This is a genomic window from Pseudomonas sp. RW409, assembly GCF_003184125.1.
Lineage (GTDB): Bacteria > Pseudomonadota > Gammaproteobacteria > Pseudomonadales > Pseudomonadaceae > Aquipseudomonas > Aquipseudomonas chlororaphis_I.
Genome location: NZ_QHHP01000007.1, coordinates 157,880 through 244,356 on the forward strand (window position 1 = coordinate 157,880; position 86,477 = coordinate 244,356).

Below are 86,477 nucleotides of genomic sequence, written 5' to 3' on the forward strand. Positions count from 1 at the left end.
TGCCAGCTACAACATCCGCAAGGACGATGACTTCACCCAGCAAGGCATCAACGTCGGGGTCAGTCTCGACTTCTAAACTGCAGGCCATAAAAAACGCTGCCCCCGTGAGGAGGCAGCGTTTTTTATCGCCCGATATCCAGCTCAGCTGTCAGGCGTTTGCTCGGCCAAGGCCACCGCGCGGAACATGGCGCGACGCTTGTTCAGGGTTTCTTCCCATTCCAGCGCCGGCACCGAGTCGGCGACTATGCCGCCACCGGCCTGCACATGCAGTTCGCCGTCCTTGATCACCGCCGTACGAATGGCGATGGCGGTGTCCATGTTGCCGTTCCAGGCGAAATAACCCACGGCCCCGCCATACACACCGCGCTTGACCGGCTCCAGCTCGTCGATGATTTCCATCGCGCGGATTTTCGGCGCGCCCGACAAGGTACCCGCCGGCAGAATCGCCCGCAGCGCATCCATCGCGGTCAGTCCGGCCTTCAACTGGCCCGTGACGTTGGAGACAATGTGCATCACGTTGGAATAACGCTCGATTACCATCTTCTCGGTGAGCTTCACCGAACCGATCTCGGAAACCCGCCCGGTGTCGTTGCGCCCCAGGTCGATCAGCATCAGGTGTTCGGCGATTTCCTTGTCGTCGGACAACAGGTCCATCTCCAGCGCCTGGTCCGCCTCTTCGTTGGCACCGCGTGGGCGAGTACCGGCGATCGGGCGAACGGTGATCAGGTTGTCTTCGACCCGCACCAGCACTTCCGGCGAACTGCCGACCACATGGAAGTCGCCGAAGTTGAAGAAATACATGTAAGGCGTCGGGTTGAAGCAACGCAATGCGCGATACAGGTCGATCGGCGCCGCCTTGAAGTCGATGGACATGCGCTGCGACGGCACCACCTGCATGCAGTCGCCCGCCAGGATGTACTCCTTGATGGTATCGACGGCACGCTCGTAGTCACCCTGGGTGAAACTGGAGCGGAACACCGGGTCGGACGCCTGCTGCTTGCTGAAATCCAGGCCAGGACGTGGGGTGGTGGGCTGGCGCAGCTTCTCCAGCAACGCCTGCAGGCGCGCCTGGCCTTGCTCGAAAGCATTGTCCTGGGACGGGTCGGCGAGGACGATGGCGTGCATCTTGCCGGCGAGGTTATCGAACACCACCACGGCGTCGGAGACCATCAGCAGAATGTCCGGTACGCCAATCGGATCCGGGTTCGGGCACTTGCCCAGACGCTTCTCCACATAACGCACACAGTCGTAGCCGAAATAGCCGACCAGGCCACCGTTGAAACGCGGCAGGCCCGCGATGGTCGGCACCTGGTAACGCGCCTTGAATTCTTCGACGAACGCCAGCGGATCGGCCACGTCATGACTTTCGGTCTCGACGCCATCGACGGTGATGCTGACATGGTGGTCATGCACCCGCAGCACGGTGCGGCAGGGCAAGCCGATGATCGAGTAACGGCCCCACTTCTCGCCGCCCTGCACCGACTCCAGGAGGTAGGAGTTGGGCTGGTCGGCCAGTTTCAGGTAGATCGACAGCGGCGTGTCGAAGTCGGCCAGGGTTTCGCGGGCAAGCGGGATGCGGTTGTAGCCGGCAGCGGCCAAACGCAGGAATTCTTCGCGGATCATGGGGTGCCTCGTGGCTTGAGGTTCTGACAGTCAGGTATGCAAACGCGCCGGAAGACCGGCCAGGAACAAGTCAGGCGCGCCAACGCCAGCGGGCCAGGGCCTTGATGACTTTCATCCAGAGTTTGCGAGTAACCACCACGATGGCGTTTCCAGGAGGGGATTGAACAGCGTCGGGCAACGTTATCTCAGCGGCCGGATCCAGGCAACCGGGAATTAGCTGGCGCAGATCGTCGATCACCAGGGCCGGCATTTCCTCGGCAATCGGCCGTCCGTGGTTGTAGCCATAGCTCAATGCCACGCATTTCACACCCGCAGCTTTCGCCGCCTGCACGTCGCTGCGCGAGTCACCGACGAACAGCGATTGCGAGGCCGGGATACTGGCCATTTTCATGACGAAAAACAGGGCGGCCGGGTCGGGTTTCTTCTGTGGCAGGGTATCGCCACCGATGATCCAGCGGAAATAACGGCCGATCTTCATCTGATCCAGCAGGGGCGCGACAAAACGCTCCGGCTTGTTGGTGATCAGCGCCATTTCGACGCCCTGCTTGTGCAGCCATTTGAGGGTGTCGCGCACGCCAGGATAGACCACGGTCAGTTCGTGGCCATCCTCATAGGCGCTGTTGAACAGCTCCAGCCCGCGCTCGGCCTCGACATCGTCGACACCCTGCGCCGCGATGTCGTTGGCCAGGGCCCGGCGCACCAGCATCTGCGCGCCATTGCCGACCCACTCACGCACCGATTCGATACCGGCGGGCGGACGCCCCAGTTTGAGCAGCATGTCGTCCACGGCCGCCGCGAGGTCGGGAACCGAATCGACCAGGGTGCCATCCAGGTCGAACATCACCAGTCGTGGCAGACGCCCCGGGAACAACTGCTCGAAACCGCTCATGGACGCGCCAGCGCCAGTTCGGCGCGCATCTTCTCGATCACATCCTGGTAGTTCGGCGCATTGAAGATCGCCGAGCCCGCCACGAAGGTATCGGCACCCGCGGCAGCGATTTCGCGGATGTTGTTCACATTCACCCCGCCGTCGATTTCCAGGCGGATATCGCGACCGGAAGCGTCGATCAGGGCACGGGCCTCACGCAGTTTGTCGAGGGTGCCCGGAATGAACTTCTGGCCGCCAAAACCCGGGTTGACGCTCATCAGCAGGACCATGTCGACCTTGTCCATGACGTACTTGAGCACGTCCAGCGGGGTGGCCGGGTTGAATACCAGGCCGGCCTTGCAGCCGCCTTCGCGGATCATCTGCAGGGAACGGTCGACGTGCAGCGTGGCTTCCGGGTGGAAGGTGATATAGGTCGCACCGGCCTCGATGAAGTCGCCGATGATCCGGTCCACCGGGCTCACCATCAGGTGGGCGTCGATCGGCGCGGTGATGCCGTACTTACGCAGGGCAGCGCAGACCATCGGGCCGATGGTCAGGTTGGGTACGTAATGGTTGTCCATGACATCGAAGTGCACGATATCGGCGCCAGCGGCGAGAACATTGTCCACTTCCTCGCCCAGGCGGGCGAAATCGGCGGAGAGGATCGACGGAGCAATTGCGAAGGGCTGCATGACGCACCTTTTTGAGCAGAATCACGGTGGCGCGCATTGTATACCTCATGCTTTGGCGCGCGCACCGTGACTGCGATGATCAGTAAGCCGCGCGATAGATCTTCTCTATGTCGCCCGGGCTCAGCTTGCGCGGGTTGTTGCGCATCAGGCGCTCGATCCCCGCGGCCTCTACCGCCATGGACGGAATGGCCTCCTCCGGCACCCCGAAGCTGCGCAGCCCCGCTGGAATCTCCACCGCGGCGCAAAGCTGGGTCATGGCCTCGACGGCCTTGTCGGCAGCCTGGGCTGCACTCAGATGAGCGGTCTTCACCCCCATGGCCTCGGCGATATCCTGCATGCGCTCGACACAGGCCATCTTGTTCCAGGTCATGACGTACGGCAGCAGCAAGGCATTGCTGACGCCATGGCCGATGTTGAAGCGCCCGCCCAGTGGATACGCCAACGCGTGCACCGCGCCGACCCCGGCGTTGCCGAAAGCCATACCGGCCATCAGGCTGGCGGTGGCCATATCTTCGCGGGCCTGGAGGTGGGCAGGATTGGCGTAGGCCTTGGGCAGCGCCTGGACGATCAGCCGGATGGCGCCAATGGCCAGGGAGTCGGTGATGGGCGAGGCGTTGAGCGACAGGTAGGACTCGATGGCGTGCACCAAGGCATCGACACCGCTGGCGGCGGTGACACTGCGCGGGCAAGTCAGGGTCATCTGCGGGCTGACCAGCGCCACATCCGGCAACAGATAGTCGCTGACAATGCCCTTTTTCAGCTGCGCGACCTTGTCCGAGAGAATCGCCACATTGGTGACTTCGGAGCCGGTGCCGGCCGTGGTGGGGATGGCGATCAGCGGCGGCCCCTTGCGCGGCACCTGGTCGATACCGAACAGGTCTTCCAGCGCCCCGTGATAACCGGCGTAGGCCGCGACACTTTTGGCGATATCGATGGCACTGCCGCCGCCCAGGCCGATCAGCCCGTCGTGCCCGCCTTCGCGGTAAACCTGCATGCAGTCTTCGACGATGGCGATTTCCGGGTCGGGCAGCACGCGGTCGAAAATCTCGTAGTCACGCCCGCCCAACTGCGCCAGCGCCAGCTCCACGGTGCCGGACTTGACCAGCGCGGCATCGGTGACGATCAGCGGGTTATCGACATCCAGGCGGCTCAGTTCGGTGGACAGTTGCTCGATGGCGGCAGAACCGGTGAGCAGTTTGTGGGCGATTTTGAAAGAGGAAAGACTCATGTGCGCGGCCTCTTATAAAGGGGGGAAGCTGGCACAAGAGTAGCTGGGGATTCGGGGTTGTCTGCCATTCAGCCAATGAATGGCGTAACAGATCGCTCCCACGGTCGGTGCGGGAGCGATCTGTCCGTGGCGATCAGACCGGTGCTGTACGCAGTTTTTCGCTGCGGCCACGCAGCCATTCCAGGGTCAGCAGCAGAATCACCGAGAAGGCGATCAGCAGCGTCGCCGCGGCAGCGATGGTCGGGCTGAGGTTTTCGCGGATGCCGCTGAACATCTGCCGGGGCAAGGTGGCTTGCTCGGGGCCGGCGAGGAACAGCGTGACCACCACTTCATCGAACGAGGTGGCAAAGGCGAACAACGCGCCGCTGATCACCCCCGGCGCAATCAACGGCAGGGTCACCCGGCGGAACGCCGTCAGCGGCGAAGCGCCGAGGCTGGCCGCGGCCCGTACCAGGTTCTGGTTGAAGCCCTGCAAAGTGGCCGAGACCGTGATGATCACGAAAGGCACACCCAGCACGGCGTGGACGATGATCAGCGAGAAGAAACTGTTACCCATGCCCAGGGGCGCGAAGAACAGGTAGCTGGCCACGCCGATGATCACCACCGGCACCACCATCGGCGAAATCACCAGCGCCATCACCAGTGCCTTGCCGGGGAAGTCGCCGCGGGTCAGGCCGATCGCCGCCAGCGTGCCGAAGACCATGGCCAGTACCGTGGCCGCCGGGGCGACGATGATGCTGTTCTTCAGGGCACGCATCCATTCCGCCGAGCCGAAGAAGTCGTGATACCACTGCAGCGAGAAGCCTTGCAGCGGGTACACCAGGAAGCTGCCCGAGTTGAACGACAGCGGAATGATCACCAGCACCGGCAGGATCAGGAACAACAGGATCAAGCCGCAGAGAATCCGCAAGCTGTAGAACCAGATCCGCTCGACGGGCGACATGTAAGGGCTCAGCATTTCGATTCTCTCCTTAGCTCAGGCGCAGGCGACTGGCGCCCACCAGCCAGCTGTAAATCAGATACAGCACGATGGTCGCCAACAGCAGCAGGCCGCCCAGCGCAGTGGCCATGCCCCAGTTGATGCTGGTGTTGGTGTAGAAGGCGACGAAGTAGCTGACCATCTGGTCGTTCGGGCTGCCCAGCAGCGCCGGGGTGATGTAGTAGCCGATGGCAAGGATGAACACCAGCAGGCAGCCGGCGCCGACGCCGGCATAGGTTTGTGGGAAATACACCCGCCAGAAACTGGCGAACGGATGGCAGCCAAGGGAAATCGCCGCGCGCATATAGGTCGGCGAGATGCCTTTCATCACGCTGTAGATCGGCAGGATCATGAACGGCAGCAGGATGTGCACCATGGAGATGTAGACCCCGGTGCGGTTGAACACCAGCTCCAGCGGCTTGTCGATCACCCCCATGGCCATCAGCGCACTGTTGATCAGGCCACCCGATTGCAGCAGCACAATCCACGCCGCCACACGCACCAGGATCGACGTCCAGAACGGCAGCAACACCAGAATCATCAGCAGGTTGCTCTGGCGCGCCGGCAGGTTGGCCAGCAGGTACGCCAGGGGGTAAGCCAGCACCAGGCAGATGCCGGTAATCACCAGGCCCATCCAGAAGGTCCGGGCGAAGATATCCAGGTAGATGGCCTGGTCAGGGGTCGCCGGGGCGATCTCCCCCAGGTCGTCGATCCGATGGTCGACGGCGGCCAGCAGGTAGAACGGGGTCAGGCTGCTGGTGTTGCGGCGTACCGCCTGCCAATAGGCCGGGTCGCCCCAGCGCTCGTCGATGGCTTCCAGCGCTTCCTTATAGGAAGCCGGCTCCTCCTTGAACGGCAAGGCACGTGCGGTTTTGGTCAGCAGGCTGCGATAGCCGGCCAACTCCATGTTCAGGCGCTTGGACAGGTCGCCCAGGGTTTGCTGCTTGCGCGCTTCGGCCAGGTCTTCGCTCAGTGCCTTGTACACCGGTTCGGCCGGCAGGCCGCGTCCGTCCCAACCGGCCACGGCGACCACGGTACGCGGCATGCCTTCGACCACTTCCGGGTTGCCGACGCTCTTGTACAGCAGCGCTGCGATAGGCACGAGAAACACCAGCAGCAGGAACAGCACCAGAGGCGCGATCAAGGCTTGTGCCTTCCAGCGGTTGACCCGCTCGGCACGCGCCAGGCGCTGCTTGAGGCTGGGGCTGGTGACCTCGTTCAGGGGAACGCTAATGGCCATGACGAACTCCGCAAATCTTTAAACGGTAACGGCGTCACCCACAGGTGACGCTGCCCATGCATGACGCCTTACTTGGCCGCCCACGAGTTGAAGCGCTGCTCCAGTTGCTCGCCGTTGTCAGCCCAGAAGCTGACGTCGATCTGCACCTGGTTGGCGATGTTTTCCGGGGTGGTCGGCATGTCTTTCAGGATGTCCTTGGCCAGCAGCGGGACTGCCTGGGTGTTGGCCGGACCGTAGGCGATGTTTTCCGAGTAGGTCTTCTGCTGCTGCGGCTGCACCGAGAAGGCGATGAATTTCTTCGCAGCTTCCGCGCGGGTCTTGTCCAGGCCCTTCGGAATGGCCCAGGCGTCGAAGTCGTAGATACCGCCGTTCCACACGACCTTCAGGTTGCTTTCCTTCTGTACCGCGGCGATCCGGCCGTTGTAGGCCGAGCTCATGACCACGTCACCGGAAGCCAGGTACTGCGGCGGCTGGGCGCCGGCTTCCCACCACTGAATGCTTGGCTTGAGCTCATCGAGTTTCTTGAAGGCGCGATCCTGACCGTCCTTGCCAGCCAGCACCTTGTACACATCCTTGGGCGCCACGCCGTCGGCCATCAGGGCGAATTCCAAGGTGTACTTGGCACCCTTGCGCAGGCCGCGCTTGCCCGGGAATTTCTTGGTGTCCCAGAAATCCGCCCAGCTGGTCGGCGCGGTCTTCAGCTTGTCGGCGTTATAGGCCAGGACGGTCGACCAGACGAAGAACCCCACGCCGCAAGGCTGGATCGCGCCCTTGACGTAATCTTCGGCCTTGCCGAACAGCTCGGGATCGAGCTGCTCGAACATGTCTTCGTCGCAACCGCGGGACAGCTCCGGCGACTCGACCTCCACCAGGTCCCAGGACACGCTCTTGGTGTCGACCATGGCTTTGACCTTGGCCATCTCACCGTTGTATTCGCCAGCGACGATCTTGCCGTTGCCTGCCGCCTCCCAGGGGGCGTAGAAGGCCTTGACCTGAGCCGCCTTGTTCGCCCCGCCAAAGGACACCACGGTCAGGTCCGGGCCCGCCGCCATCGCGTGCGCCGCGCCCATCAGGCCCAATGTCAAAGCGGTGAATTTCAGGGATCTCGACATTTATTGTTCTCTCCACGTGCAGGGTTGGTGAAGCAAGGGGGCGATCAATGCGCCTCTAGAAGTGGGTCGAGCGCGCGAACGTGCTCGACCTGCCAGCCAAGCGGAACCACATCGCCCACTGCCAGCGCAGGATCGAGCTCGGCAATCGGCTGTTTCACGAAGAAGTCGGTCTTGCCACAGACTTCCAGGCGAACCCGGACGTGGTCGCCCAGATAGATGAATTCCGCAACCCTCCCTGAGAAGCGGTTGACACAACTTTCACTGGAGCCGTTGAGGCTCACGCGCTCCGGACGAATCGACAGGGTCACCGGCTCGCCGGTCTTGCCGACGTTGACCGCCAGCGCCTCGACCTTCTCGCCACGCCCCAGCTCGACCACGCAGCGGTCGCCGCTGTGGCTGTGCAGGCGGCCGTTGAGCCGGTTGTTCTCGCCGATGAAGTTGGCGACGAAGGTGTTCTTCGGTTCTTCGTAAAGGGTGCGTGGCGGGGCGATCTGCTGGATTTCGCCCTGGTGGAACACCGCGACCCGATCGGACATGGTCAGGGCTTCGCCCTGGTCGTGGGTCACGTAGACCACGGTCACGCCGAGGCGTTGGTGCAGGTGCTTGATTTCCATCTGCATGTGTTCGCGCAGCTGTTTGTCCAGCGCGCCGAGGGGTTCGTCCATCAGCACCAGCTGTGGCTCGAACACCAGCGCCCGGGCCAGGGCCACCCGCTGCTGCTGGCCACCGGACAGTTGCGCCGGATAACGCTGGGCGAAGGATTCGAGCTGGACCATGCTCAGCACGCGTTTGACCCGCTCGCTGATGTCGGTCTTGCTCAGGCCACGTACCGACAGCGGGAACGCCAGGTTCTCGGCCACGGTCATGTGCGGGAACAGCGCATAGTTCTGGAACACCATGCCGATATCGCGCTTGTGCGGCGGCACGTTGTTGATCGCCCGCCCGGCCAGCTGGATTTCCCCGGCGGTCGGGGTCTCGAAGCCGGCCAGCATCATCAGGCTGGTGGTCTTGCCGGAGCCGGATGGCCCGAGCAGGGTAAGGAACTCGCCTTTGCGAATTTCCAGGTTGAGGTCTTTGACGATCAGGTTTTCGCCGTCGTAGCTCTTTTGCACACCACGGAAACTGACCAGTACATCACTCGCCCCAGCGCTTGAATCGACCTCGCTCATACCCACACCTTTTGTTTTTTGACGGCTGTGGACTAAGCCTAGTGGAGGCCACAAGCCGCGCAAATCGGGGGGTATGAGAGATTGGCCTCAGTCGGATGGAAGGTTCCTTGTAGGAATCCCCCTACAAGGATGGCGCGATTGGACAAGTCCCGGCACACGCCTGACGGCGATCATGGCCATAAGCCGGTTTTCGTGTCGCAAATGGGTACGTGTAGCCGCTGCCGCAGGCTGCGATCGAGGGCGAAGCACTCGTGATCCAGGCAGCGCGATTGAGCTGAAAATCCCCAGGGCCAGGTTTAGCGACAGCTGCGCTGTCGATCGCAGCCTGCGGCAGCGGCTACAGATCCATTCAAAGCAGCTTGTGCTCCATCGCATACTTCACCAGCTCGGCCAGGGAGGTGATGTTGAGTTTCTGCATCAGCCGCGCCTTGTGGGTGCTGATGGTCTTGCTGCTCAAGGCCAGCTGCTGGGCGATATCGTTGACGTTGGCACCCTGGGCCAGCCGTTCGAACACGGAGAACTCACGCTCCGACAGCAGGGAATGCAGGGGCCGGGTATCCGTCAGGCCGACTTCGAAAACCATCCGGTCGGCCAGTTCCGGGTCGATATAACGCCCGCCTGCCGCCACCTTGCGAATCGCCGTCAGCAGCAGCGCCGGGTCGCTGTCCTTGGTGGCATAACCGGCCGCTCCCACTTTCAGCGCCCGGGCCGCCATCTGTGCTTCGTCGTGCATCGACAGCACCAGGATCGCCGGTGGATTGTTCAGCGCGCGGATCCGCGGGATCGCCTCCAGGCCGTTGACGCCAGGCATGGAAATATCCAGCAGCACCACCTCGCAAGGCACGTGGCGCAGGGTTTCCAGCAACTGCTCGCCATTGCTCGCCTCCCCCACCACCGTCAGGTCCTTGGCCAGGCCGATCAACTGCTTGATGCCTTCGCGAACGATGGTGTGGTCTTCGGCTACCAGTACACGGATCACAGCTCGTACCTCTTCTTATTAGTGATGATCTCTGCAGCGGCGAGTCTGCTCGCGCCTACAGGTCCAGCGGCACAGTAACGCTCAGGGTGGTGCCCTCGCCCAGCTGACTGTCCAGGGTCAGGCTGCCGCCCATGATCAGCACCCGCTCGCGCATGCCCACCAGACCGAAGGACGTCGGCCGCCCGGCCTCGACTACGAAACCCTGGCCGTCGTCGCTGATGGTCATGCACAGCTGATTGTGCTCGAGGCTCAGGGTCAGTTCGACAGTATGCGCCTGTGCATGGCGCATCACGTTGGTCAGCGCCTCCTGAAGGATGCGGAACAGACCGATGGCCTTGGCGTCGCTGAGCACCGGCAGATTGTCGGGCACCTGCACCAGGCAAGGAATCTGCGTGCGCGCCTCGAAACGCCGCGCCTGCCACTCGATGGCCGACGCGATGCCGGCATCGAGAATCGGCGGGCGCAAGGCCGTGGCCACATCGCGCACCAGCTGGAACAGCTGGGCGATCAGGCGCTTCATGCTGTTCAGGCGTTCGTGCAGCCCCGGATCGAGTTGCGCGTAGGCCAGCTCGCACATCGAGGTCTCCAGCTTGAGCACCGTGAGCATCTGCCCCAACTCGTCGTGCACTTCCCGGGCGATACGAGCCTTTTCCTCTTCGCGCACGCTTTCCAGGTGCGCCGATAGCTCGCGCAGTTGCTCGCGCGAGCTGGCCAGTTCCAGTTCGATGCGCTTGCTTTCGCTGATGTCCCAGACGATACCGTCCCAGACATAGGCGCCGTCCTCGAGCTGGCGGGTGATGGCCTTGATTTCCGCCCAGCGCTGTTCGCCCTGGCGGGTCAGGATCCGCCCCTGCCAGGACCAGTCGCTGTCGGTGTCCAGGGCATGGTCCTGGGTCTGGTGGTAACTGGCCCGATCTTCCGGGTGCACCAGGCTGCGCAGCCCTATGTCGCGGTGGCTGAGGGTCGCTGGGGAGTAACCCACCAGGCTCTCGCTGCCTTCGCTGATGTAGGCGAAATCGATCTGCCCGGTCACCGGCGCCCGTTCCAGGCGGAACACTAGCCCCGGTACGTTGGCGGCGATCCCCTGCAACCGCGCTTCGCTTTCCTGCAGGGCGGCCAGGGCGCGACGACGCTCGGTGACGTCAGTGAGGTAAACCACCAGGTACTCGCCATCGCGAAAGCGCAGAAAGCTCAGCGACACATCGGCCGGCAGGATGCTGCCGTCGGCGCGGACACACTGGGTCTCGAAGCTGGGCGGCGCGTCCTCGCTGGCACGCGCGCGCTTCCACAGGCCAAGCCAGCGGTCCATGTGCAGGTTGGGTTCGAAGTCGCTCAACGGCCGGTCGACCACCGCCCCCGACGCATAACCCAGCATGCTTTCGGCCGCGCGGTTGGCGTAGCGTACATGGCTGTCCCAGTTGACCCAGAGAATGCCCACCGTGCTCTGGTCGATGGAAAACTGGGTCAGGCGCAAGGCTTCTTCACTGGCCTCGCGCCGGGCCAGGTCCTCGCGGGTGGTCAGCAACCGCTGCTCGAGCGCCTGTTGCTGGCGGCGCTGCCAGATCACGATGGCCATGCTCGCCAACAGCAGCACGGCCAGCAACAGACTGAGGTTCTGCCAGAAACCGCGGGACTCGCTCAGCCGCGGATACTTGGGCTGCAGCCAACGATTGTGCAACTGCTCCAGGTCCTTGGCGGCGATACCGTGCAAGGCGCGTTGCACGATATCCGCCAGCTCGGGCCAGTCGCGCCGGGTAGCCACCCGCAGCAGTTGCGGCAGGCCGATATCGCCCACCACCGCCAGGCCGGCGAATTCCGGTTCCGCCGACAAACGACTGAGCTGCGCCTCATCGATCACCGCATAACGCGCCTGCTGGCTAAGCAGCAATTGCAGGGCCTGGCGCTCCAGGGGCACGCCCTGCAGATTGAGATTGGAGTAAGTCGCACGCAGGTAGTCCGCCACCGCGCTGGGCATGCGCACCGCCACGCGAGTCTGGCTGTTAAGCTTTTCCAGCTCCACCGCGCCGGCGCCCTTCTGCTCGCCGACCACCAGTTGCGGGACACGCATGTAGGGATCGGAAAACTGCCAGAGCCGCAAGCCGGCCGGGGTCTGGCTCAAGCCCGGGGCCATATCGACTTCACCGGCGCGCACCGCCGCTTCCAGCTGCGCCTGATCGGCAAAGTTGCGCCAACTCAGCTCGACCTTCATCGCCTGGGCCAGCCACTGCATCAGTTCGATATTGGCGCCAGACAAGCGTTGCAGCCGACGGTCGTACTGGGCGTAGGGGGCCTGGAGCACCACGCCGACCCGCAGTTCCCGGTGCTGTTCCAGCCATTGCTGCTGCGCGGGGCTCCACTGCGCCTGGGCGATATGCGGCGCAGGCACCGCCCAGGCCATCAAGGGAAGGCAGATACAGCCGATAACCAGCAGGCAGCGAAAACGCATCATCTGAAGTCTCACACACTGACAAATACTGACCAACCCATTAGGCTGCCGGGATTACTTCTGGCCTGGAATAACCGATGCCCCTTGTCCACCGCACGGCACTGCCTGCATTGTGCCTGTCGCTGATCCTGCCTTGTGCCTTTTCGGTCAAGGCCGAGGATCCGCAACCCGCCCCGGCAGAACAGGCTGCCGTGGAAAAACCGGCCGAGCGCCAGCCGCTCCTTGAGCGTAGCCAGGAAGATGCCGCGGCCCTCGAACGCGTCATACCGCCCGGCGAACAACAGTCACTGCAAGCCGGCAGCGAGAGCTTTCTGGCCCTGTGGAAACCGGCCAACAGCAGCGACCCCAAGGGCGCGGTGATTATCATCCCCGGCGCAGGCGAAACCGCCGACTGGCCTCAAGCAATCGGCCCTTTGCGCAACAGATTGCCGGACGCCGACTGGAGCAGCCTGAGCCTGACCTTGCCCGACCTGCAGAGCGATGCGACGCAACCGCGCATCGTCGAGGCCGAACCTGCGCCCGCGACCGCCGACACTAGCAGCAAAGATGCCGCCACGGCAGCGCCCAAGCCGATCGAACAGGCCGCCGGTGGCGAAGCCGAGATTGCCGATCGCGCGGTGGTGGAGAGCAGCGAAGAACAGGCCAAGGCCGATGCCGAGCGAATCTTTGCCCGTATCGACGCGGCGGTGACCTACGCCCAGCAGCAGAATGCCCGCAGCATTGTGCTGCTGGGTCATGGCAGCGGCGCTTACTGGGCCACGCGCTACCTGAGCGAAAAACAGCCGCCGGAGATTCAGAAACTGGTACTGGTGGCTGCCCAGACTCCGTCCATCGGCAAGCCCGGACTGGCGGAACTGACCCCGACCCTGAAGCTGGCGACCGCCGACTTTTTCTACAAGGACAACGCGCAGGCTCGCAAGAGCGCCCTGGAACGTCTGCAAGCGAGCAAGCGCCTGAAGAACGCCAACTTCACCCAGGTCTCGCTCAACGCCCTGCCGGGCAACAGCACGGCTGAAAACGAACAGCTGTTCAGACGCGTACGCGGCTGGCTGAGTCCGCAACCCACACAAGACTGAACCCCGCCGCGCCCGGCCCCGCTTCTGTTTTGACAGGGGTGGAGCCGAACGCGAGGCATTTCCCTCTAACGAGTCTCTCTAACGAAAATCCCGACGCTCGCGGATCAACGCGTAAGCGCTGTGCAGCTCGCGGGTTTTCTCCGTGGCTTCCCGCACCTGCAACGGACTTGCACCGCTGCCGGCAATCTTGTCCGGGTGATGGCGGCTGAGCAGGCGCCGGTAGGCGCGCTTGATCTGCGAGGGTTCGCTGGTCGCCGAGACACCCAGCAGGCGCAATGCGTCCTGATAAGTGCCACTGCTGTTGGCCAACGGTTTTTTGCTCGGCTCATAGTCCGCCGCCAACGCCTGCACCTGCTGCACAGTCCAGCCCAGCCACTTGCCCCAGAGCTGGATCAGCTCACGCTCGGCGGGGCTGGCCCGGCCATCGGCCCAGACCATCCGCCAGCATGCGCGCAATACACCCTCGGCGGCATGAGGCTGCGCCGCCAGGCGTCGCAGGTAGCCCCGCAACCGATCGTTGCCCGACTTGCCCCGATTGAACGCGGCAATGGCGCGGCGCTGCGCGACTTCACTCATATCCAGCGAGCGCATTTCCAGACGCGCCTGCTGGATATGCCCATCGACCACCCGGCCATCACTTTTCGCCAACCGCCCCAAGAGTACGAACAGCAGTTCATCGTTGCGCAGCGCCGGTCGACCGCCCAGACGCTCACGCACCTGGGCCCAGCTATGCAGTTGCAGGCGCCGGTCCAGCGCCTGTCCCAGCAACGCTCCCAGTATGGCCCCCGGGATACTGGCAATGGCAAAGCCAGCCCCGGCTCCGATCAGAGTCCCTGGCCACAACATATCAGTGACTCGCTTCTAACAAGGTTTCGACTTCTGCCAGGCGCTCATGGGTACCGACATCGACCCAGTGACCCTGCAAACGCTCGCCGCTGACCTGTCCATCGGCCATGGCCTTGCGCAGCAGGGGTGCCAGTTTGAACGCGCCCGGTGTGCAGCCCTGGAACAGGTCCGGGTGCAACACCGCGATCCCGCTGTAGGTCAGGGTCTGCGCGCCCGGCTCGGCGTCCCGCACCCGGGCATCGCTGAGGACGAAATCCCCGGCGGTGTGGTGAGCCGGGTTATCCACCAGCACCAGGTGCGCCAGCGCGTCCAGCGGACGGTTCAACGAGCGGAAATCGTAATCGGTCCAGACATCGCCGTTGACCACCACAAAGGGCTCGTCGCCCAGCAACGGCAAGGCGCGGAAAATACCGCCGCCGGTTTCCAGTGGCTCGCCCTCCGGCGAATAGCGAATGCTCAAGCCGAAGCGCGAACCATCGCCCAGGTGATCCTCGATCTGCTGCCCCAGCCAGGCGTGGTTGATGACGATTTCGGTAAAGCCCGCCCGGGCCAGTGCTCGCAAGTGATACTCGATCAGCGGCACACCGGCGGCGCGGATCAACGGCTTGGGGGTGGTCAGGGTCAAGGGGCGCATCCGTTCGCCCTTGCCCGCGGCCAGAATCATTGCCTTCATACACAGGCTCCGACCGGTTGACGCAGGCTGGCCAACAGCTCACCCAACTCCGCCAGCTCCGGCCGACGAGCCACGACGGCTTCTATATAAGCGAAGAAACGCGGCACGTCGCCCAGGTAGCGGGGCTTGCCGTCGCGGTGGCAGATCCGCGCGAAGATCCCGATCACCTTGAGATGGCGCTGTACGCCCATCAGGTCGCTGGCGCGCAGGAAATCCTCGAAATCGGGCTGTACCGCGATCCCGAGCCGGGACGCTTGCTGCCAGTAGTCTTCCAGCCAGCCGCGCACCCGTGCTTCGGGCCAGCTGAGAAAGGCATCCTTGAACAGACAGGTGGCGTCATAGGTCACCGGGCCGTAGACCGCGTCCTGGAAATCCAGCACGCCCGGATTGGGCTCGCTGAGCATCAGGTTGCGCGGCATATAGTCACGATGCACCAGCACCTTGGGCTGGGTCAGGGCGCTTTCGATCAACAGCTCGCTGACCCGCTGCCATTGGCCGCGCTGGCGCTCACTCAGCTCGACGCCCAGCTCGCGTCCCACGTACCACTCGGGAAACAGCTCCAGTTCACGGCGCAGCAAAGCAACGTCATAACTGGGCAATGGCGCATCCATCGGCAACTGCTGGAAAGCCAGCAAGGTTTGCAGCGCATCCTTGAACAGGGCGTCGGCATTTTCGCCGTCGATCACGTCCAGATAGGTTTTGTTACCCAGGTCATTGAGCAAAAGAAAGCCGCGCGACAAATCTTCTGCATAAATTTTCGGCACATTGATTGCGGATTTTGCCAACAGATGGGCGATATCCACGAAGGGTTTGCAGTTTTCCTGGGGCGGTGGAGCATCCATCACCACAAAGCTGCGGCCTTCGCCTTCCCAGCGGAAATACCGCCGGAAACTCGCGTCGCTGCTGGCCGCGGTCAATGTGGCCGGGGGCACGGGGCCCCATCCGTTGGAGGCATAAACAATCGACAACTGCTCATCGAGCCAAACTTTCAGGTGTTGCAAGCGTACATCTTGGTCAGGCATTGCAAGGGTCTCCGACGGCGCTAGCCGTCAAGCGGGTCATGCTTTATTATCCAGCATCTTTTTCAGACCATCGAGAGGCGTGCGGCCCACACCGCGGGCAGATGGCACGCAGGAAGCCCGGACTAATAAGATGGCATTGAAATCCCCCGCGTTTCGTAAAAAATTTCCGTTGTTGGTTACTGGCAGTCTGCTGGCCCTGCAACCCCTAGCCACTTCGTTCGTGGTCGCCGCAGAACAGTATGACTGCTCAGTCTCTGCTTCGGGCGGCTGGGACTGCGCGCCGAAAACCAGCGCCGCTCAACTGCCTCCGCGCCCTGTGCATGACGCGAGTGCGGTCAGTTCGAGCACCGCTACATCGGCCGAAGGCGGCGAAACCAGCGAAGACACCGGCGCCAAGCCGATGCTGGTTACCGAATCCAAGGGCCGCGGCCTGAAGTCCCGCAGCGAAGACTACAGTCACCTCGACTGGGTTCCGCGCGAGAAGTTGACCGCCGCCCAGTTGGCCGAGACCGGCCCTTACTGCGCTGGTGCTTATATCGAACCGATTCGTCCTGGCATGAATGACAAGACGAATAAAAGTGACGCCCCGACCTTTATCGGCGCCAAGGCTTCGCGTTATCAGCAGGAGCAGCAGATCGCTACCCTGGCCGGTGACGTGGTCATGCGCCAGGGCAGCATGCAGGTCGAGGCCGACGAGGCCAACCTGTACCAGGCCGAGAATCGTGGCGAGCTGAACGGCAACGTCCGCCTGCGCGACAACGGCGCCCTGCTGGTCGGCGATCATGCCGATGTACAGCTGGACACCGGCGAGGCCAAGGTCGACAACGCCGAATACGTGATGCACAAATCGCGCATCCGCGGTAACGCGCTGTACGCCAAGCGTGCCGAGAACGCGATCATCCGTCTCAAGGATGGTACGTACACCACGTGCGAACCAAGCAGCAACGCCTGGCAGCTCAAGGGCAACAACATCACCCTGAACCCGGCGACTGGCTTTGGCACTGCGACCAACGTGACGTTACGCGTCAAGGACATTCCAGTCCTGTACACGCCGTACATCTATTTCCCGATCGACGACCGTCGCCAGTCCGGCTTCCTGCCGCCGACCATCGGTAGCGGCAGCGATACCGGCTTCATGCTGGTTACCCCGTACTACTTCAACCTGGCGCCGAACTACGACGCCACGTTGTACCCGCGCTACATGAGCAAGCGCGGCCTGTTGATGGAAGGCGAATTCCGCTACCTGACCAAGTCCAGCGAAGGTCAGTTCGGCGCGGCATACCTCAACGACGAAAACGACGACCGCAAGCTGCAGTCGGACTACGAAAAAACCCGCTACATGTACAACTGGCAGCACAAGGGCGGGCTCGATTCGCGTCTGATGACCGAGGTCGACTACACCAAGATCAGCGACCCGTACTACTTCCAGGATCTGCAAACCGACCAGATCGGTGTGGAAAGTCGTGATTACATCAACCAGCAGGGTGCAGTGACCTACCGCGGCGATACCTATACCGCGCGCCTCAATGCCCAGGCTTATGAACTGGCCACAGTTTCCAACATCACGCCTTACAACCGTCTGCCGCAAATCACCTTGAATGGTTTCTTGCCGCAGCATCCGGGTGGGCTGGACTTTAAATATGAAACCGAAATCGTTCGGTTTGATCGTGACCTGCAGAACGGCACGTTCTTTGATGAAAATGGTGTCGGCGCACCGAGACTCGACCGCAACGTTCAAGGTCTGGCACGTGCCAATGGCAACCGTCTGAATCTTGCACCGTCTGTAAGCCTCCCTCTTAACTGGACCTATGGCTTCCTGAAGCCGTCCCTCAAGTATCAGTACACCCAGTACGATCTGGATCTGGACAGTATCGGCAAGAGCCAGGTCGCTGCACAAACCGCAGAACAAGATCGCTTGAATGGCACTTACAGCAGCAACCAGAACCGTGGCGTGCCTATCGCCAGCATCGACAGTGGCTTGTACTTCGACCGCAACACCCAATGGTTCGGCAAGAACTACCGTCAGACCCTGGAACCACGCCTCTACTATCTCTATGTACCGGAGAAAGACCAGAGCGATATCCCGGTATTCGATACCAGCGAGTCTACTTTCAACTACTCGTCGCTGTTCCGTGATAACCGTTTCACCGGCTCCGACCGTGTAGGCGACGAGAACAAACTCTCTCTCGGCGTCACCAACCGCTGGATCGAAGAAAACGGCTTTGAACGTCAACGCATCAGCATCGGCCAGGCCTTGTACTTCAAGGACCGCGAAGTCCAGTTGCCGGGTATCGATGCGAAGACCCGCGATGACGCACACTCCAATGTTTCGCCTTACGCACTGGAATACGAGTACCGCTGGAACCGCGACTGGCGCACCACTGCCGACTACAACTGGGATCCGGACAGCCACAGCCCACGCTCCGGCAGTGCAATGTTCCACTACCAGCCGGAAGACAACCCGAACAAGGTCATCAACGCCGGTTATCGTTATCGCAACGACCTGGTTCGTTATGACCAGTCCACAGGTAAATGGTCGGTGGGTGGCGGTGACTACGGCACCCCAGGCACTCCTGGCTACGTGAAGGACTATTACAAGATCAAGCAGCACGACTTCTCGGTGATCTGGCCGATCGTGCCGCAATGGAACCTGATCAGCCGCTGGCAGTACGACTACAACCGCAACCGTACCCTCGATGCCTTCGGTGGTTTCGAATACGACAACTGCTGCTGGAAACTGCGCCTGATCAACCGTTACTGGGTCAAGTATGACGAATTCAGTCAAGACGCCCCGCAGAACGAGAAAGGCGACCATGGCATCTTCCTCCAAATCGTCCTGAAAGGACTCGGCGGCCTGACCGGCGCCAAGGTAGAGAGCTTCCTCGACAAAGGCATTCAAGGTTACCGTGAACGTGAAGACCAAGCTTTCTGATTGTCTGCGCCCGCTGATGCTGGGCGCGTTGTTCCTGGGTACCGCGGCGAGCGCTGCGGTACAACCCATCGACAAAGTGGTAGCCATCGTCGATAACGACGTGGTCATGCAGAGCCAGCTGGACCAACGGGTTCACGAAGTTCAGCAAACCATCGCCAAGCGCGGCGGCGGCATGCCTCCTGCCGAGGTCCTGAACCAGCAGGTACTGGAACGCCTGATCGTCGAAAACCTGCAACTGCAGATCGGCGAACGCTCCGGCATCCGCATTACCGATGAAGAGCTGAACCAGGCCGTCGGCACCATCGCCCAACGCAACAACATGACCCCCGATCAGTTCCGCGCCGCCCTGGCTCGTGATGGCCTATCCTATCAGGACGCCCGTGAGCAGATTCGCCGCGAGATGATCATCAGCCGTGTGCGCCAGCGCCGTGTTGCCGAACGCATTCAGGTCTCCGAGCAGGAAGTGAAGAACTTCCTCGCCTCCGACCTGGGCAAGATGCAGCTGTCCGAAGAGCTGCACCTGGCCAATATCCTGATTCCAACCCCGGAAAGCGCCAACTCCGAAGCGATTCAGAGCGCCGCGCGCCAGGCCATGGATATCTATCAGCAGCTCAAGCAAGGCGCCGACTTCGCTCAGCTGGCCATCGCCCGCTCGGGTAGCGACAACGCCCTGGAAGGCGGCGACATGGGCTGGCGTAAAGCCGCTCAACTGCCCCCTCCGTTCGACCGCGAACTGAGCGCCATGGCAGTGGGCGATATCACCCAGCCAGCCCGCACTCCAGGCGGTTTCATCATCCTCAAGCTGTTGGAAAAACGCGGCGGCGGCAATCAGATGCGTGACGAAGTGCATGTCCGTCACATCCTGATCAAGCCAAGTGAGATTCGCAGCGAAGAAGAAACCAAACGCCTGGCCCAGAAGCTCTACGAGCGCATCGAAGCCGGCGAAGACTTTGCCGAACTGGCGAAAAGCTACTCGGAAGATCCGGGTTCCGCCCTCAACGGTGGCGACCTCAACTGGATCGACCCGAACGCCCTGGTGCCCGAGTTCCGCGACGTGATGGCCAAGACCCCGCAAGGGCAACTGTCCAAGCCGTTCCAGAGCCCCTACGGCTGGCACGTACTGGAAGTCCTTGGCCGCCGCGCCACCGACAGCACCACCCAGGCTCGCGAACAACAAGCCATGACTGTGCTGCGTAACCGCAAATACGACGAAGAGCTGCAAACCTGGCTGCGCCAGATTCGCGACGAAGCCTACGTCGAGATCAAACTTCCTGGCGCTGACCAGGCGGCACAGTGAAACCCAAGCGTTTCGCGCTCACCCCCGGCGAGCCAGCCGGTATAGGTCCCGACCTGTGCCTGTTGCTCGCCTCGCAAGAACAGCCACACCCCCTGATCGCCATCACCAGCCGCGACCTGCTTACCGAGCGGGCCGCGCAGCTGGGTGTGGCCGTCAGCCTGATTGCGGTCGGCCCCGACAATTGGCCTAACCAGCCGGCCGCCGCCGGTAGCCTCTATGTCTGGGATACCCCGCTGTCGGCCAAGGTCGTCGCCGGTCAGCTGGACAAGGCCAACGCCGCATTCGTCCTGGAAACCCTGACCCGGGCCGGCCAAGGCTGTCTGGACGGGCATTTCGACGGCATGATTACCGCCCCGGTGCACAAGGGGGTGATCAACGAATCCGGTATCGCCTTTTCCGGTCATACCGAGTTTCTCGCCGACCTGACGCATACCGAACAAGTGGTAATGATGCTGGCCACCCATGGCCTGCGCGTGGCACTGGTGACCACTCACCTGCCCCTGCGGGACATTGCCGACGCCATTACTCCGGAGCGCCTGGAGCGGGTTACACGCATTCTGCATGCAGACCTGCGCAACAAATTCGGCATCGCCCAGCCACGTATCCTGGTCTGCGGGCTCAACCCGCATGCCGGCGAAGGCGGACACCTGGGCCATGAAGAAATCGATATCATCGAACCCACCCTGGAGCGTCTGCGCATCGAAGGCATGGACCTGCGCGGCCCCCTGCCCGCCGACACTCTGTTTACCCCCAAATATCTGGAGCACTGCGACGCAGTGCTGGCGATGTACCATGACCAAGGGCTGCCTGTGCTGAAATACAAAGGCTTCGGCGCCGCGGTCAACGTGACGCTGGGCCTGCCGATCATCCGCACCTCGGTCGACCACGGCACTGCCCTGGATCTGGCCGGCAGCGGCAAGATCGATACCGGCAGCCTGAAAGTCGCCCTGGAAACCGCCTATCAGATGGCCGAGACCCGTTTATGACCGAGCAATACCAGCACCGGGCGCGCAAGCGCTTCGGCCAGAACTTCCTGCATGACGCCGGCGTGATCGACCGCATCCTGCGCTCCATCAATGCCAAGTCCGGCGACCGCATGCTGGAAATCGGCCCGGGCCAGGGCGCCCTGACCGAAGGCCTGCTCAACAGCGGCGCCCAGCTGGACGTGGTCGAGCTGGACAAGGACCTGGTGCCGATCCTCAACCAGCAGTTCGCCGGCCGGGACAATTTCAGCCTGCACCAGGGCGACGCCCTGAAGTTCGACTTCAACAGCCTGAATGCCGCCCCCGGCAGCCTGCGGGTGGTCGGCAACCTGCCCTACAACATCTCCACCCCGCTGATCTTTCACCTGCTGCAAAACGCCAGCCTGATCCGCGACATGCACTTCATGCTGCAGAAAGAAGTGGTAGAGCGCCTCGCCGCAGGCCCGGGCGGTGGTGACTGGGGCCGCCTGTCGATCATGGTCCAGTACCACTGCCGCGTGGAGCATCTGTTCAACGTCGGCCCTGGCGCATTCAATCCGCCACCGAAAGTCGACTCGGCTATCGTCCGCCTGGTGCCACATGCGGTACTGCCGCACCCGGCCAAGGATCATCGCCTGCTGGAGCGCATCGTCCGCGAAGCCTTCAACCAGCGCCGCAAGACCCTGCGCAATACCCTCAAGGCCCTGCTTTCCAGCGCCGAGATCGAAGCCGCCGGTGTCGATGGCAGCCTGCGTCCGGAGCAACTGGACCTGGCAGCCTTCGTTCGCCTGGCCGACAAGCTCGGCGAACAAGCCGCGGACACTGCCAGCGCCAGCTGACACGCCACCAGCGTTATCGGGTAAGACGCCAGGCGCCATGTCTGGTTTACTACCCGATACTTGGCCTAGACTGACCTCCATCAGTTTTATCCCGCGTCCCGCTTCGTTTTAAGGCCCCTTGCATGTCCGATCCTCGCTATCAGATCGACGTCAGCGTCGTCACCCGCTTTCTCGCAGAACAGTCGCAACCCGAGCAGAACCGCTTTGCCTTCGCCTACACCATCACCGTACAGAACAATGGCCTGCTGCCCGCCAAATTGCTCTCCCGGCACTGGGTGATCACCGATGGCGACGGGCACGTCGAAGAAGTCCGCGGTGCCGGCGTCGTCGGCCAGCAGCCGCTGATCGCCGCAGGAAAAAGCCACACCTACAGCAGTGGTACGGTCATGACCACGCGCGTCGGCAATATGCAGGGCAGCTATCAGATGCTCGCCGAAGACGGCAAACACTTCGACGCCATCATCGCCCCCTTCCGCCTGGCGGTGCCCGGAGCCCTGCACTGATGACCACTTATGCCGTCGGTGACCTGCAAGGCTGCCTGGGGCCGTTGCAGTGCCTGCTTGAAAAGGTCGCTTTCGACCCGGCCAAGGATCGCCTGTGGCTGGTTGGCGATCTGGTCAACCGCGGCCCACAGTCGCTGGAAACCCTGCGCTTTCTTTATGCCATGCGCGATTCCCTGGTGTGCGTGCTGGGCAATCACGACCTGCACCTGCTGGCCGTCTGGCGCAATATCGAGCGCCTGAAGAAAGCCGATACCCTGAGCGAGATCCTCAACGCCCCGGATTGCGAGGAATTGCTCCAGTGGCTGCGCCAGCAAAAGCTGATGCACTATGACGAACAGCGCAACGTCGCCCTGGTACACGCGGGGATACCGCCGCAGTGGTCGCTGAAAAAGGCCCTCAAGTACGCCACCGAAGTCGAAGAGGCATTGCGTGACGACAACCGCTTCGAGCCCTATCTGGACGGTATGTACGGCAACGATCCGATAAAATGGGACAGCGAACTCAAAGGCGTGACCCGCCTGCGGGTGATCACCAACTATTTCACTCGCATGCGTTTCTGCACCAGCGATGGCAAGCTCGACCTCAAGGGCAAGGAAGGGCCGGACACCGCTCCACCGGGTTACGCCCCATGGTTCGAGCACAAGGAACGCAAGACCCGGGACGTGAAAATCATCTTCGGTCACTGGGCCGCCCTTGAAGGCAACTGCAACCAGCCCGGCGTCGTCGCCCTGGACACTGGCTGCGTCTGGGGCGGCGCCCTGACCCTGCTGAACGTCGACACCGGCCAACGCCTCGAATGTGAGTGCGACGCCCACAGCCACATCAAGCCCCAGGCCAATCAACCTTCCCCTGAACCCATGCCAATCACCGCCAAGCGCTAGACGGCGCTTGCCACCAGGACCAGGAGCCCGCCATGAGCGAATTCAAACGCATCCCCCCAGAACAGGCCCAGGCACTGCGCGAGCAAGGCGCCGTGGTGGTCGACATCCGCGATCCGCAGACCTTTGCCTTGAACCACATCAGCGGCTCCCTGCATCTGGACAACCACTCCATCTCCGACTTCATCCGCAATGCCGATCTCGACGCCCCGCTGGTGGTCGTCTGCTATCACGGCAACTCCAGCCAAAGCGCGGCGGCCTACCTGATCAGCCAGGGATTCTCCGACGTCTACAGCCTGGACGGTGGTTTCGAACTGTGGCGAACCACCTACCCTGCGGAAATTGCCCAAGGCAACGCCGAATAATTTTTTCTGTGCTCCAGCCCGCGTCATTCGCGGGCTGGCGCCGCGACCGACGAACGGTCACTTGAACAAATTGCGTATTCCACCTTTATCTCCCCGATTCCGAACTATCCTTAGCCTCAGGCCATCCAATCAGGGGAGAGCCGGTACACCGGCGTGCGGGTCATCGGTACTAGCTTTCAAGGTCGATAGCTTTGAAAGTGTTCTGGGGGGTAAACAGCAGCCGGATTCCCGGTTGCATGCCAGCACTTGACTGACTGATCCGGCGTCGGCTCCACGTATCGAGCGAGGTGACGTCATGAGTATTTTTAGCCACTTCCAACAACGCTTCGAATCCACACGCCAGGAAGAGTTCTCGTTACAGGAGTACCTGGAGCTCTGCAAAAAGGACCGTAGCGCCTACGCGTCGGCCGCTGAACGCCTGCTTCTGGCTATTGGTGAACCAGAGCTGCTGGACACATCGACCAATTCGAGACTGTCACGGATCTTCTCCAACAAAGTGATCCGTCGCTATCCGGCCTTTGAGGACTTCCATGGAATGGAAGAATGCATCGACCAGATCGTCTCCTATTTCCGCCATGCCGCTCAGGGCCTGGAAGAGAAGAAACAGATCCTCTACCTCCTCGGTCCCGTCGGTGGCGGTAAATCATCCCTGGCCGAGAAACTCAAACAACTGATCGAGAAGGTGCCCTTCTACGCCATCAAGGGCTCCCCGGTATTCGAGTCGCCTCTCGGGTTGTTCAACGCCACGGAAGATGGCGCAATCCTCGAAGAAGACTTCGGCATTCCACGGCGTTACCTGAACACCATCATGTCGCCCTGGGCCACCAAGCGCCTGTCCGAGTTCGGCGGCGATATCAGCCAGTTCAGGGTGGTCAAGCTCTATCCCTCGATCCTCAACCAGATCGCGGTCGCCAAGACAGAACCGGGAGACGAGAACAACCAGGACATTTCCGCCCTGGTGGGCAAGGTCGATATTCGCAAGCTGGAGGAATTCCCGCAGAACGACGCCGACGCCTATAGCTATTCAGGTGCATTGTGCCGGGCCAACCAGGGCCTGATGGAGTTCGTCGAAATGTTCAAGGCACCGATCAAGGTGCTGCACCCATTGCTGACGGCCACCCAGGAAGGCAACTACAACAGTACCGAGGGTCTGGGCGCGATCCCCTTCACCGGTATCCTGCTGGCTCACTCCAACGAATCGGAATGGCACACCTTCCGTAACAACAAGAACAACGAAGCCTTCATCGACCGGATCTATATCGTCAAAGTCCCTTACTGCCTGCGGGTCAGCGACGAAGTCAAAATCTACGACAAGCTGCTGTTCAACAGCTCCCTGTCCAAGGCGCATTGCGCTCCCGACACCTTGAAAATGCTCGCTCAGTTCACCGTGCTCTCGCGCCTCAAAGAGCCGGAGAACTCGAACATCTACTCGAAAATGCGCGTCTACGATGGCGAGAACCTCAAGGACACCGATCCGAAAGCCAAGTCGATTCAGGAATACCGTGACGCCGCCGGTGTAGACGAGGGCATGAACGGCCTGTCGACCCGTTTCGCCTTCAAGATCCTGTCGAAAGTCTTCAACTTCGATCCCCATGAGATCGCGGCCAACCCGGTGCATCTGCTCTACGTGCTCGAGCAACAGATCGAGCAGGAACAATTCCAGGCGGAAACCCGCGAACGCTACCTGCGCTTCCTGAAGGAATACCTGGCTCCGCGCTACATCGAGTTCATCGGCAAGGAAATCCAGACCGCGTACCTGGAGTCCTACAGCGAATACGGTCAGAACATCTTCGACCGCTATGTGCTGTATGCGGACTTCTGGATTCAGGATCAGGAATATCGCGATCCGGAAACCGGCGAGATCCTCAATCGGGTCGCGCTCAACGAAGAACTGGAGAAAATCGAGAAACCGGCCGGCATCAGCAATCCGAAGGACTTCCGCAACGAGATCGTCAATTTCGTACTGCGAGCCCGAGCCAACAACAACGGCAAGAACCCAACCTGGCTCAGCTACGAAAAACTGCGGGTGGTTATCGAGAAGAAAATGTTCTCCAACACCGAGGATCTGCTCCCGGTCATCAGCTTCAATGCCAAGGCCAGCAAAGAGGATCAACAGAAACACAACGACTTCGTTACTCGAATGGTCGAGCGCGGCTACACCGACAAACAGGTACGACTGCTGTCCGAGTGGTATCTGCGGGTCAGAAAATCGCAGTAACCCGCCGGTTGCACCGGTTGTCGTTAGCCAGGAGCCTGTCTTAGCGATTTCTGCTACACAGGCTTCAGGAAGCGCGTTTGAACGTTCGCAGCGAGGCTCGGGCAGAGTACCGGCGGCAAGACACCTTACCGCACCCTCTCCCCGTCCGGGCCGCTTGCGAGCTTCAAGACCGCTTCTAAGGAGCAGTCATGAGTTATGTGATCGACCGACGTCTCAATGGCAAGAACAAGAGCACGGTAAACCGCCAGCGGTTTCTGCGGCGTTATCGTGATCACATCAAGAAGGCCGTCGAAGAGGCGGTCAGCCGCCGTTCCATCACTGACATGGAGCATGGCGAACAAATCAGCATCCCAGGCCGGGATATCGATGAACCCGTGCTCCATCATGGGCGCGGCGGCAAACAGACCGTGGTGCACCCGGGAAACAAGGAGTTCACGGCCGGAGAGCACATCGCACGCCCTCAAGGCGGGGGTGGCGGAGGCGGCCGGGGCAAGGCGGGCAATTCCGGCGAAGGCATGGACGAGTTCGTTTTCCAGATTACCCAGGAGGAGTTCCTCGAGTTCATGTTCGAGGACCTGGAACTGCCGAACCTGGTCAAGCGCAACCTGACCGGGACCGACACCTTCAAGACTGTCCGGGCCGGGATCAGCAACGAGGGCAATCCCTCGCGCATCAACATCATTCGGACGCTGCGCTCGGCCCATGCCCGGCGCATCGCCCTGTCCGGCAGCAGCCGGGCAAAACTGCGCGAAGTCAAAGAAGAGCTTGAACGCCTGAAACGCGAAGAACCGGACAACTTCGGCGATATTCAGGAAATGGAAGCGGAAATCGAGCGTCTCAGCGCCCGCATTCATCGGGTGCCATTCCTCGACACCTTCGACCTCAAGTACAACCTGCTGGTCAAACAGCCTAACCCCAGCTCCAAGGCCGTGATGTTTTGCCTGATGGACGTTTCCGGCTCCATGACCCAGGCCACCAAGGACATCGCCAAGCGTTTCTTCATCCTTCTATACCTGTTTCTCAAGCGTAACTACGACAAGATCGACGTAGTGTTCATCCGCCACCACACCAGCGCACGTGAGGTGGACGAGGAGGAGTTCTTCTACTCCCGGGAAACCGGCGGCACCATCGTCTCCAGCGCCTTGAAACTGATGCAGGAGATCATGGCCGAGCGTTATCCGAGCAACGAGTGGAACATCTACGCCGCCCAGGCTTCCGACGGCGATAACTGGAACGACGACTCGCCGATCTGCCGCGACATCCTGATCAACCAGATCATGCCCTTCGTGCAGTACTACACTTACGTGGAGATTACCCCGCGCGAACATCAGGCCCTGTGGTTCGAATACGAGCGCATTGCCGAAGCCTTTTCCGATACTTTCGCCCAGCAGCAACTGGTCTCGGCCGGAGATATCTATCCGGTCTTCCGTGAACTCTTCCAGCGCAGGTTAGTGACATGACCGCCAGAGAGCAGAAACGCCAGCCTATCTCCACCGGTTCGGAATGGACGTTCGAGCTGATCCAGGCCTACGACCGCGAAATCAGCCGTATCGCAGCGCGCTACGCCTTGGATACCTATCCCAACCAGATCGAAGTGATCACCGCCGAACAGATGATGGATGCCTATGCCTCTGTCGGCATGCCTCTGGGTTATCACCATTGGTCTTACGGCAAGCATTTCCTTAGTACCGAAAAGTCCTACAGCCGTGGCCAGATGGGGCTGGCCTACGAGATCGTGATCAACTCTGACCCCTGCATCGCCTACCTGATGGAAGAAAACACCATCTGCATGCAGGCACTGGTGGTGGCCCACGCCTGCTACGGCCATAACAGCTTCTTCAAGGGCAACTACCTGTTCCGTACCTGGACGGATGCCAGCTCGATCATCGATTACCTGGTGTTCGCCAAGCAGTACATCATGCAGTGCGAAGAGCGCCATGGCATCGATGCCGTGGAAGACCTGCTGGACTCCTGCCATGCCCTGATGAACTACGGAGTGGACCGCTACAAACGTCCTTATCCGATTTCCGCGGAAGAAGAACGGCGCCGGCAAAAGGATCGGGAAGAACACCTGCAGAAACAGATCAACGACCTGTGGCGCACCATTCCCAAAGGCACGGACAAGTTCAGCGACAAGGACAACGCGCGCTTCCCCGCCGAACCGCAGGAAAACATCCTGTATTTCATCGAGAAACACGCGCCGCTGCTGGAACCGTGGCAACGGGAAATCGTGCGGATCGTGCGCAAGATCGCCCAATACTTCTACCCGCAACGCCAGACCCAGGTGATGAACGAAGGCTGGGCAACGTTCTGGCACTACACCCTGATGAACGACCTGTATGACGAAGGCCTGGTGACCGATGGCTTCATGATGGAGTTCCTCGCCTCCCACACCAGCGTGGTCTTCCAGCCCGGCTTCGACAGCCCTTACTACAACGGTATCAACCCCTACACCCTGGGTTTCGCCATGTACCGCGATATCCGGCGCATCTGCGAAGAACCGACCGAGGAGGACCGCCGCTGGTTCCCGGAACTGGCCGGGACCGACTGGCTTTCCAGCATCAAGTTCGCCATGAGCAGCTTCAAGGACGAGAGCTTCATCCTGCAGTACCTGTCACCCAAGGTCATCCGCGACCTCAAGCTGTTCAGCATCCTGGACGACGACCAGAAAGACGACCTGCTGGTACCGGCCATTCATGACGAAAGCGGCTATCGGATCATCCGCGAAACCCTTGCCGCCCAGTACAACCTGGGCAACCGCGAGCCTAACGTGCAGATCTGGAGCATCGACAGGCGAGGCGACCGTTCGCTGACCCTGCGCCATCAACAGCACGACCGCAAACCCTTGGGCGACTCTACCGACGAGGTCCTCAAGCACCTGCACCGGCTGTGGGGGTTCGACATCCATCTGGAAACCCTGCAGGGCGACCAGGTGATGAAAACCCATCACGTACCGCCAAGAAGCGATCACAACGAAGGGGACTATGGCCGCCTGGACCTGGCGGTCATCCACCTCTGAGCGCATGACAAACCTCCGAAAGCTCGGCGCAAGGGTTATTCTGTCGGGCTAACGGAGGTTTTTTATGCAGATTTACAAGGTCGGCGGTGCGGTACGCGATCGCCTGCTGGGCAAACCGGTAACCGACATCGATTGGGTGGTAGTCGGCGCCACGGCCGAAGAAATGCTCGCCAAGGGTTTTCGCCCGGTGGGTTCGGACTTTCCGGTCTTTCTTCACCCCAAGAGCGGCGAGGAATACGCCCTGGCCCGCACCGAACGCAAGAGCGGTCGTGGCTATGGTGGCTTTACCTTTCACGCCAGCCCCGAGGTCACTCTCGAAGAAGACCTGATCCGCCGTGACCTGACAATCAATGCCATGGCGGAAGACGACCAGGGTGTTCTGACGGATCCGTATCACGGCCAGCAGGACCTGAAAAACCGCCTGCTGCGCCATGTTTCCCCGGCATTCGCCGAAGATCCCCTGCGCGTCCTGCGCGTTGCCCGCTTTGCTGCCCGCTACGCAGGACTCGGCTTCCGAGTAGCGCCTGACACCCTCGAGCTGATGCGCCAGCTCAGCGGATCAGGCGAGCTGGAAGCCCTGACGCCGGAACGCAGCTGGAAGGAAATCTCCCGCGCACTGATGGAAGATCACCCTCAAGTGTTCATCCAGGTACTGCGTGATTGTGACGCGCTCAAAGTCCTGCTGCCTGAAGTGGAGGCGCTGTTCGGTGTTCCGCAACCCGCCGTCCATCACCCGGAGATCGATAGCGGTGTGCATACACTGAGCGTTCTCGAGCAGGCGGCACTGCACAAGCAGCCATTGAGCGTGCGCTGGGCGTGCCTGTTGCACGACCTGGGCAAGGGCCTGACACCGCAAAGTGAATGGCCGCAACACATCGCGCACGAGCACAAGGGCCTGAAGCTGATCAAGCAGGTCAATGAACGCTTCAAGGCGCCACGCGACTGTCAGGAACTGGCGCTGCTGGTGGGTCAGTACCACACCCACGGCCATCGCGCCCTCGAACTGAAACCTTCGACATTGGCAGAACTGCTGCAGAGCTTTGACGTGTACCGGCGGCCGCAACGCTTCGAGGAGTTTATCGCCGCCTGTGAAATGGATGCTCGTGGCCGTCTCGGCCTGGAGGAGCGAGCCTATCCCCAGGCGGACTATCTGCGCGGCGCGGCCACGGCGGCGCGAACAGTCGCGGTACAACCGCTGCTGGAGCAGGGATTCAAGGGGCCGGAGCTGGGGGAGGCGCTGAAACGGGAACGACTGAAGGCGCTGAAGGCCTACAAGGAACAGTACTCACAGTAAGAAACATCACGAGCAAGCGCCGCCATAGGAGCCAGCTTGCTCGCCAGCCGATCGCTGTCAGCCAGAACTGCGCCAGCCAGGGCTATCCCAGCTCCGGCGGCGTCAGCTGCCTGCCCCGCCACTCGAATGCCACGGGCGCCAGCACCTGGTCGATCCGGGCCTCGTGCCAGAGGGTAGCGAAGTCCTGCCCCGCCAGCGGATGAACCCGCCCCGGCGCCATCAGCGACAAGGGCCAAAGCACAAAGGCGTTCTTCAGAATTTCTGCACGCGGCAGGATCAAACCGTCGAAATTGCCCACCAGATCACCGTACAACAGCACATCGATATCCAGCGGCAAGCCTTTGCGGTCCGGGGCATAACGACCGTTGTCCGCTTCAATGAACTTCAATCGACGGTCCAGCTCCATCAGCGGCAGATCGGTAAAGCCCGAAACCACCAGATTGAAGAACGGCCCGCTCTTGATCCCCACCGGCTGGCTTTCGAACACCGCCGAGCAGCGCATATCCAGCAGGAAGCCCGCCAGGGCATCGAGCCCGGCCAGCAGATGGGTTTCACGCTCGATATTGCTGCCGAGCCCAAGAAATACCTGAGTTAGCGACATCCGCGCTCGATCTCCACGCCAACACCTTTGGCGGCCGCGACAGCACCGGGTTTGGTCAGCTTGAGGTGCAACCAGGGAATATGGAACTCGCTCATCAGGACCTCCGCCAGACGCTCGGCAAAGGTTTCCACCAGTTGGAATTGCGCCTGCTCGGCAAACGCCTGGATCCGCGAAGACACGCTGGCATAGTCGAGCGCCAGGGTCAGGTCGTCACCGGCGGCGGCCGGGCGGTTGTCCCAGGCGAAGCTCAGGTCAAGGCGCAGGCACTGCCGGATGCCTCGCTCCCAGTCGTAGGCACCGATCACCGTGTCGACTTCCAGGCCCTCGATAAACACTCTGTCCAAGCACTCTTCTCCGCAGCACGACAAGGGCGCAATGCGCCGTTAGAATCAGGGCGTCCTCGCCCGGAATAGTTAGCATGTTTTGGTTACTGGCGATCTTCGCCTACCTGCTCGGCTCGCTGTCCTTCGCCATCTTGCTCAGCCGCCTGACCGGTACACCCGATCCGCGAATGAGTGGCTCGGGCAATGCCGGCGCCACCAACATGCTGCGCCTGGCCGGCAAGAAACTGGCGGTACTGACCTTGCTCGGCGATCTGCTCAAAGGGCTGTTGCCCGTGCTGATCGCCAGTCTCGCAGGCCTTTCACTCCAACAACAGGCCTGGATCGGGCTCTACGCCGTACTGGGCCATCTGTTCCCGGTGTACTTCCGCTTTCGCGGCGGCAAGGGTGTCGCCACCGCCGCCGGGATGCTGCTGGGGCTTTACCCACCAGCGGCGCTCCTGGCCATTGCCGCCTGGCTCCTGACCTTCTACCTGACCCGCACCAGCTCGCTGGCGGCCCTGATCGCCACGCCCCTGACCTTGCCATTGCTGGCCTGGCAGGCACCAGCAGCGCTGCTGCCGATGAGCGTCCTCACACTGCTCATCGTCTGGCGCCACCGCGGCAATCTACGCGACCTGTTTGCCGGGCGCGAACGGCATTTCTGAATCCTGAAGATGAACCGGGCTCAGGTCAGTTTGATACCGACTCACAACGGCGACAGCTGCTCCATCGGCCAACGCGCCTGCACACTGATCGCCAGGCTTTCCTGCTGACCTGCCTGCAAACGCTGGCAACCAGCAAACGCGATCATCGCGCCGTTGTCGGTGCAGAACTCAGGACGGGCGTAAAACACATTCCCTTTCATCTCGCCGAGCATTTTTTCCAGCGACGCACGCAGCGCCTTGTTGGCGCTCACGCCGCCAGCGATTACCAGCCGCTTGAGTCCCGCCTGCTTCAAGGCTCGCTTGCATTTGATGGTCAGAGTTTCCACCACCGCCTGCTGGAAGGCGAGCGAGATGTCGCAACGGGTTTGCTCGCCGTCGTCCCCAGCGCTGACGCATTGTTGCCAGGTGTTCAGGGCGAAGGTTTTCAAGCCGCTGAAGCTGAAATCCAGCCCCGGACGATCGGTCATCGGCCGCGGGAAGACAAAGCGCCCGGCCACGCCTTGTGCGGCCAGGCGAGCGATTTCCGGACCACCCGGATAATTCAGGCCGATCATCTTCGCCGTCTTGTCGAAGGCTTCACCGGCAGCATCATCCAGGGTTTCGCCCATCAGCTCGTACTGGCCGATGCCATCGACCCGCACCAGCTGCGTGTGGCCACCGGAAACCAGCAAAGCGACGAACGGAAATTCCGGCGGTTGTTCTTCCAGCATCGGGGCCAGCAGGTGGCCTTCCATATGGTGCACACCCAGCGCCGGGATACCCCAGGCGAAGGCCAGCGCCTGGGCGCAGGAGGCACCCACCAGAAGGGCTCCGACCAGGCCGGGGCCCGCGGTATAGGCAATGGCGTCGATTTCAGTCGGTACGCAGTCCGCCTCGGCCAGGACCTGACGAATCAGGGGCAGCATGCGCTTGACGTGATCGCGAGAGGCCAGCTCCGGCACCACGCCACCATAGGCCCGATGCAGGTCGATCTGACTGAACAGCGCGTCGGCCAGCAGGCCCCGCTCGCTGTCGTAAAGCGCGACGCCGGTTTCGTCGCAGGAAGTTTCTAATCCCAGTACTAGCATGGGTTTGCGCCTTGTAGAGGCTAAATTCGAAGGCGCGCATAATAGTCGCCACTCCCTCAGCCGACCAGCGGTTTTCGATCAGAGGCTTTGCATTCCGAGCGATGAGGGGTTAACATCCGCAACCCTTAAAAACCGACGACCTCAGCCGCGATTTTTGCGACGAGAACGTTGACCCCGGTAATGAATGAAGGTAGCTCTGGATGCCAGCCGTCAAAGTTAAAGAGAACGAACCCTTCGACGTAGCTCTGCGTCGTTTCAAGCGCTCCTGCGAAAAAGCCGGTGTTCTGGCTGAAGTTCGTAGCCGCGAATTTTACGAGAAGCCGACTTCCGAGCGTAAGCGCAAAGCAGCTGCTGCTGTTAAGCGTCACGCCAAGAAAGTTCAGCGCGAACAGCGCCGCGCCGTACGTCTGTACTAATACACAGACGTTCGCTGCAAGCTTCTGCCAAGCCCGGCCCTCAGCCGGGCTAATGGCATTTGCGGACAACGCTTGATGCTTCACCGTCAACGCCGCGCATGCGACCGAGACAATCCGCTTCACCACGTCAGACCTGGCTTCCTGCCAGCGGTGCACGTCTCTTCTGACGAGCCTTCCAAGGCTACTGACGAGCACACTTTTATTCTGATTCCTCAACAGACTCAGCCCAAGGCGCCCTTCTCCAGCGTCCGCTTATGAGCCATCCGAGACCTGTCGGACTCAGAGCAATATCTTCAAATAGTCGAAGACTGATTGAAACTAACGTCAGTGGACTTTCGGCAGATACACTTCCCGATAGCGATCAAGCCGACGACAGATGGTCGAACGCGCAGCCGTTGCGTCTCGAACAGCCCATTTTCGAAGCCTTCGCATTGGTCCAATTCTTTCGCGCAGTGATGACGAGAACGCCATGGCCGGGCTGATTCCCCAGAGCTTTATTGACGACCTTCTGAACCGCACCGACATCGTCGATGTTGTCAGCTCGCGCCTGCAGATGAAAAAGGCCGGCAAGAACTACACCGCCTGCTGCCCGTTCCACAAGGAAAAAACCCCCTCCTTCAGCGTCAGCCCCGACAAGCAATTCTACTACTGCTTCGGCTGTGGCGCGGGCGGGAACGCCCTCGGCTTCATCATGGACCACGACAACCTGGATTTCCCCCAGGCGGTCGAGGAACTGGCCAAAGCCGCCGGCATGGAAATCCCGCGGGAGGAAAGCGGTCGCTCGCACAAACCGCGGCAGCCGACCGATTCGCCGCTCTACCCGCTGCTGACCGCCGCCGCCGATTACTATCGACAGGCTCTGAAAAGCCACCCAGCCCGCAAGGCAGCAGTCGATTACCTCAAGGGCCGCGGCCTGACCGGCGAGATCGCCCGCGATTTCGGCCTCGGCTTCGCACCGCCCGGCTGGGACAATCTGTTCAAGCACCTGAGCAGCGACACCCTGCAGCAGAAAGCCATGATCGACGCCGGCCTGCTGATCGAAAACGCCGAAACCGGTAAACGCTACGATCGCTTTCGCGACCGAGTGATGTTTCCGATCCGCGACAGCCGCGGCCGGATCATCGCCTTTGGTGGCCGGGTACTGGGCGACGACAAACCGAAATACCTGAACTCGCCGGAAACTCCGGTGTTTCATAAGGGCCAGGAGCTTTACGGCCTGTTCGAGGCTCGCAAGAACAACCGCAACCTCGACGAAATCATCGTCGTCGAAGGCTACATGGACGTGATTGCCCTCGCCCAACAGGGCCTGCGTAACGCCGTTGCGACCCTGGGCACCGCCACCAGCGAAGAACACCTCAAGCGCCTGTTCCGCATCGTGCCCAGCGTGCTGTTCTGCTTCGACGGCGACCAGGCCGGACGCAAGGCCGCCTGGCGCGCACTGGAGGCGACCCTGTCCAGCCTGCAGGACGGTCGCCGGGCACGCTTCCTGTTCCTTCCCGAAGGGGAAGACCCGGATACCCTGGTGCGTTCCGAGGGCACAGATGCCTTTCGCGCACGCATCAATCAACACGCTCAACCGCTGGCCGATTATTTCTTCCAGCAACTGACCGACGAAGCGGATCCACGCTCGCTCGAGGGCAAGGCTCACCTGGCCACTCTCGCCGCACCGTTGATCGACAAGGTCCCCGGAGCCAACCTGCGGACCCTGATGCGCCAGCGCCTCAGTGAAATTACCGGGCTCAACAACGAGACCGTCAACCAGTTGGTGCACAGCGCCCCACAAGAAGCACCTCCGGTGTATGACGCTGGCATCGATTACGACGGCATACCGGACTATGTCGACTACCACGAGCCGCAAGAAGCCTATGTGCCGCAGCAGGAATGGACGCCAAAGAAAAGCGGCGCGGGCGGCAAGAAGTGGGAGAACAAGCCCTGGGACAAAAAGGGCAAGCGCAATGGCGATCGTGATCAGCCACGTGCCCCGCGCGTCCCGGCCGCCGTCGAACCCCCAACACTGTCAGCCCTTCGAACATTGCTGCATCACCCGCAACTGGCCGAGAAAGTTGAAGACGCCGGGCATTTCGCTGCCGACGACAACACCAATACCCAGTTGCTGGTCGCCTTGATCGAAGCCGTGCAGAAAAATCCTAAGCTACGCTCTATTCATCAACTGATGGCGCGCTGGCACGGCACTGAACAGGGCCGCCTGATCAAGGCGCTGGCAGAAAAGGAGTGGTTGATTGAGGGCGACAACCTTGAACAACAGTTTTTCGACACCATTAAAAGCTTGTCCGCTCGTCAACGTGAGCGTGTTTTGGAACAACTTCTCAGGAAATCGCGTCAAAGCGAATTGAGTGGCGAAGAAAAAATTCAGCTACTCGAGCTTTTAAAACGCAATGTTCCCGCATCAAACCCGACCTCAACTGGCGCGTGAGGTCATAGCTCGGGTATAATCCTCGGCTTGTTTTTTGCCCGCCAAGACCTTCAGTGGATAGGGTGTTATGTCCGGAAAAGCGCAACAGCAGTCTCGCCTCAAAGAGTTGATCAGCCGTGGTCGTGAGCAGGGTTACCTGACTTACGCGGAGGTCAACGACCACCTGCCGGAGGATATTTCAGATCCGGAACAGGTGGAAGACATCATCCGCATGATCAACGACATGGGGATCAACGTATTCGAGAGTGCTCCGGATGCGGATGCCCTTTTGTTGGCCGAAGCCGATACCGACGAAGCAGCAGCTGAAGAAGCCGCCGCAGCGTTGGCGGCCGTGGAAACCGACATTGGTCGCACTACCGACCCCGTGCGTATGTACATGCGCGAAATGGGAACGGTAGAGCTGCTCACACGTGAAGGCGAAATCGAAATCGCCAAGCGTATCGAAGAGGGCATCCGTGAAGTGATGGGCGCGATCGCGCACTTCCCTGGCACGGTTGAGCACATCCTCTCCGAATACACTCGCGTCACCACCGAAGGTGGCCGCCTGTCCGACGTCCTGAGCGGTTACATCGACCCGGACGACGGCATCGCGCCGCCTGCCGCCGAAGTACCACCGCCTGTCGATGCCAAGGCCGCAAAAGCGGACGACGACACCGACGACGATGACGCCGAAGCCAGTGACGACGAAGAAGAAGCCGAAAGCGGTCCGGATCCGGTCATCGCAGCCCAGCGCTTTGGCGCCGTTGCCGACCAGATGGAAATCACCCGCAAGGCGCTGAAGAAGCACGGTCGCGAACACAAGCAAGCCCTGGCTGAAATGCTGGCCCTGGCTGAACTGTTCATGCCGATCAAACTGGTTCCGAAGCAATTCGAAGGCCTGGTTGAACGTGTTCGTAGCGCCCTGGATCGCCTGCGTCAGCAAGAGCGCGCGATCATGCAGCTCTGTGTTCGTGATGCCCGCATGCCACGCGCCGACTTCCTGCGCCAGTTCCCTGGCAATGAAGTGGACGAAAGCTGGTCCGACGCGCTGGCCAAAGGCAAGGCCAAGTACGCCGAAGCCATCGGCCGCCTGCAGCCGGACATTATCCGTTGCCAGCAGAAGCTGACCGCGCTTGAGACCGAGACCGGCCTGACGATCGCCGAGATCAAGGACATCAACCGTCGCATGTCGATCGGCGAGGCCAAGGCCCGTCGCGCGAAGAAAGAGATGGTCGAAGCCAACCTGCGTCTGGTGATCTCCATCGCCAAGAAGTACACCAACCGTGGCTTGCAATTCCTCGACCTGATCCAGGAAGGCAACATCGGTTTGATGAAAGCGGTAGACAAGTTCGAATACCGTCGCGGCTACAAATTCTCGACTTATGCCACCTGGTGGATCCGTCAGGCGATCACTCGCTCGATCGCCGACCAGGCCCGCACCATCCGTATTCCGGTGCACATGATCGAGACGATCAACAAGCTCAACCGTATTTCCCGGCAGATGTTGCAGGAAATGGGTCGCGAACCGACTCCGGAAGAGCTGGGCGAACGCATGGAAATGCCTGAGGACAAGATCCGCAAGGTATTGAAGATCGCTAAAGAGCCGATCTCCATGGAAACCCCGATCGGTGATGACGAAGACTCCCATCTGGGTGACTTCATCGAAGACTCGACCATGCAGTCGCCAATCGATGTCGCCACCGTCGAGAGTCTTAAAGAAGCGACTCGCGAAGTACTCTCCGGCCTCACTGCCCGTGAAGCCAAGGTACTGCGCATGCGCTTCGGCATCGACATGAATACCGACCACACCCTCGAGGAAGTCGGTAAGCAGTTTGACGTTACCCGTGAGCGGATTCGTCAGATCGAAGCCAAGGCGCTGCGCAAGCTGCGCCACCCGACGCGAAGCGAGCACCTGCGCTCCTTCCTCGACGAGTAATACCAAGACCCCCAGCCCTGCTGGGGGTTTTGTTTTGTGCAGTTTAAAACTCCCCGCGCCTCACTCCCTCCGAATTGCCCGTCTACACTCGAAACATTCCCCCGTGCCATAACGAGACCGTTATGCCCAGACTGCCGACCGTGCTGATGCTGTCGCTGCTCGCCTGGACCGCAACGGCTGGCGCACTGACGCTCACCGATGAAGAACGAGGCTGGCTTTCCGCTCATCCGGAGTTGCGCCTGGGCGTCGATGCATCATGGCCGCCCTTCGAATATCGCGATGAGGAAGGGCGCTACCAGGGCCTTGCGGCGGACTATATCCACCTGATCCAGGATCGCCTGGCGATCACGCTCAAGCCGATAGAACCCGCCAGCTGGAGCGAAGTGCTCGAAACCGCGAAAAAGGGCAATCTGGACCTGCTGCCAGGCATCATGTCGACCCCGGAGCGGCAAAACTACCTGGCGTTCACCCGCCCGTACCTCGATTTCCCCATTGTGATCCTGGCCCATAAAGGCGGCGCACAACCTCGCAAGCTCCCGGACCTGTACGGCCTGAAGATCGCCGTCGTGGAGAATTACGCCCCCCACGAACTGCTGCGCACCCACCATCCAGACCTGAATCTGGTCGCCCTGCCCAATGTGAGCTCGGCCTTGCAGGCGCTGGCCCTCAATCAGGTCGATGCCGTGGTCGGCGACCTGGCTTCCAGTGTCTGGAGCCTGCGACAACTGAAACTGGATGGGCTCTACGTCAGCGGCGAGACGCCCTACCGCTATCAGCTGGCCATGGGCGTCCCCCGCGACAGCAAGATACTGGTAAGCATTCTCGACAAGGTGCTGGCCGACATAAGCCCGGCGGAGGTCAACGAGATCCAGCAGCGCTGGGTGGGCAATGTGCTCGACCATCGTTCGTTCTGGTCGGACCTGCTGTTCTATGGCCTGCCAGGGCTGCTCCTGCTGTTTGCCGTGCTGGCGGCGGTGATCCGCATCAACCGCCGGCTGAGCTCCGAGATCGCCCGCCGCGTGGCCCTGGAACAGGAACTGCGCAGCAGCGAATACCATTACCGCGGCCTGGTCGAAAGCCTTTCGGCGATCGCCTGGGAAGCGCGCATCAGCGACTTCACCTACAGCTACGTGTCGCCCCATGCCGAGCAACTGTTGGGCTACCCCCTTTCGCACTGGCTGATTCCCGGGTTCTGGAGAAACATCATCCACCCCGCCGACCTGACGCGCGCCCAGCACTTCTGCGACCACGAAGTCCTGGCCGGGCGCGATCACAGCCTGGATTACCGGGTGATCACCGCCGATGGCCGCTGCCTGTGGGTGCGCGACATCGTCAGCCTGATCGAGCACGGGCATGAACCGATCATGCGCGGCCTGATGATCGACATCAGCGAAACCAAACGCACCGAAGAGGCCCTGCAACTCTCGGAACAGAAATTCGCTTCGGTTTTCCAGCAATGCCCGGACATCCTGGTCATTGCCCGCCTGTCGGATGGCTGCCTGCTGGAGGTCAACGAGGCGTTCGAGGAACAGATCGGCCTGAGTGCCGAGCAAGTCATCGGCCAAACGGCTACCGAGCTGAACATCTGGGGTATCCAGGGCGTCGGCCCCGGGCTGCTGCAGCGCTTGCAGGCCGGCAGTATCCGTAACCTGGAGATGCCCTTTCGGCGCAGCAATGGCCAACTGTTCACCGGACTGATCTCCGCCGAACCCTTCGACCTCGACACCACGCCCGCCCTGGTCGTGGTAGTCCGCGACATCACTCAGTTGAAGGAAACCCAGCAGCAGTTGCAAACCTCCGAAGAGAAGTTCGCCAAGGCGTTTCACGCCTCGCCCGACGGCCTGCTGCTAAGCCGCCAGCGCGACGGTTTGCTGATAGAGGTCAACGAAGGTTTCAGCCGTATCACCGGTTTCAATAGCGCCATGTCCGTCGACCGTTCCACGCTGGAGCTGGGCATCTGGGTCAACCTCAACGAACGCCGGCAGATGCTCGACCTGCTGCAGCGGGATGGCTTCGTGCGCGACTTCAGCTGCCACATTCGCCGCAATGACGGCCAGATCCGCCTCTGTGAGCTCTCCAGCCGGCCGCTGCCGATCGGCGACGAGGATTGCATGCTGACCATCGCCCGCGACATTACCGAGCGCCACCTGATGCAGGAGAAGCTGCAACAGGCCGCCACCGTGTTCGAGAGCACCGCCGAAGGCGTACTGATCACCGATACCCAGCAGCACATCAGCGCGGTCAACCGGGCGTTCACCGAAATCACCGGCTACAGCGAAACCGAAGCCCTGGGCCACACCCCGCGCCTGCTGGCTTCCGGCCTGCATGACAGCGCCTTTTATGCGGCCATGTGGCACCAACTGACCGCCGAAGGTCATTGGCAGGGGGAAATCTGCAATCGACGCAAAAACGGCGAGCTGTACCCCAGTTGGCTGACCATCAGCGCGGTGCGTAACAAAGACCGCTTTATCACCCACTTCGTCGCGGTATTCGCCGATATCTCCAGCCTCAAGCACGCCCAGGCCAAGCTCGACTACCAGGCGCACCACGATCCGCTGACCGGCCTGCCGAACCGCACCCTGTTCGAAAGCCGCCTGCTGACCGCACTCAACAGCCAGCAGGAGAACGGCGGCCAGGGCGCCGTGCTGTTTCTCGATCTGGATCGCTTCAAGCACATCAATGACAGCCTCGGCCACCCGGTCGGCGACCTGCTGCTCAGGGGCATTGCCGTGCGCCTGAAAGAACAGCTGCGGGACATCGACACCGTGGCCCGCCTGGGCGGGGACGAGTTCATCATCCTGCTGCCCGGGCTGCAGCAGCCCAGCGATGCCGACCACATCGCCAACAAGCTGCTGAACTGCTTCACTGCCCCGTTCCAGGCGGGTGAGCATGAGTTCTTCATCAGCGCCAGCATCGGTACCAGCCTCTACCCCAAGGACGGCTGCGACGTGGCCACGCTGGTCAAGAATGCCGACGCCGCCATGTACCGCTCCAAGGCCAAGGGGCGCAACCGGGTCGAAAGCTATACCCGCGACCTGACCGCCCAGGCCAGCGAACGCGTGGCCCTGGAACATGAACTGCGGCGAGCCATCGAGCGTAACGAGCTGTACCTCTACTACCAGCCCAAGATCAGGCTGGGCGACCAGGCGCTGGTGGGTGCCGAGGCGCTGATTCGCTGGCATCACCCGACCTTCGGCGATGTCCCACCCGAGCACTTCATCCCCCTGGCCGAAGAGAACGGCATGATCCTGCAGATCGGCGACTGGGTGCTGGAACACGCCTGCCAGCAGCTGCGCAAGTGGAACGAGAGCTACGAGAGTTTCGGCCCGCTCTCGGTCAACCTCGCCGGCGCCCAGCTGCGCCAGCCGAACCTGCTGGGGCGGATTGAACAACTGCTGAAAGACAACCGCCTCAAACCCGGCTTCCTGCAGCTGGAAATTACCGAAAACTTCATCATGAGCCAGGCCGAGGAGGCCCTGGAGGTGCTGCACCAGCTCAAGCGCCTGGGCGTTCAGCTGGCCATCGACGATTTCGGTACCGGCTACTCGTCCCTGAGCTACCTCAAGCGCCTGCCGCTGGATTTCCTCAAGATCGATCAATCTTTCGTCCGCGGCCTGCCCGATGACCCGCACGATGTGGCGATCGTGCGGGCCATCATCGCCCTGGGCCGCAGCATGCAATTCACCGTGATCGCCGAAGGCGTGGAAACCCATGACCAGCAGGTATTTCTCGGGAACGAAGGCTGCGAACAGATCCAGGGCTACATCATCAGCCTGCCGCTGAGCGCCGACGAATTCGCCGCGACCTTTCTGCGCCTTCCCGTTTCGGATTTTTCGGATAGCACAGCCGAGAAACCGTCGCTATAATCCGCGGCCTACTGAGGGCCTATAGCTCAGTCGGTTAGAGCAGAGGACTCATAATCCTTTGGTCCACGGTTCGAGTCCGTGTGGGCCCACCATCCTTGAAAGCCGCGCATTGCGCGGCTTTTGCGTATCTAAAGCGCTGCAAATCCCTCGATCAGGCCGCCAGGCCGGCAAAGCAGCCGATCATTTCTTCCAAGAAATCGGCCCTAGCGCACAACTATTAAAAACCGCGACGGTCATAACCGCGCGGAAGTCGCGCATGACCTCCGTTTGACCCTAGACTGCATTTCTATCAATGGGGGAGAGCCTGTCCTTTCCCCGGCGTGATGCACCACCTAAGCCACCCCCTAATAATCAGAGTGGCCTGATGATTCGGACACAGCACATGGAAGTAGTATCTACGGCGCCTTCGCCTGGCCCGGTAACGGGGTTCGCACGTTGCCGGAATATTCAGCAAGGCCCTGTTTTCATCATTGCATCCGGTAGTTCGGCAAAGGACTTCCCCATCGAAACCTTTGCGAACATCCCGATGATCACCATGAACGGGGCCATCTCGATGTTCCGCGGGACCGGCATACGGCCTTTTTTTTATGCCTGCACCGACACCAGCTTTTCCCTCCAGCAACCCGAACTCTTCGCCCAGGCGATGGCTATCAGTCAGCGCGTGGCGCTCTGGGAAGAACATGCCCGGACGATTCCGATCCAGCCTCATGGCGAGCTGTTTCTGCTGAAGAAGGCGCCACGACAAACCTGGAAGGAGCGGTTGCTCAGGAGCAACCGCGACCTGGTTCGCCCTCCCCTCCTCTCGGGCAACAGGAGCCGGACCATCGGCTTCAGCAAGAATCTCGAGCTGGGTTTCTTCGATGCCCGTACTGTGGCCTATCTGGCGCTGCAACTCGCCTATCACGCCGGCTTCGATACGGCGATCCTGGTGGGCGTCGACCTGAGTCCTGCCCAGGGGCGTTTTTATGAAACGCCAGACACCTTCAAGTCGCCCTGCGGCCTGGACCAGCACCTGCAATCGCGGATCCTGCCGTCCTTGAAGCTGATGTCGGACAAGGTCATGGGTAAGGACTTCTCGGTGTACAACCTGTCCCCCACGTCGCGTATTCCCACGTCGATCATTCCCAACATCAGCCTCGACGAACTCGGCAAACTGATTAACCGCTGAGTTGTTGCAGGTGAACAGACGGGCTATATCCGCCCACAAAAAAAACCGCGCTAGGCGCGGTTTTTTCGTAAGCCAGGATCAGCCGTTATTCGGGCAATGCATAAGCGATCACATAGTCCCCACGGTCCGGCGACTGACGCGCTCCACCCGCGGTCAGCAGGATGTACTGCCGGCCGGTCTTCGGCGAAACGTAGGTCATGGGCCCCGACTGGCTACCCACCGGCAGGCGGGCTTTCCAGATTTCGTTACCGTTGCCGGTATCGAAGGCACGCAGGTAGAAGTCCTGGGTGCCCGCGAAGAACAGCAGGCCGGACTGGGTCGCCAGGGATGCGCCCAGGGTCGGCATGCCGATCGGGATTGGCATGTGCATGCGAATGCCCAGGGGACCGGTGTCCTGCACGGTACCGACCGGCACCTGCCACACCAGCTTCTTGGTTTTCAGGTCGATGGCCGACATGGTGCCGAACGGCGGCTTCTGGCACGGAATACCGGCAGGCGAGAGGAAACGCTGGCGCATCGCCCCGAACGGCGTGCCGTCCTGGGGCACTACGCCCATTTCGATGCCGCTGGCCCCGGCCGCGATCTTCGCGCGCGGGATCATGTAGTTGGCCAGGCCCAGGCGCATGTCGTTGACGAACATATAGTTGCTGTTCGGGTCCACCGACACGCTGCCCCAGTTCATGCCACCCAGGGAGCCCGGGAACTGCAAGGCGTGATCCATGCCCGGCGGGGTGTAGACGCCTTCATGACGCATGCCCTTGAACTGGATACGGCACATCAACTGGTCGAACGGCGTGGCACCCCACATGTCCGATTCGGTGAGGGTCTGGTTGCCGATCGACGGCATCTCTACCGAGAACGGTTGGGTTGGCGAGTAGCGTTCGCCGGGCATATTGCCCTGTGGCACCGGACGTTCTTCCACCCGGGCGATAGGCACGCCGGTTTCGCGGTTGAGCAGGAAGATCTCACCCTGCTTAGTGACCTGCGCCAGCGCCGGCTGTACCCCGCCCTTGTCGTCCGGCACGTCGTACAGCAGCGGCTGCGCCGGCAGGTCGAAGTCCCACAGGTCGTGGTGGGTGGTCTGGAAGTGCCAGCGCACCTGACCGCTCTTCACGTCCAGGGCGACGATGGAGGAACTCCATTTGTCGTCGAGTTCCGTGCGCTGGCCAGCGAAGAAGTCTGGCGTGGCGTTACCGGTCGGCAGATAGACCAGACCGAGCTTGGCGTCATAGGACATGGCCGACCAGACGTTCGGTGTACCGCGGGTGTAGGTCTCGCCCGCCGGTGGACGCTTGGTGGTATTCGGATTGCCCGGATCCCAGGCCCACACCAGTTCGCCGCTGCGCACGTCGAAGGCGCGGACCACGCCCGGTGGCTCGCCGATGGAATAGTTGTCCGCTACCCGGCCACCGACGATGACTACATTGCCGGCCACCAGCGGAGTCGAGGTCTGCTGGTAGTAGCCAGGCTTCACTTCGCCCATGTCGGTTTTCAGGTCGACCGTGCCTTTGTCGCCGAAGTCTTCGCACGGCTTGCCGGTTTCTGCGTTGATCGCGATCAGACGCGCATCGCCAGTCGGCAGGAACAAACGCTTGGTGCAGGCGGCCGGAGCGGCAGCAGGCTCGGCGGAGGCATCGAAGTAACCCAGGCCGCGGCAACGCTGCCAGTTAGGCGCCGAACCTTGCGGATCGAACTTCCAGCGTTCGGCGCCAGTGTCGGTGTCCAGGGCGAACACCTTGCCGTAGGCGGTGCAGGTATAGACCGTGTCACCGATCTGCAGCGGTGTGTTCTGGTCCTCGGCGCCCGCGCCGGTGCTTTGCGGAATATCGCCGGTGCGGAAAGTCCAGGCCACCTGCAACTGGTCGATGTTGCCCTTGTTGATCTGGTCCAGCGCGGCAAAACGATTGCCGGCGGTGGTGTTGCCCCAATGGGCCCAGTCCTTCTGCTCGGTACCTGGAGCCACAGGCTTGATGGCCGGCTCGCTGCTGGCCTTGACCACATGGGTCGGCACGAACATGTAGGCCAGGGTCGCCACGACGCCAATGCCCAGCACACCCGCCAGGCCATAAGCGCCACGACCGGCGGTCGCGCCCGAAGCACGTACCAGGGTTGGATAGATCAGTGCCACCACCAGGCCGATAACGGCGAAGGTCAGCACCCGCGAAACCAGCGGCCAGTATTCCAGCCCGGCATCCCAGACCGCCCAGATCGCGGTCAGGACCAGCGCCACCCCGTACAGCCAGGCACCGCGTGGGTTACGCCGGGCGATCAGCAGCCCGGAAACGATCATCGCCAGGCCCATCATCAGGAAGAACCAGCTGCCGCCCAGATTGACCAGGTACCCGCCCCCGCCGGCCAGTCCCAGGCCGATCAATGCGATCAGCACACCCAGCGCCCCCAGTAGCCATTTGCTGCCGGTGGCAGCCCCAGAATTATTCATGTCGGAAATGTCTCCCATTCTTTACGTGGCGAGAGAATGTACTAACCAGTTACTTATGACAACTTGTCGCAGGCAATTCGTGGCAAAAAATCTCAGGCGCGCCATTGAGCCTAGCCGTCACAGCACAGCCCGCAGCCAATAGGCCATGCCACGAGCATCGCCCCCAGCGAGCCTGTAACATGCTCGGCCACCGTTGCCCGCGCCGGAGTTCACCTTGTCTGACAGCCGCCCTCCCGTCCTCGACGAAATCGACCGCCAACTGATCGCGGCCTTGCAGATCAATGCCCGCGAAAGCGTGGCCATGCTCGCCAGGCAGTTGGGGATCGCCCGTACCACTGTGACCTCGCGCCTGGCGCGGCTGGAAAAGGCGCGGGTGATTACCGGTTATGGCGTGCGCCTGGGTCAGCGGGTCATTGATGGCGGCTTGCAGGCTTACGTGGGGATCAAGGTCCAGCCGCGCTCCGGCAAGGAAGTACTGCGGCGCCTGAGCGCCATGGCCCAGGTCCAGCAGCTCTGCGCGGTAAGTGGGGAATTCGACTATGTCGCCTGGCTGCGCACCGACTCGCCGGAACAGCTCGACCAGTTGCTCGACCAGATCGGCAGCGTCGACGGCGTGGAAAAGACCACCACCTCGATCATCCTCAGCAGCAAGATCGACCGTGGGCACCCCGTCTGAAGGGTCTGTCCTCGCTGCGACATGCGCGACTCGTCAATCTGCAAAAATAAATCGTCATATTGATTGCTCATCATTCAAAACGACGACACTTTGCGTCTTATTAACGTACGCAACGCTCCCTAGAATGGCTGCCATCTTTTCCTATACTCAGCGCTCTGCTCGAGTCGCCAGCAAGGTCAGCCATGAACAAGAACAATCGCCATCCTGCAGACGGTAAGAAACCCATCACCATTTTCGGCCCGGACTTCCCGTTCGCCTTCGACGACTGGATCGAACACCCGGCCGGCCTGGGCAGCATTCCCGAGGTCAACCATGGCGCCGAAGTGGCGATTGTCGGGGCCGGTATCGCCGGGCTGGTGGCGGCCTACGAGCTGATGAAACTGGGCCTCAAGCCCGTGGTGTATGAAGCCTCGAAAATGGGCGGCCGGCTGCGCTCCCAGGCGTTCGAAGGCGCCGAAGGGATCATCGCCGAGCTGGGCGGCATGCGCTTTCCGGTGTCCTCTACGGCCTTCTATCACTACGTCGACAAGCTGGGTCTGGAGACCAAACCCTTTCCCAACCCGCTGACGCCGGCTTCCGGCAGTACCGTGATCGACCTCGAAGGCCAGACTCACTACGCACAGAAGCTCGCCGACCTGCCGGCGCTGTTCCAGGAAGTGGCCGACGCCTGGGCCGATGCCCTGGAAGACGGTTCGCGCTTCAGCGAAATCCAGCAGGCCATTCGCGAGCGCGACGTGCCGCGCCTCAAGGAACTGTGGAACACCCTGGTACCGCTGTGGGACGACCGCACCTTCTATGACTTCGTCGCCACCTCGAAAGCCTTCGCCAAGCTGTCGTTCCATCACCGCGAAGTGTTCGGCCAGGTCGGCTTCGGCACCGGCGGCTGGGATTCGGACTTCCCCAACTCGATGCTGGAAATCTTCCGCGTGGTAATGACCAACTGCGACGATCACCAGCACCTGGTGGTCGGCGGCGTGGAGCAGGTGCCGCTGGGCATCTGGCGCCATGTGCCGGAGCGCTGCGCCCACTGGCCGCAAGGCACCAGCCTCAGTTCGCTGCACCATGGCGCGCCGCGTCCCGGGGTGAAACGTATCGCCCGGGCCGCCGATGGCCGCTTCAGTGTCACCGACAACTGGGGCGATACCCGCGAATACGCGGCGGTGCTGACCACCTGCCAGAGCTGGCTGCTGACCACCCAGATCGAATGCGAAGAATCGCTGTTCTCGCAGAAGATGTGGATGGCCCTGGACCGTACCCGCTACATGCAGTCGTCGAAGACCTTCGTCATGGTCGACCGGCCGTTCTGGAAGGACAAGGATCCGGAAACCGGTCGCGACCTGATGAGCATGACCCTCACCGACCGCCTGACCCGCGGCACGTACCTTTTTGATAACGGCAAGTTCGACAACGGCGACGACAAGCCGGGGGTCATCTGCCTGTCCTATTCGTGGATGAGCGACGCCCTGAAGATGCTGCCGCACCCAGTGGAAAAACGGGTCAAGCTGGCCCTCGACGCCCTTAAGAAGATCTACCCGAAAGTCGATATCGCCGGGCGCATCATCGGCGACCCGATCACCGTGTCCTGGGAAGCTGATCCGCACTTCCTCGGTGCATTCAAGGGTGCGCTGCCCGGCCACTACCGCTACAACCAGCGCATGTACGCGCACTTCATGCAGGACGACTTGCCCGCCGAACAGCGCGGCATCTTCATCGCCGGCGACGATGTGTCCTGGACCCCGGCCTGGGTCGAGGGCGCGGTCCAGACCTCGCTCAACGCGGTCTGGGGCATCATGAAGCACTTCGGCGGGCAGACCCACGCCGAGAACCCGGGACCGGGCGACGTGTTCCACGAAATCGGCCCCATCGCCCTGGCCGACTGAACCTGTAGCCACCGCGGGCTGCGATCGAGCGCAACACTCATGGCTTTTGAACAGCCCGCGGCAACGGCTACAGTGACAGTCCAGCGCACAGAGGAGTCATCACCATGCGTGTAGCGCTTTATCAATGTGCCCCACAACCGCTGGATGTCGCCGGCAACCTGCAACGCCTGCAGAAAATCGCCGTGGAAGCTTCCGGCGCCGACCTGCTGGTGCTGCCGGAGATGTTCCTCAGCGGCTACAACATCGGCGTAGAGGCGGTGGGCGCGCTGGCCGAGGCCCAGGATGGCCCGTCGGCGCAATACATCGCCAACGTCGCCCAGTCGGCGCGCATCGCGATCCTGTATGGCTACCCGGAGCGCGCCGACGACGGCCAGATCTACAACGCCGTGCAACTGATCGACAGCAACGGCCAGCGCCTGTGCAACTACCGCAAGACTCACCTGTTCGGCGATCTCGACCGCTCGATGTTCAGCGCCGGCCCGGACGATTTCCCCCTGGTGGAACTCAATGGCTGGAAGCTCGGTTTCCTGATCTGCTACGACATCGAGTTCCCGGAGAATGCCAGGCGCCTGGCACTGGCCGGGGCCGAGCTGATTCTGGTGCCCACCGCCAACATGCTGCCCTACGACTTCATCGCCGATGTCACCGTGCGTTCGCGTGCCTTCGAAAACCAATGTTATGTGGCCTACGCCAACTACTGCGGCCACGAAGACGAGATCCACTACTGCGGCCAGAGCAGCATCGCCGCCCCCGACGGCCAGCGGATTGCCCTCGCCGGGCTGGATGAAGCCCTGATAACCGGCACGCTGGACCGCCAGTTGATGCTCGACTCGCGCGCCGCCAATCGCTACTTCCATGACCGGCGCCCGGAGCTTTACGACGACCTGAACAAGCGCTGATCCGGGGTTATCCGCTAGCATGGGCGCTTCACTGTTCTGGAAGTGCTCATGCCCGCGCTGAACCACCCCCTGCCTCATCAGGAAACCCTGGCCAACGGCCTGCGGGTTTCACTGCACCACGTCCCTCGATTGAAGCGCTGCGCGGCGGCCCTGCGGGTCTCGGCCGGCAGTCACGACGTACCGCTGGCCTGGCCCGGGCTGGCGCACTTTCTTGAACACTTGCTGTTTCTCGGCACCGAGCGTTTTCCCGCGGAACAAGGCCTGATGGCCTATGTGCAACGCCACGGCGGCCAGGTGAACGCCAGCACCGGCGAACGCCACACCGACTTTTTCTTCGAACTGCCCCCCGCGGATTTCGCCGCCGGGCTGGAGCGCCTGGCCGACATGCTCGCCCACCCGCGCATGAGCCAGGAAGACCAGATACGCGAGCGCGAAGTGCTGCATGCGGAGTTCATCGCCTGGTCGCGGGATACCGCGGCGCAACGGCAGTTCGCCTTGCTCGACGGCCTGTCGGCGGAACACCCGCTGCGGGCGTTCCATGCCGGCAATCGCTACAGCCTCAACGTGCCGCGCCCGGCGTTTCAGCAGGCGCTGCAGGCCTTCTATCAGGCTCACTACCACAGTGGGCAAATGTCCCTGAGCCTGGCCGGCCCACAGTCGCTGGAAGAATTGAAGGCCCTGGCAGAGCGTTTTGGCGCGGTCCTCGCCATCGCTGAGGCGCAGCCGCAAGACGCCCCAGTACCCTTGCTGACATCTGCGCAGCAGCATTATCAGCAGCTCGAAGGGAACCACCTGAATCTGCTGTTCGCCTGCGAGCAACTGCCCACGGCCGCCCGCGAAGCGCTGGATTTTCTCTGCACCTGGCTGGCCTCCGGCAAACCCGGCGGGCTGCTGGCCACGCTCAAGGAACGCAAGCTGGCCGAGGGGTTGAAGGCCGCGCCGCTGTATCAGTTCGCCAGTCAGGCGCTGCTGCATATCCAGTTCGACTTGACCGAGCAAAGCGCCCAACAGCCGGAGCAGGTGAGTGAGTTGTTCTTCGATTGGCTGGCCTTTTTCAGCAGCCAGGACGACTGGCCAGCATTGCGCGACGAGTACGCCCTGCTGCAACAACGCAAGCGCCAGGTGGCCAGCGCACTGGCGCTGGCAAGACTGAACAACGAGCAGCTGGAACCACAACTGTCCGACCTCGGCGTCACGGCCCTCAAGGCCTTGCTGTCGCAACTTCAAACCCCGCAGGCCGCCAGCAGCGGTATCCACTGGCAACTGCCTGCACCCAATCCGTTCCTGCGCAGCTCGGCGCCAGCCGCCCGGGCCGGCCTGATCCGCGGGCAAACCAGCGCCCACCGTGGCTTGCGGACCTTCGCCCAGGACCGCTTGCGGCAGCGTCGCGAATCCTCGGCGATGACCTTCAGCCAAGCCATCGCCGACGATACCGGCGAAGCCGCCCTGTACTTGCGCTGGCGCCTGCAAAGCCGGTTGCCGCAGGAGCTGCGCAGCCGCTTGCAAAGCCACCTGCACAACCTGCGGGACGACGGACTACAAGCAGGCGTCGAGTTGTCCTTCGGCGTCTCGGGCAACCAGTGTCTGTTGACGCTGAAAGGGCTTCCCGAGCCGATGCCGGCCATGCTCCAACAGGCTCTGCTGGAACTGAGCCAACCCGGCGCGGCGTTCTGGCAAATGTCCCCGGCGGCTCCCACGCCGCTGTTGCCGATCCGCCAATTGCTCCAGGAGCTGCCCGAGCGCTGCCTGGACATACCCGCCTCCCAGGCGCCGCATCCACTGGATGAACAAGGCTGGCAAACGCTGTGGGAGGACGCCCGCTGGGACGGCCTTGCCATCGGCCTGGGCCATGCTCAAGGTGCGATCGGTGCGGTATTGGGCAAAGCTCCCGGGACCGCCGACAGCCAGCTTTCAGCCCCGCCCTCGATAGCCGCGCAGCAGCACTGGCATGAGCTCGCAACCGGCTCCGGCGAGCAGGCCCTGCTGCTGTTCTGCCCGGCACCGGGAAGCACCCTTCAGCAGGAAGCCCGCTGGCGGCTGCTGGGGCAACTTGGCCAGATGCCGTTCTATCAGCGCCTGCGGGTCGAGTTGCAACTGGGTTATGCGGTGTTCAGCGGCGTGCGGCAGATCAACGGCCAGACCGGGCTGCTGTTCGGCGTGCAATCGCCCAGCGCTTCGCTGAGCGAGATCCTCGAACATATCCGGGCGTTCCTGGCGCAGTTGCCTAAGTTGATCGAGGCACTGGATGACGCCTCCCTGGACGACCTCAAAGCTAACCTCGCCGCCCAGTTCGATGCCCGTGCATTGCCCGTGGCGCAACTGGCCGAGCTGCTCTGGCAGGGGCGACTGGCCGGCCATCCGTCGGATTACCTGGAGCAATTGCAACAGGAGATGATGGCGGCGACCCGGCCACAGCTGTTGCTCGCAGCCGAACAGTTGCAGCAGGCGCAAGGCGGCTGGCGCTGCCTGGCAAGCGGTGCCTGTCCGGGCGAACCCTGGCAAGCGGGAAAATGATCGTTACCCTGGCTGCAACGAGCTTTCTTCAACAAATACGGTCATTCCCCAGGGGGAATTTAGTAAGATAGCCCCCTAAGCATCTGAACATCTCCGGTTGGAGGTGGACTATATGTATAGATCTCAACCGTCCCACCCACCTGAAGGAGCACCTCTATGTCCTGGTCCAAACCTGCTTACACCGACCTGCGTATCGGCTTTGAAGTCACCATGTACTTCGCCAGCCGTTGATTGCTTGCGCAGTGCAACGCCTCGGCTCGCCGGGGCGTTTTTATTTTCAGCTTTAACCTGATGGAGCGGCCATGTTTGTCCAGATTCTAGGTTCCGCCGCCGGTGGCGGTTTTCCGCAGTGGAACTGCAACTGCGCGAACTGCGCGGGCTTTCGCGACGGCAGCCTGCGGGCAAAGGCTCGCACCCAATCGTCCATCGCCATTTCCGATGACGGCGTGAACTGGGTCCTGTGCAACGCCTCGCCGGACATCCGCGCCCAGCTCCAGAGCTTCGCCCCGATGCAACCGGGCCGCGCCCTGCGCGACACCGGGATCAGCGCGATCATCCTGATGGACAGCCAGATCGACCACACCACCGGCCTGCTCAGCCTGCGCGAAGGCTGCCCGCATCAGGTCTGGTGCACCGACATGGTCCATGAAGACCTCAGCAGCGGTTTCCCGCTGTTCACCATGCTCACCCACTGGAACGGCGGGCTGAGCTGGAACCGCATCGAACTCGACCAGAGCTTCACCATCCCGGCCTGCCCGAACCTGCGCTTCAGCCCGCTGCCATTGCGCAGCGCCGCGCCGCCCTATTCGCCCCATCGCTTCGACCCGCACCCGGGCGATAACATCGGCCTGATCGTCGAAGACCTGCGTACCGGCGGCAAATTGTTCTACGCCCCTGGACTGGGCAAGGTCGATGCAGCGCTGCTGGAAATCATGAACGGCAGCGACTGCCTGCTGGTGGACGGCACCCTGTGGGAAGACGACGAGATGCAGCGCCGCGGCGTCGGCACCCGGACCGGGCGGGAAATGGGCCACCTGGCGCAGAACGGCCCCGGCGGCATGCTGGAAGTGCTGGAGCAACTGCCGGAGCAGCGCAAGATTCTTATCCACATCAACAACACCAACCCGATCCTCGACGAGGATTCCGCCGAACGTGCGGAGCTGGCGCGGCGTAACGTTGAAGTGGCTTACGACGGCATGAGTATCGAGCTGTAACCACAGGAGCTATTACGGGCAAGTCGGATCGCCGCCCGCTCGCTCCTACAGGTAGCGCTGTCCGTAGGAGCGAGGCTTGCCCGCGATGAGGCCAGATCAGGCAACACTATCCACGGTTGTTCCCCGGAGAACCGCAATGACTGACACAGCAATGTCCCCCGCCGAATTCGAGCAGGCCCTGCGGGCCAAGGGCGCCTACTACCACATCCACCATCCGTACCATGTGGCGATGTACGAAGGCCGGGCGACCCGCGAGCAGATCCAGGGCTGGGTCGCCAACCGCTTCTACTACCAGGTGAACATCCCGCTCAAGGACGCGGCGATCCTCGCCAACTGCCCGGACCGGGAAATTCGTCGCGAGTGGATTCAGCGCCTGTTGGACCACGACGGCGCCCCCGGCGAAGACGGTGGCATCGAGGCCTGGTTGCGCCTGGGGCAAGCGGTCGGTCTCGATCCGGACCAACTGCGCTCGCAAGAACTGGTGCTGCCGGGCGTGCGTTTCGCCGTCGACGCCTACGTCAACTTCGCCCGCCGCGCCAGCTGGCAGGAAGCCGCCAGCAGCTCGCTGACCGAGCTGTTCGCACCGCAGATCCATCAGTCGCGTCTCGACAGCTGGCCCCAGCATTACCCGTGGATCGACCCGGCCGGCTATGAATACTTCCGCACGCGCCTGGGCCAGGCGCGGCGCGATGTCGAACACGGCCTGGCGATCACCCTGCAGCACTACACCACCCGCGCCGGCCAGGAGCGCATGCTGGAAATTCTCCAGTTCAAACTGGACATCCTTTGGAGCATGCTCGACGCCATGAGCATGGCCTATGAACTCAATCGCCCGCCGTACCACAGCGTCACCGCACAACGGGTCTGGCATAAAGGAATCACCCTATGAGCTTCGATCGCAGCAAGACCCCGACCTGGCGCCCCGGCTACCGCTTCCAGTACGAACCGGCGCAGAAGGGCCATGTACTGCTCTACCCTGAAGGCATGATCAAGCTCAACGAGAGCGCCGCGCTGATCGGCGGGTTGATCGACGGCGAACGGGATGTCGCGGCGATCATCCAGGCACTGGAAGTCCAGTTCCCCGACGTGCCCGAACTCGGTGACGACATCGAGCAATTCATGGAGGTCGCCCGTGCACAGCACTGGATCGAACTTGGCTGATTCGCCAGCGCCGATACCGCCCAAGCCGGAAGTCGGCCTGCCGCTGTGGCTGCTGGCCGAGCTGACGTACCGCTGCCCGCTGCAATGCCCGTACTGCTCCAACCCGCTGGATTTCGCCGAGCAGGGCAAGGAGCTGAGCACCGAGCAGTGGCTCAAGGTGTTTCGCGAAGCCCGGGAAATGGGCGCCGCGCAGTTGGGCTTTTCCGGTGGCGAGCCACTGGTGCGCCAGGACCTCGCCGAACTGATCGGCGAGGCGCGCAAGCTGGGGTTCTATACCAACCTGATCACCTCCGGCATTGGCCTGACCGAGCAGAAGATCAGCGACTTCAAGAAGGCCGGGCTCGACCATATCCAGATCAGTTTCCAGGCCAGCGACGAGCAGGTGAACAACCTGCTGGCCGGCTCGAAAAAAGCCTTCGCCCAGAAGCTGGAAATGGCCCGAGCGGTGAAGGCCCACGGCTACCCGATGGTGCTGAACTTCGTCACCCATCGACACAACATCGACCGGATCGACCGCATCATCGAGCTGTGCATCGCCCTGGAAGCCGACTTCGTCGAGCTCGCCACCTGCCAGTTCTACGGCTGGGCCCAGCTCAACCGCGTCGGCCTGTTGCCGACCAAGGAACAACTGGTCCGTGCCGAACGCATCACCAACGAATACCGCGCCAGGCTGGAAGCCGAAGGGCATCCGTGCAAACTGATTTTCGTCACCCCGGATTATTACGAGGAACGCCCGAAAGCCTGCATGAACGGCTGGGGCAGCATCTTCCTCACGGTCACCCCGGACGGCACCGCCCTGCCCTGCCACGGCGCCCGGCAGATGCCCGTGCAGTTCCCCAATGTGCGCGACCACAGCATGCAACACATCTGGTACGACTCCTTTGGCTTCAACCGCTTCCGCGGCTACGACTGGATGCCCGAGCCGTGCCGCTCCTGCGATGAAAAGGAAAAGGACTTCGGCGGCTGCCGCTGCCAGGCCTTCATGCTCACGGGCGATGCCAGCAATGCCGACCCGGTGTGCAGCAAGTCGCCCCATCACGGAGTGATCCTCAAGGCCCGCGAAGAAGCCGAGCACGCCACCCAGACCATCGAGCAACTGGCCTTCCGTAATGAACGAAACTCGCGCCTCATCGCCAAAGGCTGAATCCTTCAGCGCCGCCCAAGCCGTCGCCGCCGGCATCGATTTCGCCGAACTGCGGCTCGGCGCCAACGGCCTGTTCTGGAACGAATACCGTCCCGAAGATGCCGCCTGCCGGATCTGGCACTGGCGCGACAACCAGGCCCGCTGCCTGACGCCGCAAGGTTTCAGCGTGCGCAGCCGGGTCTACGAATATGGCGGCGGCGCCTTTTGCCTGAGCGATGACGGGCTGGTGTTCGTCAACGAAGCGGATCAGCAGCTCTACCGACAGTCGCTGCAAGGCGAAACGCCGATAGCCCTGACCTCCGGCGAGTGCCGTTATGGCGACCTGCAGTTCGCCGCCGGCCAGGTGCTGGCAGTGGAAGAACACAACAACCAGCATCGCCTGGTAGCCATCGACTCCGATAACGGCAAACGCCAACTGCTGGCCGAAGGGGCGGATTTCTATGCCGCTCCCACCTTGAGCCCGGACGGTCAGCACCTGGCCTGGATCGAATGGGACCGACCGCATCAGCCCTGGACCTCGACCCGCCTGATGGTCGCCGCGCGCCTGGCCAATGGCCGTTGGGATGACCCACAGTGCCTGACTGGCGACGGTGCAGAAGAGTCGCTGCAACAACCACGCTTCGATGAAGCTGGCCGCCTGTATTGCCTGACCGACCGCGCCGGGTTCTGGCAACCCTGGGGCGAAACGCCCAACGGTCTGCAGGCGCTGCCCTGCGCCGCCGCCGATCACGCCCCGGCCCCCTGGCAATTGGGCGGCTGCACCTGGCTGCCGCTGGGTGGCGACAGCTGGCTGGGCACCTGGACGCAAGGCGGCTTCGGCCGCCTGGGGCTGCGCCTGGCCGAGGGTTCACTGCAGGACTTCAGCGGCGGCTACAGTCGCTTCCGCAACCTGGCGCTGGATGAGCGGTTTATCTATTGCGTCGCGGCTTCACCTGTCAGCCCGTCTGCGGTGGTCGCCATCGATCGTCAGTCGCAGCGGGTCTCAGTCCTGGCAGGCGGCGTGGCGCCGCTGCCGCCCGAGCAGATCAGCCGTCCGCAAACCCTGCGCTATCCCAGCGGCCAGGGCGAGGCCCACGGCTTTTTCTACCCGGCCATGAGCGATGACGACCGGCCGCCGCTGGTGGTGTTCATCCACGGCGGCCCGACCTCGGCCTGTTACCCGATACTCGACCCGCGCATCCAGTACTGGGCGCAACGGGGCTTCGCCGTGGCCGACCTGAACTACCGCGGCAGCAGCGGTTATGGCCGCGAGTACCGGCAAGCCCTGCACCTGAGCTGGGGCGAGGTGGATGTGCAGGACGCTTGTGCGGTGGTCGCCTATCTGGCCCGACAAGGCCTGATCGATGGTGACCGGGCGTTCATCCGCGGTGGCAGTGCCGGCGGCTACACCACCCTTTGCGCGCTGGCCTTTGCCGATGTGTTCCGTGCCGGCGCCAGCCTGTATGGCGTCAGCGACCCGGTCGCCCTGGGGCGAGCCACCCACAAGTTCGAAGGCGACTACCTGGACTGGCTGATCGGCGACCCCGAACAGGATGCCGAACGCTACAAGGCCCGCACCCCGCTGTTGCATGCCGGCAATATCCGCGTACCGGTGGTTTTCTTCCAGGGCGAACTCGACGCCGTGGTGGTGCCCCAACAGACCCGGGACATGCTCAAGGCCTTGCAGGACAACGGCATTGCGGCCGAAGCGCACTATTACCCGGATGAACGCCATGGCTTTCGCAAGGCCGCCAATCAGGCCCACGCCCTGGAACAGGAATGGCTGTTTTATCGACGGGTAATGGAGTTGACGGGCACACCGCAGTAGTCGGCGCCCAAGGGGACAAGCCTGCTCCTGTGCAGGAGCAGGCGCCAGGCTCAGCGCTTGGCGATGATGTACACCGCATGCACGATGCCCGGGATGTAGCCGCACAGGGTCAGCAGGATATTCAGCCAGAACGCACCGCCAAACCCCACCTGCAGGAACACTCCCAATGGCGGCAACAGAATGGCGATGATGATGCGGATAAAGTCCATGGGGCAGCTCCTGATAGAAATCGACTCGTACGAGCCTCACAGCTAATCGACCCATGGCGTTTGGCAGGGTTCAGTCGATTCTGGCCAAGGGCCAGTTTTATCCTCAGGCGGCCGGTGTTTCAGTACCGGCTCACGCCAGTATCTCAAGGCCATGTTTCTGCACGATGCTCAGCAGCTTGAGCGCCATCCCGCTTGGGTGTTTCTCGCCGGACTCCCACTGTTTCACCGTGGACGCGCTGGTGTTCAGGTAACGGGCAAAGACCGGCTGGCTGACATTGCTCCGCTCGCGCAGCAGCTTGATCTGCTCCGCGGGAATGCTCGCCGGCACTGGCGCGATACAGGCCTCATCGAACTGGCGCATGGTGGTTTTGCCAATGGCGCCGATGGCGTGCAGGGCACTGGCCGACTCGTGTATCGATCCAAGGGCTTCAGTCTTGAATGGCTTGCTCATGTCTGATCTCCACAAACGCTTTCATCTCGAGTAGCTGCTGGATCTGCCAGCCATCCAGCCCTTCGTAAGCCTTGGCCAGCGCACGGAACGCCTGCAGCTCCTGGTGGCTGATATTGCTCTGGTCCTGCTTGGCGAACAGGAACTGGAACACCCAGTAGCGTCGGCCCCTGGCCAGGACGATCGAACGATGGCGGTTGGCGTTCAGGCGTTTTTTCCAGACCCCACCACCGAGGTCATCAGCCTGGCCACGGCATAACTCGCTGAATGCGGCCAACAGCTCATTGTCATGAATCAAGGCCTTTTTCGCCGCGACAGCAAAACCTTTGGTTTTGAACAACCGGATGGTCATGGCTTCCTTTCCCAAAAACATACCACTCAGTGGTATATAGGTTCAACCCAAGCTGCCCGGTGGTCTTTCATCCCATGCAGCCCCCACCGTCCTGGCGGATGAGCCTAAGGAACCCTCTCTGGATGATGGCCTTCAAGACTTGCTAGTGGTTTTGCAAAAGCCCGAGACAAAAAAACGCCCCGTGCGAAAAATCGGACACGGGGCGATGCGTTATACCGCGAGACGGTTCAGGAATTCTGTCAGGGCAAGATCGGGTATGGCGGGCCCAGGGCTGGCTTTAAACCACCAGCCCCTTGCGGCATTGCAACTGCGCTGTGCGTACTCGCGAAAAGGCCCGCGCCAGACGCAGCAGCATTTCGTCGATATTCGCCTTGCTCACCGTCAGCGCCGGGGTAAACCGCAGGCAGTCCGGCTGTGTCGCGGCCAGCAACAGACCTTCGTAGCGGGCCGCCTTGACCACGGCCTCGGCCGAGTCGTCGGCCAGGCTCAGCCCCCAGAACAAGCCCTGCCCGCGCAATTTTCCCTGGGCATAACGGTTAGCCAGGCGGGCCAGCCCTTCGCGCAAATACTGGCCGTTGTCCCGCACATGCTCGAGAAAGCTGTTGTCCAGCACGCTATCGAGCACCGCCATGCCCGCCGCGGTCATCAGGGCATTGCCGTGATGGGTGCCATTCAGCTCTCCCACCTCGAAGCAGCAGGCCTTGCCACGCGCCAGCAAGGCCGCCAAGGGCACGCCGCCGCCAAGGCCTTTGCCCAGGGCAACGATGTCGGCGCGCACGCCATAGACCTGTTCAGCCAGCAAGGTGCCGCAGCGGCCGATGCCGGTCTGCACTTCATCCAGGATCAACAGAATGCCCAGCTCGCGACACAGCCGCTCGACACCCTTGAGGTAATGCTCGGTCGCCGGAATCACCCCGGCCTCGCCCTGGATCGGCTCAAGCATGATCGCCACGGTCTGCGCGTCCACCGCAGCATGCAACGCCGGCAGATCGTTGAAGGGAACATGGCTGAAACCCGCCAGCTGTGGCTCGAAGCGATTGGCGATGTTGCTGCTGGCCGACGCCGACATTGCCGCAAAGCTACGACCGTGACAGCTACCGCTGGCGGTGATGATCTTAGAGGCGCCACCGCGATGCAGCTGGCCCCATTTGCGGGCCAGCTTGATCGCCGCCTCGCAGGCTTCGCTGCCACTGCTCAACAGATAGGCCTGGTCGCTACCGGTACTGCGGCACAAGCGTTCGCTGAGGTTGAGCATGCCACGGTTGTAAAAGCCCGAGCCGGGGTTGATCAGCGACTGGGCCTGGGCCGTCAGCGCCTTGACCAGCGCCGAGGGGCTATGGCCAAGGCTGTTGGCGGCGTTGCCCTGGACGAAGTCGAGATAGGCGCGATCATCGCTGTCCCACAGCCATGAGCCCTGGCCACGGACAAATACTGGATGGGGTCGCTGGACACTGGGCATCAGGCACTCACTGGAAAGGTTGTCGCTCATCGGCGACAGGTAGGGCTCGGCCGTCAGGTCATCGAGGCTTGGCTGAGGGCGACGCAGGCTGAACAGGTTCATGCGCTCAACCCTTCCAGCGGCAGGCCCAGCAGGCGCGAAGACCAATCCTCGACCAGGCCGATGCGCATGCGCTTGATCGCGATGTCGCGCCAACGCGACGCCAGTGCCGGACAGTCCACCAGTTTCTTCAAGCCCGCATGCTCCAGAGGTTCTCGATAAAAACAGCGCAGGGCCCAGGCCACGGTCAGCCCCGGATAACTGCGCTGGATCAACTCGAAAGGCTGATCGGCACTGACAAAGCCGGGTTTGAGCACCCGGTAGAACCAGCCGCAGCGACCATTGTTTTGCGCCAATTGTGGCAGCTCGGGGATGCCCCAGCGGTGGCTCAGGCGATAACAGGGCGAGCGTGGCTGGCTGACCTGCAGCAGCGCGCCGCCCCAGCGAAACATATCGCCCAGGCAGACCTGCTCTTCGCTCAGGCCGTGGGTGGACAGGTTTTCGCCAAAGGCCGGGGCGCACCAGTCGATCTGTGGATAACGCTTGCGCCAGTAGCGGTAGTGCTCGGCGGGATAATGGTGCAGCGCCCGCTCCGGGCCGGTATGAAACCGCGGGTCGCCGTGTTCGTCGCTGCCCAGGCCCTGCGGCCATAACCAGAGTCGGTTTGCAACCGGACGTTTGTCCGTATCACTGATCAAACCCTGTCCGAGGTTTTTTGCCTTGCCTATGTAAACACCATCCACGTAAACGGTATTCATCGCGCCTTCTGGCCCTGTAAGCCCTGTGAATAGGGGTTAGACTAGGCTTCTGTGGCCTATCGGGCCATTTCGATTTTCCAGCTTTTTCGATAAGCAGAACTTATGGATTTTAAACAACTGCGTTATTTCGTCGCGGTGTATGAAGAAGGTCACGTGGGACGCGCCGCCGAGCGCCTGTCGATCTCCCAACCCGCGCTCTCGCAACAGATCCGTCAGCTGGAACAGAACCTCGACGTCAGCCTGTTCGAACGCAGCAGCAAGCGCCTGTTACCGACCCTGGCGGCCCATACCCTGTACAACCATGCCCTGCCCTTGCTCGACGGCTTGCAGCGAGCTCGCGAAGCCCTGGGCAACTTCAAGGGCCAAGCCCTGCGCACATTGGCAATCGGCGTACTGCAAACCGTGCACAGCAGCCTGGTGCCACAGATGCTCGAACGAGTGCGCAAGGCCCAGCCGCATCTGGTGGTGCAGATCTATGAACTGACCGGCCTGGAAATCGAACGGCGCCTGCTCAATGGCTCATTGGATATCGGCATCAGTTATCTGCCGCCGCGCCAACCGGGACTACACGGTGTGCAACTCTACGAAGATGAGTTGACCCTGGTGATTCCTGCCGAACATCCCCTGCGCGAATTCAAGAAAGTCTCCATGAGCCAGGCCGCGGAGCTGCCCATGCTGTTGCTGGGCGAGGAGTTCCAGATACGCCAGATCTGGCAGGCGCAACTGGCCAACCTCGGGCGCCGGCCACAGGTGCAGGCGGAACTGAACAATATGGCGGGGATTCTCGACAGCCTGCCCAACACCCGCCTGGCCACGGTCCTGCCGGGGCGCTCGCGTCAGACCCACAGCCATACGGACCTGCTATGGAAACCGCTGAGCGAACCGAGGGTGCCGTTGAAAGTGGGGCTGGTATGTCGTGATGTGCAGCGTCAACAGGCAACCCTGGCGTTGCTGCGAACCTTGCTGGAAGAAGAAATGAGCGGCCCGGCGACGCTGGAAGGGCTTGGTTGAACAAGCGCAGATAAAAAACGCGGGCAAAAGAAAACCCCGCCGAAGCGGGGCTTTGCAGACTGTTTCCCTGACATCCTTTTCACTCCACCATCCTGGCGGAATCCTACGTGTCCGTGTTATTGCTTTGCGCTTCCTGCGCGACGTCCATGTGAAGTAGATTAGCTCTGGATCCAATCTGCCGATATGGGTGATTAGCAGCACGTCATGTAAGAGAAAGCTTACATGACGCGCACATACTCAGAACTGCGCCGCATCCAGCAGGAACAGTGATTCGCTACCCGCCTTCACCGATGCGCTCAGCGAGTGAATACGCGGCAGCAGCCGGGCGAAGTAGAAGCGCGCGGTACCCAGCTTGCTGGCGTAGAAATCGTCTTGCGACTCCTTGCCCAGGGCCGCTTTGGCCATCAATGCCCACATATAGGCGTACGCCGTGTATCCGAATGCTTGCAGGTATTCGACCGAGGCCGCGCCGATTTCGTTCGGATTGCTCTTGGCCCTATCCAGCAGCCAGGCAGTCAGCTCGTCCAGGTTATCCAACGCATCGTTCAATGGCTTGGTGAACTCGGCCAGATCGGCGCTGGCGGTTGCGGTGAAATGGCGAATCTCGTCCGCGAACAGCTTGTAGAACGCCCCGCCGCTACCGACGATCTTGCGCCCGACCAGGTCCAGCGCCTGGATGCCGTTGGTGCCTTCATAGATCTGGGTAATGCGCACATCTCGCACCAGCTGTTCCTGGCCCCATTCGCGGATGTAGCCGTGGCCGCCGAAAATCTGCTGGCCGTGAACCGTGGTTTCCAACCCCAGATCGGTGAGGAAAGCCTTGGCCACCGGCGTCAGCAGGGCCACCAGATCTTCCGCGCGCTTACGCACCACAGCGTCTTCGCTGAACTTGGCGGTATCCAGTTGCATCGCCACATAGGTGGAGAACGCGCGGCCGCCTTCGTTCGCGGCTTTCATGGTCAGCAGCATGCGCCGCACGTCGGGGTGCACGATGATCGGGTCGGCGACCTTGTCCTTGGCTTGCGGGCCGGTCGGCGAGCGGCTTTGCAGGCGATCACGGGCGTATTCCACGGCGTTCTGGTAGGAACGCTCGCCCGAGGCCAGGCCCTGGATACCGACACCCAGACGCTCGTAGTTCATCATGGTGAACATCGCCGCCAGGCCTTTGTTCGCCTCGCCGACAATGTAGCCGACGGCTTCGTCGAAGTTCATCACACAGGTGGCCGAAGCCTGGATGCCCATCTTGTGTTCGATCGAACCGCAGTTGGCCGGGTTGCGCGCACCCAGGCTGCCGTCGGCGTTGACCAGGAACTTCGGCACCAGGAACAGCGAAATGCCTTTCGGCCCCGCTGGCGCATCCGGCAGCTTGGCCAGCACCAGGTGAATGATGTTCTCGGTCAGGTCGTGCTCACCGCCGGTGATGAAGATCTTGGTGCCGCTGACCTTGTAGGAGCCGTCGGCCTGCGGTTCGGCCTTGGTGCGGATGATGCCCAGGTCGGTGCCAGCATGGGGCTCGGTGAGGCACATGGAGCCGGCCCAAACGCCCGCATACATGTTCGGCAGGTAGGCCGCCTTCAATTCTTCGCTGGCGTGGGCGTTGATCGACAGGCAGGCGCCCGCGGTCAGCATCGGGTACAGGCCGAACGACAGGCTGGCCGAGTTGACCATTTCCTCGACCTGGGCCGATACCGCCTTGGGCATTCCCATGCCGCCGTAGGTCGGATCGCCGCCGACGCCAACCCAGCCGCCTTCGGCATAAGTCTGGTAGGCCTGTGGAAAACCTGCGGGCGTGGTGACCGCGCCGTCGCTCCAGTGGCAGCCCTCTTCATCCGCGCCGCGGCTCAGCGGGGCGATACTCTTGCCGGTGACTTTGCCGGCTTCCTCAAGAATCGCTTCGACGGTTTCGGCGTCGACGGTGTCGGCCAGAGCAGGCAGTTCGGCCCAGAGTTTGGCGACCTCGAAAACTTCATTGAGGACGAAGCGCATATCGCGCAGGGGCGCTTTGTAGTCAGCCATGGCAAACCTCGCAAGATCTAAACAAGTGGACCCGAACGGCCCCATTTACGAAAGCTCGAGTGTACCCGAACAACTTTTGCGACACATAGGGTCAACTAGTGACTTTTATGTAATTTTTAGTCACAACAAATCGCAGGCAAACTCATCTCCGCAAAAGCCTGCAGGAGTGGGTTTGCCCGCGATGGACGATTACATGGAAACCTAGAACGCAAACAGCTCCGCCGGCAGCTTCATCAGGCAATCACTGCCCGCCTCGATCGCTGCTTGATGGGACGCCGTGCGCGGCAGCAGGCGCTTGAAGTAGAACTCGCAGGTCGCCAGCTTGGCCTGGCAATAATCGGCATCCTCTTCACCAGCATCGAGCCGGGCCTGGGCCACCAGCGCCATGCGCAGCCACAGATAGGCGAGGATGATGTAACCGCTGTACATCAAGTAATCCAGCGCCGCGGCCCCGACCTCATCGGGGTTCTTCATCGCCGCCATCCCGACCTTGGTGGTCAGCGCGCCCCACTGCTGGTTGAGCCCATTGAGCTGCGCCACATGCCCCTTGAGCTGTGGATGCTCGGCATTGGCCGCACAGAACTTATGGACGATCTTGGTGAAGCCCATCAGCAGCTTGCCCTGGCTGCCGAGCACCTTGCGCCCCAGCAGATCCAGGGCCTGGATACCGTTGGTGCCTTCATAGATCGGGGCGATGCGACAATCGCGCACCAGTTGCTCCATGCCCCATTCGCGGATGAAGCCATGCCCGCCAAACACCTGCATGCCGTGGTTGGTCACTTCCAGCCCGGTTTCGGTCATGAAGGCCTTGCAGATCGGCGTCAGGAAGGCTAACAGGTTCTCGGCATCCTGGCGCTGGGTCTCATCGGCGGCCAGGTGCGCCACGTCCAGCAACTGCGCGGTGAAATAGGCCAGGGCACGATTGCCTTCGTTGAAGGCTTTCATGGTCAGCAGCATGCGCCGCACATCGGGGTGGACGATGATCGGGTCGGCGGCCTTGTCCGGCGCCTTCGGCCCGGTCAGGGAGCGCATCTGCAGACGGTCGTTGGCGTATTTGATTGCGCCCTGGAAGCTCGCCTCGCCCAGGCACAGCCCCTGCATCCCGGTACCGAGGCGCGCGTGGTTCATCATGGTGAACATGCAGTTCAGGCCCTTGTTGGCCTCACCGATCAGGAACCCCTTGGCGCCATCGAAGTTCAGCACGCAGGTGGCCGAGGCCTTGATGCCCATCTTGTGCTCGATGGAGCCGCAGCTCACAGCATTGCGCTCGCCCGCCTCGCCGTCGGCGTTGGGCAGGAACTTGGGCACGATGAACAGCGAAATACCCTTGGTGCCCGCCGGCGCATCCGGCAGCTTGGCCAGCACCAAGTGGATGATGTTTTCACTCATGTCGTGCTCGCCGGCCGAGATGAAAATCTTGCTGCCGGAGACCGCATAGCTGCCGTCGGCCTGGGGCACGGCGCGGGTCTTGATGATGCCCAGGTCAGTGCCGCAGTGGGCTTCGGTCAGGCACATGGTGCCGGTCCATTGGCCGGCGGTGAGCTTACTCAGGTAGGTCTGCTTTTGTTCTTCACTGCCGTGGGCATGAATCGCCGACATGGCACCTTGAGTCAGGCCCGGGTACATGCCCCAGGAAGTGTTGCTGGAGCCGACCATCTCGCTGATCACCAACCCCAGTGAATGCGGCAGGCCCTGGCCACCGTAGCTCGGGTCCGCTGCCAGGCCGTGCCAGCCGCCTTCCACATACTGGGCGAAAGCCTGCTTGAAGCCTTTGGGCGTGGTGACCACGCCATTGTCGAAATGGCAGCCTTCTTCGTCGCCGGAGCGGTTCAGCGGTGCCAGTACGTTTTCACAGAACTTCGCCCCTTCGTCGAGGATCGCGGCCACCATGTCCGGGCTGGCATCGCTGGCCCCCAGCGCGGCGTAACTGGAGTGAAAGTCGAAGACGTGGTCGATCAAAAAGCGCATGTCGCGCAGGGGAGCTTTGTACTCGGGCATGGTGGTTTCTCCGGCAGCAGATCGATCCAACCTACTGCCGCTCATCCGACCTGCCAATCACAGTCCAGACGCTGAATGCGCCGCTATCACTCAACCCGCAGCGGTGTCCATGCGCACCGCGCCACGGCGGTTCTGACCAAAGGCCATGACGCAGTTACGCCCTGCCCCCTTGGCGCTGTACAACGCCTGGTCGGCGGACTTGAGCACCTCTTCCGGCGAGCGGTGCTCCATCTGCCGCTCGGCGACACCGATACTGACGGTCACCGACACGCTGGACGCTGCAGCCGCGCCCCGGCGCTGACGCCCCTGCTGGTCGTCCTGGGGGCGGTTCTCCTGATTGCGCAACTGGATGTTGTAGTTGGCGATGGTCTCGCGAATGACCTCCAGGTGCGGCATGCATTCCTCGAGGGTCTTGCCGGCGAACACCACCGCAAACTCCTCGCCGCCATAACGGTAGGCGCGACCGCCGCCACTGACTTTCGACAGCTTGCTGGCGACCAGGCGCAGCACCTGGTCGCCCACGTCGTGGCCGTGGGTGTCGTTGAATTTCTTGAAGTGATCGACATCGCTCATCGCCAGCACATAGTTGCGGCCCAGGCGCTGCATGCGCTCGTTCAAGGCGCGGCGGCCCGGCAAGCCGGTCAGCTCGTCGCGGAACGCCATCTGATACGCCTCGTGGGCAACGGCTGCGGCGATCATCAACATCACCTGGCTGCACATGATGTTCAGGGTAAAGGGCAGGATGAAGGTCTTGGGCAGCATCCAGAACAGGCCCAGCAGCCCCACCAACTGCGCCGCATGCAGCGGGCGCGGGTTGCGCCAGTACTGGATCGCCAGCAACAGGAAGGCGGCGAGAAACACCGGGTACGACAACTGGATCAGGCTCATCCAGGCGCCATGCAGGGCCGGCCAACGGATTTCCGCCAGCCAGGTCAGCAGCGCCTGGGGATAACTCTGCTCCAGGCCGAGCGCCACACTGCCAAAGGCAAGCAATACGGCAAAGCGCGCCACCATGTCCTGGAACAGGTGGGTGCGCTCCTGCCAGGCCGCGAACAGACCGAACAGCAGCGGCAGCAGCAGGCAGACCAAGTGGAACACCACGGCCGCATCCTCGCGCACCTTGCCGTTGTCGCGGTAATAGTCGGTCTGGGTATCGAGCAGGAAATAGGCGATGTACACCGTGACCATCAGGAACAGTTCACGCTGGCGTCGATACACCGCGCAGTAGGCGCCGCCGAGCAACAGCACCAGGGTCGGCAGGACGTTGAACAGCGAGGTGAAGAAGACGTTGAGATCCTTGACGTAGGCGGCCGCAAGCCCCGCAAGCAGGAGTAACAATGACGGAAGAAAATGGCTGAAACGTACAGCAGAAGAACGCGGCAAGGTAAAGCTCCGACGCGGCTAAACAGTTGATGGCACTATGCCTTCGCCTGGCATAGTTAAACAGCACAAATGTGACACATGTCACATTGCCACCTCTGTAACGGCAGGGATCGGCTTCTTCTTAACGTTTTAGTCGGATTATTTTCAGATTCATTCCGCGCACAAAAAAGCCGCTTCTCCCGAAGGAGAAGCGGCTTCTGAATGAACCTCGGTAAGGCTTAGTAAGCCAGGCCGAAATCTTCTTCTTTCATGTCCATCAGGTTGTTGGCACCCGACAGCATGGCCGCAACATGAGTGCGGGTACGTGGCAGGATGCGCTGGAAGTAGAAGCGCGCAGTCTGCAGCTTGGCGGTGTAGAACGCCTCTTCGGTGGTACCGGCAGCCAGCTTCTCGGCAGCCAGGCGCGCCATGTCGGCCCAGAAGTAAGCCAGGCAGGCATAACCGGAGTACATCAGGTAGTCCACGGACGCGGCACCAACTTCTTCACGGTCTTTCATGGCCGCCATGCCGACCTTCATGGTCAGCTCGCCCCATTCCTTGTTCAGCGCAGCCAGCGGTGCGACGAACTCTTTGACCGACTCGTTGCCTTCGTTGCTCTGGCAGAACTTGTGGACGATCTTGGTGAAGCCTTTCAGGGCTTCGCCTTGGGTCATCAGCACTTTACGGCCCAGCAGGTCCAGCGCCTGGATGCCGGTGGTGCCTTCGTACAGCATGGAAATGCGGCTGTCGCGAACGTTCTGCTCCATGCCCCACTCGGCGATGAAGCCGTGGCCACCGTAGATCTGCACACCGTGGTTGGCGGCTTCGAAGCCGACTTCGGTCATGAAGGCTTTGGCGATCGGAGTCATGAAGGCCAGCAGTGCATCGGCTTTCTTCTTCTCTTCTTCATCCACGCCGTATTTGACGATGTCGACCTGCTTGGCGGTGAAGTAGACCATGGCACGGTTGCCTTCGGCGAAAGCCTTCATGGTCAACAGCATGCGACGTACGTCAGGGTGCACGATGATCGGGTCGGCGGCCTTGTCCGGCGCTTTCGGGCCAGTCAGGGAACGCATTTGCAGACGATCGCGAGCGTATTTCAGGCCACCCTGGAAACCGATCTCGGCGTGGGCCAGGCCTTGCAGCGCGGTACCCAGGCGAGCGGTGTTCATGAAGGTGAACATGCAGTTCAGGCCTTTGTTCGCCGGGCCGATCAGGAAACCGGTGGCCGCGTCGAAGTTCATCACGCAGGTGGCGTTGCCGTGGATACCCATCTTGTGTTCCAGGGAACCACAGCTCACGGCGTTGCGCTGGCCGACGGAGCCATCGGCGTTCGGCAGGAACTTCGGCACGATGAACAGCGAGATGCCTTTGGTGCCAGCCGGTGCATCCGGCAGGCGGGCCAGAACGATATGGACGATGTTGTCGGCCATGTCGTGCTCACCGGCCGAGATGAAGATCTTGGTGCCGGTGACTTTGTAGGAACCGTCGGCCTGAGGTTCGGCCTTGGTGCGCAGCATGCCCAGGTCGGTGCCGCAGTGCGGTTCGGTCAGGCACATGGTGCCGGTCCACTCGCCGGATACCAGCTTGGTCAGGTAAGCCTCTTGCTGCTCAGGCGTGCCGTGCTCGGAGATGGTGTTCATCGCGCCATGGGACAGGCCTGGGTACATGCCCCACGACCAGTTGGCTTCGCCGACCATTTCGCTGACAGCCAGGCCCAGGGACTCCGGCAGGCCTTGACCGCCATGCTCGACATCGTGAGCCAGGCTTGGCCAGCCGCCTTCGACGAATTGCTTGTAAGCCTCTTTGAAGCCAGTCGGGGTCTTAACGCCGGATTCGCTCCAGGTGCAGCCTTCCAGGTCACCCACACGGTTCAGAGGGGCCAGTACCTGCTCACAAAACTTCGCGCCTTCCTCGAGGATGGCGTCAACCATGTCTGGAGTAGCGTCCTGGCAAGCCGGCAGGCTCTGATAGTGCGCTTCATAGCCGAGCAGCTCGTCACGAACGAAGCGAATATCACGCAAGGGGGCCTTGTAGTCAGGCATAGCGATAAACCTCTGCTGATGTAACCGGGAATGAACAACCGCGTTGATTTATTGTGGCGGTCAAACAGTTGTTTGAAACATACGTTTACGCCCAAACCTTGTCAAGCACCACGCAAACACCGTTCGTCATCGATCCTCTGCAGGCCTTGCACGCCAAGGCCCACAGCGAATGCCGTGAAATATTCGGAAGCTAAATTGAGTGTAGGAACTGGCAGGCCAGCAAGACGGTAGAAGGGGATGTGCAGGGTGTTCTTGCGCGGGCCACCCTGCCCGCAAAAACGGCCAGGGCTACCGAGGGAGGGTCAAGCGTAGGTGTCGATCAGCGTACCGAGCACTTCATCGGCGGCCTTGGCGACTTTCACGCCCAGCTCCGCCTGGATCTTGCCCATGGACATCTCGACCATGTTGCTGGCCAGGTCCGATTGCTGGCTGCGGTCGACGGATCGTAAGCGCTCGACCTGGACTTCGGAAGACTGGCTGGTGACAGAACGTTCGATGGTCGTGCTGGCGATCTGGCTGGCCGCCTGATCGACACGGTTCTGCCCGGTCTGCACGGTACTCAGGCCGGCGTAGAAAGCGGTATTCCCGGAAATTTCCATGGGAGGACTCGACCCTGCAAGGAATGAACAGCGGCTATTGAAGCAGACGCGCCAGAAAAAGACCCGTCAAAAACACTAATGGCACAGTGCCTTACCATAGGCAAAATCTAGTCAAGCAGGTCCAGTTGCAGATGCTCGGCCACCGCTTCGGCGCTGATCGCCTTCAATCTCGGGACCCGACCCAGACAAGGAGCAGGCAGGCGCTCTGCCAGCGTGGCGAGGTTCTCCTCGAGCCGCGAAGTCTTCGGCTCGATGATGTTGGCCACCCAACCCGCCAGTTGCAAACCGTCCTGGGCAATCGCCTCGGCCGTCAGCAGGGCATGGTTGATACAGCCCAGGCGCACGCCCACCACCAGGATCACCGGCAGACCCAGGGCCATGGCCAGGTCGGACAGATTGTCCTGATCCGCCAGCGGCACTCGCCAGCCGCCGGCCCCTTCGATCAGGGTGAAGTCCGCGCCCTTGGCCAGCACCAGGCGCATCGGCGCCAGCAAGGCCTGCACAGTCAACGCCACGCCAGCCTCGCGGGCCGCCAGATGGGGAGCGATGGCCGGTTCGAAGGCCAGTGGATTGACTTCATCGTAGGTCAGCGGCAACGAGCACTCGGCCAGCAAGGCCAGCGCATCGGCGTTACGCAGCCCCTTGGGGGTCAGCTCGCAGCCCGAAGCCACCGGCTTCCCGGCCGCCGTGCTCAGCCCCGAGAGCCGCGCAGCATGCAGCAAGCCGGCGGCGACGGTGGTCTTGCCAACATCGGTGTCTGTTCCGGTAACGAAATAGGCTCGGCTCATAGCGGCTTCTCCAATACGGCGTAGACCACCTGGTAGGTCGCGGGCAATCCCTGCGCTTGACGGAACTGTTCGTAGGCGTCGATCAGGCCCTTGATCCGCGCCCGCCCTGTCAGCCCGCCGGGCCGTCCAGGGTTGAGGTTGTGCGCTCCCAGGGCCTTCAGCTCATGGGTCAGACTGCGCACATCCGGGTAGTGCAGCACATGCGGACGGGTTTCCAGGCTCAGCACCTGCAAGCCACTCACCGCACACAGCTGTTGATACGTGCTGAACTCACGGAAGCGGTTGACATGCACCATGCCGTCGACCTGACGCCAACTGTCGCGCAATTCGTACAGCGTACCGACGCACAAGCTGGCAAAGGCCAGCACGCCGCCCGGCTTCAGCACTCGATGCGCCTCGCTGAGGACCGAACGGAAGTCCGCGCACCACTGCACCGCCAGGCTGGAGAAAATCAGCTCGCAACTCTGCCCCTGCAACGGCAAACGCTCGGCATCGCCGGCAATGAAATACTGCGCCCCGCCCAGCGGACGGGCGTGCTCGAGCATGCCTTCGGCGATGTCCAGTGCCAGCCCTTCGCTGGCCGGGAAGCGCTCGCCCAGCAGACGGCTGAAATAACCGGTGCCGCAGCCCATGTCCAGCCAGCGGCCAGGCTCGCGACCTTGCGGCAGGCGGCTCAGCAACGCGTGACCAACATCGCGCTGCAGTTGCGCCACGCTGTCGTAACTGGACGCCGCGCGGGAAAAGGAAGCCGCCACCTGGCGCTTGTCGGGCAAGCTGCCGGGGGGCTTGGGAAGGGACAGATCAGTCATCGCCGGACTCATGCAAAAAAGCCTGGATCGCCCCCGCCACACCGTGGGGATCCTCCAGAAGAAACGCGTGGCTGGCCTGTTCAATCAGACCAACTTCGACATCGGGCAACAACGCCAGCAATTCACCCGCGGCTTCGGCCGGCACCAGTCCGTCAAGCCCTGCAAACAGATGCAACTGCGGCCCACGAAACGCCTGCAGAGCATGGCGAGTGTCCAACTGCGCCAACAATTCCAGGCCAGCCATCAACACCGCGCCCGAGGTATGCGGCGCGCCGCCCGACAGCAGGCGCGACAGGCCGCGTGGATCTTCGGCGCCCTGGGCACAGAGCAAACTGAAGCGCTTGAGGGTGGTGCGCGGGTCGGCGTTGCAGCCGGCCAGAAACCCGTCGAAGGTCTCCCCCAGCATCGCACTCGCCCACTCAGCGTGAGCCACAAAACTGGGGTTGCTGGCCAGGGTCAACAAACCGCAGCAGCGCTCGCCACGACGCGCCGCCAGCTCGGAAGCCAGCATGCCACCCAGCGACCAGCCACCGAGCCAGGCGTTGTCCGGCACGCTGGCGTCCAGTTCGTCGAGCCACTCATTCAGGTCGCTGGACTCCAGCTCCGGCAACGGTTCGATCTCGACCCGCAGGTGTTCGTCCAGCCCCTGCAGAGCCGCCGCCAAGGGCTCCAGCGGCGATACGCCGAGGCCCCAACCGGGCAGCAGAATCAGTCGATCACGCATGGCTTGGCTCCGGTCCTGGTTCGCTAAAACAATCCGCCAGTGCATTCAACAATAGCTGGACCTGAGCCTCACTGTGGGCGGCGGACAGGGTCACCCGCAGGCGGGCGCTCCCCGCGGGCACGGTCGGTGGACGAATCGCGGTGACCATCAGGCCGCGCTCGCGCAGCATTTGTGACAGGCGAATCGCCCGCGCGCTGTCGCCGATCAGGATCGGCTGGATCGGCGTGAAGCTGTCCATCAGGGTCAGTCCGATCTGCTCGGCGCCCAGGCGGAACTGGCGGATCAGCGTGTTCAGGTGCTCACGCCGCCAGTGCTCGCTGCGCAGCAACTCCAGGCTTTTCAGGGTGGCGCAGGCCAGGGCCGGCGGCTGGCTGGTGGTGTAGATATAAGGACGGGCGAACTGGATCAGGCTTTCGATCAGCTCCTCGCTGCCGGCGACAAAGGCGCCGGCGGTGCCGAACGCCTTGCCGAGAGTACCCACCAGGACCGGCACATCTTCCTGGCTCAAGCCGAAGTGCTCGACTATCCCTGCGCCATTGGCCCCCAGCGGCCCGAACCCATGGGCGTCGTCGACCATCAACCAGGCGCCCTTGGCCCGGGTTTCACGAGCCAGGGCCGGCAGGTCGGCCAGGTCGCCGTCCATGCTGAACACGCCATCGGTGACCACCAGGGTATTGCCGGTGGCTTTCTCCAGGCGCTTGGCCAGGCTCTCGGCATCATTGTGCAAATAACGGTTGAAGCGCGCGCCGGAGAGCAGGCCGGCGTCCAGCAACGAAGCGTGGTTGAGGCGGTCTTCCAGCACCGTGTCGCCCTGCCCCACCAGCGCGGTGACCGCGCCGAGATTGGCCATGTAACCGGTGGTGAACAGCAGTGCTCGCGGGCGGCCGGTGAACTCGGCCAGGGCTTCTTCCAACTGGTGGTGGGGCGTGCTGTGGCCGATCACCAGGTGCGAGGCGCCACCGCCCACGCCCCAGCGGGACGCACCGGCGCGCCAGGCTTCGATCACTTGCGGATGATTGGCCAGCCCCAGGTAATCGTTGTTGCAGAACGCCAGCAATGGCTGGCCGTCGACCACCACTTGCGGCCCTTGCGGGCTTTCCAGCAGTGGGCGCTGACGGTAGAGGTTTTCGGCACGACGGGCAGCGAGACGCGCGCGGAGATCGAAAGACATGCAGGCCTCGCAGGCAAGAAAAGAAACATCATCCTTGTAGGAGCGAGGCTTGCCCGCGATCCAGACACCTCTGTGTCCCTGGCTCACGCGGTGAACCATTCGCGGGCAAGCCTCGCTCCTACAGAGGCAGCAGATCAGACGGCAGCGTTGTAGAACTGCTCGCTGCTCTTCTGTTCCACCAGCGCCTGCTCGATGGCGGCCTGGTGCACCTCGTCGGCGTGTTCTTCGCGGGCTTCCGGCTGGATGCCCAGGCGCGCGAACAGTTGCATGTCCTTGTCGGCCTGCGGGTTGGCGGTGGTCAGCAGTTTCTCGCCGTAGAAGATCGAGTTGGCGCCGGCGAAGAATGCCAAGGCCTGCATCTGCTCGTTCATCGCTTCGCGGCCGGCGGACAGGCGCACATGGGATTTCGGCATCAGGATGCGAGCCACGGCAAGCATGCGGATGAAGTCGAACGGGTCGACATCTTCGGAGTTTTCCAGCGGCGTGCCGGCCACTTTCACCAGCATGTTGATCGGCACCGATTCCGGATGCTCCGGCAGGTTGGCCAGCTGGATCAGCAGGCCGGCGCGGTCATCGAGGGACTCGCCCATGCCGAGGATGCCGCCGGAGCAGATTTTCATCCCGGCATCGCGCACGTAGGCCAGGGTCTGCAGGCGCTCGCTGTAGGTACGGGTGGTGATGATGCTGCCGTAGAACTCCGGCGAGGTATCGAGGTTGTGGTTGTAGTAATCCAGGCCGGCCTTGGCCAGCGCTTCGGTCTGGTCCTGGTCCAGGCGACCGAGGGTCATGCAGGTTTCCAGGCCCATGGCTTTCACGCCCTTGACCATTTCCAGCACGTACGGCATGTCTTTGGCCGACGGGTGTTTCCAGGCCGCGCCCATGCAGAAACGGGTCGAACCTATGGCCTTGGCGCGCGCAGCCTCTTCGAGGACCTTCTGCACTTCCATCAGCTTTTCTTTTTCCAGGCCGGTGTTGTAGTGACCGGACTGCGGACAATATTTGCAATCTTCCGGGCAGGCGCCGGTCTTGATCGACAACAGGGTGGAAACCTGGACGCGGTTGGCGTCGAAATGCGCGCGGTGCACCGTCTGCGCCTGGAACAGCAAGTCATTGAACGGCTGGACGAAGAGGGCTTTGACTTCAGCCAAAGTCCAGTCATGACGCAGATTGGCGGTGGTGCTGGCGCTCATGGGCGATTCCTTGATTATGCTTGGCAAGCGGCGACGGGAAGGGAATACCCACAGCCGCGACACGGATGTTGGGCATATTTAAGGAAGCGTCATGCAGTGTCAACCATATTACCAAGGGCCGGTTTACATCTGGTTAAAAAACAAACAAACCTGTTTGCTCTGCGATGAGCCGGCCGACACGCCCCAAGCCATTTGCACCGCCTGTGAAACCGAGCTGCCGTGGCTCGGCGATCATTGCCAGGTCTGCGCCCTGCCCCTGCCCGCGGCCGGCCTGACCTGCGGCCAGTGCCTCAAGCGACCGCCGGCCTTTGCCCAGGTGGTGGCGCCCTGGCGTTATGGCTTTCCGGTCGACAGCCTGATCAGTCGTTTCAAGCACAACGGCAAATGGCCCTTTGGCCGACTTTTGGCCGAACTTCTCGCGCAATCGCTGCAACATCGTTTCAGTGAGGACCTGGCGCAACCCGACGCCCTGATGCCAGTGCCCCTGGCCCGCAAGCGCCTGCGCCAACGCGGCTATAACCAGGCGGCGATGCTCGCGCGCTGGCTAGGCGAGATCCTGCAGATCCCCTGTGACGAAACCTCGTTGCTGCGCACCCAGGACACGCCATCGCAACAAGGCCTGGATGCCAGGGCGCGGCAACGCAACCTGCGTCACGCCTTCGCCCTGATGCCCGAGGCGGCGGTCCATGGCCGGCACCTGGCGCTAGTGGACGACGTACTCACCACCGGCGCGACCGCCCACGCCCTGGCGCGGCTGTTGCTCACGGCCGGGGCGCGGCGGGTCGATGTCTACTGCCTGGCACGCACGCCAAAACCTGGCGAACCCGACTGAACTTGACTCTCGGCCCTCAAGCCGCAAACTCCCTTTCCATTCCCAGCGTTCAAAGCGTTCCGCCATGCCCTTGCCCACCTTGTTGACCCAGCACATCGCCCGTCGCCCGCAGCGCATTGCCTTGCTACAGCACATCGCCGAACAGGGCTCGATCACCCGTGCCGCGAAAAGCGCCGGCCTGAGTTACAAGGCAGCCTGGGACGCCATCGACGAGTTGAACAACCTGGCGCAAAAACCCCTGGTCGAACGCAGTGTCGGCGGTAAAGGCGGCGGTGGCGCCAGGCTGTCCGCCGAAGGCGAGCGGGTGCTGCGTCTCTACCAGCGTTTGCAGGCCTTGCAGGCCCAGGTGCTGGAAGCCGCCGAAGACGCCGCCGACCTCGATCTGCTGGGGCGCCTGATGCTCCGGACCAGCGCCCGCAACCAGTTGCACGGCACGGTGCAGGCCGTCGAAGCGCAAGGGCGCAACGACCTGGTGCGCCTGGCGCTCGCGGAAGACCTGGTGATCCAGGCGCAGATCACCCATGACAGCACCCTGCATCTGGAACTGGAACCCGGCACCGGAGTAGTGGCCTTGATCAAGGCTGGTTGGCTGGAACTGCTGGCCATCGATCAGCCTGCAACACCCGGACACAATTGCCTGCAAGGCACCCTGGAAGCGATCCTCGACGCCGACGACGGCCCCAGCGAAATCAGAATCGTCCTGCCCAGCGGCCAGACCCTCTGCGCCCTGGCCGAACCGCTGCACCTGCGAAACCTTGGCTTGAGCGCCGGCAAGCCGGTGCGGGTGCAGTTCTCGCCATCCAATGTGCTGCTCGGCACGCCGCTGTAACCAGACTGATCACCGCTCTGTAGCCGCTGCCGCAGGCTGCGATAAGGTCCGCAGGACCTTGACTGACTCAAGCTCCCTGCGAGCCCTCGGCTCGATCGCAGCCTTCGGCGCGACTACACAAGCGGCGAAATGCTTTCGTCGCTGCAATATGTTCGTCATCGACGCTGATTAAGGTGGCTGCAAAATCCTGCAGGAAGCCTGTGATGAGCCTACTAGAAGAAGACCAACCTACCGACCTCGAAAAGATGGTCGGCCTCAGCCGCCGTGGTTTCATCAGCGCCGGTGCCCTGTGCGGCGCGGCCATGTTTCTCGGTGGCAACCTGCTGAGCCGCAGCGTGCTGGCCGCCAGCGTCAGCGCCGGCTCCAGCAAGCTGCTGGGTTTTGAAGGCATTGCCGCCGCCACCAGCGACACCATCACCCTGCCGCCGGGCTACAAGTCCTCGGTGCTGATCAGCTGGGGCCAGCCCCTGCAGAAGAACGGCCCGGCCTTCGACCCGAGCGGCAACGGCACCGCGGCGGCCCAGGAAGTGCAGTTCGGCGACAACAACGACGGCATGAGCCTGTTCGCCTTCCCGGACGACAAGAATCGCGCGCTGATGGCGATCAACAACGAATACACCAACTATCGCTACCTCTACCCCCACGGCGGCATGCCGCAGTCGGCGGAAGACGTGCGCAAGGCCCTGGCCAGCGAAGGGGTGTCAGTGATCGAAGTGCAGCGCCGCAGCGGCCAATGGCAGTTCGTCCAGGGTTCACGCTACAACCGGCGCATCCACGGCAACGCGCCGATTCGCCTGAGCGGCCCGGCCGCCGGCCACGCGCTGATGAAAACCAGCGCCGACAAGAGCGGCAGGAAAGTCCTCGGCACCTTCCAGAACTGCGCCAACGGCAAGACGCCATGGGGCACCTACCTGACCTGTGAAGAGAACTTCACCGACTGCTTCGGCAGCAGCAACGCCCAGCAGACCTTCGATGCCGCGCAGAAGCGTTATGGCGCTTCGGCGAGCAGCCGCGACATCAACTGGCATCAGTTCGATCCACGCTTCGACCTGGCGAAAAACCCCAACGAACTCAACCGTCACGGCTGGGTCGTGGAAATCGACCCGTTCGACCCGCAATCCAAACCGATCAAGCGCACCGCCCTGGGCCGCTTCAAGCATGAAAACGCCGCCCTGGCCGAAACCCGCGACGGACGCGCCGTGGTCTACATGGGCGACGACGAGCGTGGCGAGTTCATCTACAAGTTCGTCAGCCGCGACCGCATCAACCACCGCAACCCCAAGGCCAACCGTGACCTGCTGGACCACGGCACCCTGTACGTGGCGATCTTCGACAATGGCGACGGCAACCCGGACCACCCGAAAGGCCAGGGTAAATGGGTCGAGCTGAGCCACGGCAAGAATGGCATCGACGCCAGCAGCGGTTTCGCCGACCAGGCCGAAGTGCTGATCCACGCCCGCCTCGCGGCCAGCGTGGTCAAGGCCACGCGCATGGACCGTCCGGAGTGGATCGTGGTCAGCCCGAAAGACGGCCAGGTCTACTGCACCCTGACCAACAACTCCAAACGTGGCGAAGACGGCCAGCCAGTGGGCGGCCCGAACCCGCGGGAGAAAAACGTCTACGGGCAGATCCTGCGCTGGCAGACCGGCCGTGGCGACCACGGCTCGATGGACTTCACCTGGGACCTGTTCGTGGTCGCCGGCAACCCGGCCGTGCATGCCGGCCAGCCGAAAGGCGGTTCGTCGAACATCACCCCGCAGAACATGTTCAACAGCCCCGACGGCCTGGGTTTCGACAAGGCCGGCCGCTTGTGGATCCTCACCGACGGCGACTCCAGCAACGCCGGCGACTTCGCCGGCATGGGCAACAACCAGATGCTCTGTGCCGACCCGGACACCGGTGAAATCCGCCGCTTCATGGTCGGGCCGGTGGGCTGCGAAGTCACCGGCATCACCTTCTCGCCGGATCAGCGCAGCCTGTTCGTGGGCATCCAGCATCCGGGCGAGAACGGCGGCTCGACCTTCCCCGAGCACCTGCCCAACGGCAAGCCGCGTTCCTCGGTGATGGTGATCACCCGGGAAGATGGCGGCATCGTCGGCGCCTGATCCACCGCTTTGCGAGCAAGCTCGCTCCTGCACCGACCTGCAGGAGCGAGGCTTGCCCGCGATAGCGACCTCACAGTCACCACCTGTCATCCTTCGTGCGCTACCATGCTTGGCCGGACGCAGCAGCCTGCTGCGCGCAGGAGTCAGCATGTCTCACCCGTTCGAAACCCTTACCCCTGATCTAGTCCTCGATGCCGTCGAAAGCATCGGTTTTCTCAGCGACGCCCGTGTCCTGGCACTCAACAGTTACGAAAACCGTGTCTACCAGGTCGGCATCGAAGACGGCGAGCCGCTGATCGCCAAGTTCTACCGTCCGCAGCGCTGGACCAACGAGGCAATTCTCGAAGAGCACCGCTTCACCTTCGAACTCGCCGAATGCGAAGTACCGGTGGTGGCGCCGCTGATTCACCAGGGCGAAAGCCTGTTCGAGCATCAAGGCTTCCGCTTCACCCTGTTCCCGCGCCGTGGCGGCCGGGCGCCGGAACCCGGCAACCTCGACCAGTTGTATCGCCTGGGGCAATTGCTCGGCCGCCTGCATGCGGTCGGCGCCACCCGCCCGTTCGAGCATCGCGAAGCGCTGGGGGTGAAGAACTTCGGCCACGACTCGCTGACCACCCTGCTGGAAGGCGACTTCGTGCCCAAGAGCCTGCTGCCGGCCTATGAGTCGGTGGCCCGCGACCTGCTCAAGCGGGTGGAAGAGGTCTACCAGGCCACGCCGCACCAGAACATCCGCATGCATGGCGACTGCCATCCCGGCAACATGATGTGCCGCGACGAGGTGTTCCATATCGTCGACCTCGACGACTGCCGCATGGGCCCGGCGGTACAGGACCTGTGGATGATGCTCGCCGGCGATCGCCAGGAATGCCTGGGCCAGCTGTCGGAGCTGATGGATGGCTACAGCGAGTTCCACGACTTCGACCCGCGCGAACTGGCGCTGATCGAACCGCTGCGCGCCCTGCGCCTGATGCACTACAGCGCCTGGCTGGCGCGGCGCTGGGACGACCCGGCGTTCCCGCGCAGCTTCCCCTGGTTCGGCAGCGAGCGTTACTGGGGCGACCAGGTGCTGGCGTTGCGCGAGCAACTTTCGGCGCTCAACGAAGAACCCTTGAAGCTGTTCTGACCCCAGCCTTTATCGGATCTGTAGGAGCGAGGCTTGCCCGCGATAGCCTCGCCGCGATGAGTCTGATGCACCGCGGTGTCTTGATCGCGGGCAAGCCTCGCTCCTACAGAAGCCGGATCGATCAGAAAAGCAGCTCATCGCGATTACGCTGACAAAGACACAGCCTGATAAACCTCCTTACAATCACTGCCTTTGTTAGCTGCCTAAGCAAGGATTCTGCATGCAAGCCGCCAACCCGCGTCGCGGGTACATCCTGGGCCTGAGTGCCTACATCATCTGGGGCCTGTTCCCGATCTACTTCAAAGCCATCGCCAACGTGCCCGCTGTGGAAATCATCATCCACCGGGTGCTCTGGTCCGCGCTGTTCGGCGCGTTGCTGCTGATGGTCTGGAAGCATCCCGGCTGGTGGCGCGAGTTGCGGGACAACCCCAAGCGCCTGGCAATCCTGGCCCTGAGCGGCACCCTGATCGCGGCCAACTGGCTGACCTATGTCTGGTCGGTGAATAACGGGCGCATGCTCGAGGCCAGCCTGGGTTACTACATCAACCCGCTGGTGAACGTGCTGCTGGGCATGCTGATCCTCGGTGAGCGGCTGCGGCGCTTGCAGTGGCTGGCGGTGGGCCTGGCGACGGTCGGCGTGGCGCAGCAGGTGTGGCAGGTCGGCAGCCTGCCCTGGGTCTCGCTGGTGCTGGCGCTGACCTTCGGTTTCTACGGGCTGATCCGCAAGCAGGCACCGGTCAAGGCACTGCCGGGGCTGGTGGTGGAAACCTGGATGCTGGTGCCGATCGCCCTCGCCTGGCTCTTGTTCAACCCCACCGCGACCAGTGCCCAGGCGGCCTTCTGGACCAGCTCCGAAGCCTGGTGGCTGGTGGCGGCCGGTCCCGTCACCCTGGTGCCGCTGGTGTGCTTCAACGCCGCCGCCCGTCACCTGCCCTACACCACCCTGGGCTTCTTGCAGTACCTGGCGCCGACCCTGGTGCTGCTGCAGGCGGTACTGCTGTTCGGCGAACACCTGTCGTCGAGCACCCTGGTGGCGTTCATGTTTATCTGGGCCGGCCTGGCGGTGTACAGCGTGGATGCCTGGTTGAGCCTGCGCAAACGCAGCTGATCAATAAACGTACAAACCTCTACAGGCCACGGTTGGCGTGGCCTGCATCTATCCTTCCCAAGGTTATCCACAGCGTGATCCCCGCCGTTTGTGCACAAGCCCTTGAAACTGCTGGTTTTTTGATCAGATCTTGGAAAGCCGCGGCCGGCTTGGGCCAGAGGCGAGTCTCTACAGGTTATCCACAGGCGCATGCACGCTAAAACTGGATAACCTGCCCTTTCGGTTCACACCTCGCTGCGCAGCACCAACTCCACCATCAAATCATCCGCCAGGGTTTCCAGGCGCGACTGCAGGACATCGAGGGACAAGGTCAGCGGCACCGCCAGGATCGCTTCGGCGTGGAACAGCGGCTCGCTGCTCATGGGCGCCGGGCGCACTTCGGTCACCAGTCGCTCCAGATTCACCCCCTGCTCGCTCAACAGGCGGGTGATGTCGCGCACGATGCCCGGCCGGTCGTTGCCCACCAACTCCATGGAGATCGGCTTCCAGGTGCAGGACTGTTCGATACCGCTTTCGGCGATCAGCACCCGAATGCCCTGGGCCGCCAAGCCCTGCAAGGCGTCCACCAGCTCGTCGTAGGCCTCCGCCGGCACACCGACCCGCAGGATGCCGGCGAACTGCCCCGCCATGCGCGACATGCGGCTCTCCAGCCAGTTACCGCCGTGCGCGGCGATGCATTGGGCGATGCGCTCGACCTGTCCGGGCTTGTCCGGGGCGAATACGGTGAGTACGAGGTGGTCCATGGCGCAACCCTCTGTCAGGACTTTTGTTATAGAAAATCAAGTATAGGCAAGGCTCGTCCTGCCGCTTCCCTTGCGCCTACAGGCAAGGCGCAAAGCATGAAAACAGCGCGCTGCCGCTGCCGGAATATAAATCGTGTACAACTCCTTAGATTTATATGGAACAATTCAATAGTTTTTTGAGAACATCCTGTTCCCCAGCGTGACCGCTCCGCGAACTTGGGTCGCGGAACGACGTATTTAGTCTAATTTTCACAACCGCAATTCATCATGTAGTATGCCGCAGCGCGCACTACATAACGTTGGATCGATGTCTGCCAAGGCGCAGTCGCAACCCTGAAAGCCCTGTCAGCAAGGCTTCAAGCCGTTGATTGGAACCATCCCAGCCGCCCGCGATGGCATGTACTGGTAGAGGGGTTTGTGGTTTAAATGGCCAGAGGCTTCATTGTTAATTTGAAGAGCTGAAAAGCGAAATAGCTGAGCAGAGTGAGGCAAGCAATGACTGAACACGTTCAAGTCGGTGGCCTGCAGGTCGCCAAAGTCCTGTTCGACTTCGTGAACAACGAAGCCATTCCCGGTACCGGCCTCACCGCCGACAAGTTCTGGGCCGGCGCCGACAAGGTCATCCACGACCTGGCGCCGAAGAACAAAGCCCTACTCGCCAAACGCGACGATTTCCAGGCGCGTATCGATGCCTGGCACCAATCCCGTAGAGCTCCTGAGAAAGCCCAGGCCCACGACCCGATCGCCTACAAAGCCTTCCTGCAAGACATCGGTTATCTGCTGCCAGAAGCGGCGGACTTCCAGGCCACGACGCAAAACGTCGATGACGAGATCGCCCGCACGGCCGGTCCGCAGCTGGTGGTCCCGGTGATGAATGCCCGTTTTGCCCTCAACGCCTCCAACGCCCGCTGGGGCTCGCTGTACGACGCGCTTTATGGCACCGACGCCATCAGCGAAGCCGACGGCGCGGAAAAAGGCAAAGGCTACAACAAGGTGCGCGGCGACAAGGTCATCGCCTTCGCCCGCGCCTTCCTCGACGAGGCCGCGCCATTGGCTGCCGGCTCCCATGTCGACTCCACCGGCTACAAAATCGTCGACGGCAAGCTGGTGGTCGCCCTCAAGGGTGGCAGCAACAGCGGCCTGCGCGACGACGCCCAGCTGATCGGCTACCACGGCGATGCCGCGGCCCCGACCGCGGTCCTGCTGAAACACAACGGCCTGCATTTCGAGATCCAGATCGACGCCAGCAGCCCGGTCGGCCAGACCGACGCCGCCGGCGTAAAAGACGTGCTGATGGAAGCGGCCCTGACCACCATCATGGACTGCGAAGACTCGGTCGCCGCCGTCGACGCCGATGACAAGGTGGTGATCTACCGCAACTGGCTCGGCCTGATGAAGGGCGACCTGGCCGAAGAAGTGGCCAAGGGCGGCCAGACCTTCACCCGCACCATGAACGCCGACCGCGAATACACCGCGCCCAACGGCGGCAGTGTGAAGCTGCACGGTCGTTCGCTGCTGTTCGTGCGTAACGTCGGCCACCTGATGACCATCGACGCGATCCTCGACAGCCAAGGCAACGAAGTGCCGGAAGGCATCCTCGACGGCCTGGTCACCAGCCTCGCAGCGATCCACAACCTCAACGGCAACACCTCGCGCACCAACAGCCGCACCGGCTCGGTGTACATCGTGAAGCCGAAGATGCACGGTCCGGAAGAAGCCGCGTTCACCAACGAGCTGTTCGGGCGCATCGAAGACGTGCTGGAACTGCCGCGCAACACCCTGAAAGTCGGGATCATGGACGAGGAGCGCCGCACCACGGTCAACCTCAAGGCCTGCATCAAGGCCGCCAGCGAGCGCGTGGTGTTCATCAACACCGGCTTCCTCGACCGTACCGGCGACGAAATCCACACCTCCATGGAAGCCGGCGCCGTGGTGCGCAAGGCCGAGATGAAGGCCGCCAAGTGGATCGGCGCCTATGAGAACTGGAACGTCGATATTGGCCTGAGCACCGGCCTGCAAGGTCGCGCGCAGATCGGTAAAGGCATGTGGGCCATGCCGGACCTGATGGCCGCCATGCTCGAACAGAAAATCGCTCATCCGCTGGCCGGCGCCAACACCGCCTGGGTACCCTCGCCCACCGCCGCGGCCCTGCACGCCCTGCACTACCACAAGGTCGACGTGTTCGCCCGCCAGGCCGAGCTGGCCAAGCGTGCCCGCGCTTCGGTGGACGACATCCTGACCATTCCGCTGGCCAGCAACACCAACTGGTCGGCCGAAGAGATCAAGAACGAACTGGACAACAACGCCCAGGGCATTCTCGGCTACGTGGTGCGCTGGATCGACCAGGGCGTCGGCTGTTCCAAGGTGCCGGACATCAACGATGTCGGCCTGATGGAAGACCGCGCTACCCTGCGCATCTCCAGCCAGCACATCGCCAACTGGCTGCGCCATGGCGTCGTCACCGAAGCCCAGGTCATGGAAAGCCTCAAGCGCATGGCGCCCGTGGTGGACCGGCAGAACGCCGGCGACACCCTGTACCGTCCGCTGGCCCCGAACTTCGACAGCAACATCGCCTTCCAGGCGGCGGTCGAACTGGTGATCGAAGGCACCAAGCAGCCGAACGGCTACACCGAGCCGGTACTGCACCGTCGTCGTCGCGAGTTCAAGGCCCGCAACGGCCTGTGATCCTGCGTTAACGCGGTAAAAGAAAAAGCCCTGGTCGCACGATCAGGGCTTTTTTGTTTGGGGCCGAGGCAGCTATCGCGAGCAAGCTCGCTCCTACAGGGGACGTGGGGCACATACTTAGCGCACCACCCCCAGCTCATGCTTGACCAGCGCCAGCAGCTTGCCGGTGTCGATCGGCTTGAGCAGGAAATCCACCACGCTCAGGTGCATGGCCGCGATGGCGTCACGCACATCGGCATCCCCGGAAATGATAATGATCGGCAGCGCCGCCCGCTCCGACTCTCGCACCTGGCGGATCAGGTCCAGGCCGTTACAGGGGGCCATGCGCAGATCGGTGATCAGCAGTCCGATCGATTTGTTCGAGTTCAACAGTTCAAGTGCGGCCTTGCCACTGGCTGCGGTCATGCAGCGAATGCCATCCAGCCCCAGAATTTCCGACAGCAACTCACGGGCATCCTTGTCATCGTCGGCAATCAACACGCGCTGGGGCGGCAGATCAGGCTCGAGCATCACGGCGTTCAGCGCCTCGCGCTCGGCATCACTCAAAATATCGTGGTCGGACATGGCTTTCTCTACATATTCAGATCGATCCCCTAGCACAGTGGTCAGACATCGCTAAGCAGGCCTCCAATGTGCACTTCGTCGGATTTTTTTCCAAGAGGCCGGATAAGTACTTTTTTCACGGTTTTGACACCTGCTTGAAGCGAATTAACAGGTGCAGACCCGCTACCTAGACTTACGTCCAATGGGCACCCGGCAGCGTGGGACCGACCATGACCCAAGACCCGACCACAACAAATCCAAAAAGACTGCGGTAATGGTTATGAGTAAAGCGGATGCCTTCACCCAGGCAGGGAAAACCGCGGTGTTGCAGAACATCCACGGCACGATGCAGTTTCTCCAGCGGTTCCCCCCTTTCAATCAGATGGAAAACGCTCACCTGGTGTACCTGGTCGAGCAATGCCAACTGCGTTTCTACGGCCCCGGCGAGAGCATCATCAAACCCGCCGACGGCCCGGTCGAACACTTCTATATCGTCAAGCAGGGCCGGGTGGTCGGCGAGCGCCAGCACGCCCTCAAGGGCGGCACCGAAACCACTTTCGAGATCACCGCCGGCGAGTGTTTCCCCCTTGCCGCGCTGCTGGGCGAGCGCGCCACCCGCACCGAACACCTGGCGGCCGAGGACACCTTCTGCCTGCAATTGAACAAGCCGGCCTTCATCAAGCTGTTCGCCCTCTGCGCGGTGTTCCGCGATTTCGCCCTGCGCGGCGTCAGCAGCCTGTTGGACCAGGTCAACCAGCAGGTCCAGCAAAAGGCCGTGGAAACCCTCGGCACCCAGTACTCCCTCAATACCCGGCTGGGCGAGTTGGCGATGCGCCACCCGGTGACCTGCAGGCCGTCCACCCCGCTGCGCGAAGCCGTGAGCCTGATGCACGAGCAGCAGGTCGGCAGCATCGTGGTGGTGGATGAACACAAGGCGCCGCTCGGCATTTTCACCCTGCGTGACCTGCGCCAGGTGGTGGCCGACGGTACCAGCGACTTCAACCAGGGCATCGAACGACACATGACCCAGGCGCCGTTCGCCCTGTCGCCGGACCACAGCGCATTCGACGCCGCCATCGCCATGACCGAGCGGCACATCGCCCACGTCTGCCTGGTAAAAGAGCAGCGCCTGTGCGGCGTGGTTTCCGAGCGCGACCTGTTTTCCCTGCAACGGGTCGACCTGGTGCACCTGGCGCGGACCATCCGCAACGCGCCACGCATCGACAACCTGGTGGCGATCCGCGGCGAGATCGGCCAGCTGGTGGAGCGCATGCTGGCCCATGGCGCGTCCTCGACCCAGATCACCCACATCATCACCCTGCTCAACGACCACACGGTGTGCCGGGTCATCGAACTGACCCTGGCCGACAAGGGCGACCCGGGCGTGCCGTTCAGTTGGCTGTGTTTCGGCAGCGAAGGCCGGCGCGAGCAGACCCTGCACACCGACCAGGACAACGGCATCCTGTTCGAAGCCCGCGATGCGGCCCATGCGGCACAGATCCGCGGCAAGCTGCTGCCCCTGGCGCAGCAGATCAACCAGAGCCTGGCGCTGTGCGGCTTCACCCTGTGCAAGGGCAACATCATGGCCGGCAACCCCGAGCTGTGCCTGTCCCGGGCCGAGTGGGCACGGCGCTTCGCCGCCTTCATCCGGGAGGCCACGCCGGAGAACCTGCTGGGTTCGAGCATCTATTTCGACCTGCGGGTAGTCTGGGGCGACGAGCAAGGCTGTGCCCAACTGCGCCGTGGCATCCTCGACCAGGTCGGCGACAACCGCCTGTTCCAGCGCATGATGGCCGAGAACGCGCTGCGCCAGCGCCCGCCGGTAGGGCGTTTCCGTGAATTCGTCCTGGCCAGGAAGAACGGCGAAAAAGCCACCCTCGACCTCAAGGTCCAGGGCCTCACCCCCTTCGTCGACGGCGCCCGCCTGCTGGCCCTGGCCAACGGCATCGACGCCAACAACACCCTGGAGCGCCTGCGCCAGCTGGTGGCCAGGGAAGTCATCGAAACCCTCGACGGCGCCGCGTATGAAGAGGCCTATCACTTCATCCAGCAGACCCGCATGCAACAGCACCAATTGCAGACCCGGCAGAACCTGCCCTACTCCAACCGCGTCGACCCGGACAGCCTCAACCACCTGGACCGGCGCATCCTGCGCGAGTCGCTGCGCCAGGCCCAGCGCCTGCAAAGCAGCCTGGCGCTGAGGTACCAGCTATGAGCCTGTTCGCCTGGTTGCGCCCGGCCAGCGCGGCACTCAGCGCCGAACAGCAACAACGCCGCGAGCGCCTGCCCGTAGCCCCGCCGCTGGGCGAATGCAGCCTGCGCGAACAGCGCTGGGTGGTGCTGGACCTGGAAACCACCGGGCTCAACCTCAACCGCGACCAGGTGCTGTCCATTGGCGCGGTGGTGATCGAAGACGGCGCCATCGACTTCGGCCAGCAGTTCGAACGCACCTTGCAGCGTACCGACCACAAGCTCAGCCCCAGTGTGCTGATTCATGGCCTCGGCCCGAGCGCGATCGCCGCGGGCAGCGACCCGGTGGAGGCCTTGCTGGATTTCATGGAGTTCGTTGGCGACAGCCCGCTGCTGGCCTTCCATGCGCCGTTCGACCAGCACATGCTCGGCCGGGCCCTGAAGGACAGCCTGGGTTATCGCCTGCAGCATCCGTTCCTCGACGTCGCCGAAATGGCCCCGCTGCTCTGCCCCCAGGCGCATATCCGCGAAGCCGGGCTGGATGACTGGATGGGTTACTTCAAGCTGCAGGCCGGCGAACGCCACCATGCCGCCGCCGACGCCCTGGCCACCGCCGAGCTGGCGCTGATCCTGTTCAGCCGCGCCCGCCAGCAGCAGATCCACAGCCCGCTGAACCTGCAACAGCGGCTCAGCCAATGGAAGCGCCGGCAGCAAACCCACTCCTTCTGATCTGTAGCCGCTGCCGAGCGCCAGCGAGGCTGCGATCGAGCGCGTAGCGCTCGCCATCCAGACAGCGCGTTCCGCCTGACAGACTGCAAACTCAGGCTTTGCGGCCACTACGTCGGAATGCCGCCCAGACCGATCGCAGCCTCGCTGGCGCTCGGCAGCGGC

71 protein-coding genes and 1 tRNA gene are annotated in these 86,477 nt (G+C 62.2%); 38 read left to right on the top strand and 34 right to left on the bottom strand.

Annotation, left to right across the window (positions count from 1 at the left end):
• Positions 1 to 141: 141 nt before the first annotated feature.
• From trpE to DK261_RS07970, 10 genes are all read right to left on the bottom strand, one after another.
• Entirely contained in the window at positions 142 to 1,623 is a 1,482-nt protein-coding gene (gene trpE / locus DK261_RS07925; protein WP_110175532.1) for an anthranilate synthase component I, read from the bottom strand.
• 70 nt (positions 1,624 to 1,693) lie between these two features.
• Positions 1,694 to 2,512, bottom strand: a complete 819-nt coding sequence (locus tag DK261_RS07930) for a phosphoglycolate phosphatase (RefSeq protein WP_009051146.1) — start codon at positions 2,510 to 2,512, stop codon at positions 1,694 to 1,696.
• Positions 2,509 to 3,183, bottom strand: coding sequence for a ribulose-phosphate 3-epimerase (rpe, locus tag DK261_RS07935; RefSeq protein WP_009051147.1), 675 nt, complete (start codon positions 3,181 to 3,183; stop codon positions 2,509 to 2,511). The genes DK261_RS07930 and rpe overlap by 4 nt, the downstream gene beginning before the upstream one ends.
• Before the next feature lie 79 nt (positions 3,184 to 3,262).
• Complete coding sequence (locus DK261_RS07940; RefSeq protein ID WP_016704057.1) at positions 3,263 to 4,411, bottom strand: iron-containing alcohol dehydrogenase; 1,149 nt, start codon at positions 4,409 to 4,411, stop codon at positions 3,263 to 3,265.
• Between the two features lie 133 nt (positions 4,412 to 4,544).
• A complete protein-coding gene (locus DK261_RS07945; RefSeq protein ID WP_110175533.1) occupies positions 4,545 to 5,369 on the bottom strand; it encodes an ABC transporter permease in 825 nt (274 codons plus the stop codon).
• 13 nt (positions 5,370 to 5,382) lie between these two features.
• Positions 5,383 to 6,630 carry an ABC transporter permease gene (locus DK261_RS07950; RefSeq protein ID WP_009045872.1) on the bottom strand — a complete coding sequence of 416 codons (1,248 nt, stop codon included), beginning with the start codon at positions 6,628 to 6,630 and terminating at the stop codon, positions 5,383 to 5,385.
• A gap of 68 nt (positions 6,631 to 6,698) precedes the next feature.
• The gene (locus tag DK261_RS07955; RefSeq protein ID WP_009051150.1) at positions 6,699 to 7,742 is read right to left on the bottom strand and encodes an ABC transporter substrate-binding protein; all 1,044 of its coding nucleotides are present in this window, start codon (positions 7,740 to 7,742) and stop codon (positions 6,699 to 6,701) included.
• Positions 7,743 to 7,786: 44 nt separating this feature from the next.
• A complete protein-coding gene (locus DK261_RS07960) occupies positions 7,787 to 8,911 on the bottom strand; it encodes an ABC transporter ATP-binding protein (RefSeq protein ID WP_009051151.1) in 1,125 nt (374 codons plus the stop codon).
• Between the two features lie 349 nt (positions 8,912 to 9,260).
• Entirely contained in the window at positions 9,261 to 9,890 is a 630-nt protein-coding gene (locus DK261_RS07965; RefSeq protein WP_007926150.1) for a response regulator transcription factor, read from the bottom strand.
• Positions 9,891 to 9,945: 55 nt separating this feature from the next.
• Positions 9,946 to 12,339 carry a PAS domain S-box protein gene (locus DK261_RS07970; RefSeq protein ID WP_110175534.1) on the bottom strand — a complete coding sequence of 798 codons (2,394 nt, stop codon included), beginning with the start codon at positions 12,337 to 12,339 and terminating at the stop codon, positions 9,946 to 9,948.
• A gap of 74 nt (positions 12,340 to 12,413) precedes the next feature.
• Here DK261_RS07970 and DK261_RS07975 point away from each other — a divergent pair, with 74 nt between their 5' ends.
• Entirely contained in the window at positions 12,414 to 13,412 is a 999-nt protein-coding gene (locus tag DK261_RS07975; RefSeq protein ID WP_110175535.1) for an alpha/beta hydrolase family protein, read from the top strand.
• A gap of 78 nt (positions 13,413 to 13,490) precedes the next feature.
• On the opposite strand, the gene DK261_RS07980 is transcribed toward DK261_RS07975, so the two are convergent.
• The 3 genes from DK261_RS07980 to DK261_RS07990 are packed head-to-tail and all read right to left on the bottom strand — an operon-like array spanning position 13,491 to position 15,953.
• Positions 13,491 to 14,258 (bottom strand): TerB family tellurite resistance protein, encoded by a 768-nt coding sequence (locus DK261_RS07980; protein ID WP_110175536.1) that lies wholly within the window; start codon positions 14,256 to 14,258, stop codon positions 13,491 to 13,493.
• 1 nt (position 14,259) lies between these two features.
• A complete protein-coding gene (murU, locus tag DK261_RS07985) occupies positions 14,260 to 14,931 on the bottom strand; it encodes an N-acetylmuramate alpha-1-phosphate uridylyltransferase MurU (RefSeq protein WP_016704061.1) in 672 nt (223 codons plus the stop codon).
• Positions 14,928 to 15,953, bottom strand: coding sequence for an aminoglycoside phosphotransferase family protein (locus tag DK261_RS07990; RefSeq protein ID WP_110175537.1), 1,026 nt, complete (start codon positions 15,951 to 15,953; stop codon positions 14,928 to 14,930). Before DK261_RS07990 ends, murU begins: the two co-directional genes overlap by 4 nt.
• A 130-nt stretch (positions 15,954 to 16,083) precedes the next feature.
• On the opposite strand from DK261_RS07990, the gene DK261_RS07995 reads away from it, so the two are divergent.
• The 11 genes from DK261_RS07995 to DK261_RS08045 all read left to right on the top strand — a co-directional run bounded on the left by DK261_RS07995 (position 16,084) and on the right by DK261_RS08045 (position 30,260).
• Positions 16,084 to 18,885: an LPS-assembly protein LptD gene (locus DK261_RS07995; protein ID WP_038636369.1), complete on the top strand. Its 2,802-nt coding sequence runs from the start codon at positions 16,084 to 16,086 to the stop codon at positions 18,883 to 18,885.
• Positions 18,866 to 20,182 (top strand): peptidylprolyl isomerase SurA, encoded by a 1,317-nt coding sequence (gene surA / locus DK261_RS08000; RefSeq protein WP_038636958.1) that lies wholly within the window; start codon positions 18,866 to 18,868, stop codon positions 20,180 to 20,182. Before DK261_RS07995 ends, surA begins: the two co-directional genes overlap by 20 nt.
• The gene (gene pdxA / locus DK261_RS08005) at positions 20,179 to 21,168 is read left to right on the top strand and encodes a 4-hydroxythreonine-4-phosphate dehydrogenase PdxA (RefSeq protein ID WP_110175538.1); all 990 of its coding nucleotides are present in this window, start codon (positions 20,179 to 20,181) and stop codon (positions 21,166 to 21,168) included. Before surA ends, pdxA begins: the two co-directional genes overlap by 4 nt.
• On the top strand, positions 21,165 to 21,983 hold the full coding sequence (rsmA, locus tag DK261_RS08010; RefSeq protein WP_009051161.1) for a 16S rRNA (adenine(1518)-N(6)/adenine(1519)-N(6))-dimethyltransferase RsmA: 819 nt from the start codon (positions 21,165 to 21,167) through the stop codon (positions 21,981 to 21,983). Before pdxA ends, rsmA begins: the two co-directional genes overlap by 4 nt.
• A 122-nt stretch (positions 21,984 to 22,105) precedes the next feature.
• A complete protein-coding gene (apaG, locus tag DK261_RS08015; protein WP_038575312.1) occupies positions 22,106 to 22,486 on the top strand; it encodes a Co2+/Mg2+ efflux protein ApaG in 381 nt (126 codons plus the stop codon).
• Positions 22,486 to 23,367 (top strand): symmetrical bis(5'-nucleosyl)-tetraphosphatase, encoded by an 882-nt coding sequence (locus tag DK261_RS08020; protein WP_038636363.1) that lies wholly within the window; start codon positions 22,486 to 22,488, stop codon positions 23,365 to 23,367. The genes apaG and DK261_RS08020 overlap by 1 nt, the downstream gene beginning before the upstream one ends.
• Before the next feature lie 32 nt (positions 23,368 to 23,399).
• Complete coding sequence (gene glpE / locus DK261_RS08025; protein WP_009051163.1) at positions 23,400 to 23,729, top strand: thiosulfate sulfurtransferase GlpE; 330 nt, start codon at positions 23,400 to 23,402, stop codon at positions 23,727 to 23,729.
• 295 nt (positions 23,730 to 24,024) lie between these two features.
• Positions 24,025 to 25,947: a PrkA family serine protein kinase gene (locus DK261_RS08030; RefSeq protein WP_007926124.1), complete on the top strand. Its 1,923-nt coding sequence runs from the start codon at positions 24,025 to 24,027 to the stop codon at positions 25,945 to 25,947.
• 188 nt (positions 25,948 to 26,135) lie between these two features.
• A complete protein-coding gene (locus DK261_RS08035) occupies positions 26,136 to 27,407 on the top strand; it encodes a YeaH/YhbH family protein (protein WP_009051164.1) in 1,272 nt (423 codons plus the stop codon).
• Positions 27,404 to 28,966: a SpoVR family protein gene (locus DK261_RS08040; protein WP_009051165.1), complete on the top strand. Its 1,563-nt coding sequence runs from the start codon at positions 27,404 to 27,406 to the stop codon at positions 28,964 to 28,966. Before DK261_RS08035 ends, DK261_RS08040 begins: the two co-directional genes overlap by 4 nt.
• Positions 28,967 to 29,030: 64 nt before the next feature.
• Positions 29,031 to 30,260: a multifunctional CCA addition/repair protein gene (locus tag DK261_RS08045; protein WP_009051166.1), complete on the top strand. Its 1,230-nt coding sequence runs from the start codon at positions 29,031 to 29,033 to the stop codon at positions 30,258 to 30,260.
• A gap of 82 nt (positions 30,261 to 30,342) precedes the next feature.
• Here the strand turns inward: DK261_RS08045 and folK are convergent, their stop codons facing one another.
• Both folK and folB read right to left on the bottom strand, forming a co-directional pair.
• Positions 30,343 to 30,861 carry a 2-amino-4-hydroxy-6-hydroxymethyldihydropteridine diphosphokinase gene (folK, locus tag DK261_RS08050; protein WP_009051167.1) on the bottom strand — a complete coding sequence of 173 codons (519 nt, stop codon included), beginning with the start codon at positions 30,859 to 30,861 and terminating at the stop codon, positions 30,343 to 30,345.
• Positions 30,852 to 31,205: a dihydroneopterin aldolase gene (folB, locus tag DK261_RS08055; protein ID WP_007926118.1), complete on the bottom strand. Its 354-nt coding sequence runs from the start codon at positions 31,203 to 31,205 to the stop codon at positions 30,852 to 30,854. Before folB ends, folK begins: the two co-directional genes overlap by 10 nt.
• A gap of 74 nt (positions 31,206 to 31,279) precedes the next feature.
• On the opposite strand from folB, the gene plsY reads away from it, so the two are divergent.
• Positions 31,280 to 31,849: a glycerol-3-phosphate 1-O-acyltransferase PlsY gene (gene plsY / locus DK261_RS08060; protein ID WP_009051169.1), complete on the top strand. Its 570-nt coding sequence runs from the start codon at positions 31,280 to 31,282 to the stop codon at positions 31,847 to 31,849.
• A gap of 41 nt (positions 31,850 to 31,890) precedes the next feature.
• Here plsY and tsaD read toward each other — a convergent pair whose 3' ends face one another.
• Positions 31,891 to 32,916: a tRNA (adenosine(37)-N6)-threonylcarbamoyltransferase complex transferase subunit TsaD gene (gene tsaD / locus DK261_RS08065; protein WP_009045890.1), complete on the bottom strand. Its 1,026-nt coding sequence runs from the start codon at positions 32,914 to 32,916 to the stop codon at positions 31,891 to 31,893.
• Positions 32,917 to 33,116: 200 nt separating this feature from the next.
• On the opposite strand from tsaD, the gene rpsU reads away from it, so the two are divergent.
• The 6 genes from rpsU (at position 33,117) to DK261_RS08095 (ending at position 42,715) form a co-directional block, all read left to right on the top strand.
• Complete coding sequence (gene rpsU, locus DK261_RS08070) at positions 33,117 to 33,332, top strand: 30S ribosomal protein S21 (RefSeq protein WP_002551877.1); 216 nt, start codon at positions 33,117 to 33,119, stop codon at positions 33,330 to 33,332.
• A gap of 469 nt (positions 33,333 to 33,801) precedes the next feature.
• On the top strand, positions 33,802 to 35,766 hold the full coding sequence (gene dnaG, locus DK261_RS08075; protein ID WP_009051170.1) for a DNA primase: 1,965 nt from the start codon (positions 33,802 to 33,804) through the stop codon (positions 35,764 to 35,766).
• A 67-nt stretch (positions 35,767 to 35,833) separates the two neighbouring features.
• Entirely contained in the window at positions 35,834 to 37,681 is a 1,848-nt protein-coding gene (gene rpoD, locus DK261_RS08080; RefSeq protein WP_007926106.1) for an RNA polymerase sigma factor RpoD, read from the top strand.
• A gap of 122 nt (positions 37,682 to 37,803) precedes the next feature.
• Positions 37,804 to 41,547 carry a bifunctional diguanylate cyclase/phosphodiesterase gene (locus DK261_RS08085; protein WP_009051172.1) on the top strand — a complete coding sequence of 1,248 codons (3,744 nt, stop codon included), beginning with the start codon at positions 37,804 to 37,806 and terminating at the stop codon, positions 41,545 to 41,547.
• Positions 41,548 to 41,562: 15 nt separating this feature from the next.
• Positions 41,563 to 41,639 (top strand) — tRNA-Ile (locus DK261_RS08090).
• Between the two features lie 272 nt (positions 41,640 to 41,911).
• Positions 41,912 to 42,715 (top strand): lipopolysaccharide biosynthesis protein, encoded by an 804-nt coding sequence (locus DK261_RS08095; protein WP_080768765.1) that lies wholly within the window; start codon positions 41,912 to 41,914, stop codon positions 42,713 to 42,715.
• A gap of 85 nt (positions 42,716 to 42,800) precedes the next feature.
• Here the strand turns inward: DK261_RS08095 and DK261_RS08100 are convergent, their stop codons facing one another.
• The gene (locus DK261_RS08100; RefSeq protein WP_103331273.1) at positions 42,801 to 45,155 is read right to left on the bottom strand and encodes a glucose/quinate/shikimate family membrane-bound PQQ-dependent dehydrogenase; all 2,355 of its coding nucleotides are present in this window, start codon (positions 45,153 to 45,155) and stop codon (positions 42,801 to 42,803) included.
• A 214-nt stretch (positions 45,156 to 45,369) separates the two neighbouring features.
• On the opposite strand from DK261_RS08100, the gene DK261_RS08105 reads away from it, so the two are divergent.
• The 10 genes from DK261_RS08105 (at position 45,370) to DK261_RS08150 (ending at position 56,450) form a co-directional block, all read left to right on the top strand.
• Positions 45,370 to 45,831, top strand: a complete 462-nt coding sequence (locus DK261_RS08105; RefSeq protein ID WP_009051175.1) for an Lrp/AsnC family transcriptional regulator — start codon at positions 45,370 to 45,372, stop codon at positions 45,829 to 45,831.
• A 182-nt stretch (positions 45,832 to 46,013) separates the two neighbouring features.
• Positions 46,014 to 47,711: an NAD(P)/FAD-dependent oxidoreductase gene (locus DK261_RS08110; RefSeq protein ID WP_009051176.1), complete on the top strand. Its 1,698-nt coding sequence runs from the start codon at positions 46,014 to 46,016 to the stop codon at positions 47,709 to 47,711.
• A 104-nt stretch (positions 47,712 to 47,815) separates the two neighbouring features.
• Positions 47,816 to 48,610 (top strand): carbon-nitrogen hydrolase family protein, encoded by a 795-nt coding sequence (locus tag DK261_RS08115; protein WP_009051177.1) that lies wholly within the window; start codon positions 47,816 to 47,818, stop codon positions 48,608 to 48,610.
• A gap of 48 nt (positions 48,611 to 48,658) precedes the next feature.
• A complete protein-coding gene (gene pqqF / locus DK261_RS08120) occupies positions 48,659 to 51,124 on the top strand; it encodes a pyrroloquinoline quinone biosynthesis protein PqqF (protein ID WP_110175539.1) in 2,466 nt (821 codons plus the stop codon).
• Between the two features lie 156 nt (positions 51,125 to 51,280).
• The gene (pqqA, locus tag DK261_RS08125; RefSeq protein ID WP_009045898.1) at positions 51,281 to 51,355 is read left to right on the top strand and encodes a pyrroloquinoline quinone precursor peptide PqqA; all 75 of its coding nucleotides are present in this window, start codon (positions 51,281 to 51,283) and stop codon (positions 51,353 to 51,355) included.
• Positions 51,356 to 51,426: 71 nt separating this feature from the next.
• Complete coding sequence (gene pqqB / locus DK261_RS08130; RefSeq protein WP_028684207.1) at positions 51,427 to 52,338, top strand: pyrroloquinoline quinone biosynthesis protein PqqB; 912 nt, start codon at positions 51,427 to 51,429, stop codon at positions 52,336 to 52,338.
• A 136-nt stretch (positions 52,339 to 52,474) separates the two neighbouring features.
• Positions 52,475 to 53,227: a pyrroloquinoline-quinone synthase PqqC gene (pqqC, locus tag DK261_RS08135; protein ID WP_016704071.1), complete on the top strand. Its 753-nt coding sequence runs from the start codon at positions 52,475 to 52,477 to the stop codon at positions 53,225 to 53,227.
• Positions 53,224 to 53,499, top strand: a complete 276-nt coding sequence (gene pqqD, locus DK261_RS08140) for a pyrroloquinoline quinone biosynthesis peptide chaperone PqqD (RefSeq protein ID WP_028684206.1) — start codon at positions 53,224 to 53,226, stop codon at positions 53,497 to 53,499. Before pqqC ends, pqqD begins: the two co-directional genes overlap by 4 nt.
• The gene (pqqE, locus tag DK261_RS08145) at positions 53,471 to 54,643 is read left to right on the top strand and encodes a pyrroloquinoline quinone biosynthesis protein PqqE (protein WP_009051182.1); all 1,173 of its coding nucleotides are present in this window, start codon (positions 53,471 to 53,473) and stop codon (positions 54,641 to 54,643) included. The genes pqqD and pqqE overlap by 29 nt, the downstream gene beginning before the upstream one ends.
• On the top strand, positions 54,609 to 56,450 hold the full coding sequence (locus DK261_RS08150) for a S9 family peptidase (RefSeq protein WP_028684205.1): 1,842 nt from the start codon (positions 54,609 to 54,611) through the stop codon (positions 56,448 to 56,450). The genes pqqE and DK261_RS08150 overlap by 35 nt, the downstream gene beginning before the upstream one ends.
• A gap of 50 nt (positions 56,451 to 56,500) precedes the next feature.
• On the opposite strand, the gene DK261_RS08155 is transcribed toward DK261_RS08150, so the two are convergent.
• From DK261_RS08155 to DK261_RS08175, 5 genes are all read right to left on the bottom strand, one after another.
• On the bottom strand, positions 56,501 to 56,659 hold the full coding sequence (locus DK261_RS08155; RefSeq protein ID WP_003228885.1) for a YqaE/Pmp3 family membrane protein: 159 nt from the start codon (positions 56,657 to 56,659) through the stop codon (positions 56,501 to 56,503).
• A gap of 130 nt (positions 56,660 to 56,789) precedes the next feature.
• Complete coding sequence (locus tag DK261_RS08160; protein WP_009051184.1) at positions 56,790 to 57,110, bottom strand: DNA-binding transcriptional regulator; 321 nt, start codon at positions 57,108 to 57,110, stop codon at positions 56,790 to 56,792.
• The gene (locus DK261_RS08165; RefSeq protein ID WP_009051185.1) at positions 57,088 to 57,459 is read right to left on the bottom strand and encodes a type II toxin-antitoxin system RelE/ParE family toxin; all 372 of its coding nucleotides are present in this window, start codon (positions 57,457 to 57,459) and stop codon (positions 57,088 to 57,090) included. The genes DK261_RS08160 and DK261_RS08165 overlap by 23 nt, the downstream gene beginning before the upstream one ends.
• Positions 57,460 to 57,736: 277 nt before the next feature.
• Complete coding sequence (locus DK261_RS08170) at positions 57,737 to 59,020, bottom strand: aspartate aminotransferase family protein (protein WP_028684204.1); 1,284 nt, start codon at positions 59,018 to 59,020, stop codon at positions 57,737 to 57,739.
• The gene (locus DK261_RS08175; protein ID WP_028684203.1) at positions 59,017 to 59,715 is read right to left on the bottom strand and encodes an MOSC domain-containing protein; all 699 of its coding nucleotides are present in this window, start codon (positions 59,713 to 59,715) and stop codon (positions 59,017 to 59,019) included. Before DK261_RS08175 ends, DK261_RS08170 begins: the two co-directional genes overlap by 4 nt.
• Before the next feature lie 102 nt (positions 59,716 to 59,817).
• On the opposite strand from DK261_RS08175, the gene DK261_RS08180 reads away from it, so the two are divergent.
• Positions 59,818 to 60,726, top strand: a complete 909-nt coding sequence (locus DK261_RS08180) for a LysR family transcriptional regulator (RefSeq protein ID WP_016704077.1) — start codon at positions 59,818 to 59,820, stop codon at positions 60,724 to 60,726.
• A gap of 237 nt (positions 60,727 to 60,963) precedes the next feature.
• Here the strand turns inward: DK261_RS08180 and DK261_RS08185 are convergent, their stop codons facing one another.
• From DK261_RS08185 to bioB, 10 genes are all read right to left on the bottom strand, one after another.
• Positions 60,964 to 62,742, bottom strand: a complete 1,779-nt coding sequence (locus DK261_RS08185; RefSeq protein WP_101283749.1) for an acyl-CoA dehydrogenase C-terminal domain-containing protein — start codon at positions 62,740 to 62,742, stop codon at positions 60,964 to 60,966.
• Between the two features lie 201 nt (positions 62,743 to 62,943).
• The gene (locus tag DK261_RS08190) at positions 62,944 to 64,740 is read right to left on the bottom strand and encodes an acyl-CoA dehydrogenase C-terminal domain-containing protein (protein WP_110175540.1); all 1,797 of its coding nucleotides are present in this window, start codon (positions 64,738 to 64,740) and stop codon (positions 62,944 to 62,946) included.
• A gap of 90 nt (positions 64,741 to 64,830) precedes the next feature.
• Positions 64,831 to 66,123 carry a GGDEF domain-containing protein gene (locus tag DK261_RS08195; protein ID WP_009051191.1) on the bottom strand — a complete coding sequence of 431 codons (1,293 nt, stop codon included), beginning with the start codon at positions 66,121 to 66,123 and terminating at the stop codon, positions 64,831 to 64,833.
• A 218-nt stretch (positions 66,124 to 66,341) separates the two neighbouring features.
• Positions 66,342 to 68,147, bottom strand: coding sequence for a phenylacyl-CoA dehydrogenase (locus DK261_RS08200; protein WP_009051192.1), 1,806 nt, complete (start codon positions 68,145 to 68,147; stop codon positions 66,342 to 66,344).
• A gap of 302 nt (positions 68,148 to 68,449) precedes the next feature.
• Positions 68,450 to 68,746 carry a hypothetical protein gene (locus DK261_RS08205; protein WP_009051193.1) on the bottom strand — a complete coding sequence of 99 codons (297 nt, stop codon included), beginning with the start codon at positions 68,744 to 68,746 and terminating at the stop codon, positions 68,450 to 68,452.
• A 107-nt stretch (positions 68,747 to 68,853) separates the two neighbouring features.
• Positions 68,854 to 69,534, bottom strand: coding sequence for a dethiobiotin synthase (gene bioD, locus DK261_RS08210; protein ID WP_110175541.1), 681 nt, complete (start codon positions 69,532 to 69,534; stop codon positions 68,854 to 68,856).
• Positions 69,531 to 70,343 (bottom strand): malonyl-ACP O-methyltransferase BioC, encoded by an 813-nt coding sequence (gene bioC / locus DK261_RS08215; protein WP_016704082.1) that lies wholly within the window; start codon positions 70,341 to 70,343, stop codon positions 69,531 to 69,533. The genes bioD and bioC overlap by 4 nt, the downstream gene beginning before the upstream one ends.
• Positions 70,336 to 71,067 (bottom strand): alpha/beta fold hydrolase, encoded by a 732-nt coding sequence (locus tag DK261_RS08220; protein ID WP_041984820.1) that lies wholly within the window; start codon positions 71,065 to 71,067, stop codon positions 70,336 to 70,338. Before DK261_RS08220 ends, bioC begins: the two co-directional genes overlap by 8 nt.
• Complete coding sequence (gene bioF / locus DK261_RS08225) at positions 71,060 to 72,238, bottom strand: 8-amino-7-oxononanoate synthase (RefSeq protein ID WP_110175542.1); 1,179 nt, start codon at positions 72,236 to 72,238, stop codon at positions 71,060 to 71,062. The genes DK261_RS08220 and bioF overlap by 8 nt, the downstream gene beginning before the upstream one ends.
• Before the next feature lie 134 nt (positions 72,239 to 72,372).
• Positions 72,373 to 73,428, bottom strand: a complete 1,056-nt coding sequence (bioB, locus tag DK261_RS08230) for a biotin synthase BioB (RefSeq protein ID WP_007926062.1) — start codon at positions 73,426 to 73,428, stop codon at positions 72,373 to 72,375.
• 91 nt (positions 73,429 to 73,519) lie between these two features.
• On the opposite strand from bioB, the gene DK261_RS08235 reads away from it, so the two are divergent.
• The 5 genes from DK261_RS08235 (at position 73,520) to rarD (ending at position 79,425) form a co-directional block, all read left to right on the top strand.
• Positions 73,520 to 74,260, top strand: coding sequence for a ComF family protein (locus DK261_RS08235; protein WP_053270088.1), 741 nt, complete (start codon positions 73,520 to 73,522; stop codon positions 74,258 to 74,260).
• Between the two features lie 64 nt (positions 74,261 to 74,324).
• Positions 74,325 to 75,089, top strand: coding sequence for a TOBE domain-containing protein (locus DK261_RS08240; RefSeq protein WP_009051199.1), 765 nt, complete (start codon positions 74,325 to 74,327; stop codon positions 75,087 to 75,089).
• A 203-nt stretch (positions 75,090 to 75,292) separates the two neighbouring features.
• Positions 75,293 to 77,194 (top strand): PhoX family phosphatase, encoded by a 1,902-nt coding sequence (locus DK261_RS08245; protein ID WP_110175543.1) that lies wholly within the window; start codon positions 75,293 to 75,295, stop codon positions 77,192 to 77,194.
• Positions 77,195 to 77,342: 148 nt separating this feature from the next.
• Positions 77,343 to 78,317 (top strand): serine/threonine protein kinase, encoded by a 975-nt coding sequence (locus DK261_RS08250; RefSeq protein ID WP_009051201.1) that lies wholly within the window; start codon positions 77,343 to 77,345, stop codon positions 78,315 to 78,317.
• 220 nt (positions 78,318 to 78,537) lie between these two features.
• Entirely contained in the window at positions 78,538 to 79,425 is an 888-nt protein-coding gene (gene rarD / locus DK261_RS08255) for an EamA family transporter RarD (RefSeq protein WP_038636302.1), read from the top strand.
• 224 nt (positions 79,426 to 79,649) lie between these two features.
• Here rarD and DK261_RS08260 read toward each other — a convergent pair whose 3' ends face one another.
• The gene (locus tag DK261_RS08260; protein WP_009051203.1) at positions 79,650 to 80,168 is read right to left on the bottom strand and encodes a glycine cleavage system protein R; all 519 of its coding nucleotides are present in this window, start codon (positions 80,166 to 80,168) and stop codon (positions 79,650 to 79,652) included.
• A 495-nt stretch (positions 80,169 to 80,663) separates the two neighbouring features.
• Here DK261_RS08260 and DK261_RS08265 point away from each other — a divergent pair, with 495 nt between their 5' ends.
• Positions 80,664 to 82,853, top strand: a complete 2,190-nt coding sequence (locus tag DK261_RS08265) for a malate synthase G (protein ID WP_009051204.1) — start codon at positions 80,664 to 80,666, stop codon at positions 82,851 to 82,853.
• Between the two features lie 117 nt (positions 82,854 to 82,970).
• Here the strand turns inward: DK261_RS08265 and DK261_RS08270 are convergent, their stop codons facing one another.
• Positions 82,971 to 83,417 (bottom strand): response regulator, encoded by a 447-nt coding sequence (locus DK261_RS08270; protein WP_009045922.1) that lies wholly within the window; start codon positions 83,415 to 83,417, stop codon positions 82,971 to 82,973.
• Positions 83,418 to 83,670: 253 nt separating this feature from the next.
• Here DK261_RS08270 and DK261_RS08275 point away from each other — a divergent pair, with 253 nt between their 5' ends.
• Positions 83,671 to 85,611: a putative nucleotidyltransferase substrate binding domain-containing protein gene (locus tag DK261_RS08275; protein WP_110175544.1), complete on the top strand. Its 1,941-nt coding sequence runs from the start codon at positions 83,671 to 83,673 to the stop codon at positions 85,609 to 85,611.
• A complete protein-coding gene (locus tag DK261_RS08280; protein WP_009051206.1) occupies positions 85,608 to 86,315 on the top strand; it encodes a PolC-type DNA polymerase III in 708 nt (235 codons plus the stop codon). Before DK261_RS08275 ends, DK261_RS08280 begins: the two co-directional genes overlap by 4 nt.
• The last annotated feature ends 162 nt before the right edge of the window (positions 86,316 to 86,477 follow it).

Excerpts from the sequence above, each read along its gene's own strand:
- trpE (WP_110175532.1), bottom strand. The coding sequence starts at position 1,623 with ATGATCCGCGAAGAATTCCTGCGTTTGGCCGCTGCCGGCTACAACCGC.
- DK261_RS07930 (WP_009051146.1), bottom strand. The coding sequence starts at position 2,512 with ATGAGCGGTTTCGAGCAGTTGTTCCCGGGGCGTCTGCCACGACTGGTG.
- rpe (WP_009051147.1), bottom strand. The coding sequence starts at position 3,183 with ATGCAGCCCTTCGCAATTGCTCCGTCGATCCTCTCCGCCGATTTCGCC.
- DK261_RS07940 (WP_016704057.1), bottom strand. The coding sequence starts at position 4,411 with ATGAGTCTTTCCTCTTTCAAAATCGCCCACAAACTGCTCACCGGTTCT.
- DK261_RS07945 (WP_110175533.1), bottom strand. The coding sequence starts at position 5,369 with ATGCTGAGCCCTTACATGTCGCCCGTCGAGCGGATCTGGTTCTACAGC.
- DK261_RS07950 (WP_009045872.1), bottom strand. The coding sequence starts at position 6,630 with ATGGCCATTAGCGTTCCCCTGAACGAGGTCACCAGCCCCAGCCTCAAG.
- DK261_RS07955 (WP_009051150.1), bottom strand. The coding sequence starts at position 7,742 with ATGTCGAGATCCCTGAAATTCACCGCTTTGACATTGGGCCTGATGGGC.
- DK261_RS07960 (WP_009051151.1), bottom strand. The coding sequence starts at position 8,911 with ATGAGCGAGGTCGATTCAAGCGCTGGGGCGAGTGATGTACTGGTCAGT.
- DK261_RS07970 (WP_110175534.1), bottom strand. The coding sequence starts at position 12,339 with ATGATGCGTTTTCGCTGCCTGCTGGTTATCGGCTGTATCTGCCTTCCC.
- DK261_RS07975 (WP_110175535.1), top strand. The coding sequence starts at position 12,414 with ATGCCCCTTGTCCACCGCACGGCACTGCCTGCATTGTGCCTGTCGCTG.
- DK261_RS07980 (WP_110175536.1), bottom strand. The coding sequence starts at position 14,258 with ATGTTGTGGCCAGGGACTCTGATCGGAGCCGGGGCTGGCTTTGCCATT.
- murU (WP_016704061.1), bottom strand. The coding sequence starts at position 14,931 with ATGAAGGCAATGATTCTGGCCGCGGGCAAGGGCGAACGGATGCGCCCC.
- DK261_RS07990 (WP_110175537.1), bottom strand. The coding sequence starts at position 15,953 with ATGCCTGACCAAGATGTACGCTTGCAACACCTGAAAGTTTGGCTCGAT.
- DK261_RS07995 (WP_038636369.1), top strand. The coding sequence starts at position 16,084 with ATGGCATTGAAATCCCCCGCGTTTCGTAAAAAATTTCCGTTGTTGGTT.
- rsmA (WP_009051161.1), top strand. The coding sequence starts at position 21,165 with ATGACCGAGCAATACCAGCACCGGGCGCGCAAGCGCTTCGGCCAGAAC.
- apaG (WP_038575312.1), top strand. The coding sequence starts at position 22,106 with ATGTCCGATCCTCGCTATCAGATCGACGTCAGCGTCGTCACCCGCTTT.
- DK261_RS08020 (WP_038636363.1), top strand. The coding sequence starts at position 22,486 with ATGACCACTTATGCCGTCGGTGACCTGCAAGGCTGCCTGGGGCCGTTG.
- glpE (WP_009051163.1), top strand. The coding sequence starts at position 23,400 with ATGAGCGAATTCAAACGCATCCCCCCAGAACAGGCCCAGGCACTGCGC.
- DK261_RS08030 (WP_007926124.1), top strand. The coding sequence starts at position 24,025 with ATGAGTATTTTTAGCCACTTCCAACAACGCTTCGAATCCACACGCCAG.
- DK261_RS08035 (WP_009051164.1), top strand. The coding sequence starts at position 26,136 with ATGAGTTATGTGATCGACCGACGTCTCAATGGCAAGAACAAGAGCACG.
- DK261_RS08040 (WP_009051165.1), top strand. The coding sequence starts at position 27,404 with ATGACCGCCAGAGAGCAGAAACGCCAGCCTATCTCCACCGGTTCGGAA.
- DK261_RS08045 (WP_009051166.1), top strand. The coding sequence starts at position 29,031 with ATGCAGATTTACAAGGTCGGCGGTGCGGTACGCGATCGCCTGCTGGGC.
- folK (WP_009051167.1), bottom strand. The coding sequence starts at position 30,861 with ATGTCGCTAACTCAGGTATTTCTTGGGCTCGGCAGCAATATCGAGCGT.
- plsY (WP_009051169.1), top strand. The coding sequence starts at position 31,280 with ATGTTTTGGTTACTGGCGATCTTCGCCTACCTGCTCGGCTCGCTGTCC.
- tsaD (WP_009045890.1), bottom strand. The coding sequence starts at position 32,916 with ATGCTAGTACTGGGATTAGAAACTTCCTGCGACGAAACCGGCGTCGCG.
- rpsU (WP_002551877.1), top strand. The coding sequence starts at position 33,117 with ATGCCAGCCGTCAAAGTTAAAGAGAACGAACCCTTCGACGTAGCTCTG.
- dnaG (WP_009051170.1), top strand. The coding sequence starts at position 33,802 with ATGGCCGGGCTGATTCCCCAGAGCTTTATTGACGACCTTCTGAACCGC.
- rpoD (WP_007926106.1), top strand. The coding sequence starts at position 35,834 with ATGTCCGGAAAAGCGCAACAGCAGTCTCGCCTCAAAGAGTTGATCAGC.
- DK261_RS08085 (WP_009051172.1), top strand. The coding sequence starts at position 37,804 with ATGCCCAGACTGCCGACCGTGCTGATGCTGTCGCTGCTCGCCTGGACC.
- DK261_RS08095 (WP_080768765.1), top strand. The coding sequence starts at position 41,912 with ATGATTCGGACACAGCACATGGAAGTAGTATCTACGGCGCCTTCGCCT.
- DK261_RS08100 (WP_103331273.1), bottom strand. The coding sequence starts at position 45,155 with ATGAATAATTCTGGGGCTGCCACCGGCAGCAAATGGCTACTGGGGGCG.
- DK261_RS08110 (WP_009051176.1), top strand. The coding sequence starts at position 46,014 with ATGAACAAGAACAATCGCCATCCTGCAGACGGTAAGAAACCCATCACC.
- DK261_RS08115 (WP_009051177.1), top strand. The coding sequence starts at position 47,816 with ATGCGTGTAGCGCTTTATCAATGTGCCCCACAACCGCTGGATGTCGCC.
- pqqF (WP_110175539.1), top strand. The coding sequence starts at position 48,659 with ATGCCCGCGCTGAACCACCCCCTGCCTCATCAGGAAACCCTGGCCAAC.
- pqqB (WP_028684207.1), top strand. The coding sequence starts at position 51,427 with ATGTTTGTCCAGATTCTAGGTTCCGCCGCCGGTGGCGGTTTTCCGCAG.
- pqqC (WP_016704071.1), top strand. The coding sequence starts at position 52,475 with ATGACTGACACAGCAATGTCCCCCGCCGAATTCGAGCAGGCCCTGCGG.
- pqqD (WP_028684206.1), top strand. The coding sequence starts at position 53,224 with ATGAGCTTCGATCGCAGCAAGACCCCGACCTGGCGCCCCGGCTACCGC.
- DK261_RS08150 (WP_028684205.1), top strand. The coding sequence starts at position 54,609 with ATGAACGAAACTCGCGCCTCATCGCCAAAGGCTGAATCCTTCAGCGCC.
- DK261_RS08155 (WP_003228885.1), bottom strand. The coding sequence starts at position 56,659 with ATGGACTTTATCCGCATCATCATCGCCATTCTGTTGCCGCCATTGGGA.
- DK261_RS08160 (WP_009051184.1), bottom strand. The coding sequence starts at position 57,110 with ATGAGCAAGCCATTCAAGACTGAAGCCCTTGGATCGATACACGAGTCG.
- DK261_RS08165 (WP_009051185.1), bottom strand. The coding sequence starts at position 57,459 with ATGACCATCCGGTTGTTCAAAACCAAAGGTTTTGCTGTCGCGGCGAAA.
- DK261_RS08170 (WP_028684204.1), bottom strand. The coding sequence starts at position 59,020 with ATGAACCTGTTCAGCCTGCGTCGCCCTCAGCCAAGCCTCGATGACCTG.
- DK261_RS08175 (WP_028684203.1), bottom strand. The coding sequence starts at position 59,715 with ATGAATACCGTTTACGTGGATGGTGTTTACATAGGCAAGGCAAAAAAC.
- DK261_RS08180 (WP_016704077.1), top strand. The coding sequence starts at position 59,818 with ATGGATTTTAAACAACTGCGTTATTTCGTCGCGGTGTATGAAGAAGGT.
- DK261_RS08185 (WP_101283749.1), bottom strand. The coding sequence starts at position 62,742 with ATGGCTGACTACAAAGCGCCCCTGCGCGATATGCGCTTCGTCCTCAAT.
- DK261_RS08190 (WP_110175540.1), bottom strand. The coding sequence starts at position 64,740 with ATGCCCGAGTACAAAGCTCCCCTGCGCGACATGCGCTTTTTGATCGAC.
- DK261_RS08200 (WP_009051192.1), bottom strand. The coding sequence starts at position 68,147 with ATGCCTGACTACAAGGCCCCCTTGCGTGATATTCGCTTCGTTCGTGAC.
- DK261_RS08205 (WP_009051193.1), bottom strand. The coding sequence starts at position 68,746 with ATGGAAATTTCCGGGAATACCGCTTTCTACGCCGGCCTGAGTACCGTG.
- bioD (WP_110175541.1), bottom strand. The coding sequence starts at position 69,534 with ATGAGCCGAGCCTATTTCGTTACCGGAACAGACACCGATGTTGGCAAG.
- bioC (WP_016704082.1), bottom strand. The coding sequence starts at position 70,343 with ATGACTGATCTGTCCCTTCCCAAGCCCCCCGGCAGCTTGCCCGACAAG.
- DK261_RS08220 (WP_041984820.1), bottom strand. The coding sequence starts at position 71,067 with ATGCGTGATCGACTGATTCTGCTGCCCGGTTGGGGCCTCGGCGTATCG.
- bioF (WP_110175542.1), bottom strand. The coding sequence starts at position 72,238 with ATGTCTTTCGATCTCCGCGCGCGTCTCGCTGCCCGTCGTGCCGAAAAC.
- bioB (WP_007926062.1), bottom strand. The coding sequence starts at position 73,428 with ATGAGCGCCAGCACCACCGCCAATCTGCGTCATGACTGGACTTTGGCT.
- DK261_RS08235 (WP_053270088.1), top strand. The coding sequence starts at position 73,520 with ATGCAGTGTCAACCATATTACCAAGGGCCGGTTTACATCTGGTTAAAA.
- DK261_RS08240 (WP_009051199.1), top strand. The coding sequence starts at position 74,325 with ATGCCCTTGCCCACCTTGTTGACCCAGCACATCGCCCGTCGCCCGCAG.
- DK261_RS08245 (WP_110175543.1), top strand. The coding sequence starts at position 75,293 with ATGAGCCTACTAGAAGAAGACCAACCTACCGACCTCGAAAAGATGGTC.
- DK261_RS08250 (WP_009051201.1), top strand. The coding sequence starts at position 77,343 with ATGTCTCACCCGTTCGAAACCCTTACCCCTGATCTAGTCCTCGATGCC.
- rarD (WP_038636302.1), top strand. The coding sequence starts at position 78,538 with ATGCAAGCCGCCAACCCGCGTCGCGGGTACATCCTGGGCCTGAGTGCC.
- DK261_RS08260 (WP_009051203.1), bottom strand. The coding sequence starts at position 80,168 with ATGGACCACCTCGTACTCACCGTATTCGCCCCGGACAAGCCCGGACAG.
- DK261_RS08265 (WP_009051204.1), top strand. The coding sequence starts at position 80,664 with ATGACTGAACACGTTCAAGTCGGTGGCCTGCAGGTCGCCAAAGTCCTG.
- DK261_RS08270 (WP_009045922.1), bottom strand. The coding sequence starts at position 83,417 with ATGTCCGACCACGATATTTTGAGTGATGCCGAGCGCGAGGCGCTGAAC.
- DK261_RS08275 (WP_110175544.1), top strand. The coding sequence starts at position 83,671 with ATGGTTATGAGTAAAGCGGATGCCTTCACCCAGGCAGGGAAAACCGCG.
- DK261_RS08280 (WP_009051206.1), top strand. The coding sequence starts at position 85,608 with ATGAGCCTGTTCGCCTGGTTGCGCCCGGCCAGCGCGGCACTCAGCGCC.